Origin of the sequence: Mesorhizobium sp. Root695, from assembly GCF_001428185.1 — a bacterium.
In the GTDB taxonomy this organism is placed as follows: Bacteria; Pseudomonadota; Alphaproteobacteria; order Rhizobiales; family Rhizobiaceae; genus Mesorhizobium.
In genome coordinates this window covers 115,343-226,165 of sequence record NZ_LMHO01000034.1, presented here as the reverse complement: position 1 = coordinate 226,165, position 110,823 = coordinate 115,343, and the positions used below count along the sequence as shown (strand labels likewise).

Here is a 110,823-nt window from a genome sequence, read left to right as displayed (position 1 = left end):
CCAGATGGCCGTGATCGGCGCCGCCCATGGCATCAAGGGCGAATTGCGGGTGAAGACCTTCACCGGTGAGCCGCTGGCGCTGGCCGATTACGGCCCGCTCTACGCCAGGGACGGCCGCGCCTTCCAGATCATCGACATCAGGCCGGCCAACACCGTCGTCGTGGTCCGCTTCAAGGGCGTTGCCGACCGCAACGCCGCCGAGGCGCTGGCCGGCACGGAGCTGTTCGTCGACCGTTCGATGCTGCCGGACGACGGCGAGGAGGATGAATTCTATCATGCCGACCTCGTCGGTCTCGAAGTCCGGGACGACACGGGTGCTGCGCTCGGCAAGGTCGTCGCGGTGCACAATTTCGGCGGCGGCGACATTCTCGACGTGACATTGGGTGGGCGCAAGGGCGTGCTGATCCCGTTCACACAGGCCGCGGTGCCACAAGTGTCGATCGCCGAAGGCTTCGTACGTGTCGACCCGGCGGCGGCCGGGCTGGTCGAGGACGAGGACGGCGATGGCCCGCGCGAGGAAGACTTCGACCCGAAGGGCAGGCCGCGCGGACCGAGCGATGCCGGGGGCAACCGGTGACGTTCAAGGCCTCGGTGCTGACGCTTTACCCGGAAATGTTTCCCGGCGCGCTCGGCCTGTCGTTGGCCGGGCGGGCGCTCGAGGCCGGCACGTGGTCGCTGGAGGCGATCCAGATCCGTGACTTCGCCACTGACCGCCATCGCACCGTCGACGACACGCCGGCCGGCGGCGGCGCCGGTATGGTGATGCGCGCCGATGTTCTGGCGAAAGCCATAGACCATGCTTCGCCGGAGGGCGATGTGAGGCCTCGGCTGCTGATGAGCCCGCGCGGCAAACCGCTGACCCAGGCGCGTGTGCGGGAACTGGCCGCCGGGCCGGGCGCCGTCATCCTGTGCGGCCGCTTCGAAGGCGTCGACCAGCGGGTGATCGAGGCGCGGGGATTGGAGGAAGTCTCCATCGGCGATTTCGTCCTCTCAGGTGGTGAGCCGGCGGCGCTTGTGCTGCTCGACGCGGTGGTGCGGCTGTTGCCCGGCGTGATGGGCAACGCGGTGTCGGGCGAGGAAGAGAGTTTCGAAAACGGCCTGCTCGAACATCCGCACTATACGCGGCCGCAGGAATTCGAGGGGCGCGAGATTCCCGAGGTGCTGATTTCCGGCAATCACAAGAAGATCGCTGCATGGCGGCGGGCGGAGTCAGAAAGACTGACAGCCGAGAGGCGTCCGGACCTGCTAGCCGCTGCTCAGCCCTTGGCAAAATAGTAGAAGGCGAGGAACAGGCCGACGGCAACGACAAAGCCGCGCACCGCGTTTTGCGGCACGCGCTTGGCGATCCAGACGCCGGCATAGCCGCCCAGCGCGCCGCCCGGGATCATGATGATCGCCTGTGGCCAGGCGACGACGCCACCCGAGACGAAGACGACGATCGCGACAGCGGCGATGACCATGGCCAGCATGTTCTTCAAAGCGTTCAGCCGGTGGTAGTCGCCGGCTTGCGTGAGGCCGAGCGTCGCCAGCATCATCACCCCCATGCCGGCACCGAAGAAGCCGCCATAGATGGCGGTGACGAACTGCGCGAGCGAACCGGCGAGTGAGCCGACGGAAGCTTCGTGTCCCGGTTTTGGCGCCGGCTTCAGCCAGGGGCCGGCGGCAAACAGCGCTGTCGCGGCCAGCAACAGCCACGGCACCAGGGCGCGAAACGACGGATTGTCGAGCGCCAGCAGGATCAGCGCACCGGCCAGCGCGCCTGCCGCCGAGATCAGGCACAGCAGCAGCGCGCCGCGCCAGAAATGCCTGATGTCGGCCGAGTAGGCGAGCGTCGAGGTTATGTAGCCTGGAAATTGCGTCACCGAGGAGGTGGCGTTGGCGACGATCGGCGGCAGGCCGACCAGCGTCATGGCGCCGAAGGTGATGAAGGTACCGCCACCGGCGACCGCATTGGCGGCGCCTGACAGAAAGCCCGCCAGAAACAGCAGGATGGCATCGAAGACAGACATGGGATGTGGCCGCTCAAAACTGTGTTATATAAGGCTTAGGAAGCCTGCAGGACCGACGCAACCCGGCACGGCAGGATTACGATGGTGCCATGCAAGCAGAAAATGCGCGGCCAAGGCGTGACAAAGCGGCGAAATAGCTGTATGTGCCCGCCCGTACCGGCCAGAAAGAATCTGCCGGACCCGTCAACAATGACGGTGTAGTCGCCCCTGCCCGATGTTTCAAAGACAAATGTCTCAGAGACAAAGGGCATAGTCGAGCGGTCATTGGAACTGCAAGGCGAGTGTCGGACGCTCTGACTGTCGGAAGAACAAGAAGTGGATTTTTGAGATGGATATCCTCCGTCAGCTCGAGGCCGAACAGGCCGCCAAGATCGAAGCCAAGCGCAAGCTTCCTGAATTCCAGCCCGGCGACACCGTGCGCGTCATGGTCCGCGTGACCGAAGGCACCCGCACCCGCGTCCAGGCTTATGAGGGCGTCGTCATCGCCCGCGCCGGCGCCGGCTTCCAGGAGAACTTCACCGTTCGCAAGATTTCCTACGGCGAAGGCGTCGAGCGCGTGTTCCCGGTCTATTCGCCGATGGTCGAAGGCGTCGAGATCGTTCGCCGCGGCAAGGTGCGCCGCGCCAAGCTCTACTATCTGCGCGATCGTCGCGGCAAGTCGGCCCGTATTTCGGAAAACACCGGCGTGCGCGCCCGCAAGCTGAACGACGAGGAGCGCGATGCGCTGAACGCCGAGAAGGCCCGCATCGAGGCCGAGAAGGTGGCAGCCGCCGAGGCTCTGGCCGCCGAGAAGGCCGCCCAGGACGCCGCCGAGAAGAAGGCCGCCGCCGAGGCAGCCGAAGCCGCCAAGGCAGCGGAAGCAGCCACCGCCGAATAAGGTTTTCGACCAGCATGTTCAAAAAGGCGGCTTCGGCCGCCTTTTTTCGTTTCCGGAAAAGGCTTGGGAAGGAAATCTGAATTGACTCGATTTGCATCGTGTACTAAAAAATCGTGAACGATTTAAATGGAGAAGCGAGATGCCTGCATTGTATTCCACCCAAGCCCGCGCCGTCGGCGGCCGCGCCGGCCATGTCCAGAGTGATGATGGCCTGCTCAGCCTCGACCTTGCCATGCCGAAGGAACTGGGCGGCAAGGGTGGCGCCACCAATCCCGAGCAGCTGTTCGCCGCCGGTTATGCCGCCTGTTTCGAAAGCGCCATGCGTTTCATCGCCGGCAAGCAGAAACTGCCGCTGCAGGATGCTTCGGTGACGGCCAATGTCAGCCTGCACAGCATTGCGCAGGGCGGATTTGTGCTTGGCGTTTCCCTGGCGGCAGAAACGAAAGGTCTTGATCAGGCGGCGACGGAAGCGCTTTTATCGGCGGCGCACCAGATTTGCCCCTATTCCAACGCCATCAAGGGCAACATCGAAGTGACGCTATCGGCCAGGGCACTTCCGGCAAAGGCAGCATGACCACGAAGCAGACAAGCGATGTCATCGACGTCCCGGCGGGTTTCGCCGGGATACCGAAGCTCGACCAGCATCTGTGCTTCGCGCTCTATTCGGCAAGCGGGCTGATGACACGGCTCTATCGACCGCTGCTCGAGCCGCTCGGCCTGACCTATCCGCAATATCTGACCATGCTGGCGCTGTGGGAGCATGCGCCGCGCACCGTCGGCGAACTCGGCGATGCGCTGGGGCTCGATTCGGCAACGCTGACGCCATTGCTGAAGCGCCTGGAAGGCAATGGCCTGGTGACGCGCCGGCGTGACGCCGCCGACGAACGCCGGGTGCTGGTCGAACCGACACAGCAGGGCCGGGCGCTACGCGAGGGCGCCAAGGCGGTGTCGGCCGCGATGCGCTGCCACTCGTCGCTCGATGGCGACGAGTTGAAATCCCTGCATCACACCTTGACCCGACTGATCGATGGCTTGCGTGAAGCCAGCGCCGCGGCGCCGGACCGAGATTGACGGCGGATCGCAAGGATCGTCCTGGAATCCCGGAATTGGCGGCACAGGAATCCGTTTTCGCATGCGCTGACGCAGCGGACCGTCTTGCATGACGCTTGCGGAAAGCTAAAGTCGGCGCCGGATTTTCCTGCAAGCCCGGCCATGCCCGGGTCCTTCAATCTTCCGGGGAGTGTGTCATGACCAAATCGAAACTGCTTCTGGCAGGCCTGCTTGCCCTCGTCTTGGCACCCGTTGCCGCCTTCGCGCAGGCTTTGCCCGACCTCGGCGGCAAGAAGGTGGTGGTGGTGACCGAAAACGCCTATCCGCCGCTGCAGTTCATCGACGCCAAGACCGGCAAGCAGATCGGCTGGGAATATGATGCGATGAATGAGATCGCCAAGCGGCTGAATTTCACCGTCGAGTACCAGAACACCTCCTGGGACGCGATGATCCAGGCGGTTTCTGACAACCAGTACAACATCGGCATGACCGGCATCACCATCAAGGACGACCGCAAGGAGAAGGTCGATTTCTCCGACCCCTATATGCGCTCGGAACAGTTCATGCTGGTGCGTGGCGATGAAAGCCGCTTCACCGATGCCAAGACCTTCGGCGCCTTCAAGGACGGACTGATCGGCGCGCAGGCCGGCACCACGCCATTCTATACCGCCGTCTACAGCGTGCTCGACGGCAATGAGCAGAACCCGCGCATCAAACTCTTCGAGACCTTCGGCGCGACGGTGCAGGCGCTGAAATCCGGCGACGTCGATGTCGTGCTGACCGACGGCACCGCCGGCAAGGGCTATGTCGACGCCTCCGAGGGCAAGCTGAAGCTGATCGGCGGACCGCTCGGCACAGAGGATTTTGGCTTCATCTTCCCGAAGGGTTCGGACCTGGTGAAGCCGGTCAACGCGGCGGTCGCCGCGCTCAAGGCGGATGGAACGCTCGATGCGCTCAACAAGAAGTGGTTTCTTGACTACAAGATGGGGCAGTAGTTCGTCTTGTCGCGAGGGTTGCGTGACGGACAGGAATTTGCGCTGACCCTGCGCTCGCACACCCCCCTCTGTCCCGCCGCCTTGGAACGCTCCGACATCTGCTTGGCCGGCCTCGCCTGATGGCAACGCCTGCCTCTTCCTCCAAGGCCGACTTCCCCTGGTGGCTTGTCGTTGCCGTAACCATCGCGATTGCGGTGGCCGTCTTCGTGGCCACCAGCAACCTCTATGCCCAGGTGTTCGCCACCGTCGCCAAGGGCATCGGTATCACCATCTTCGTCACCGTGATCGCCTTTGTGCTGGCGTCGGCCATCGGGCTCGGCATCGCGCTGATGGGAATGTCCGGTTCGCGCTTCATGCGCCAGATCGCGCGCTTCTATGTCGAGATCATCCGCGGCGTGCCGATCCTTGTGCTGCTGTTCTGGATCGCCTTTGCCGGGGCACCGGCCTTCGTCGCGGCCTGGAACGCGCTGACCGCGCCGCTGCAAAGCGCCGGCCTGTTCGGCGAGCTGCTGGTGCGCGACGTGTCGCTGTTGTGGCGCGCCATCATGGCGCTGACCATCGGCTATTCAGCCTTCATTTCGGAGGTGTTTCGAGCCGGCATCCAGGCGGTGGAGAAAGGCCAGATCGAAGCGGCGAAGGCGCTCGGGCTCAGCCGAGCACAGCGCTTCCGGCTGATCGTGTTCCCGCAAGCGATCCGTACCATCCTGCCGCCGCTCGGCAACGATTTCGTCGCTTTGGTCAAGGATTCCTCGCTGGTCTCGGTGCTCGGCGTCGCCGACATCACCCAGATGGGCAAGGTCTATGCCGCCGGCTCGTTCCGCTTCTTCGAGACCTATTCGATCGTCGCCTATGTCTATCTGATCCTGACGGTAGGCCTGTCCCTGGCCTTGCGGGCGCTGGAACGGCGGCTGCGCCGTCAGCACGAGGAATAGTTTTTCGGCGAAGACAGCGCTACGATCCTCGGTATTCTCGTGAAGGAGGTCCCATGATCGTCGACAAAGCCAATGCAGCGCTGGATTCCGTCTATACGGCCGACACGCCGGAAGCGCTTGAAGAGGCCTATGCGGCATGGGCCGCGACCTACGACAGCGAGACCGCCTCGCTCGGTTATCTCCTGCCGTTCCTGATCACCGCCTGGGTAGCGCGCCATGTGCCGGCGGGCGATGGCCCCTTGCTCGATGCCGGCTGCGGCACCGGCCTGTCGGGTCCGTCGCTGAAGGCGCTCGGTTACCGCGACATTGCCGGGCTCGATCTCTCGGACGACATGCTGAAGATCGCCGGCAGCCGCAATGCCTATAGCGAGTTGAAACAGGCGATGCTCGGCAGGAATCTGCCATGGTCGGATGGTCATTTCCGCGCTTTCTTCTCGACCGGCGTGTTCACCATCAGCCATGCGCCGGCCTCCGGCCTGCACGAACTGGTGCGCATAACCCGCAAGGGCGGCCATGCCATCTTTACCGTGCGGGACCAGGTGTTCGAAAGCGGCGGCTTTCAGGCCGTGTTCGACGATCTGGCGCAAGCGGAGAGATGGCGACCGGTCGAGGAGAGTCCCTGGTTCCGCTGCTATGCGATCGCGGAGCCAGATGCGCTGGTGAAGACGTTTGTGTTTGAAGTGATCTGAGTAGAGAGGCTTGGATTCTGCTAAGACACGCCGCAATTGCCGGCAAGCCAAAACATTGGTATGAGCCACGCCATGGAAGAGCTTTTTGGCGATCCGGCCTACAAGGGGTTCGTGCTGCAGGACAGGAAACGCCTGCCGTCGCGCTTCTCCGCGCGCGTGTCCGGCGCGTTGACCAGCCGACTATCCTAGGCCGACCTGTCCAGGTCGTTTCGCCGGGCCGAAAGTCAGGCGTCTGCTCTTTCCCATTCTCATATCGACGGATTTACGCACATGAGCGCACCGCGCACCCTCTACGACAAGATTTTCGACGACCATGTCGTCGACCGCCAGGACGACGGCACCTGCCTGCTCTACATCGACCGTCACCTCGTCCATGAAGTGACCAGCCCGCAGGCCTTCGAAGGCCTGCGCATGACCGGCCGCAAGGTCCGGCATCCGGAAAAGACGCTGGCCGTGGTCGATCACAATGTTTCGACCTCGCCCGAGCGCAAGTTCGGCATCAAGAACGAGGAAAGCCGCATCCAGGTCGAGGCGTTGGCCAAGAACGCCAAGGATTTCGGCGTCGAATATTATTCCGAGAACGATATCCGCCAGGGCATCGTTCATATCATCGGTCCGGAGCAGGGCTTTACCCTGCCCGGCATGACCATCGTCTGCGGCGACAGCCACACCTCGACCCATGGCGCTTTCGGCGCACTGGCGCATGGCATCGGCACGTCCGAGGTCGAGCATGTGCTGGCGACGCAGACGCTGATCCAGCGCAAGGCCAAGAACATGCTGGTGCGTGTCGACGGCCAGTTGCCGGAAGGCGTTACCGCCAAGGACATCATCCTGGCCATCATCGGCGAGATCGGCACCGCCGGCGGTACCGGCTATGTCATCGAATATGCCGGCGAGGCGATCCGTGCGCTGTCGATGGAAGGCCGCATGACGATCTGCAACATGTCGATCGAGGGCGGCGCGCGTGCCGGGCTGATCGCCGCGGACGAGACGACATTCGCCTATGTCAAGGACAAGCCGCGCGCCCCGAAGGGTGCGGCCTGGGATGCGGCACTCGAATACTGGAAGACGCTGCAGTCCGACGAGGGCGCGCATTTCGACAAGGTGATCGTGCTCGATGCGGCCAAGCTGCCGCCGATCGTCTCCTGGGGTTCCTCGCCCGAGGACGTCGTGTCGGTGCAAGGCATCGTGCCGAACCCGGAAGACATCACTGACGAAAACAAGCGTACCTCCAAGCAGCGCGCGCTCGACTATATGGGGCTGACGCCAGGCACCAAGATCACCGACATCACGCTCGACCGCGTCTTCATCGGTTCCTGCACCAATGGCCGTATCGAGGATCTGCGCGCCGTCGCCAAGGTGGTCGAAGGCAAGACGGTCAGCCCGCATGTCGATGCGATGATCGTGCCGGGCTCCGGCCTGGTCAAGGAACAGGCCGAAGCCGAAGGCCTCGACAAGATCTTTGTCGCCGCCGGCTTCGACTGGCGCGAGCCGGGCTGTTCGATGTGCCTGGCCATGAACGATGACCGGCTGAAGCCACATGAGCGCTGCGCCTCGACCTCGAACCGCAATTTCGAGGGACGCCAAGGTTTCAAGGGCCGCACCCATCTGGTGTCGCCAGCGATGGCGGCGGCCGCGGCGATCGCCGGGCACTTCGTCGACATCCGCGAGTGGAAGTAACTCTGGAGCGCCGAGCTTCGAACACATGCCAGGCCCCGGACCGCTTTGCGGCTCCGGGGCCTTTTTCATCCGGTTCGTCGACATATTCGCTTTCGCTTAACCGCTTGTTTGCGCTTGCGCTCTAGGGTCTTCCCCGACGTAAGCGGGGAAATTACAGTCGTTTGGATACGGGTCTGCTCATAGCGCTGCTCAACCCGACGATCGCGTTGGCGCTCGGCGCCGCGTTCCTCGTGCTATGGTCCTATCAACGCCACCGCCCCTATCTGGCCGTGCTGGCGATCAGCTACAGTCTCTCGGCAATCGGCTTCCTGCTGCAGTATTTCACCTTGCCGATCGGCATGCAGCTGACCAAGCTGGCGTCGAACATCTGCTTCACCATCGCCGGCTGCTGCCTGTCCAGCGCCATCGTCCATCGTTATGGCCGCAAGGTACCCTATGTGGGGATCGGCGTACTGGCTGGCGGCGGTCTGGCGTCGCTGTGCTGGTTCCTGTTCGTCGCGCCGGATCTCACCTGGCGCATCCTGGCGATGAATTTCGCTTTCGGAGGCATCAGCGTTCTGGTCGCCGCCGAATTGCGCCCGGTGCGCAACAACGGTCCGACCGAGAAAATCCTGTTCGTGCTGTCGCTGCTGTCGGGCTTGAATTTCTTCGTACGCACCTTGGTCGTCGTCATCGCGCACGGGCCCTTCACCAGCTATGACGGCTTCTATGGCTCGTCCTACTGGACGACGGCGCTTCTCTCGCAGGCATTGCTGTCGCTGCTCATCGCGCTGTGCCTGTTCTCCGCCGCGGCACTCGACGTGATGAAAGCGCTGAAGACCGAGACCTATACCGACCCGCTATCGGGCCTGCTCAACCGGCGTGGCTTCGAGGAGCGCGGCATGCTGCTGCTGCGGCACTGCGCCTCGGCCCGGTTCCCGGTCGCGCTGGTGCTGGCGGACCTCGATCATTTCAAGGCGCTCAACGATGTGCACGGGCATGCGGCGGGCGATCGCGTGATCGCCGACTTCGCCGCCAAGCTTCGGTCGGCGGCCGGCGCGCGCGGTGTTGCCGGGCGCATCGGCGGCGAGGAGTTCGCCGTGCTGCTGCCGCTCAGCGATCTCGCCGCCGCGCGGCTGTTTGCCGAGGCGGTGCGCACGCTCTATTCGGCCGGCCATGTCGACGGGCTTCCCGCCGGGACGAAGGTGACAGCCAGCTTCGGCGTGGCGGCTCGCAGCGGCGACGAGGCCCTGGAGCCGCTGATGCGCCGTGCCGACGACGCGCTCTACAAAGCCAAGAAGAACGGCCGCGACAGCGTGCGCCTGTCCTATGAGCGGCCGGAAACGGCGTTCGTGCCGGAGCCGCTCAAGACCGGCTGATCCGATCGGGTCGAGACGGCGTTAACGTCTTCTTCGCCCGTCGATGCTTAGCTGTCAGCGTGGGTGCGGGAAGAATATGAGCGGTGCCAACTTCATCCTGTTGATCAATTTGTCGGTCGCCGGCCTGCTGGCGGCATCCTTCATGGCGGTCGCTTTCCACGAAGTCGGCCGCGCGCCGGCGCGCTGGCTGGGATTTGGCTATCTGCTGGGCATGGCCTATTCGGCCATCGAATTCAGCATTCCCGCTTTCACCGACGCGCGGCTCCCGGTCGTTGCCGCCTTCGCGGTCTTCCTTGGCGCCACCATTGCATTCAATGGCGGGCTTGCCCGTAAATACGGCGTGGCACCGCCCTGGAAGCCGATGCTGTTGTTCCTGGTCGTCGCCACTGTCGCTGTGTATTTCGTGCAGGATCTGCCGCGCCAGTCGCTGGTCCGCATGATGGCCTACCAGCTTCCCTATGCCGTCATGCAGTTCGTCGGGCTGGCCATCGTCTGGTCATCTAGGCAAAGGCTCGCCCGTCTTGACCGCATCCTGATGGCAGTGCTGGCGGCCAGCGGCCTGCAGTTTGCCTCCAAGCCGTTCATCGCGCATGCGCTTGGCGGCTGGGGCGCCAATCCGCAGGCCTATCTGCAAAGCAACTACGCGCTGGTGTCGCAGTCGCTCGGCACTGTCTTTGCGCTGGCGCTGGCGCTGCTGATGCTGGCCATCCTGGTTCGCGACGTGCTCGCCGAAGTAACGTCGAAATCGGAGATGGACACGCTTTCGCGCCTGCTCAACCGCGGCGGCTTCACCCGCCATGCCGAGCTGGCGGTGCTTGGCGCGATGCGGCAAGGCGTGCCAGTCGCGCTGGTCATCGCTGACCTCGATCATTTCAAGAGCGTCAACGACAGTTTTGGCCATGCGTCCGGCGACCGGGTGATCGAAACTTTTGCAGGCTTCCTGCGCGAAGCCGCCACCGGGCATCATGTCGCCGGCCGCATCGGCGGCGAGGAGTTCGCCATCATCCTGCCGGGAACCAACCTTGCCGCCGCGCGGCTGTTCGCGGAGGGCACGCGTAGCGCTTTCGGCGCGCTGCCAATCGACGGATTGCCGGCGGGCAACCGCTGCACCGCGAGCTTCGGCGTCGCCGAACTTCATCCGAGCGAAGACTTTGCCGATCTGATGCGGCGCGCCGACCAGGCGCTCTATCAGGCCAAGAATGCCGGGCGCGATTGCGTGCGCGTCTCCGCCGGGCCGGCCGGCAACTGGTCGTCAGCCGGAATGGAAGCTAGCGGCAGGGGCTGAGTTCGGGCATCTCGCCGTCGGAGAGACCGTACATATAGGAGCGGCCCTTCACCAGCACGGGCGGCCGGTAGCAATCGCCGTATCCCGATATCTCGTCGGCCTCGTTCTCGTAGATCACCTTGGGCTGGCCGGCGCTGGTGTAGTCGGACAGTTGCTTGGCCAGCCTGCCTTCGCCGACGAGGATGCGCTTGTAGCCGGCGGCGCTGTCGATGACGAGATTGCCAAAGGAATCGGCGTAGACGCGATCCTGATGCCGCGCGCCGGCGACCGCTGGCGCTGCCAGGCCAACGACCGAAGCCGCCACTATGAGCGCCGCAAGGCGCGATCTGCCCGAATTCGAACGCATGGCGTCCTCCGTGTCTTGAGGAAAGCCTCCTCGAATCGGAAATTAACGTTTTCTTAATCTTTGTTAAGAGGCTGACGTGCTTCGCGGCGATGTCTCGGTAAACATGGTTAATATCCATTAATATCCGACTGGATGGAAAACCCGGTGGCCATCATTCGGCCATGCTTGACCGCACCATCGCGCCGTATCCGTCTCGACGTCGGGATGACCTTGATCTTGGCAAAGCATCGCGGCTGACTTGCCGCGCGGGAGGACAGCATATGGCGCTACGCCGGCCGATTTGGGTGTCCGTTTTCCCGTTGCTCGTTATCGTTGCTGCCTGTGTGCCACAGGGCAGCGCGCCGGAGGCGGCCAATACCGTCGTCTCGCCTGCGCCGGCTCGGCGGTCCATCACAGCCGCGGCGGCGCCGGCAGATGCAACCAAGATCATCACCGACCTTACTGCGCCGCGATTGGGCATAGGCACGGCCACCTACAGATGCGGCAATAACGGTATGATTACCATCCAAAATCTCGGCAGGTCGTTGCGTGTGGTCGGGTCCGACGGCGCGACCGAGGAGTTTGCGGCGTCGCCGGCCAACCAGAGCAGCCGCTACCAGGCGGTCACGCATGACGCAATCGTGATCGACGGACGCGAGGCGCTGGTGATGAAGAAGGGGTCGACGCCGCAGACCTGCAAACGCTAACGCCAATCTCAATACGGCTAAACATGCTGCACTGCAGCGACATCGAGCCGGCTTCGGGCCATGAGTCCCTAATCGATTGAAGCCCGAGCCCGCCTTTTAGTCAGACTAAATTACGTTTTCAAAACGGTTTTCTGGCTTTGACGCGGTGCAAAAAGAGCATTAGAAACCGGCTGTCCGAAGTCGCAACCGGAAGCGGCAATGCCGCATTTCCACCTGAGGCTCCAGAGACGCCGAACTGGGGGAGCCATGAGCAAATCACCAGCCACCCGCGAATTTGCCAGACGTGAACGGCCGCTTTCGCCGCATCTGAGCGTGTACCGGCCGCCGATCACGATGACGATGTCGATCATCCATCGCATCACAGGCGGCGCGCTGTATTTCGGCACGCTGCTGGTCGCTCTGTGGCTGATGGCGGCGGCAAGCTCACAGGCGACCTTCGACTGGGTCAACTGGGCCTTCGGCACCTGGCTCGGCCGGTTGATCCTGTTCGGCTACACCTGGGCGCTGATGCATCACATGCTGGGTGGCGTGCGCCATCTGGTCTGGGATACCGGCGCCGGCCTCGAGAAGCACACGGCCTCGAAGATCGCCTGGGCGACGCTGGTTGGCTCGATCCTGCTCACATTGCTGATCTGGATCGCCGGCTATATGGCGCGGGGGGCCTGATCATGAGCGGCAACAACTCCGACATGCGCACGCCGCTGGCGAAGGTTCGCGGCCTGGGTTCGGCCCGCGAGGGCACCGGACATTTCTGGCGCCAGCGCCTGACCGCGATCGCCAACATCCCGCTGACGCTGTTCTTCGTCGGTTTCCTGATCGCGCTCAACGGCGCCGGTTATGAGCATGTGCGGGCAGCCCTTGCCAATCCGTTCGTTGCGCTGGTGATGGCCCTGGTGCTCGTCTCCGGGCTCACCCATATGCGGCTCGGCATGCAGGTGATCATCGAGGATTACGTGCATGGCGAGGGCATGAAGCTGGCGCTGATAGCGCTCAACACATTTTTCACCATAGCGGTCGGCGTCGCCTCGATCTTCGCCCTGCTCAAGCTGACATTCGGAGGCTGAGTTGGCCAAGGACGCAAAACAAGCCAACACGGCGGGCTATACCTTTGTCGACCACAAGTTCGACGTCGTGGTCGTCGGCGCCGGCGGCGCCGGCCTGCGCGCCACGCTCGGCATGGCCGAACAGGGCCTGCGCACCGCCTGCATCACCAAGGTGTTCCCGACCCGCTCGCACACCGTGGCGGCGCAAGGTGGCATTGCCGCTTCGCTTGCCAATATGGGTCCCGACAATTGGCAATGGCATCTCTTCGATACAGTCAAGGGTTCGGACTGGCTGGGCGACATCGACGCGCAGGAATACATGGTCCAGCAGGCACCCGCCGCGGTTTATGAACTCGAACATTACGGCGTGCCGTTCTCGCGCACCGAAGAGGGCAAGATCTATCAACGGCCGTTCGGCGGCATGATGATGAATTTCGGTGAAGGCCCGCCCGTGCAGCGCACATGCGCCGCCGCCGACCGCACCGGCCATGCCATGCTGCACACGCTCTACGGCCAGTCGCTGAAGCACAATGCGCAGTTCTTCATCGAGTATTTCGCGCTTGACCTGATCATGGAGCCGGACGGCACTTGCACCGGCGTCGTCGCCTGGAATCTCGACGACGGCACCATCCACCGCTTCTCGGCCAAGATGGTGGTGCTGGCGACGGGCGGCTATGGCCGGACCTATTTCTCGGCCACTTCGGCGCATACCTGCACCGGCGACGGCGGCGGCATGGCCGCGCGGGCGGGGTTCCCCCTTCAGGACATGGAGTTCGTGCAGTTCCACCCGACCGGCATCTATGGCGCCGGCTGCCTGATCACCGAGGGCGCGCGCGGCGAGGGCGGCTATCTCGTCAATTCGGAGGGTGAGCGCTTCATGGAGCGCTACGCGCCGTCGGCCAAGGACCTTGCCTCGCGCGACGTCGTTTCGCGTTGCATGACGCTGGAAATCCGCGAGGGCCGCGGCGTCGGCCCGAAGAAGGACCACATCTTCCTGCATCTCGACCACCTCGATCCGGCCGTCCTGCATGAGCGGCTGCCGGGCATTTCGGAATCGGCCAAGATCTTTGCCGGCGTCGACCTGACCAAGGAGCCGATCCCGGTGCTGCCGACGGTGCACTACAATATGGGCGGCGTGCCGACCAATTACTGGGGCGAGGTGCTCAACCCGACGGCGCGAAGCCCGGACAGGGTATCGCCCGGACTGATGGCGGTCGGCGAAGCCGGCTGCGCCTCCGTGCACGGCGCCAACCGGCTCGGCTCGAATTCGCTGATCGATCTGGTGGTGTTCGGCCGCGCGGCGGCGATCCGGGCCGGCCAGGTGATCGACCGCAGTTCGGCGATCCCTTCGCCCAACGAGGCCTCGGTCGAAAAGATCATGGACCGCTTCGACCGGCTGCGCCACGCCAACGGCTCGACGCCGACGGCGGTGCTGCGTGAGAAGATGCAGAAGGCTATGCAGGAAGATGCGGCGGTGTTCCGTACGCAGGAATCGCTGGACAGTGGCTGCAAGCGCATTTCGCAGATCTGGGGCGAGCTCAAGGACATAAAAGTGTTCGACCGCTCGATGATCTGGAACTCCGACCTGGTCGAGACGCTGGAGTTGGAAAACCTGATGGCCAACGCCATCACCACGGTCTATGGCGCGGCGGCGCGCAAGGAGAGCCGTGGCGCGCACGCGCGGGAAGATTTTTCCGCCCGCGACGACGCCAACTGGCGCAAGCACACGCTGGCGCGGCTCAGCGAAGACGGCAAGGTGACGCTCTCCTATCGGCCGGTGCACACCGAGCCGCAGCTGGCGGAAAAGGACGGCGGCATCAGCCTCGCCAAGATCGCGCCGAAGGCCAGGGTGTATTGAGGATCAAACATGGTTGAACTCACGCTCCCCAAGAACTCGCAGATCAAGGCCGGAAAGACCTGGCCAAAGCCGGAAGGCGCCACCAATCTGCGCGAGTATCGCATCTACCGCTGGTCGCCGGACGACGACGAGAACCCGCGCATCGACACCTATTTCGTCGACATGGACGATTGCGGGCCGATGGTGCTCGACGCGCTGCTTTGGATCAAGAACAAGATCGACCCGACGCTGACCTTGCGGCGCTCCTGCCGCGAAGGCATTTGCGGCTCCTGCGCCATGAACATCGACGGTTCCAACACCCTCGCCTGCACCAAGGGCTGCGACGACATTTCCGGCGCCGTCAAGGTCTACCCGCTGCCGCATATGCAGGTGGTCAAGGACCTGGTGCCCGACCTCACCAATTTCTACGCCCAGCATGCCTCGATCCAGCCATGGCTGAAGACGGTGTCGCCGGAGCCGGCCAAGGAATGGCTGCAAAGCCATGAGGACCGCGAGAAGCTCGACGGGCTCTACGAATGCATATTATGCGCCTGCTGCTCGACCTCGTGCCCAAGCTACTGGTGGAACGGCGACCGCTATCTCGGCCCTGCAACGCTGCTGCAGGCCTATCGCTGGCTGATCGATAGCCGCGATGAGGCCAAGGGCGAGCGGCTCGACAATCTCGAAGACCCGTTCCGGCTCTATCGCTGCCACACCATCATGAACTGCACGCAGACCTGCCCCAAGGGCCTCAACCCGGCCAAGGCGATCGCCGAGATCAAGAAGATGATGGTGGAGCGGCGCGTCTGACGGCACTCGTTTTTTCTTTTGCGCCTTCGACGACACGGCTGCCGACATGAAGAAGATGATGGCCCAGCGGCACGTCTAAGTTCGCTGCTTTTGCGCGCTTCAGAACGGGGCTGGCATATCGGCAAGCGCGGATAGTCCAACCTCTGGCGATGTTCCGCCGTAAGCCCGCTACCGAGCCCCTTGCATTTGGCTACCGCGACATACAATATCCATACATCTGGATAGCGGGGGGGGGCGAAGACGATGGACGACAATCAGGCTTCATGGACGCCGGTCATCCGCAAAAGCGACGGACCGGTCTATCTCGCCATTGCCGACGCCCTGTCGGCCGACATCGTCTCGGGCCGGCTGGCCGGAGGGTTCAGGCTGCCGCCGCAGCGCACGCTCGCGGATGCGCTCGGCATCGATTTCACAACGGTCAGCCGCGCCTATGCCGAGGCGCGCAAGCGCGGGCTGATCGATGGACGGGTCGGGCAGGGCACCTATGTCCGAGCACGACGACCGGCCGAAGGACGAAATGTTCCGACCGGCCTTGTCGACATGAGCATGAACCTGCCGCCCCGCTTCGAGGATGCCGTGCTGGTCGCACGGATGTGGGACGGAATTGCCGATCTGCGGGCGGATGACGGGCTGGACCTGCTCCTGCGCTACCAGGAGGCCGGTGGAACCGGGCGCGACCGGGCCGCCGGCGCGCGCTGGCTTTCGCCGAGGCTTGGGGTCATTCCGGCGGAGCGGCTTCTGGTCTGCCCCGGAGCGCAGGGAGCGCTGCTGGCGCTCGCCGGCGTGCTGGCCGGGCCCGGGGAGACGATCTGCACCGAAGCCCTGACCTACCCCGGTTTCCGGTCGCTAGCCGCGCATCTCAGGATCAATCTCGTCGGGGTTCCAATCGACGAGCATGGACTTGTTCCCGAGGGATTCGAATCCGCCTGCAGGGAATACAAGCCAAAAGCGCTCTATTGCACGCCGACCCTGCACAATCCGACGACTGCGACCTTGCCCCTCGACCGTCGCGAGGCCTTGATCGGGATTGCCCGCCGCCATCAGGTGCCGATCATCGAGGACGATGCCTATGGAGCCTTGCCGACCGCCCCGGTGCCGCCGCTGGCCGCCCTCGCGCCGGACCTCGTCTACCATGTCGCGGGGCTGGCGAAATGCCTGTCCCCTGCGTTGCGGATCGCCTATCTCGTGCTTCCGGACGGCCGCTCGGCCGCCAGGGTGGCGGGCGCCATAAGGGCGACCGCTTCCATGGCCTCGCCGCTGACGGCCGCCATCGCGACCCGCTGGATCGAGGACGGAACCGCCGATGCGGTTCTTGCCGCGATCCGCGAGGAGTCGCGCCGCCGGCAGGCCATCGCCACGGCCATCTTGCCACCCGGCTCCTGCCAAGCCGATCCGCAGGGTTTCCATGCCTGGCTGCGGCTGGCCGGACCCTGGACGCGAGGCGAATTCACCGCTCGGCTGCGCTCGGCCGGCATCGGCGCGGTGGCAAGCGATGCCTTCGCCTTCACGTCGCCTCCCGAGGCCGTCCGCCTGGGTCTCGGCGCGGCCGCGAACCGCGACGATCTGCGCGACAGCCTGTGCATCGTCGCGGATCTCCTGTCGCAGTCGCCTTCCGTATCGTCGATGGTGGTTTGATCTTGTAGGGATTGCTCTTGACAATGTATGTATTCATGCCGCATACATTGTGCAATCAATGACGCGCGTGGAGATGAGCAGACTGCGCCATCACACGCAGACAGCCGGGCGCGACCCACGTAGCGTTCCCTGGGCGTCACAGACAAGGACTGGTCAAGATGACTCCGGATCGTGAATGGGCTCCCCTCTCGCCGATTGAAACGGGCATAAGGGGGCGTTGTCCGCGCTGTGGCGAAGGACATCTGTTCGAAGGCTTCCTGAAGCTGCGCAAGGGCTGCGAAGTCTGCGGCCTCGATTATTCCTTCGCCGATCCGGCCGACGGTCCGGCTTTCTTCGTGATCTGCTTTGCATGCGTGCCGAGCGTGGTGCTGGCACTCTGGATCGAGGTGCGCTTCGAAGCGCCCTACTGGATGCATCTCGTCACGACCTTGCCGTTCATGCTGCTGACGTGCATCCCGCCATTGCGGCCGCTGAAGGGATGGCTGGTGGCCAGCCAGTATTTCTACAAGGCGGAGGAAGGCCGGATGGTGACGCCTCTGATCCCGTCGGCATCCGCCGTGACAGCCGGTTTGCCAAGCGACGACAGGCAGTGACGAATGTCGCCGCGGCCGCCAAGATGAGGGTTGAACGGCTGGTCCAGCCACGGCTATAGGCACTGGATGGAATGGCCCCTGCCTGCTGATTTTTCGCCTGAGGCCGTCGCGGCAATCCGGACGCGACTCGATCTGGCGCGGACCCACGGGGTGACGATCCTGTTCGCCATCGAAAGCGGCAGCCGCGCCTGGGGTTTCCCGTCCCCCGACAGCGACTACGACTGCCGCTTTGTCTATGTCAGGCCTGTTGCGGACCATCTCGTGCTGGAGCAGGCGCGCGACGTAATCGAGTTTCCGATCGAAGGCGAGATCGACGCTGGCGGTTGGGATCTACGCAAAGCCCTGCGCCTGGCGCTCGGCGGCAATGCCGTCATCGTGGAATGGGCAAAGTCACCAATCGTCTATGAGGAAGTCGCCGGGTTTCGCGGGCGCCTTCTCGACGTTCTGGCTCAAATCGTCGATCCGGCAAAGGTGACGCATCACTATCTTGGGCTCGCGCGCTCGCATGTCGCCAAGATCGGCAGTTTCTCCGGCGAGGTGAAGCTGAAGAAGCTGTTCTACCTGATCCGCCCGCTGGTGGCACTCGACTGGATGGAGCAGCGCGAGTTCACCGGCCTGCCGCCGATGAACCTTGGCGAATGTCTCGATCAGACCGAGATTCCCGCGCCGGCAAGCACGGAAATCCGTCACCTGATCGAGCAGAAAAGCCGGACGCGGGAGATGGGGTCCGGTCTCATCCCGACCGCAATCGCGCACTATCTCGAGGCGCGCTATGGCCATCACCAGATGAACCTTGCCGGCGTTGTGCGCGATAAGGTTCGCCAGGCGCGCGCCAATGCGCTCGCAACGGAGTTCTACCGCCAGGAGGCTGAGCGTCAATGAGCGATGACCTTCCCATCCTTTCTCCCGTCGAAGCCCGTGTGCTCGGCTGCCTGATCGAGAAGAAGGAGCTGACGCCGGATGTCTATCCGCTGACGCTCAATGCAGCACTGGCCGCCGCCAACCAGAAGACGGCGCGCGAGCCGGTGATGGCGCTGGAACAGGTCGAGGTGCACCGGGGGCTGAAGCTGCTCGAACAAAAGGGGTTGGTGCGGCAGATGTTCGGTTCGCGTGTCGAGCGCTACGAGCACCAGATGGCGCAGCGTTTCTCGCTGACCACGCCGCAGACCGCCTTGCTCGGTCTGCTCCTGTTGCGCGGGCCGCAGACGGCGCATGAGCTTCTGGCACGGGCCGAGCGCATGGCGCGGTTTTCGTCGATCGAAGACCTGCGCGCCGAACTCGATATGCTCATCGGCCGCCGACCACCGCTGATCCAGGAAATTTCGCGCGGCCCGGGCCAGCGCGAGGACCGCTACGTGCACCTCCTCGCCGGAGCGGTCGACGTCGCGGCGCTGTCGGCGCAACGCAGTGCTCCAGCCATGCCTCAATCCGATCTCGAAGCGAGATTGGAGGCGCTGGAGCACGAAGTCGCTGCGCTCCGCGCCCGCCTCGATGCGCTGGGCGCCTGACGCCGCCAGCGATCGTTCGACGCTTTATCGCCCAAGGGTCCCTACAATCGGCAACGAAAACGCCGGCGTTCGGGCCGGCGTTCTTCTCTTTGCTTACCCGTTCAGTTCAGCCAAGCTTGGCGTCGAGCGAAACCTTGATCGCGCCGAGCGCCTTCGAGACCGGGCATTCGGCCTTGGCTTTTTCGGCCAGTTCCTTGAACTTTGCCTCATCGATACCAGGCACCTTGCCAACCAGCGTGATGGCGCTGCCGGTGATGCCGGTGCCGGGAACCAGCGTCACCACCGCCTTGGCGTCGAGCTCGGTTGCGGGCGTGCCGTTTTCGGCCAGGAAATGCGACAGCTGCATGGCATAGCAGCCGGCATGCGCGGCAGCGATCAGTTCTTCGGGATTGGTGCCGGATTTGCCGCTCTCATCCTCGAAGCGCGCCTTGAATGAATAGGGCGTGGCCTTCAAGGTCCCGCTCTGGGTGTCGAGCGTGCCCTTGCCCTCTTTCAGATTGCCTTTCCAGACGGCGTTTGCGGTGCGGTCCATGAATTTCTCCTTGGTTGTCGTGGCTGGGGTTGTGGTGACTTGTTGTCGGGCTGAGCCTGGCTTCCGGTCAACTATAGCGCGCGCGGGCGCGAAGGCCACTGCGCACTTTGAACGGTGTCGGCGATGGGGTTCAAATTTTTTCTGAAAAAATGCCGATGCAAAAATGTCGACTTTAGTTCCCCTCGCCCGTCCTGCGGGCGGCCACGGGTTTGTGGCCGAATGGAGCTTCACATGGACAATCTGTTTTTCGCACTGTGGAAAGGCGCAGGCTGCAAGGCCGGGCGGCGAGAAGACTTCTGGCTGCATCCGCCGGCGTCCGGCTTTGGGCGGCTGCTGGCGGCGGTTGCCATTATCGGCATCGCGACATGCCTTCTCGACCATGCAGCCGCGGTAAAGGACAACGCTGACACCCTCGTCACCGCATCGTATGGGTCGTCGCAGCAAGGGAGCCGGAAATGAAATATGTCTGTCTGGTCTATGGCGAGGAAAAGGATCTTCACGCGCTGACCCCGGCGGGGGCGGCCAAGCTCGACGCCGATTCGCTGGCCTACGACCGATCGCTGGAGGAGAGGGGCCTGCTGATCGTCGCGCAGGCGCTGCAATCGGTGAAGACGGCCAAGACCGTGCGGCGGCGCAAGGGCAAGCGGCTGGTCATCGACGGCCCCTTCGCCGAAACAAAGGAGCAACTGCTTGGATTCGTTATGATCGAGGCAAAGAATCTCGAAGAGGCGCTGGATATTGCCGCCGATATTCCGCTAGCCGAACTCGGCACGATCGAGGTCCGGGCCATCTACGACATACCGGGGTCATAGAGCCTGCCACGCGTTGCGGCCGCTTCGAACCAGGGCGTCTGGCTGAGCCGACGTTCTGGGTTCGGTTTCGTGCGCAACTTTTGCGTGTTGAAGCCTGCCAAGAGTTCTCCTATCGTCGCCGGGATTTTGGGGGATGTCGGCATGCCATTCTTGATTGCTATCCTTGGCGTGTTGGGCGCGGCGGCGTTCTGGTGGTACCGGATGAAGGCGATGAACGACGCGGCTCGCGAGGTTGCGGACGTCGTCGGGCGCGTGCAAGGCAACATCCGCCGCAAGAAGCTGCGCAATCAGGCGGCCCTGTCGCCGCTGACGGCGATCGATGATCCGGTCGTAGCGGCGGCAACGCTGATCACCGCCATCGTCTCCGAGAATGGGCCCATCCTGCCGCAGCGCGAGGCTGTCATTCGCGCTGTGATTTCCGAGATTGCCGACAAGAAGAAAACGGACGAAGCGGTGGTCTATGCCAAATGGGCGGCGTCACAGATCGACGACACCACTGTTGTCATCGACAAGCTGGCGCCGTTCCTGCGCGAACGTCTCGATGTCACCGAGCGAAACGATCTGCTGCAGATGGTCGACCGCGCCGCCCAAGGCGGCGAGAAACGCCTGCAGATATCCGACCAAAGGATATTGCGGCTGCGGCAGAAGCTCGGTTTTGAGGTGAACTGAGCGACAGCGCTCAGATCGCCTCGCCTTTCAGCAGCCTTGGCGTTCCTGCGGACAATCCTGACGCCTGGCGGATAAAAAACTCCTTCAGGCGCGGCATGCGTTCGACCAGCCCGAGGCCGATGTCGCGGACGGTACGCAGCGGGCCGATGTCGTTGGAAAACAGCCGGTTCAGCACATCTGTCGTGACGCCCATCTGCACCGTGTCGAAACGCCGCCACTGCTGGTAGCGTTCGAGCACGTCGAGCGCACCGATGTCCTGGCCGAGCCGGTCGGCCTCGACGATCACCTCGGCAAGGGCCGCAACATCCTTGAAGCCGAGATTGAGGCCCTGGCCGGCGATCGGGTGGATACCGTGGGCGGCATCGCCGGCGAGCGCGATGCGCGGCGCGACGAAGGCACGCGCAATGGTCAGGCCGAGCGGCCAGGCGCGCGGCTTGTCAGCGACGCGGAGCTCGCCAAGCTTCAGGCCAAAGCGCTGTTCGAGTTCGTGTTCGAAGACGAGATCGTCACCGGCCACCAGCTTGTCGGCATCCTGCGTGCGTTCGACCCAAACGATCGACGAGCGATTGGTGCCGTCCTCGCCGGGTTTGAGCGGCAGTGTGGCGAAGGGCCCCGCCGGCAGGAAATGCTCCTCGGCGCGGCCATGGTGCGGGCGTTCATGCGCCACGGTGCAGACGATGCCGGACTGGCCATATTCCCACTTCACCGTCTTGATGCCGGCCATGTCGCGCAGCTTGGAGTTGACGCCGTCGGCGGCGACCAGCAGCCGCGCCTTCAGCGTCGCACCGTCGGCGAGATGCACGGTGATGCCACTGCCGTTGGTCTCGAAGCCCTGCACGGCGACGCCTTCGATGATGTCGATGCCGAGCTTTTCCGCATTGGCCCGCAAGGCGCCGTTCAGCACCCTGTTGGCGACCATATGCGCAAAGGGCTCGCCCGGCGCCACTTCGCCGTCGAAGGTCAAGAACACCGGACGCACCGGATCGGAGGTGCGCGAATCGGTGATGATCATCTCGGTGATCGCCTGCGCCTGCGGTGCGATCTCGCCCCACACGCCGAGCTGGTCGAGCATGCGGCAGGCGGCGGCGGCAATGGCCGACGCGCGGCCATCCCTTTGCCAGACGCCAGCGGGCGCGGCATCAACGAGCGCGATGGCGAGGCCCGGGCGCGCCTGCTTCAGGGACACGGCGGCGGCCAAGCCGACATAGCCGGCGCCGGCAACCAGAACATCGAGCCCAGACCTGGTTTTCGCGCTTGGCCTGGTTTTCGCGTCCGCCTTGCGTTCCATCATCTTCGCTCCTTGCGCGCCGGCCGGGTCTTGCGCCCTTGACTGCCTGTCCGTCCTGTCGGAAACCGCCATACCACTTCTGCGGCGAGGGCGCGAAATATGACGGCAGCCATGGACGAGCTTCTCGGCATTCTCGACCTCGAGAAGCTGGAACACAATCTGTATCGTGGTCGCAGCCCCCAGCTCGACTGGCAGCGCGTCTTCGGCGGCCAGACCATTGCCCAGGCGCTGGTGGCGGCGCAGCGAACCGTCGATCCCGATCGCCGTGTGCATTCGCTGCACGGCTATTTCATGCGGCCCGGTGACACCAAGGTGCCGATCGTCTACGAGGTCGACCGCATCCGCGATGGCGGCTCCTTCACAACGCGACGCGTGGTGGCGATCCAGCACGGCCAAGCGATTTTTTCGCTGGAAGCCTCGTTCCAGCAGGACGAGGTCGGCCTCGAGCACCAGGTGCCGATGCCGCAGGACGTTCCGGGGCCGGACACGTTGCTGTCGCAGCGCGAATTGCTGGGCAAGTTCGGCGAGGCGGTGCCCGAAGGCATCAAACGCTACTGGGTGCGCGACCGGCCGATCGAGATGAAGCCAGTGATGCTGAAGCATTACACGAGCCGCGAGAAGCTGGAGCCGAAACAGAACATCTGGATCCGCACCACCGGTCCGGTGCCGGCGGATCGCGCCATCCAGGCAGCGGTGCTTGCCTATCTTTCCGACATGACACTGCTCGACACATCGACTTTCGCGCATGGCCGCGCCATTTTTGACCGCGATATCCAGGCGGCGAGCCTCGACCACGCCATGTGGTTCCATCGCAGCCATGCGCTCGACGACTGGATGCTCTACACGCAGGACAGCCCGTCGACGCAGGGGTCGCGCGGCTTTACGCGCGGGTCACTGTTTGCCCGCGACGGCAGGCTGATCGCCTCGGTTGCGCAGGAAGGGCTGATCCGGCTCAAGCGATCGCCTCCAGAGTAGGCATTTTCGGAAAATTGCCTAATTTTTAAGCATATGGATCGCCGCAGCTGTGAGCAGGTTGCGTCGGAACGCTCCTCAATCTCTTTGTTTACAACGAGTTAACACCCAGCTTCGGCACTTGGCACGGAGCTTGAATCCTCGTGGGCACTCTCCGGCTCTTTGGGATCGGTGAAGGTGTGCAAACGCGGGGGACCGCAACAGCAAAGGGTGAAACCTTATGAAAATCGTGATGGCAATCATCAAGCCGTTCAAGCTCGACGAGGTACGCGAAGCGCTTACCGCCGTCGGCATCCAGGGCCTGACCGTCACCGAAGTCAAAGGCTACGGGCGTCAGAAAGGGCATACGGAAATCTATCGCGGGGCGGAATACGCGGTCAGCTTCCTGCCGAAGATCAAGATCGAAGTCGCGGTCAGTACCGACATGGTCGACAAGGCCGTCGAAGCCATCACCGCCGCCGCCAAGACAGGCCAGATCGGCGACGGCAAGATCTTCGTTTTCGGCATCGATCAGGCGGTGCGCATCCGCACCGGCGAAACAGACACCGACGCGCTCTGAGCGGCGATCACGTATTCCAATGGAGAGTTCAATGAATATTCCTTCCACCTTGAAGACGACGGGACGGGCCGCCTTTTTGGGTTCGCTCGTTCTCGCAGCATTGGGCACGGTCGCCGCCTTCGCGCAGGAAGCGGCTCCTGCCGCAGCCGCGGCCGCGCCGGCTGCTGCCCCGATCCCGGTGCTCGACACCGGCAACACCGCCTGGATGCTGACCTCGACGGCGCTCGTGCTGATGATGACCATTCCGGGCCTTGCGCTGTTCTACGGCGGCATGGTGCGCAAGAAGAACGTGCTCGCCACCATCATGCAGAGCTTTGCCATCACCTGCCTGGTGACGGTGCTGTGGTTCATGTTCGGCTATTCGCTGGCCTTCTCGGACGGCGGCGGCGTGAACAGCTATATCGGCGGCACCTCGAAATTCTTCCATCACGGCATCACCACTGCCTCGCTGTGGCTGCCGGGCGTCGCGAATATTCCTGAATTCGTCTTCTCGATGTTCCAGATGACCTTCGCCATCATCACCCCGGCACTGATTGCCGGTGCCTTCGCCGAGCGCATGAAGTTCTCGGCGCTGCTGATCTTCATGGCGGTGTGGCTGCTGGTCGTCTACGTGCCGATCGCGCATTGGGTCTGGGGCGGCGGCTTCCTCGGCACGGCTGGCGTGCTCGACTTTGCCGGCGGCACGGTCGTCCACATCAACGCCGGTGTCGCCGGTCTCGTCTGCGCACTGGTTCTCGGCAAGCGCGAAGGCTACGGCACCACCAACATGGCGCCGCACAACCTGGTCTATTCGGTGATCGGCGCTTCGCTGCTGTGGGTCGGCTGGTTCGGCTTCAATGCCGGCTCGGAACTGGCTGCCGACGGCCTTGCCGGCGCTGCCATGCTCAACACCCAGGTTGCCACCGCCGCGGCGGCTCTGGCCTGGATGTTCGCCGAATGGATTGTCGCCAAGAAGCCTTCCGTGCTCGGCATCATCTCGGGCGCCGTCGCCGGCTTGGTCGCGGTGACGCCGGCTTCCGGCTTCGTCAACCCGACCGGCGCCTTCATCGTCGGCATCGTTGCCGGCGTCGTCTGCTACCTCTCGGCGGTCAAGGTCAAGCACATGTTCGGCTATGACGACTCGCTCGATGCCTTCGGCGTGCATGGCGTCGGCGGTATCATCGGCGCCCTGCTCACCGGCGTGCTCGCCGACCCGGCGATCAACAGCCTCGGTGCAGGCGCTTCGCTCGGCAAGCAGATCTACGGCGTTGCCGTCACCATCGTGTGGACGGGCATTGCCACCTTCGTGATCCTCTACATCGTCAAGGCGCTGGTCGGTCTGCGTCCGACGACACAGGAAGAGGTCGAAGGCCTCGACATCTCCCAGCATGGCGAAGTGGTGCCGTAAGGCCAGCTTGGCCACGGGGCCGGCGGAACCCTCCTCCCGCCGGCCCCAAGAATCCCGTCGTGACACTCCCGAAAGGAGTTCACGCATTGAGGCCCGGATCACGTCCGGGCTTCTTTTTTTGGTACAATCACCCTGCCAATGCCGGGATACGGACAATCACGTTCGTGTGATCAAGATTTTTGAGGAAACATCGACCGCTCTGGTTCCGAACTGTGGGGACGATCGTCGTTTTGATGCTCGTGCCAAACAACAGGGAAGGAAACCATCTCATGAACCTCAAGACCATCTGCCTCGGAGCGCTCGCTCTTGCCATGGTCAGCGGCACGGCATTTGCCGGTGCTCTCGATGAGCCCGACAACATGGCGCCGTTCTTCACGGATTCCAGCATGAAAACCATGAAGCCGATGGCGGACTTCAAGACAGCCTTCATGGCCATGCCGATGGAAAAGCAGGAAGCGATGAAGAAGGAATGCAACGACGCGGCGATGAGCAAGCCGCACGCCGAATTCTGCGCGAATGTCCAGGCGCTCGGCGGCGCCAACTGATCTTGCCGTGATCGGGCCGAGGCCCGATCTTTGTTGCCAAACGACCAATGGCGGGCTCGCAGGCTCGCCATTGTTTGGTTCAGCGGCAGCTCTATCCGCCGGCACCGTCGTCCATCATGGTGCCTGTCAGCGCCTCATAGGCACTGCTGCACGTCCGGGACTGGGGGCAATTCCTGACAATCAGCACGGGCGCCACCGTCAGGACTGCGGCGATCAGAATCTGCAGGCCGAGGCCCGGCACTCCAAATCCCTTGCCGAAAAGACCTTTGCACAGAAAATACAGGCCTTGTGCCAGGCAGGCTGTGGCGAGGATGTGCAGGAGCGGGCCGGTCGCTCTGGCAAAGGGCGTCACGTAGCCATCCGGGAAGCCCACCATGCCCAGTTCGACAAACCAGTGCAGGGCGAGCAGGAGACTGAGCACCGCCCAGGCCAGAGCCGCCACGCGAAGGAAGACGGATTGCATGCCTCTCCCCAAATTGGTGACCCCTGCGGCCCGCTCTCGGCTATTCCTCGGGCAGCAAGCGGCTCAACCGGCGGTAACGAGGTTTGATCATCTCAACCTCTTATAGTTAATGCGCCCTTAACCTTCCCGCCGATAGTCTGACACCCGAATCTGCCGAAGTGCGCCACGCACCCGGCGAGTCCATGACAGACGGGGAAGAGCATGCGTTCAGGGGCTTCAGCACCGCTTGCGCTGGCCGATACGGGGCACGGCATCCAGGCGTTTGCGCGGCGTCAGGTCGGGCGGCTGGTCGGCGCCGGCCTGTTTGTGCTGGCCGCCTTTGGCGTGGCCAGCCTTGCCACCTGGAACGTCGCCGATCCGAGCTTCTCGCACGCGACGAACAACACCGTCACCAACGCCATGGGCTATGCGGGTGCTGTGTTCTCCGACCTGGCCATGCAGTTCTTCGGCCTCGCCGCTGTCGCGGCCCTGGTTCCGGCCGTCATCTGGGGCTTCCTGCTGTTTTCCGCGCGCGGCGTCGACAGGCTGCCCAAACGCGGGCTGTCCTGGTTCGGCTTCGCGCTGCTGGCGGCTGCAATGGCCGGCTGCGTTGTGCCGCCCAAGACCTGGCCGTTGCCCACCGGCCTCGGCGGCGTGTTCGGCGACATGGTGCTGAAGATCCCCAGCGTCATCATCGGCGGCTATCCAACCGGGCTGATCGCCAGCATCATCGCTGTTCTGCTGGCCGCACCCGCGCTGTGGCTCTTTGCCCTTGGCTCGGCGCTGATCGGACGCAAGAACGGCTTCGCCGTCATGGAGGACGAGCCTGCCGCCGATCCGCGCGAGGACGACCTTTTGTTCGACAATGACGAGGATGAAGGCGACGAGGGCATCCTGGCGCTCGGGGCAATTACTCATTGGTGGCTCTCGTTCCGCGCGTGGATGCACCGCCGCGCCGTGCGCCGCAGGCAGGAGCGGGACGAGTACGAACCGGAGATGGAGCAGCGCTCCACTGCCTGGCGGCGCGCCGCCGAACGGGTCGAATCGGCCGAGTTCGCCGAGCAGCGGATGAGCCAGGATGGCCGCGCCCGCGTCGAGCCCGAATTCTTCGCCGCCATGGTCAATGACCGCAGCGCTTCGCTCGACCCCGACGATGCCGATATCTTCGACGTCGACGACGACATGGATTTCGAGCAGGAGGAGCCCGCCATCCAGCGACGCGCGGCGCCGACCGCCAAGGTCCAGCCGTTCCGCTCCGATGCCGCCACCCGTGTCGAGGCGCCGGCGGCGCGCCCCGTGCCGGGCGCCCGCGTGCAGCGCGAGGCGCAGACATCGCTGATCGGCTCGGAAAAGTTCGAAATGCCGTCGCTGCATTTCCTGTCGGAACCGAAGAACGTGGTGCGCGACGCCAGCCTGTCCAAGGATGCGCTGGAGCAGAATGCCCGCCTGCTCGAAGGCGTTTTGGAGGATTTCGGCGTCAAGGGCGAGATCATCGCCGTCCGTCCGGGTCCGGTGGTCACCCTCTATGAGCTCGAACCGGCGCCTGGTATCAAGTCGTCGCGGGTCATCGGCCTGTCCGACGACATCGCCCGCTCAATGAGCGCCATCGCCTGCCGCGTCGCCGTGGTGCCGGGCCGCAACGCCATCGGCATCGAACTGCCGAACGCCAAGCGCGAAACCGTATATCTGCGCGAGATCCTGGCCAGCCGCGACTTCGAGACGACGAAGGCCAAGCTGGCGCTGGCGCTGGGCAAGACCATCAATGGCGAGGCGGTCATCGTCGACATCGCCAAGATGCCGCACGTGCTGGTCGCCGGCACCACCGGCTCGGGCAAGTCGGTCGCCATCAACACCATGATCCTGTCACTGCTCTACCGGCTGACGCCGCAGGATTGCCGGCTGATCATGATCGATCCGAAGATGCTGGAACTCTCGGTCTATGACGGCATCCCGCATCTGCTCACGCCTGTCGTCACCGATCCGAAGAAGGCGGTGGTGGCGCTGAAATGGACCGTGCGCGAGATGGAGGATCGCTACCGCAAGATGTCCAAGGTCGGCGTGCGCAACATCGACGGTTTCAATGCCCGTGTCACCCAGGCTGACAAGAAGGGCGAAAAGATATCGCGCACCGTGCAGACCGGCTTCGACCGCCAGACCGGCGAGGCGATCTACGAGACCGAGAACCTCGATCTCGAGCCGATGCCCTATATTGTCGTCATCATTGACGAGATGGCCGACCTGATGATGGTCGCCGGCAAGGACATCGAGGGTGCCGTGCAGCGCCTGGCGCAGATGGCGCGCGCCGCCGGCATCCATGTCATCATGGCCACGCAGCGCCCGTCGGTCGACGTCATCACCGGTACCATCAAGGCCAATTTCCCGACCCGCATCTCCTTCCAGGTGACGTCGAAGATCGACAGCCGCACCATTTTGGGCGAGCAGGGCGCCGAGCAGCTGCTCGGCATGGGCGACATGCTCTACATGGCCGGCGGCGGCCGTATCCAGCGCGTGCACGGCCCGTTCGTCGCCGACGAAGAAGTCGAGAAGATCGTCGCGCATCTGAAGCTGCAGGGCGTGCCCGAATATCTCGATGCCATCACCGAGGATGACGGCGAGGACGACGACGAACCGTCAGGCAAGGGTGGAGCCAGTGGCGGTGGCGGCAACAGCAATTTCGAGGATTCCGACGATCCTTACGATCAGGCGGTTTCCGTGGTGCTGCGCGACGGCAAGGCCTCGACCAGCTATATCCAGCGCCGGCTGGGCATCGGCTACAACCGCGCCGCCTCGATCATCGAGAAGATGGAGAAGGAAGGTATCGTCGGCCCGGCCAACCATGCCGGCAAGCGCGAGATCCTGGTGCCGACCGAAGAGGACAAGTTCTGACCAGAAGGCCTGACACTTGTGACATCCCGGTCTGGCAACCTTGAACCTTTCAAGACGTTGAAGCGACTGAGGAACGCCTGACCCGCCAAACTTCAGCCTAACTGGGGGTCCAAGCACAGAACAACTCAGGAATCAGATGAGAGTGACCGACATGAAAAATGATCCTTCAGCGCTCAGCAAATTTGCTCCCTCCCGGCGTCAGTTGCTGGGCCTCGGCCTGGCGCTTGCAGGGGCGGCAGCCTTCAACGCGGTGCCCGGCTTCCAGGTGCTGGCTTCGGCGCAGGCGGCCGTGCCGGCCGCGGCACAGAAGATCGCCGACCATTTTTCCTCGGTGAAATCGATGAGCGGCGAATTCGTGCAGTTCGGCCCCAAGGGCGAGCAGACCGGCGGTAAGTTCTTCCTCGAACGGCCGGGCAAGATCCGCTTCAACTATGACGGCTCTTCGAACTTCCGGGTGATTTCAGACGGCGAGTCGGTCGTCATCCTGAACAAGAAGCTCAACACGTCCGATCTCTATCCGCTGTCGAAGACGCCTCTGAAGCTGCTGCTCGACACCAGGATCGACCTCTCTGGCGACCGCGTCAAAAGCGTCAAGCAGGAGGATGACCTCACCACCATCCAACTCGCCGACAAATCGGTGTTCGGCAATTCGAAGATCACGATGATGTTCGACCCTAAAACCTTTGATTTGCGACAGTGGACGATCACCGACGCGCAGGGCAAGGACACAACGGTGATGATCTTCAACACCAAGGAAGGCGTCAGCTTCGCCCCCGATACTTTCGCCATCGACTACACCGCGAATCGCGAGCTCAACACCAACAAGTCGCGCTAACCCTGCCGTTATAGCTGTGGAAAGCACCGGGCCGCGCCTCGTCGGGCGTTGGCCGGCTTGTCTTTGCGGCTTGCGGCTGGCAGTTTCCCGGACTGACTCCGTCAAAAGGCGTCTTCCCCGTCAGGGCCCATCGGTTCTGGCCGGCCGCACGCTGTCCTGGATTGCCAATGCCCTTCTCCATCGCCACCTGGAACATCAACTCCGTTCGGCTGCGCATGCCGATCGTCGAGCGCCTGCTTGTCGAGCATGCGCCTGACGTGCTCTGCCTGCAGGAAACCAAGGTTCCCGACGAACTGTTTCCCGAAAAGGCCTTCCGCAAACTCGGCTACGAGCACATCGCCTTCCATGGTCAGAAGGGCTACCACGGCGTCGCGACGGTGGCGCGGCGGCCGATCGCGGTGGTTGAGAAGCGGCGTTTCTGCGAGATCGAGGACAGCCGGCACCTCTCGGTGAACGTGCGGGCCGGCGGCAAGGCGATCCTGCTGCACAATTTCTACGTTCCGGCGGGCGGCGACGAACCGGATCCCGTCATCAACAGGAAGTTCAAGCACAAGCTCGATTTCGTCGCCGAGATGAATGCCATCCGGGCGGAGCATGACGATGTGTCCGGCTCGGTGCTGGTCGGCGACCTCAACATTGCCCCACTCGAACACGACGTCTGGTCGCACAAGCAATTGCTCAACGTGGTCAGCCATACGCCGGTCGAGACGGAAAATTTCGAGGCGATGCGCCTCGCCGGCAACTGGGTCGACCTGATGCGGCTCAATGTGCCGCATGAGCAGAAGCTCTACACTTGGTGGAGTTACCGCGCGCAGGATTGGCAAGCTTCGGACCGCGGCCGGCGGCTCGACCATGTCTGGTCGTCGCCGAATCTGGTTCCCGATTTTGCCGGCTACGAGATTCTGCGCCTGGCGCGCGGCTGGGAGCGCCCGTCGGACCATGTGCCTGTTATCGCGCGGTTCGATCTGGATTAGGTCTGTCGATATTCAGGTGAGGCCGGCCTGCAAATGACGGCCTCCTGCGCTTCCTCGTTCTACCGCGTCGCGGTAGAACTGTGCTCACATACCCAAAAGTACGCTCCGCTCCGGTTCTCTGTATCAGCCATTTTCGGCTCGGCCTGACCTGAATCTCAACACACCTTAAGCTGCGCTGGGTCCAAAGGGGTTCAAACGACGCGCTTCAAGTCTTTGTGCAGGTCGTTGTCCCAAGACGGCTGCGCGGACAGGGGGCCTGTCTTGTTCGCGTGATCCAGCAGATGGGGGTGGTCGCGGTGGCGCGTCGCCAACATCCGTTGCGCCGCTTCGATGATTTTGGGCGCCGGGACATTTGCGACCAGGCCGGTTGGACTTGCATGGCGGGATTCGACTACGTCCACGCAGTTCGAAAGCGGCCGCCAGCGCGCCATGCTGGCACCGCCACTGACGATTATCATCGGTGTCATCACCGTAGCCATCAGATGCGCCGTACCGCCTTCGGCGCCAATGTAGAGATCGGCAAACTCTCCGAGCGCAAGTAGAACGTCGCTGACATTGACGCCCTCGACCGTAGTAAAATCGACAAGCCGCAACTTCGGCACGCGTTGGGCCAGTTCAGCCATATCGGGGCCATCACCAGGTGTTTTCACATAGATGAGGTTTGCCCCGTCGGCGATCATGCTGGCGGATACCGCGACAACCTGATCCGCGGTCAATCGCTTGCCGCCATCGCCATGCGCCGCGATGACGATCAATGGAGCATGCTTGCCGCCCGCCAGGGTCCTGGCCGCCGCCCGCGCGGCCGGGATGGGTTCCAGCCGATGGTCGAAAGGCAACCGTCTGCCGGCAAGACGCTCAATGAGGCGGTGGTAGCGCCATGCATTGCGCTCGGGCCGTGCTTCGGGTTTCTGACCGGGGCGCCAGGAAAGAGCGAAGCCCGGGAAGTTCGCTTCATAGGCGATGCCGCGGCCGAGCAGCGAGGCCCAGGTCTGGATCAGCCAGCGCCCCGAGATGCGGAAATCGACGACGGCCAACCGCTCCTTGCCCTTACGGTGGCTGGCCACCAATTGCATCAGAGGCGTCCGAACATTGATCGCATCGACCAGGTGGTGGACATGGCGATTGAGCACATGCTCAAGGGTTGATGACCCGGTGGTTCCGTAGACGATAAAACTGTCGGGGAAAGCCGTTCTGGCGGCGCGCAAAGCCGGAATCCGGACCAGTCCGTCGCCGAACGCGTCGTTGCGGGAATACAAGATAATCGTCTCGTACCGAGCTGACAGCATGCCTCGCTCCCCCCAGGAGCTTGGTGGTGGCGGTGCCTGCTAGGCCGCCCGCCTTCGAGGTTCTGTAGGATTTCACCTCTAGCCTGTCAACGGAACCTCGCCGCTCAGGTCCGGGCAGTGGGATGACCAACCCGTCGGCGGTCCTCCCACTCCGGCCGCAGTTGCGCCATGACCAACTCGTCGCGGTGCACGCCTTTGAAAAAGACGCTGCCGCGCGAAATGCCCTCAGCCGTGAAGCCGACAGCTTCGTAGGCGCGCCGGGCGCGATGATTGTCCGGGAAAAGGCCAATGCAGAGCCGATAGGCGTCGGTCTCGACGAAAACCCGATCAACCGTCGCCGCCAGCAGCATTCTGCGGTGGCCTTGTCCTGGTGCAGCGACGGCGATGCGCTTGACCAGCGTCACGCGCTCGGCAGAGGCCCATTGGCGAAGGATGACGAAGCCGATCGGCGCTGAACCGTCGACGCCGACAAAATAGGCATGACTGTCGTCGAAAAGGGCCTCGCGATGACGCGTTTCGTCCCAGCGCCCGACAAGGGCGTCGTAGCCCTCGCGCCGTTCGGTCGCCATGACGAAGGGCAGGTCATTTTCGGTAGCGCGTACAAGCTGAAAGTCTATGTGCGCCTTAGCCGGAGAAGCGTGGCGCCAGTTCCTCGATGCGGCGGATCATCGCCTGAAATTCCTCGGAGATGCGCTGGTGGAGCTTGACCGCGACCTCGGGGTATTCCTCCAGGATGCGGCGGAACATCTTGCGGCTGAGCCGGATCACTTCCGAATCGATCTCGGCCGACGCGCTGGTCAGCCGGTTGGTATCGGCGATCAATGCCAGCTCGCTCAGGATCGTGCCGGGGCCGGCCGTGCCTATCGGGATGCGTTCGCCATCGTGCTCCCGGTAGAGCACGATGCGTCCGCTGACGACGATATAGGCCGAATCGGCCTCGTCGTCCTCGCGGTATAGCTTGTGGTTGGCGCTCAGCCTGGTGTTCTCGGCGCCGAAGGCGAGCAGGCGCAACTGTTCCTGCGTGAAGCCCTCGAAGAGCCTCACGGCGGACAGGATGCGGATGTCGTCATCCAACGCCATCTAGCTGTGTCCCCGAACGGTCAGTCCAATCCCTCCTCTGCGGGTCGATCCAAACCCCCCTCCAACTGGATCGTACCCGAAAGCGGCCCCGCCCCGGCCGCTCATTGGATAATGAAATGTTTAAGGAACCAGCTTGTAGCCACCGCTTTCTGTCACAAGAATTTCAGCATTGGAAGGATCGCGCTCAATCTTCTGACGCAGCCGATAGACATGGGTTTCCAGCGTGTGCGTGGTGACGCCGGAATTGTAGCCCCACACTTCCTCGAGCAGCACATCGCGCGTCACCACTTTCTGGTCGGCGCGATAAAGATATTTGATGATCGAGGCCTCCTTCTCTGTCAGCCGCACCTTGCCTCCGCGCGGGTCGAGCAACAGTTTCTGGCTGGGCTTGAAGGTGTAGGGCCCGACCGAGAAGGTGGCGTCCTCGCTCTGCTCATGCTGGCGCAATTGCGCCCGAATGCGCGCAAGCAGCACGGCGAAGCGGAACGGCTTCGTCACATAGTCGTTGGCGCCGGCCTCGAGACCGAGGATCGTATCCGAATCGGTGTCGTGGCCGGTCAGCATGATGATGGGCGCCTTGTAGCCGCCCTTGCGCAGGATCTTCACCGCTTCGCGGCCGTCCATGTCAGGCAGCCCGACATCCATGATGAGCAGATCGATGAGGCCGCCGCGCGCCGCGGCGACACCTTTTGCCGCGGTCGATTCCTGCAGCACATCGAATTCCTCATAAAGGGATAATTGCTCGACCAGCGTGCCGCGCAGGTCGTCATCGTCGTCGACGATCAGAATGGTGCGTGAAGTCATGGATCAATCCGTTGTTTTGAAAAGAAAATTCAGTTGACCGCTGCCTGTTTATGCGGAAGCTGACCGGCACAACAGCCGATCACAGTGATTTGTTCCGTGGCACGATCATACAAGAAAAAACACGATCGCAATGCAGCCGGCGCAATTTTGCGAAAAGGGCTGCGCGTGCTGACCGTGCGGGCCCGGCCCGGCCATCCAAGCCAAGGTCTGCTGCAGGCCGGCAAAACGGTGTTTGCGTGTGCGCTGGGGCGGGGCGGCATCTCGGCGGACAAGCGCGAAGGCGACGGCGCCACGCCGCTGGCCTCGATGCGGATACTGTCAGGATATTTCCGGGGAGACCAGTTCTCCAGCGGCCGCAAGACCCGATTGGCGATGACGCCGATCGGACCCGACCTGGGCTGGTGCGAAGTGCCCGACGATCGCAATTACAACAGGCCGGTCAAGATTCCCTATGGCGCCAGCCACGAACGCATGCGGCGCGACGACCGGCTCTACGACGCCTGCCTAGTGCTCGACTGGAACCTGTCGCCACGCCGGCGCGGGCGCGGCAGCGCCATCTTTTTCCATCTGGCGCGCCCCGGCTTCACGCCGACGCAAGGCTGTGTGGCCGTCACGGCGCAAACAATGGCGCGGCTGCTGCCGCTGCTGTCGGATCGGACTGTGGTGAGGGTGGTGAGGTAGGCAGTAGGCAGTAGGGGCGCTGACTTAATTTTCCCTACTGCCTATTTCCTTCTGCCTATTCCCTGACCTTCGCGGCTGCTGCCAGCCGATGTCGAGAAGGCCGAGGCGGCCCATCTCACGGTCCATGGCGCGTGCGATGTCCTTGCGCCTGGCGCCGACGTCGCGCAGTTGCCGGTCCGAAAGGTCTTCGACATTCTGGTGCGGGAGATTGATCGCGACCCGGGCGTGACGCAGCCAGTCGAGGCTCTCGGCCAGCCAGTTCGGACGGGGTTTCGACGAATTCAAAGCGATGATGGACATGGTGTGATCCGCGCTCTCCGGATATCAAATCCGGCTTGTTGATGTATCGATGACTGGATCATGCCAGATTGAAATCCCTGCGAGAAACGAGTAGTTTTCTCTGGATCATCAAGTTTTATTTGAGGATAGCGTGGCCCGCCTTCTGCCAGGAACTCGCGCCTTGAGGACGCTGGAAGCAGCGGCCCGGCACCTCAATTTCACCCGTGCCGCCGACGAGCTGGGCTTGACGCCAGCCGCCGTCAGCCACCAGATCAAGGAAATCGAGGATCAGCTCGGACTGGTGCTGTTTACGCGCACCAGCCGCACCATCCGGCTGACCGAGGCTGGCACGGTGCTGTTCGAGGCCTCGATCGACGCGCTCGACCTGCTTGGCCGGGCCGTTTCGCGGGCGCAAAAGCTGACGCGCGGCACCGCGCTGCTGAAAGTGACGCTGGATGCACAGTTCGCGTCAAAATGGCTGATGCGGCGCGTCGACGATTTTCGCAAGCATCACCCCGCTATCAAGTTGCGATTCGACATCGCCTATGAAGTGCGGGATTTCGAACTCGATGACGTCGATGTCGGCATCCGTTTCGGCGCCGGTAAATATCCGGGCCTGCGCGCCCACCGGCTGTTCGACAACATCCTCATTCCGGTGTGCAGCCCGAGCCTCTTGACCTCCGGTCCGCCGCTGCGCGAGCCGCGCGATCTTTTCAATCACACGCTTGCCCATATCGAATGGTCGCGACAAGGCGTGACATGGCCGAACTGGCGGATGTGGATGGCGGCGGTCGGCGTCAACGATTTCGACGACAGCCGGACCATCGTGTTCGGAAACTCCACGGACGCCGTCCAGGCAGCGCTCGACGGCAATGCCGTCGCGCTCGCCGATTTCGCCATGGTGGCGAACGACCTTTCCCAAGGAAGGCTGGTGCAGCCTTTTGAACTCGGCCTGCGGATAGCTCCCGAGTTCGCCTATTTCCTGGTCTATCCAGAGAGTGCGGCCGACGATCCGCGTATCGTCGCCTTTCGCGAATGGATTCTCGAGGAAGTCGCCAAGACGCGGACCTGACGATCGCGGGAAGCGGTCAGCTTGCCGCGGCGCCGAACCAGCCGATCACGGCGCCGATGATCAGCAGTACGCCAAGCCAGTGGCCGCTGTCGATGAGGGTCAGGTCCCAGCCGAAATTCTCGTAGCGATGGTTGACCGAGAGCGTCGTGGCGACGAAGCCCAGCCAAAGCACGAAACCGATGACCAGGTCGGCAAGCAGTGTCGGCTCGCCACCCGTCATCGCGCCGACAACCAGGGCCATGATGTAGGCCATGACCAGTTCGGCGACGAAGCTGATGACGAAGGCCAGCGGCGATTTCTTCATCGTGGCCGGGTCAAGCTTTGCGGCCTTCAGCCAGGGCTCACGGCCAGCCAGTTTACTGCCGAAAATCCATCAGCTTCCCCCTCCGATGCGGCTGTGATGGAACGCCTGTTCGGCGTTGGCGTCAAGCAAACCGCCAGACAGTCGTGCGCTTGACCAGGGAATCCTCCAGTGCCCGCGTGACTGCCACTTCATAGACCGCAAGCGGCTCCAGCCCCGCCTTCGGCATATATGACCGGCCGGGATCGCCGACGAGGATTTCGGCGCCACGCGCCTTCAGGGTTGCGAACCACGGCATCAGCCGGTCGGCGAAGGATTTGTCATAGAAAACGTCGCCGGCCAGAATCACGTCCCAACCCCCATCGGTGCCGATACAATCCGTGCCGAGAAATTCGATCGCGACATCGTTGGCCTCGCTGTTGAGGCGGATCGCGGTCGCGCAGAACGGGTCGATGTCGGTGGCTATCGCCCTGGCAGCACCTGCCTTGGCGGCGGCGATGGCGACGAGGCCTGAGCCGGAGGCGAAGTCGAGCACGCGCTTGCCCCGCACCGTGCCGGGATTGTCCAGGACATAGCGGGCAAGGCCCTGGCCGCCGGCCCAGGCAAAGGCCCAGAAGGGCGGCGGCAGGCCGATCTCGACCAGCTCGTCCTCGGTCCGCTGCCACAGATCATGCGCCTCGTCGGCAAGATGAAGCAGGATTTCCGGCACGTGCGGCGACGTCATCAGCGCCGTGTTGTCGAGAATGAACTGCTTCGCGCTGTTGGGCGTCAGCGCCGTCACGGAGCCGGCGTCAAGCCGCCCATGCGGCAGACTTCCTTCCATTCGGCCGGCGTCACCGGCTGCACGGAAAGCCGCCCGAGCCGCACCAGCGCCATGTCGGCAAGCTTTGGATTGGCCTTGACCTCTTCCAGCGTCGGCGGGTTGGGCACATCCTGGACCGCGCGGATGTCGACGCACTCCCAGCGCGGGTCATCCGACGTGGTGTCGGGATGGGCCAGCGCGCAGACTTCGGCGATGCCGACCACGTTCAGTCCCTCGTTGGAATGATAGAAGAAGCCGAGATCGCCGACCTGCATCGCCTTCATGTTGTTGCGTGCGGCGTAGTTGCGCACGCCGTCCCATTGCGTGCCGGCCTTGCCCTTGGCCTTCAGCATCTCGAAGGAGAACTTGAATGGCTCCGATTTGAACAGCCAGTAGTTCATGTCCTTGCTCCTCCTAGGCTCTTTGTTTAACGCAATTCCGGACGGAAAACCGTTTCACACTTTTCCTGGAATTGCTCTAGCGTTCGCGCGCCAACGACCGGGATTAACTAGCCGCCGGCTTGTTGAACGTCCAGTTCCACGGGCGGATTTCGACACTTTCGAACAGCTCGGCCTTGGCGTAGGGGTCGGCAGCCGCCAGGGCCCGAGCCGCAGCCATATCCGGAGCCTCGATGACGGCGAGAGTGCCGTTCGGCTTGCCGTCGGCGTCGAGGAAAGGACCGGCGAAGGCCAGCTTCCCTTCGCTGTTCAGGCCTTCGATGAAGACGACATGGGCGGGCCGGGTGTCGAGGCGTACCTGCAGGTTTCCTGGCTTGTCCTTGCAGATCAAAGCAAACAACATGATCGTTCTCCTGGTCGTTGAATCAAGTCGTGGGGATCAATCGTTGGTTTCGGTCTTCAGCGGCCGGGTCATCAGAGCCGTCACTGCCTGCCGGATGGTGATGGTGCCGTCCAGTATCGCGGCGACGGCGGCAATGATCGGCGCGTCGATGTGGCGCTCGGTGGCGATGCGGGCAGCAATCGCCGCCGTCGGCACGCCCTCGGCCAGCGGCAATCCGGCCAGCGGCTTGCCTTGCCCGAGCGCCAGCCCGTAGGCGAAATTGCGCGACTGGGCCGACGAGCAGGTCAGCAACAGGTCGCCAAGGCCGGAAAGCCCCATCAAGGTCTCCGGCCTGGCGCCGAAGGCGGCGCCGATGCGGCGCAGTTCGACAAAGCCGCGCGTCACCATGGCGGCCTGGGCGCTGGCGCCGAGACCGGCGCCGGTGACAGCACCTGCGGCGATGGCGAAGACGTTCTTCAAGGCGCCGCCGATTTCGACGCCGATCAGGTCGTCGCTCGAATAGCAGCGCAGGTTCTCGGCGGAAAAGCGGGCAGCGAGATCGGCAGCCAATGCCTCGTCGCGGGCGGCGACCACAACGGCCGTCGGCAGGCCGCGGGCGACATCGGTGGCGAAGCTCGGGCCGGACAAAGCGGCGACCGGATTTTGCGGCAGGATCTCTTCGACGATTGCCGACAACAAGGCGCCCGTGTCGCGCTCGATGCCCTTGGCGCAGAGAACCAGCGGGATACCGGTCGGCATATGGGCTTTGGCGACCGCCAGCGTTGCCCGAAGCGCTTGCGCCGGCGTCACCGCCAGCACGCAATCGGCGCCGGCAAGTGCCACCTTGATGTCGCTCGTCGCCTCGATGCCGGGCGCAATAGTGATGCCGGGCAGATAGCGAGGGTTCTCGCCACGCCCGATCGAAGCGACGGTTTCCGGGTCGCGCGCGAACAACCGGACCGAATGACCGGCGCGCAGCATCGCCAGCGCCAGCGCGGTGCCCCAGGCGCCGCCGCCGAGCACGCTGACACACCAGCCGCTCTTGTCTGGACTGTTCATATCCTGGTCAGTCATGCCTTGGCCCCGCGCCGGCCGGAACCGACCATCGGTGTCGAGATGCTGTCCAGCGGCCAGCGCGAGCGCGGCACGAAATCGAAGCCGTTCTCCTGCGTCATGCCGGCGCGTAGCCGCTCGACGCCCGCCCAGGCGATCATCGCTGCATTGTCGGTGCAAAGTTTCAGCGGCGGCGCAATAAAGGTGAAGCCGGTCTCGCCGCAGAGTCGCTCCAGCATCGCCTTGATCGTGCGGTTGGCGGCGACACCGCCGGCAACGACCAGCGCCGGGTTCCTGGTGCCGGGAAATGTCTCGCGAAAGCGCGTCAGCGCGCGAGAAACGCGGTCGGCCAGCGCATCGGCGACCGCCGCCTGGAACGAGGCGCAGATGTCGGCGACATCCTGGTCGCTCAAGGGCTCAATGGCAGTCGCTGCCTGGCGCACGGCGGTCTTGAGGCCGGAGAAGGAGAAGTCGGGCTGCGCCGAGCCCTTCATCGGACGCGGAAAGGCAAAGCGTGAGGCATTGCCGGCCCGTGCCGCCTTCTCGACATTCGGTCCGCCAGGATAGGGCAGGCCGAGCATCTTGGCCGTCTTGTCGAAGGCTTCGCCGAGCGCATCGTCAATGGTCGTTGCCCAGCGCTGATAGTCGCCGACGCCACGCACGGCGAGGATCTGCGTGTGACCGCCCGAGACCAGCAGCAGCAGATAGGGAAAGTCGAGGCCGTCGGTCAGCCGTGCGGTCAAGGCATGGCCTTCGAGGTGGTTGATGGCGATCAGCGGCTTGTTTGCCGCCGCGGCGATCGCCTTGGCCGTCATCAGCCCGACGATCAGCCCGCCGACCAGGCCGGGACCGGCGGTGGCGGCAATCGCGTCGATGTCGGCGAGCGACACGCCCGAATCGGCAAGGGCCGCCTCGATGATGCCGTCCAGCGCCTCGACATGGGCGCGCGCCGCGATCTCCGGCACGACACCACCGAATGCGGCATGTTCCTCGATCTGGCTGAGCACGATGTTGGAGAGGATTTTTGGCGCGGCGTCGCCGTCCAGCGCCACGACACTTGCGGCGGTCTCGTCACAACTCGTCTCTATGCCCAGCACGCGGATCAATTCGTCGCTATCCCAAGAGATTGTCTGTCGGGCCTTTCCCCGTTAGGAGAAAGGCCGGAAAGGCCTCGGTTATTTTAGCCGCATTCCTGCGACGCCAAGTGGTTCCACTTGGCTGCAAAATGCTCAGGCCGGGGGTTATCACGGACCGCGCGCCATGCAAACAATCTTGAGAATTGGAACACGCGGCAGCCCGCTGGCGTTGGCACAGGCGCAGGAGACGCAGGCGCGGCTGATGGCCGCGCATGGCATGCCGGCGGAGGCCTTTGAGATCGTCGTCATCTCGACCAGCGGCGACCGCATCCAGGACCGGCCGCTGTCGGAAGCCGGCGGCAAGGGCCTGTTCACCAAGGAGATCGAGGAGGCGCTGCTGGCGGGCCGGATCGATATCGCCGTGCATTCGTCGAAGGACATGCCGACGCAACTGCCCGACGGTCTCGAACTCTCGGCCTTCCTGCCGCGCGAGGACGCGCGCGACGCTTTTGTCGGCAGGGCGGCGAAGACGATTGCCGACTTGCCGCAGGGAGCGAAAGTCGGCTCGTCGTCGCTGCGGCGGCAGGCGCTGATCCGTCGCATGCGGCCGGATCTCGACGTGGTGATGTTCCGCGGCAATGTGCAGACACGACTGCGCAAGCTCGACGAAGGTGTCGCCGCCGGCACGATCCTCGCCTATGCCGGGCTGAAGCGGCTCGGGCTCGAACATGTCCTCACCGACCTGATACCGCTCGACATCTTTCCGCCGGCGCCGGGGCAAGGCGCGATCGGCATCGAGACCCGCATCGGCGACAGCGATGTCGAAAAGATGCTGGTGGCAATCCATGATGTTCCGACCGGTCAGGCGCTGGCCTGCGAGCGCGCCTTCCTCGCAGCGCTGGATGGTTCCTGCCGCACCCCGATCGCCGGCTATGCGGCGATCGTGGCCGGGATGCTTTCTTTTGCCGGGCTGATCATCTCGCCCGACGGCACGCAGTCGCATGCGGTCGAGCTGCAGGGACCGGCGCAGGACGCCGCCCGTATCGGCGCCGAATCAGCCAGGACGGTGCGAGCCAGGGCCGGCGAAAAGTTCTTCGACGGCTGGCTCTGAAAATGCTTCGCGTTCTGGTGACGAGACCGGAACCGGGCGCCGCGCGCACAGCGCGGCAGCTTCGGGAGACAGGGTTTCAGCCGATCCTTCTGCCTCTGACCGAAACGGTGGCGTTGCCGGTCGATGCCGGACTGGTTCCAGACGAAGCCATCGCCGTTGCCGTCACCAGCGCCAATGCCGTGCGCCATGCGCCGGAAGCAATTATAGCGGCGCTCGCCGCCTTGCCCTGCCATGCCGTCGGCAAAAGGACGGCGGAGGCCGCACGCAAAGCGGGATTCTTGTCGGTCAGCGAAGGCCCAGGCAATGCCGAAGGTCTCGCCGACAGACTTGCTGGCGGCCTCTCGGGCAAGACCATTGTCTATCTCTGTGGGCGCGTGCGCTTTCCGGCCTTCGAACAGGAGCTCAAGACGGCAAGCGTTCAGGTCCACGCCGTCGAGACATATGACACGCTTGCGGTGCGCCATTCGGACAAGGCCATTGTTGCGCTGTTGTCGGGCCAACCTGTCGACGCGGTGCTGCTTTATTCAACCAAGGCGGCTGGCGCGATGCAGGTCTTGGCCAGACGGCCCGCTCTGCAAGGCCTGTTTGAAAGAACACGGTTTTTCGCTCTTTCCGCCCGCATCGCGGCAGCCCTCGACGATACCGCCAACGAAAGAATCCGCATTGCCGCACAGCCCGACGAGAAAGCGCTGCTGGCGCTTTTGCGAGACGTGAGCTGAGCCGCGTCATCACACCGCCCCTTTTCACCGCTTGGTGATGTGCTAGACCCTTTCTGAACCATCACGCGCCGCAAGGCGTTGAGACGAAGCGAATTGTGCGGAGCCCAGGCATGGTCAAGACGCCGAAGATGCGACACTCGAAAAGCCGCCGCGAGCCGGTGACCATCGATCTGGAGCCGGGCGCCGTCTCACGTATCGCCGACGAGGACGCCGCCAAGACGCAAGCCAGCGCCGATGAAGCTCCCGTGGAGGCCACGGAAACCTCTCAATCCGAAGTTCCCGACGAGCCGGTTCATGCCGACCAGACCGATCTCGAGCCCTGGGAGCATGCCGATGCCGCCGCAGGGGCAGCGGAGGCGCAAGCGCCGGCGGGTGCCGGAGCCAAAGCCGCCGAACCAGAGCTCCCTTATCCCGGTTCGGATGCTCCGCCCAACCGCGCCAAAGCCTTCGACTACAGTTTCGAGGATGCGTCGGCAAAGCGCACACAGACCGACAGCAGCAAGGCCAAGACCGAGACACGGGATGACAGAATGGCGCCGACCCCTCCCCTTGAAAAGCGCGGCGGCATCAACGGCATTGCTGCCGGCATCATCGGCGGTGTCATCGCGCTGGTCGGCGCCGGCGGGCTGCAATTTGCCGGCCTGCTCGGTGCGCCGGGCTCCGGCGCCAGTGTCTCGCTCGATGGCATCAACGGCGACATCGCCTCGCTGAAGACCGAAATCGCCGGCTTGAAGGACTCTGGCGGCAACAGCGATGCAGCGGCCAAGGTGGTCGGGCTGTCCTCGGGCCTGGAGCAGGTCAAGGCCGATGTCGCGTCGCTGAAATCGGCGATCGAGAAAGGTGGAGCAGGCGACACGGCTGGGCTCGCCGCACTGGTCGACAAGGTCGCGCAGATCGAAACGGCGGTCGCCGCGCTCGGCAAGGCCGGCAGCACGGCCCCGGTCGATCTCGGCCCGCTCAACGAAAAACTGGCTGGTCTCGACGCGCAGGTCAAGTCGGTCGGCGAGGCGACGACGGCGCAGGATGGCCGGCTCACCGCGCTGGAGCAGTCGGTGTCGCAGCTTTCCGGCAAGGTCGAGGCCGCGGCAGGACAACCGAAGATCGCGCTCGCCATTGCGGCCTCTGCGCTCAAGGCGGCGCTTGAGCGTGGCGCGCCGTTCTCGGCCGAACTCGAAACCTTTGCCGCGATTTCGCCGGACGCGCCGCAGCTTGCGACCTTGCGCACCTATGCCGAAAAGGGCGTGCCCACCCGCGCCGAGATCGCAGCGCAAGCGGATGCCGCCGCCAGCGCCATGGTGACTGCGGCGACGCCTGTCGATGAGAATGCCGGCTTCCTGCAGAACCTTTTGTCGAGTGCCGAATCGCTGGTCAAGGTCAGGCCGATTGGCGCCGTCGAGGGCGCCGGTGCGCCGGAAACCGTCGCGCGCATGGAGGCGGCGGTCAACCAGGGCGACTACGCCAAGGCGCTCAGTGAATACGACACGCTTCCCGAAGCCGCCAAGGCTGCCGGCGCCGACTTTGCCGGCAAACTGAAGGCACGCATCGAGGTCGAAACCCAGGTCGACGCGCTGATCTCCAGCGCGATGAAGGCATGAGGGCAACACAATGATCCGGCTGCTCGCCTTCCTCATCGTCGTTTTCGCGCTCGGGCTGGGCTTTGCCTGGCTGGCCGACCGGCCGGGCGACATGGTCGTCACCTTCAACGGTTATCAGTACCAGGTCAGCCTGATGGTGGCTGCTGTGGCTGTCGTTGCCGTGGTCGCCGCGTTGATGATCCTGTGGTGGCTGCTTAAGTCGCTGTGGAACAGCCCCTACACCATCTCGCGCTATTTCCGTGTCCGTCGCCGCGACCGCGGCTATCAGGCGCTGTCGGCCGGCATGATCGCTGCCGGCGCCGGCGACGGCGCGCTGGCCCGCAAGAAGACCAAGGAAGCCACCAAGCTGATCCGCTCCGACCAGGAACCGCTGATCCATCTGCTCGAGGCGCAGGCGTCGCTGCTCGAAGGCGATCATGAAGGGGCGCGGCAGAAATTCGAGAGCATGCTGGACGATCCCGAAATGCGGTTGCTTGGCCTGCGCGGGCTCTATCTCGAAGCCGAACGGCTCGGCGACCGCAATGCCGCCAGGCACTATGCCGGCCGTGCTGCCGCTGTGGCGCCGCAGCTGGCCTGGGCGGCCGAATCGACGCTGGAAGAGCTGACCGCTCGCGGCGACTGGGACGGCGCCTTGAAACTGGTCGACGCGCAGAAGTCGACACGGCAGATCGAACGCGATGCCGCCACCCGCCGCCGCTCCGTGCTGCTGACCGCCAAGGCGCAGGCGCTTGCCGACAGCGATCCCGCTGCCGCCAGAACCGCGGCGATCGAGGCCAACCGGCTGCGGCCGGACTTTGCGCCCGCTGCCGTTGCCGCCGCCGCGGCGCTGTTCAAGCAGAACGATGTGCGCAAGGGCTCAAAGATCCTCGAGGCGGCGTGGAAGGCCGAGCCGCATCCAGAGATCGCCGAACTCTATACCCATGCCAGACCGGGCGACGCCGTGCTCGACCGCCTCAACCGGGCGAAGAAGCTGCAGGAGATGAAGAAGAACCACGCCGAGTCGTCGATGACGGTGGCGCGCGCCGCGCTCGACGCGCACGATTTCGCGACCGCTCGCCGCGAGGCCGAGGCCGCGATCCGGATGGATCGCCGCGAGGGCGCCTATCTGCTGCTCGCCGATATCGAGGAGGCCGAGACCGGCGACCAGGGCAAGGTGCGGCAGCTTTTGTCGAGGGCGGTGCGGGCGCCGCGCGATCCGGCCTGGGTCGCCGACGGCGTGGTGTCCGAACGTTGGGCGCCGGTGTCACCGATTACCGGCCGGCTCGACGCCTTCGAATGGCGCGCGCCGATGGAGCGTCTCGGCCAGTTGATCGACAGCCACGACGATGCACCAGCCAGCGCGGCGCCGGTCATTGAAGCACTGGCAAAGCCGACGAGCGAGAAAAAGCCGGCCGAGGTGATCGATGACGCCGGTCAGGGCGAGGCGGCGGGCAAGGACGCCGAGAGCCATGAGAATCATGTCAGGCCGATCACAGCGGCGACCTTCGCCGCGGTGCCGACCGATGCCGAGGCCGTCGAGCCGGCCGAGGAGCTCGCGCGGCTGCCGGACGATCCCGGCGTCGATCCGGACGAGGAAGCGGAAAAATCGCCGCGCCGGTTCCGGCTGTTTTGAACCATGCCGGCCGTCAGGCCCCCTCTGACTCAAGGAAATAGAGCATGATGTCGTCCGAAAACCGCTTCACACTTTTCGCCATCATGCTCTGAGGTATGGACTTATGTTTGAACGCGTTCTGTCGTTTCTCAGGGATTTGCCGGCCGCCGCCGGCACGCATGCCAGCACGGACGATCCGCGCATCGCGGCCTCGGCGCTTCTCTACCATGTGATGAATGCCGATGGCGTCCGCCAGGATGTCGAGTGGGAGCGGTTCAAGGCGGTGCTGGGGGAGAGCTACTCGATCAGCGGCGCCGAACTCGAAGCGCTCGCCGCCGCAGGCGAGCGGGCCGACAATGAGGCGATCGATCTCTATGCCTTCACCAGTGTCTTGAAGCGCCATCTCGATGCCGATGCGCGCAAGGCCTTCATCGGCCTGATGTGGGAGATCGTCTATGCCGATGGCGAACTGCACGAGCTGGAGGACAACACCGTCTGGCGCGTCGCCGAACTGATCGGCGTCGAACGCCGCGACCGCGTCGAGGCGCGCCGCAAGGCGGCGGCGCGCGCGCCCGGCGCCACCGGAATATCGAGCGACGAATAGGATTTTCGCCTGCCCATGCCGCGCCAAACGAGTTCGAAGCCAAAAATCCTGATCGTGCTGCATCAGGAGAATTCGAGCCCCGGACGCGTCGGCCACATGCTGCTGGAAGAAGGTTTCGATCTCGACATCCGCCGGCCGCCGCTGGGCGACACCTTGCCGGAGACACTGGACGGCCACGCCGGCACGGTGGTGTTCGGCGGGCCGATGAGCGCCAATGACGAGGACGAGTTCGTCCGCCGCGAGACCAGCTGGCTGGAGATCCCGCTCAAGGAGAACCGGCCGTTACTCGGCATCTGCCTTGGCGCGCAGATGCTGGTCAACCATCTCGGCGGCAAGGTCGAGGGTCATGGCGAAGGGCTGGTCGAGATCGGCTGGTACAAGCTGAAGCCGACCGAAGCCGGCAGGCAACTGATGCACTGGCCTGAGATGGTCTATCAGTTCCACCGCGAGGGTTTTTCGCTGCCCAGGGACGCAACGCTGCTGGCGACGGCCGAGACCTATCCCAACCAGGCCTTCCGCTATGGCGACAATGCCTGGGGCATCCAGTTCCATGGCGAGCTGACCAGGGCGATGATGCAGCGCTGGGTGGTGCGCGGCGCGCATCGTTTCGAGTTGCCGGGCGCGCAACCCGGCCGCGATCATCTCGGCGGCCGGCTGATCTGGGACATGCATCTCAAGCGCTGGCTGGACGAGTTCCTGCGGATGATTTTCGGCAAGCCGGCGGCGCGATAACTCTATCTCTTTGTTTTTTCAGAATTCCGGACGGAAACGTTTCGCACTTAGGTTTCGAGCACCGGCCGCAGGAAGCTGCGCTCATAGCTGAGAATGCTCCGATTGCGCTTTTCCATTTCAAACACATCTTGGCATTCCGGGTCGGCAGCCATGCGCTTGCGATAGTCGTCGTAGTCGGCGAGGCTCGGGAAGCTGAACATGGCATAAGCGATATTGTTCGCTCCTTCACTCGGAAGGAAATAGCCATGATGGTTTCCGCCGAGGCGATTGACCAGACCGATCCAGCGACGGCCATATTCTTCGAACTAGGCAAGCTTGTACGGGTCAATGACATATTTCAGGTAACAAGTGATCATGGGAATTCCTGTGATAGGGGTGATGTAGCTTGCTGACCGCAGCGAAAAAACGTCAGTTTCGCCCGTTGAGATGCCGCACCCTGCGCAACTGCGGAAACAGGTAGGCCCATAGCCCAGCGACCGCGATGGCGCCAACGCCGCCAATCACCACCGCCGGCACGGTGCCGATCAGCGCCGCCATGGTGCCGGCGCGGAATTCGCCGACTTCATTGGAGGCGCCGACGAAAACCTGGTTGACGGCGTTGACACGGCCACGCACCTCGTCCGGCGTCCACAACTGGATCAGGGTCTCCCTGATGTAAACACTGAACATGTCGGTGGCGCCGAGGAGCGCCAATGCCACGATCGACAGCCAGGTGACGGTAGACAGGCCAAACAATACGGTGCAGGCGCCGAATGCCGCGACGAAGCCGAGCATAATCTTGCCGGCATTGTCGCGAAGCGGGTGCCCGGCCAGCCATACCGCAACGCAGATGGCGCCGATGCCGGGCGCCGAGCGCAGCAGGCCGAGGCCCCAGGGGCCGAGTTCCAGAATATCGCGCGCATAGACTGGCAGCAGCGCCGAGGCGCCGGACAGGAGCACGGCGAAGAGGTCGAGCGAGATGGCGCCCAGTACGATCTTCTCGCTCCAGATGTAGCGGAAGCCGGCAAACAGCGTTTCCATCGTCGGCTTGTCGGTTGCGTTCTGCTGGGCAGGCTTTGGAATGGTGAAGATCAGCAGGCCAGCCACCAGCATCAGCACAGAGGCGACGGCGTATGCAGCCTCCGGTGAAACGCCGTAGAGCAGGCCGCCGGCGACCGGGCCAACGATGGTCGCCGTCTGCCAGGCGGACGAGTTCCAGGCAATCGCATTGCCGAAATCCTCTGGCGGTACCAGATTGGCGAACAGCGATGACGAGGCCGGTCCGTAAAAGGCGCGCGCCATGCCGAACAGCGCCAGAACGACGAAGATCGGCAGCGGACTGACCAGGCCGCGCAGCGTGAAGTAGAGCAGAACGAGCGTGCAGCCTGCCTCGACCACCGTTGCCAGTGCCATGATCAGGCGGCGGCCGAATCGGTCGGCGACGACGCCGGTGACCAGGACCAAGAGCAGCGACGGCAGGAACTGGACGATACCGACAATGCCGAGATCGAAGGGATCGCGCGTCAGATCATAGATCTGCCAGCCGACGGCGACGGACACGATCATGGTGGCGAAGGTGGTGAGGAAACGCGCCGACCAGTAACTGAGGAAGGCTTTGTGCCGGAAGGCGGCGTAACGCTGCTCCGGCGAAGTTTGTACTGATGTCATGGAGAGAGGCCCCGTTGCGATGGCATTGGTCGGCGGGGCACTTCCCGGATGGGCGCTGGTCCGACCAATGGAACGTCTAACAAAGTTCGCGGCGGGATGTGCGTTAAAATCAGTGCTGGATCAAGGAATTTTCGGCCTGCTCCATCGACCGTACGGGGAAGTTACTGCCGCAGCGCGGCGGAGATAGCGTCGAGGCCGCCGCTCAACTCGGCTTCGGTCGGCCAGCCAAAGCCGACGCGGAAGAAGCGCTTTTCCATTTCGAACCAGTGGCCGGGCCCCACATAGGTGCCGTGGTTTTCCAGCAGGTTCACATAGAACCGGTTGAGGTCGAAGCCGGGATCGACGTTCAGGCGGGGGAAGCCGACGACGCCCCCTTCGGGCCGAACCCAGTCGACCAGTGGCTCGCGATCGATCCAGGACTGGACGATGTCGCGACGCCTCGCCATTTCGGGCAGCAACGTCGTCAGGAAGGCGTCCCGGCGCTCAAGCATGCCGCGCGCGATGCCTTCGTCGATGACGCTGCCGCAAATGCCGATCTGCTCCTTGGCGGCGAGGAATGTCTCCTGAAGCGCGGTATCCCTGGTGATTAGCCAGCCGATGCGGATGCCGGGAATGCCGAAGGCTTTCGATAGCGACGAGACACTGATGGCCTTCCTGCTCAGCGAGGCCGCCGACGGCAGCCGCCTGCCATAGGAAAGATCACGATAGGTCTCGTCGACCAGCAGATGGCAGTTCCTGCTTTCCGCGAGCGCCACCAGCGCATCGAGTTCGGCCCGGCTCATCATCGTGCCGGTCGGGTTGTGCGGGCAGGTGACGCTGATCAGCTTCGTGTTCGGCTGTATCGCCGCCTTGACGCGTTCGACATCGATGGCGAAGCCATCCTCGAAGGCTAGGTCGACGAAGCTGATGGCGCAGCCGATCGCCCTTGGGGTTTCGATGTTGGTGGCGTAGTTGGGCCTGATGACGACGAGATGGTCGTTCGCCGACAAGAGCGAGGTCGAGATGATGAACAGCGCGCCGGCGGCACCGGCCGTGACCAGGACATCTTCTGATGAAACGCCGGAGTCCTGCGCGGATATCAGCGCGCGCAAATCCTTGTCGCCGCGATGCTCGCCATAGAAAAGCGTGAGATCAGGCAGTGACAGGCCGATGTCGGAGAGCTTCTGGTCGGCGATCGAACTTTCGGAAAGATTGTAGCGGATACGGTCGTAGCCGTACTCTTCCGGCGCCTCTTTCTCGATCACCATCCTGGTGTAGTTCATGGCTTCCCCCCAAAGACCTTGTCCGACCCATCCAAGCCATAAAAACATGAAGCCTGCCAAGGCGGATTCGCCGGCAGGCTTCAATCAATCTATTGGCTCAAGGCCGAATTGGGTCTTCGCTTCAGGCAGGTCGTTGTCCCAAAACCGCTGCGCACCCTTGGGTCAAGCCCGAGGGCATGCTTTTGGGCGACATGCCTCAGGCTGAAACCTTGGCCTTCCTGCCCTTGACAGGTGCCTTCACGGGGGCGGCCTTGCGGCCGAGACCGATCGACTTCGCCAGCAGCGAGCGCGAGGCCGCGTAGTTGGGGGCGACCATCGGATAGTCCGACGGCAAGCCCCACTTGGCGCGATAGGCGTCCGGCGTCAGGCCGAAATGCACGCCGAGGTGACGCTTCAGCGATTTGAACTTCTTGCCGTCCTCGAGGCAGATGATGAAATCGGGCGTCACCGACTTCTTGGGATTGACCGCGGGGACCAGGGGGGCAGCTACCGGGACCACCGGCTTGCCGAGCCCGCTTATCGAGGTGCTGACGCTGGCGATGAGGTCGGCCAGGCCGGAGGCGGGCAAGCGGTTCTTTTCGACATAAGCGGACACGATGTGAGCGGTCAGCTCGAGCAGGTCGATGTCTTTACGGGCGCTGTTGCTATCGTCGGTCACTCTATTTCTCCGTCTAAAGCGAATGACCTGAAAATCGGATTCGATTCCCGGAAAGGATCATGCGCGAAATCAAAATGCTACGGCACCCTTTGTGCATCCAAGGGACGAGCGGCGTTGTTGTGGCGCGGAATTCCTAGTCGGCAAATCTGCGTAATGCAATGACTTGATGTCACTTCACACGTTATTTTGACCAACTATATTAAACAATAACAATATCAGACTATCAGCGCCTTGTCGCGCCACAAACGAAATCCGCCTTCGAAGGCGCGCGTGTTGTCGCCGCGCCTGGAGTCGGCGGGCAATTCATCGAGCTTGTCGACATTGCCGCCGCCAATGACGACATAGTCAGGCTGCAGTGCGGCGCGAAGCCGGTCGACGACGTCGAAGACATGTTTGCGCCATTTCTTCTTGCCGCGTTTTTCGAGGCCGCGCTCGCCGACATAGTCCTCGAAGCTCTTGCCCTTCTTGTAGGGCAGGTGCGCAAGTTCCATCGGCTGGGCGATGTTGTCGGCAATCATCGCCGCACCGAGACCGGTGCCGAGCCCTAGGAACAGCATGCGCCCGCCCTCATAGCTGCCGATGGCCTGCATCAGTGCATCGTTGACCACCTTTACCGGTTTGCCGAACGCACCAGCGAAATCAAATCCAGCCCAGCCCTTGCCGAGATTGGCGGGATCGGTCAGCGGCCTGTTGTGATTGACCGGGCCGGGGTAGCCCATCGAGACGACATCGTAGGACAGGCCCTCGGCGAGCTCCTTCACCGCATTGATCATCTGCTGCGGCGTCAGGCGAGGTCCGGAGTCGGCCCGGCGCTCCTCGCCGCCAGCGCTGTTGAGGATCTTGACGTGCGTGCCGCCGATGTCGATCGCCAGCACGATCTTCTCAGGTCCCGATGCGGGTTGTTTCACCGTGTCACCCTCTCATTTCACCGGATCAATCCAGCCGTTGGGCGGCCCGAACCCGGCCATGACGTCCGCCGGTCCCCATGTTCCCGGCTCGTAGAGGTGCGGCGGCGTGGTGTCGCCGAGTACCGGGCCGACGATGCGCCAGGCCAGTTCGCTGGCGTCCTGGCGGGTGAACAGCTGACCGTTACCGTTCATGGCATCACCGATCAGCCGCTCATAGGGCGGCATGTCGCCCTTGCTGTTGTCGAGCGCCGTCAGTTCAACCTGCTCGCCGATCATGTCATCGCCCGGCGCCTTGCGCTGGGCGCCGATGGCGATCACCACCTGTGGGTCGATACGGAAGCGGACGTAGTTCTGGTCGGCGGGCTTGATCGGGTCGAAAACGTCGAGCGGCGGCCGCTTCAGCCGCACCACCACCTCGGTGACATGCACCGGCATGTTCTTGCCGGCGCGAATGAAGAACGGCACGTCCTGCCAGCGCCAGGTGTCGACGAAGAAACGCACCGCCGCGAAGGTCTCGACCGGCGAGTTGGGCGCCACGCCCGGCTCGGCGAGATAGCCGGTGAACTGGCCGCGCACGACATCGTCCTTTGTCAGCGTCCTGATCGCGCGCAGCACCTGCACCTTCTCATCGATCAGATCGTCGGCGGAACGGCCGATAGGCGGCTCCATGGCAAGAAGCAACAGGATATTGAGCAGATGGTTCTCGATGACGTCCCTGATGCAGCCGACATCGTCATAGAAGCGGCCACGTCCCTCGACGCCGAAATCCTCGGCCATGGTGATCTGCACGCTCTCGACGAAGTTGCGGTTCCAGATCGGCTCGAGGAAGGAATTGGCGAAGCGGAAATAGAGCAGGTTCTGGATCGCTTCCTTGCCGAGATAGTGGTCGATGCGGAAGATCGACTGTTCGTCGAACACCAGGTGCAGAACCCGATTCAGCCAGCGCGCCGATTGCAGATCGTGACCGAAGGGCTTTTCCACCATCAATCGCGCGCCATGCGCCGTGCCCGATTGCTCCAGGCCCTGGACGACGGTCTCGAACATGGTCGGCGGCACCGCCATGTAGTGCAGCGGCCGCTGCGCCGTGCCGAGCGCGCTTTTCAGTTTCTCGAATGTCGCTCCATCGCGGTAGTCGCCGCTGACATAGCGCAGCAGCGATGCGAACTTGGCGAACACCTTTTCGTCGATCTTGCCGAGCGCATTGACGATGCCATCGTGTGCGCGCGCCTGCAATTGCTTGAGGTCCCAGGCGTCGAAAGCGACGCCGATCACCGGTTCGGTGAGCGTGCCCTTGGCGACCATCTGGTAAAGCGCTGGAAATATCTTCTTGTGGGCGAGGTCGCCGGTCGCTCCGAAGAGCACCAGCGTGTCGGACCGTTCCGGGCTCATCAGCGTGTTTCCCCTATCGCCGTCACTTGCTTGCCTTCGGCTTCTCGACATGGCCGCCGAAGGCATAGCGCATGGCGGACAACAGCTTGTCGGCGAATTCGGATTCGCCTTGCGAGGAGAAGCGGTCGAACAGCGCCGAGGACAAAACCGGTGCCGGCACGCCAGTGTCGATCGCCGCCTTCAGCGTCCAGCGGCCCTCGCCGGAATCCGAGACGCGGCCACCGAAATTCGCCAGGCCCGGGTCGCCTTTCAATGCGCCGGCCGTCAGGTCGAGCAGCCAGGAGCCGATGACGCTGCCATGCCGCCAGACCTCGGCCACCTGGGGAAGGTCGATATCGAACTGGTAGTATTGCGGGTTTTCCAGCGGGCTGGTCTCGGCGTCCGCCGTCCGTTGCCGCTTGCCGGCGTTGGCCGATTTCAGGATGTTCATGCCTTCGGCATAGGCGGCCATGACGCCATATTCGATGCCGTTGTGCACCATCTTGACGAAGTGGCCGGCGCCGCTCGGTCCGCAATGCAGATAGCCAAAGGGCGCGGTCCCGGCATCCTTGGACGGATTGGAGCCGGCGTCGGCGCCCGGCGCAAGCGTGGCGAAGACCGAATCGAGGTGTTGCACCGCCACATCGGGACCGCCGATCATCAGGCAGTAACCACGCTCGAGGCCCCAGACACCGCCGCTGGTGCCGACATCGACAAGATGGATACCCTTACCAGCCAGTTTCGCGGCCTGGTCGACGGCGTCGTGATAGTAGGAATTGCCTCCGTCGATGACGATGTCGCCGGGCTCCATCAGGGCCGCCACCTGATCGATGATCTTGCCGGTGATGGCCGCCGGCAGCATCAGCCACACACAACGTGGCTTGGCGAGCTTGCCGACGAATTCTTCCATTGAAGTCGCCCCTAGCGCGCCGTCAGTCACCAGAGCCGCGACACTGGCGGGATTGATGTCGTAGACAACGCATTCGTGGCCGTCGCGCATCAGGCGCCGGACCATGTTGGCGCCCATCCGGCCCAGTCCCATCATTCCGATCTGCATGGTTTCGTCCCTGTTTCCTGAAAGATTTACGGGGTTTGTCGAGAAAGGATGTGCTGGCTATCCTTGGTCGCCTGACATGACGGAGAAGTCGACATTCTCCCAATCGCCGGTTGCGGGCCAGAAAAAAGTGAATCTCAGCGTGCTTCCCCTGGGCAGGCCAGCGACGGGCAGGTCGGCAAGATGGATGCCGAAAGCGTTCTCTGCCGTCTCGCTGTCATGGGCGGTCGTCCAGTTGTCGGTGCTCCAATGGACTGTAGCCCGGTCCAACAATTCGATACGCAGCATCTTGCCCGCCAGCATCGTGCGGATCTTGTTGTTGAACCGCCATGTCCTGAACGGCGATACGGTCTTGTCCTCGATATAGCGCTTGACGCCCTGAGGCGGCATGTCGAAGACCGCGCCGTCGCGCAGCGAGCGCAACAGCTTGATATGCTCCGAATGCGCCCAGACCAGCGGCATGGCGCTGCCCGAGGGTCTGCCATGCAGCAATTCGCGCTCCGGCATATCAGCGCCGTCCCAGACTTGCTCCGGCAACAGGCCGCCTGGCCCAGCGGACCTTTCAAGCGTCGCCAGCAGGCTGGTCGCCTCGTCCTTGCGCCCTGCCGCCAGCTCATAATGGGCGCGTTCGCCGGCCAGCAATGGCCACGGACGGCCCTGGCCGGTTCCGTCGAAGGGAGCGCCGTCTTCGTGCTCGCCATAGCCGTCGCCATTGTAGCGATACCAGAGCGGCCCTTGCGGCAGCTCGCAACGCAATTGCGCGTCGATGATCTTGACCGTGTCGACGATGCGCGGATCATCGGCCGCCCGCAGGCCGAAGCGCACCAGCGCCAGCGCATCCGGGCTGACGATTGCCTCGGCGGGCCGGTCGCTATCGCCGGGCGGCCGGTTCTTGATCGGAACATAGCCGTCCTTCGGCGAACCCGCCTCGGCGCTGTCGGGGGGCGCGATGCGCACGTAGTAGCCTTCAACGCCTACCTGTCTGCAGATCGCCGTGCCGGTGACGTAGGTCCAGCGCTCGGCCTGGTCGTTCCAGCCATCGGCGGTCTCGCGCAGATAGGTCGCAGCGTCTTGCCTGCCACAGGCGTCGAGCAGATCGGCCGCGGCAAGCAGTGCGGCGATCTCGACGGCGAGCGTGAACGGGCTGTAGCCGGCATCCTCTTCCCAGCGGTCTTCGCCGGTGACCGGGCCCTTGCGCACGACATAGCCGGCGGCGCGCTCGATCATCTGCAGGAAGGCCGCGAGTCTGGCGCGCGGCAAATGGCCGGCACGGTGCAAAGCATCGGCCAGCAGCAGCGGGAAGGCGCATTCATCCATCTGGATGCCAGGCCAATAGGCCGATCCGTCGAGCCAGGCGTTTTGCGGCCAATGGCCATCCGGCTGCTGGATGGAGCCGAGATAGTCGAGGATTTGCAGCGCCGAGGCGGCATCGCCGGCAGCGAGAAAGCCGCCAGCCGTTTCGACCAGATCGCGCGGCCAAACCAGATGGTAGCCGCCGAGGTCGTTGTCACCCTTGTCGAAGCCCCATGGGATGGACAGGCTGGCGACCGCCGCGCCCGGTATGGTGATCGACCGGTGCGTCGCCAGAACCGCGGTCGAGACACGATAGAAGTTGATCCCGGATACGCCATCCCGGTCCAGCGGCAGCAGGCCCTTTTGCCATCTGCGCCAGTTCTGGAGGTAGGATTTCGCGGCGGGTTCAAAACCTCGTTTCAGGCTGGCGAAGGCATTTTCAGCCGCCTCGTCGGGCGTTGCGCCAAACCCCAGCGCGAGCAAGGCCTTGGTCTTTGCGGCGGAAAGACCGATCTCGCCGGTCAGCGCGACATTGCCGTCCTCGGCCCGCTGGCAAGCGGGATCGAGCTGGCCGGTGTTGTGCAGTTGCTGCCAGCCGTCGGAGACGCCGACATAGCCGGCCGAGCCGCTCCGCCAGGGCAGCGACGAGGCCAGCGCCAGGCAGGTGCCGCGCCCCGAGGCAAACAGCACGGGCTTTCCCCTGTGGTCGCCGACCCAGGCGGTGTTGCCCATGCCGGCATTGACCAGATGCGGCGCCAGAAGCGCATGGACGCGGTAGTCGCCGGGCGCACCCTTGAGCGGCGTGAAGGTGATTTCCTGCAGCAGTGTGGGGCGGGCCGGGTCGGCAAGGATGCGCTTTTCGATCCGCCAGGCGCCGTCGGCGGCGGTGTTGACCAGCCTGTAGGCGGGTACGCCGTCCTCGAATGGTTCGATGATGTGCGCGGCATCGCGCTTCTCTTCCGAGAAATAACCGCCGGGGCCGGTGACGATCAGGCCGAGGTCGCGCGTGCAGGCGCTGTCGACGCGCGGGTAGTAGATTTCGTTGAGGATGCCGTGGCTGATCGTGAACCAGATCTGGCCGGCCGGCGAAAGCGACGTTCCGACGCCGCTCTTGGCGCTTGACGTCCAGCGCGCCGGAATTCCCGGGGCGCCCGGAGCAACGGTTGGCGTCACTGGCATTCTTTTTCGATCTCCTGGCCCCCTCCCTAGACCAGGACGCGAACCCTTTACAATCATTGCACCGCAAGTTGATCGGCCACGCCAATAGCGCTGTCGTTGACAGCGGCGCCGGCATGCGTCCACTATTTCCAGGCACGGGAGGATCGTGAAAGCCAATGCCGGAAGTGTCCCTGGTCCTGATCGACCGGCTGCTTGCGATCTCGCGGGCGCTTGCCGGCCATATCGATCCCGGCACGGCGTTCCGCGCGACAGCCATCGAGATCGGCTCGCTCATTCCGCACGACCACATGGATCTGGCGGTGCTGTCGCATGATGGGCGCCGGCACGCCTGTTATGAAGCCGGCTTCCACACCAGCTGGAGCGAGCTTGCCCAGCATCCGCTGCCAACCGAAGTCAGCCCGATCCGCTCGGTGCTGTGGGGCGAAGTGCCCTATCTGCTCGCCGACGACGCGTTGAGCGACGAGCGCTTCCATTTCGCCACCGCCATCGATGGGCCGATCTTCGCCGCCCGACTGCGCAGCCGCATCGTCGTGCCGCTCAGGGCGCGCGGCGGCATCATCGGCGCGCTTAATATCAGCCGACACGAGGTTGACTGCTACACGCTTGCCGATGTCGCGGTCGCCCAGCAATGCGCCGATCTGATCGCGCCCTACATCTTCGCGCTGATCCAGACCGAGGAGGCACGGCGCGCCATGCTGGCCGAGAGCGAGGCGCGCAACCGCGTCGAACTGCTGCGGGTTGGCGCCTCGCAATTGACCGAAGGCATGGAGCGCGAACGCCGGCGCATGGCCATGGACCTGCACGACCAGACGCTTGCCGACCTCGCCCGCATCGCGCGCCAGCTTTCGGCCTTGCGCGGCCAGGGCGTGGCGCGGGCGGCGCAGCTTGCCGATCTCGAGCAGGAGGTCGCCGGCTGTCTCACGGAACTGCGCCACATCGTCGACGATATGCGGCCGAGCGTGCTCGAACTGTTCGGCCTGCGCGATGCGGTCGAGGCGCATCTCAACCGCAGCGTCGCCAGAGCCAAGCCGCCGATCGCCGTGCGCATCGCCGACACCAGCGACGGCGGCGCCGACAGCTTGGCCGAGCCCGTGCGCACCGCGCTCTATAGGATCGTGCAGGAGGCGATCAACAATGCCGTTCGCCACGCCACGCCGCGCCGCATCGACGTGCTGCTGGCGTCGACCGCGAGCGTGCTGCGGGTGGTCGTCACCGATGACGGCCAGGGCTGCGGCGCTGTCGATCCGGCCGCCCATGGCGGCATTGGCCATATGCACACGCGGGCCGCCCTCATCGGGGCGCGGCTGCGCATCGGGCAGGTCGGCCGCAAGAGCGGCGGCACCCGTGTCGTCGTCGAGATCGACCGCCAATCGTCGCCGGAACCGCCGGCTGCGGCGGCTGCAACAATGCCCGGCGAGCTCGCCGTGTCGGAGGCCATGTGATGCTAGTGATGATCGCCGAGAATGACGGACTGCACCGCACCTTCGCACGGCGGACGGTGGAGCAATTGTGGCCCGGCGACGTCGAGGTGATCGAAGCGAGTGACGGCGAGGACGCCATCAACCTGGCGGCCGAACGCGAGCCGCCGCATGTCGTGCTCGACCTGCAGATGCCGAAGGCGACCGGGATCGAGGTCGCCAGGGCAATCTGGAACCGCCGTGCCGGCACGCACATCCTGTTCTGGTCGAATTTCGCCGATGAGGCCTATGTGCGCGGCGTGGCGCGCATCGTGCCGCCCGGCTCGGTCTACGGCTATGTGCTCAAATCGGCGACAGAGGAAGGCATGCGGTCCGCCTTGCGCGGCGTTTTCCGCGAAGGCCATTGCATTATCGACCGCGAGATACGCGGCATCCAGCACCGCGTGCAGGACAAGTTCGAGGGCATCACCGACGGCGAGTATGAAAGCCTGATCGACATCGCGCTCGGCCTGACCGACCGGGCGATAGCGGCACGCCGCGGCCTGTCGATCCGGGGCGCGCAGAGCCGCATCAAGCATGTCTATGACAAGCTCGGCATCGTTCCGGCGGAGGAAGGTGCCGGCGATGCTTCGGTGTTCAACTCGCGGACGCGGGCGATCTATCTCGCCATGGCGCGCGGCCTGATCAACATCGACGCGCTGCGCCGAGAGCAGGACCGGCTCGATGCCTGGCTGGCCCAGGTGCCGCCGGGCCACTGATTGCAGCCGTTTGCGACTGTGCAAACGCACAGTCGGCCTTGCGCTTTGACCCGTATCGCCACGCCGGCGCCGCAACTACGCTCTACCCCAACAACAAGATCTATACCGGGGAAGCGTTCATGCCATTCGTCACCATGCGGATTCGCGCCGCCGGGAGCCTGTGATGTCGGTGCCGGCGCGCGCCCGCCATTCCGGCCTGGACGACGTCGTCGGCGATGCGACGATCGAAAGGCTGGCGAGCGGCTTCGGCTTCCTCGAAGGGCCGGTCTGGCACCCCTACGAGAAATGGCTGGTCTTCTCCGACATTCCGGAAAGCCGCATGTATCGCCGCAGTGCCGAGGGCGAGATCGAGCTGTTCCGCGAGCCGAGCCATAAGGCCAATGGCAACACACTGGACCGCCACGGGCGGCTGGTCACCTGCGAGCACGCGACGAGCCGGGTGACCCGCGCCGAGCCCAATGGCAGCGTGACGGTGCTTGCCACGCATCATCAGGGCAAGCAGCTCAACAGCCCGAACGATATCGTCGTTGCCACCGGCGGATCGATCTACTTCAGCGATCCCGGCTATGGCCGGGTGGAATTCTATGGCGTGCCACGCCCTCAGGAACTGCCGTTCCAGGGCGTCTACCGCATCGATGGCGACGGCACCCGGCTGACATTGCTGGCCGACGATTTCGTGCAGCCGAACGGACTCTGCTTTTCGCTGGACGAATCGCGGCTGTTCGTCAATGACACCGAACGCGGACACATCAGGGTGTTCGGCGTCGAAGCGAATGGCGACCTCAACGGTGGGGCGGTGTGGGCCGTGACCGAGGGCGATGGGCCGGGCGCACCCGACGGCATGAAGATCGACAGCCGCGGCAATGTCTATTGTACCGGCCCGGGCGGCATACACGTCTTCGACGCCTCGGGCGCCATTCTCGGCGTCATCCGGACGCCCGAAGATTGCGCGAATTTCACCTTCGGCGACGACGACCTGCAGAGCCTCTACATCACGGCGTCGACGTCATTGTACCGGCTCCGGGTGCGCGTGCCGGGATTGAGACTGTTTTGAGCCCACGACGATCCGTGCTCAAATCAGATTGGGAGTGAGGCCGGGGTCAAAGCCGGCGGGAAATGCAGCAGTCAACATCTGGGAGGATTACGACATGAAGAAACTGTTCGTCTTGGGCGCCCTGGCGGCGATGCTCGCCTCTGGCACGGCACTCGCCGACACCAGTGGCAAGAAGATAGCCTTCTCCAACAACTATGCCGGCAATTCCTGGCGGCAGGCGATGCTCGACAGCTATGGCGCCGTCACCAAGAAGGCAGTCGCCGACAAGGTGGTCGGCGCGGCCGATATCTTCACCACCGCCGACAAGGAAGTGCCGACGCAGGCAGCGCAGGTGCAGAACCTGATTCTGCAGGGTTATGACGCCATCGTCATCAACGCTGCCTCGCCCGATGCGCTCAACGGCGCCATCAAGCAGGCTTGCGATGCCGGCATCGTCGTCGTCTCTTTCGATGGCGTCGTCACCGAACCTTGCGCCTACCGCGTCGTGGTCGACTACAAGGACATGGGCAAGCAGGAAGTGGAACAGATGGCCAAGTTCCAGCCCAAGGGCGGCAATCTACTGGAAATCCGTGGCCTTGCCGGCACGTCGATCGACGATGCCATCCATGCCGGCATCCTCGAGGGCGTGGCCGCCCATCCCGAGTTCAAGATCGTCGGTTCGGTGACCGGCGACTGGGACCAGACGACGGCACAGAAGGCAGTGGCGACCATTCTGCCGTCGCTGCCGGATGTCGTCGGCATCGTCGACCAGGGCGGTGACGGCTATGGCGCCGCACAGGCTTTCGCCGCTGCCGGCAAGCCGCGCCCGACCATCATCATGGGCAACCGCCAGGACGAGTTGCAGTGGTGGAAGGAACAGAAGGAAAAGGACGGCTACCAGACATGGTCGGCCTCGATCGCGCCCGGCGTGTCGTCGCTCGCTTTCTGGGTGGCGCAGCAGGTGCTCGACGGCCGCACCGACATTCCGCACGACCTGCTGGTGCCGTATCTGGCCTTCACCCAGGACAATTTCGAGGCCGAGCTGCCGAAGATCGTCAAGGGCGGTGTCGCCAGCCACGAATACACGCAGGCAGATGCCATCGCGGCCATCAAAGCCAACATCAAGTGAGTATCGCGACAGCGTTGCCATCCGTATCGCCGAGCGGATATCGTTGAGCATGCCTGAAGGGAACGCTGACATCATCAGACTGAACGGCGCCGAAAAGCATTTCGGCGCCGTTCGCGCACTGGGCGGCGTCGATTTTCACGTCGGGCCCGGCGAGTGCGTCGGCCTCGTCGGCCACAATGGCGCCGGCAAGTCGACGCTCATGCACATGGTGGCGGGCACCTCGACGCCCGACAGCGGGCAGATCGGTGTGCATGGCAAAGTCGAGGACAAGTACTCGGTGTCGCGGGCGCAGCAGCTCGGCATACGCTGCGTGTTCCAGGAACTGTCGCTGTGTCCCAATCTCAGTGTTGCCGAGAACACACGCATCAACCATGCTTCGCTGCGTGGGCTCGGCTGGCGGCGCAAGGCGGCCGAGCTGATCGCCGCCAAGCTCGACGAGATCTTTCCAGGCCACAGCATTTCGGCGTCCGACATTGTCGGTGACCTGTCCATCGGTCGGCGCCAGATGGTGGAAGTGGCGCGCGCCTTCACCGTCACCCAGGATCGGCTCGACCTCGTCATCCTCGACGAGCCGACATCGTCGCTCGACGCGCACACAGCCGGCCAGCTGCTGGCCTTCGTGCGCCGCTTCGTTGCCGGCGGCAAAAGCTGCATCCTGATCTCGCATGTGCTGGGCGAGGTGCTGCGGAACGCTGACCGCATCGTGGTGATGCGCGACGGCAAGGTGGTTGTCACCGACGCGGCTGATGCTTTCGATCGCGACCGGCTGGTGACGGCGATGGGAGGAGCGGAAGCGCGCCAGAAGATCGCCGCTGAAGTCGCTGCCGCCAAGCCCGACGCCAGTCCGCTGCGGGTCCGGGCGCGGCCCACAGCGCAAAAGGACGGCACCGACCTCGTCGCCTGCGCCGGCGAGATCATCGGCCTTGCCGGGCTGGCGGGACATGGCCAGACTGATCTGCTGCTGGCGATCTTCGCTGCGGCGTCGCGCGCCCGGACCGGCATCGAGGTGACGGCACCGGTGGCGCTGGTGGCGGGCGACCGCCAGTCGGACGGCATCTTCCCGCAATGGTCGATCGCGCAGAATATCGGCATCCGCTCGCTGGCCCGCTTGCGCAACGGGCTGTTGATCTCGCCGCAGCGCGAGGCCGAGCTTGCCCAGTTCTGGCAAAAGAAGATCGGCATCCGCACGCCGGACATGAACAACAACATCTTTTCGCTATCGGGGGGCAACCAGCAGAAGGCACTGTTTGCCCGCGCACTCGGCTCGGACGCGCAGATCGTGCTGATGGACGACCCGATGCGCGGCGTCGATATCGGCACCAAGCTGGAGGTCTACGACCTCGTGCGCGAGGAGGCCGGCCGCGGCCGCACCTTCCTCTGGTACACCACGGAAACCGAAGAGCTCGACAATTGCGACCACATCTATGTTTTCAAGAACGGCCGCATCGTCGCCAATCTGCGCCGCGACGAGTTGACCGAAGAGAAGATCATCCAGTCCTCCTTCGGCGATGCGGCCTGAGATGACGGCCGCCAGCCTCGACACCGCTGCCAGGACTTCCGCTGAGCGTGGCGCGCTGGCCCGTGCCCGTCTGTTGCGCGGGCTGCTGCCGGCGCTGTCGCTGGCGCTGGTGCTGCTCGCCATCGCTTGGCTCAACCCGCGCGCCATCAGCTATTTCGGCTTCAGCCTGATGCTCAACCTGGCGATCCCGATCGCACTGGCGACGATCGCGCAGATGTTTGTTATTGCCGGTAATGAGCTCGACCTCTCTATCGGCACTTTCGTCGGCTTCGTCGGCTGCGTCACCGCGACCTGGCTGAAGGATGCGCCGCTCATCGGTGTCGTCATCCTGCTCGGGTCGATCGGTGTCTATGCGCTGCTCGGGGCGCTGATCCATCTGCGCAACCTGCCTTCCATCGTGGTGACGCTGGGCATGAGCTTCGTCTGGCAGGGGCTGGCCATTCTCGTCCTGCCCAAACCCGGCGGCAAAGCGCCGGACTGGCTGCTTGGGCTGATGGCGTTCAAGCCGCCCTTCATTCCGTTCCCGATCATCGCGGCGCTGCTGATCGGCCTCATCGTTCATTTCGGGCTGATGCGCACCTCCTACGGCGTGATCCTGCGCGGCTCGGGCGGCAATCCGGCGGCACTCGGCCGCGCCGGCTGGTCGCTGCTCAAGACCAAGATCGTGCTGTTCGCGCTCGCCGGCCTGTTCGGCGTGCTGTCCGGCATGGCGCTGATCGGCATCACCACTTCGGCCGATGCCAATATCGGCAATGGCTACACGCTGCTGGCGATCGCCGGCGTCATCCTCGGCGGCGGTGAGTTCGTCGGTGGGCGGGTGTCGCCGATCGGGGCGGTGATCGGCGCCCTGACATTGGCGCTGGCCGCCTCGCCGCTGCTCACCTTCATGCACATCCCGCCCGACTGGCAGGTGGCCGCCAACGGAGCCATCCTCATCATCGTGCTGGCGGCGCGGGTGCTGATCAGCCGCAAGGAGAGGTGAGCGATGACATCGGTGAAGTCGCTGCTGGCCAAACCCTGGATCTGGTCGTTCCTCGGCGCGCTGCTGGTGTGGTTGGCGACGATCGCCTTCACCGGCGGTTATGGCGCCGGCGGCATGGTGACCGCCGCGCTGTCGCTGGCGGTGTTCACGGTCATCGTCGGTGTCGGCCAGATGTTCGTCATTACGCTCGGCCCGGGCAATGTCGATCTGTCGCTGCCGGCCAATATCGGCCTTGCCAGCGCCGTCGCCATGAAGGTGATGGACGGCAACGATTCCATGATCGTGGTCGGGCTGCTGGCTGCGCTCGCCTGTGGCGCGGCGGTCGGCGCCGCCAACTACCTGCTGATCTGGGCGCTGCGCATTCCGCCGATCATCGCCACTTTGTCGGCCAGCTTCATCATCCAGTCGATCGACATCAGCTACGGCCGCGGGCTGCAGATCAAGCCGCCGCCCGGCTTCGCCGATTTCGCCAACTGGCAGATCCTGGGCATTCCGGTGCTGGCGATCCTCACGGTGCTGTTCACCATCGGAGCGGCCATCGCGCTGCAGCGCATGATCTATGGCCGCTCGGTGCTGGCGATCGGCCAGAACATTCGCGCGGCGTGGCTTGCCGGTGTCAATGTCGGCCGCATCCGCTTCCTCACCTATACGCTGTCCGGCGCGCTCGGCGGCATCGACGGCGCGCTGCTCGCCGGCTATTTCCGCGGCGCCAATGTCGATATCGGCAATGAATATCTGCTCGCCTCGATCGCCGTCGTCGTCATCGGCGGCACCTCTGTGGCCGGCGGCAAGGCCAACGTGCCCGGCGTCTGGGGCGCGGCGCTGTTCCTGGTGCTGCTTTTGACCATGCTCAACACATTCGGCGTCAGCGCCGGCGTGCGATTGCTGCTCACGGGGTTGATCATTGTCGGGGTGATCACGGCGGCGGGCGGACAGAAGGCGCTGCGCTAGCCTCCACCTTCGTTATACCGGCCAGCGCCAGGCACTTTTAGGGCCTGTAATCGTTGTGCCAGGCCGGCATCCGGTTCCCATCCGCGTCATGGCGCTGTAAATCCGGTTCCCGCGGCCACGGCCGTGCACCATCGCTGGGAGGTTTTGCGTGTCCGATTTTGTGAAGATCAGCCGCGACGGCGACGTCGCCATCGTCACCATCGACAATCCGCCGGTCAACGCGCTGAGCTTCCAAGTTCGCGAACCGCTGATGCAGGCGCTCACCTCCATGCGCGACGAACCATCGGTCGCGGCCATCGTCATTGCTTGCGCCGGCCGGACCTTTGTTGCCGGGGCCGACATCACCGAGTTCGGCAAGCCGATGCAGCAGCCGGAGCTGCGCGCCATCGTGGCGACGCTGGAAACCATCGCCAAGCCAACGGTGGCCGCCATCCACGGCACCGCGCTCGGTGGCGGCCTGGAATTGGCGCTCGGTTGCCATTTCCGCGTCGCCGACGCCGGCGCCAAGCTCGGCCTGCCTGAAGTGAAGCTGGGCCTGCTGCCGGGCGGCGGTGGCACGGTGCGGCTGCCGCGCCTGGTCGGCGCGCTGAAGGCCTTGAAGATGATCGTCTCCGGTACGCCGATCGGTGCGGTTGAGGCGCATGAAGCGGGCCTCGTCGACGCTGTCTTCGAAGGCGATCTGACCACTCATGCGGTGAACTTTGCCAGGGAAATAGCCCGCAAGGGTGGGCCGTTCACGCCGGTGCGCGACCGCGACGACCGGCTTGGGGAAACCGACCTCGCGGCTTTAGACGCCGAGGCAGCGGACCTCGCCAGGAAAGCGCGCGGCCTCGAAGCGCCGATCGCTTGTGCGCAATCGGTGCGCAATGCCATCACGCTGCCCTTCGATGAGGCGCTGGCGGCGGAACGCGCGCTGTTCGTGAAGCTCGTTTCCAGCGACCAGTCGCGGGCGCAGCGGCATTTGTTCTTCGCCGAACGTGAGGCGGCAAAGATTCCCGGAAAAGACATCGTCAAGCGCAGGATCGCGCGTGTCGGCGTCATCGGCGCCGGCACGATGGGCGGCGGCATCGCCATGGCTTTCGCCAATGGCGGCTATCCCGTGACCTTGCTGGAAACCAGCCATGAGGCATTGCAGCGCGGGCTGGCGACCATCGACAAGAACTATGCCGTTTCCGTCGCACGCGGCTCCTTGACCGAAGACGCAAGGCGGCAGCGCTTCGCACAATTCAAGGGCTCCACCGACTATGCCGATCTCACCGATTGCGACCTGATCGTCGAGGCGGTGTTCGAGGATATGGCGGTCAAGAAGGAGGTTTTTGGCAAGCTCGGAGCGGTGGCCAAGCCGGGTGCGATCCTGGCCACCAACACCTCCTATCTCGACATCAACGAAATCGCCGCCTCGACCTCGCGGCCGCAGGATGTGCTCGGCCTGCATTTCTTCTCGCCGGCCAATGTCATGAAGCTGCTGGAGATCGTGCGGGCCGACAAGACTGCGCCCGATGCGCTGGCGACTGTCGTCGATATGGCGCGACGGATCGGCAAGGTGGCCGTCGTCGTCGGCGTGTGCCATGGCTTCGTAGGCAACCGCATGCTGGCGGCGCGTGGCTCGGAATCCGAAGCGCTGTTGCTGGAGGGTGCGACACCCAGCCAGATCGACAAGGCATTCACTGATTTCGGCTGGCCGATGGGGCCGTTCCAGATGGGCGATCTCGCCGGCCTCGACATTGGCTGGCGCAACCGCAAGGCACGCGGCCTCACGGCCGTGATCGCCGACACGCTGTGCGAACAAGGACGTTTCGGTCAGAAGACCGGCAGAGGTTTCTATCTCTACGAGGCTGGCGCGCGCACACCAGTGCCAGATCCCGAGGTTGAAGTGCTGATCCGCGACAAGGCTGCCGAGAAGGGAATCGCGCCGCGCGCGATCAGTGCGGAAGAAATCATAGAGCGCACGCTCTATCCCCTGATCAACGAGGGCGCCAAGATTCTGGAGGAAGGGATCGCCGCCCGTGCCTCGGACATCGATGTCGTCTGGGTCAACGGCTACGGCTTTCCCATCGGCAAGGGCGGGCCGATGTTCTGGGCTGGCCTCGAAGGTGCGGCCAGGATCATCGAGCGGCTCGACCACTGGCATCAGCGGACGGGCAAGGATGTGTTCGAGCCGGCACCGTTGCTGAAGCGGATGGCAGAGACCGGGTCGTGGGGGGCCGGCGGTTAGGAGACTTACCGGATCCGCGCATCGATGATCTCGACGAAGCGCGCGAACAGACCGGCCTGCGACTTGATCTTGAGCTTGCGGTAGATGTTGCGGCGATGAACCTTCACGGTGCCCGGCACGATGCGCATGGCCCTGGCGATCGATTCGGTGGAGTGTCCCTGCAGCACCAGGTCGACGACATGCTTTTCGCGCGGCGTCAGCGACAGGCTCTGCCAGATATGGGCACGGTCGAATTCGTTGACCGGCGCTATCGTCTCGTCCTGCTTCAATTCTGCTGGTTCGTCGGCCGGAAGGGCAGGCCAACGCAATCTGGCGAAGTTGATCACCGTCGGAGCCATATCGCGCAGCAGCCTGGCATCGGCGGTGCCGAACGGGCCGGAAGCGCGCAGCCGCATCAGCGACAGCACCAGCGCATCCTTGCCCGGCAGCGGCACGAAGAAGCCAACCTCCTCGGCCAGTCTTGTCTGGCTGTAGTAGGAACGAAAATACTCGCTGGCGTAGAAGCGGTCCGGCGCCAGTTCGCGCATGCGCCAGAACCCTTCCTTGCGCTCGACCGCCGCGTGGTGAAACGGGTCGAGCAGATACGGGCCCTCCTGGTAGAGCGCAACGAAGACGTGGCTTTCGGCCGGCGAGAAGGTCTCGAACAGCAACGGTGGGCGCGAGGCGCCGCGATAGCCGAAGACCACGCAGTGATCGAAACTGACATGGAGCCGCAGCCAATCGACCAGCGCCTTGCCGAAGAGGTCGCCGCTCGTCTCCCGCGTCGCCGCGACGAGCGTGGCGAGCTGGCTGTATTCGTCGCTGCGGGACAATCCATACCCCCTTAAATGAGAAAATAGGTCAGATATACCACCTGCGAGGTATATACCAGCCGGCATTGGCTCTGGTAGCATCCCGGAATTGCCTTGTTGCTGGAGCCCGCAGCCTTTGACCGCAGTGCCCGACATCGAGTTTCGCGGCGTCACCAAGCGCTATGGCAGCGTGACGGCTGTGAGCGGCATCGATCTTGCTGTCCCACCATCCGCCTTTGTTGCCCTGCTTGGACCATCCGGCTGCGGCAAGACGACCTGCCTGCGCATGATCGGTGGCTTCGAACAGCCGAGCGAAGGCCACGTGTTCATTCGCGGCCAGGACATGGCCGGCACGCCGCCCTACCGGCGGCCGGTCAACATGGTGTTCCAGCAATATGCGCTGTTCCCGCATCTCGATGTCGAGGACAACGTCGCCTACGGGCTGCGCCAGGCGCGGCCAAGGCTGTCGTCGCGCGAGATCGCCTCAAGGGCGGGCGAGGCGCTCGAAATGGTGCGGCTCGCCGGCTATGGCCGCCGCAAAATCCACGAACTGTCGGGCGGCCAGCAGCAGCGTGTCGCGCTCGCCCGCGCCCTGGTCAACAAGCCGGCGGTGCTGTTGCTCGACGAACCGCTGGCGGCGCTCGACAAGAAGCTGCGCACCGACATGCAGATCGAGCTGCAGAACCTGCAGCGCGAGATCGGCATCACTTTCGTGCTGGTCACCCACGACCAGGAGGAAGCGCTGTCGATGAGCGATTTCGTCTGCGTCATGAATGGCGGCCGTATCGTCCAGCTTGGACAGCCGAGCGAGATCTATGACGAGCCGGCCGACCTGTTTGTCGCCGATTTCGTCGGCAAGACCAATCTCTTGAGCGGCACCGTCGCCGGGCATTCGGGCGATCTGGTGGAGATAGCTCTAGCGGACGGCACCGTGATTGCGGCGCGCAAGCGGACCGCCTTGCAGCAAGGCGAGACCGTTTCGGTCAGCCTTCGCCCCGAATCGCTCAGTCTCGGCGCGCCGACGAGCGGTCCCTTCAAGGGCATCGTTCGCAACCGGATTTTCCTGGGCTCGACGGCGGAATATGCGATCGAGGTCCAGGGCATCGGAACATTGCTGGCCAAGGCCGATCATCTGATCGGCCAAGGCAATCTCTTCAAGCCGGGTGAACCCGTCGCCATCGGCTTCGCCACTGGGACGCCGCTGGCGTTTCCGGAAACCAAGAACAACGGGACCAACCAGAGGGTAGATAAACATGTCGAAATCATATCGTGACGGACTGCCGATAAGCCCCGAGAGTTTTGTCGACCAGCTGATGCGCCTCAAGCGCGGCTCGATCGGCCGCCGCGATTTCCTTGGCCTCACCGGCCTTGGCATTGCCACGGCGGTGATGGCGCGCGAGATCGGCATCATGCCGACGCCGGCCTTTGCCGCGGAAAGCCTTGGCGATCGGATGTCGATCGCCACCTGGCCGAACTATCATGATCCCCAGACCTTCGAGAACTTCAAGAAGGACACGGGCGTTGCCGTCGAGGTCAATGTGTTCGGCTCGAACGAGGAGATGCTGGCCAAGCTGCAGGCCGGTGCCTCGGGCTGGAGCCTTTTCGTCCCGACCAACTATACGATCTCGACCTACAAGAAGCTCGGCATCATCGAGCCGCTGGAGATGGCGAAGCTGCCGAACTTCGACGGCTCGCAGGAGGATCCACGCTTCACTGGGGAAGGCACGATCGACGGCACAATCTATGCCGTGCCGAAGAACTGGGGCACCACCGGCTTTGCCGTCAACACCAAGAAGCTGACCAAGCCGATGACCAGCTGGAAGGAGTTCTGGGACACCGCCATGGCGGAAGGCGACAGCCGCACCATGGTGCACGACTACCAGCTGACCACGATCGGCAATGCGCTGAAATATTTCGGCTACTCGTTCAACTCGCTCAAGTCGGACGAACTCGCCAAGGCGGAGGAACTACTGTTGAAGGTCAAGCCGCATCTGTTCGCGGTCTCATCCGACTATCAGCCGGGAATGCGCGCCGGCGACGCCTGGATGACCATGTGTTGGACAAACGATGGTGCGCAGCTGCATCGCGACATTCCCGAGATCGCCTATGTGCTGGGCAAGGAAGGCGGCGAGATCTGGACCGACTTCTACGCCATCCCGAAGGACGCGCCGAACAAGCCGGCCGGCTACGCCCTGCTCAACTATTTGATGAATCCGCAGGTCGCGGTGAAGGAGCATTTGGCCAATGGTGCGCCCTCGACCGACGCGCGGGTCAACAAGCTGCTGCCGAAGGAGGTGCTCGACAATCCGATCCTCTATCCGGCGGCCGACCTGTTGACGCCGCTGGAATTCGGCGCGGCGGCGACGCTGACCGACCCCGGCCGTGCCGAGTTGATGGCGCGCTTCAAGTCGGCCTGAGCCGCGCGGCCTCAAATTCGACGCAGACAACTTGACCGGCGGGTTCATATCCGCCGGCACCGGGGCTCTCCATGCACGGCAGCCGTCTTCGCAAGACTCTTCTGACCGCCATGCTGCTCGGTCCGGCGACCGCGTGGCTGGTGGTGTTTCTGGTGCTGCCATTCATAGCCATCGCCGTGTTCAGCGTCGGCGAACGGGCGCCGGAAGGCGGCTATCAGGCCGCTTTCACGTTCGCGCAGTACGCTAACCTTCCGGCGCGGGCGACCGCCTTCTGGAACACGATGGTGCTGGCGCCGGTGGGAGCGCTTGCCTGTCTGCTCGTCGCTTATCCGGTCGCCTACTACCTTGCCTTGCGCGCGCCGCAGCGCTGGCGGCTGATCCTGCTTGCGCTGGTCGTCATCCCGTTCTGGACCAGCCTTCTGATGCGGACCTATGCCTGGATGTATGTGCTGGGCGGGCGCGGCATCCCGGCCCTGCTGGCCTATATCGGCTTCGAGGATGTCAGGCTGATCAACACGCCGGGCGCCGTCCTGCTCGGCATCGTCTACGGCTATCTGCCGCTGATGATCCTACCGATCTATGTCAGCCTCGAGCGGCTCGACCGCCGGCTGCTGGAGGCCTCGGCCGATCTCGGCGCGACGCCGATTTCGACTTTCCTCGGCGTGACCTTGAAACTGTCGCTGCCGGGCGTGATGACCGGCTTCTCGCTGGTGATGATCCTCCTGCTTGGCGAATATCTGATCCCGACGCTGCTCGGCGGCGGCAAGGTGTTCTTCATCGGCAACGCGCTGGTCGACCTGTTCCTGCAGTCGCGCAACTGGCCATTCGGATCGGCCATCGCGATCACGTTGGTGCTGGTCTCGGTGGTGGTGCTGATTGCCGCCAACCGCATCTCGACCCGGGTTTCGGGTGCGCGCCGGGTGGACCTGATCTGATGCGCGCCTTCGTCATTGCGGTATTCGCGTTCCTCTATCTGCCGATCGCGCTGGTGGTGCTGTTCTCCTTCAACGCCGGCCACCATGCGAGCGAGTTCACCGGCTTTTCGGTGCAATGGTACGGCAAGGCGCTGGCGAACCCATTCCTGGTCGAAGCGCTGAAGAACAGCCTGTTCATCGCCACCACCAGCGCTCTGCTGGCGGCACTGTGCGGCACGGCAGCCGCACTCGGCCTGGCGCGCGTCAGCGTCAGAACCCGCGCGGTTTTCGATGCCCTTCTGGGAGCTGCGATCGTCGTTCCGGGTGTCGTCATCGGCATTTCGACGCTGGTCGCGCTCGTCCAGCTCTTTGGCGTCGTCAATCCGTTTCTCGCCTCGATCTGGCCTGACGACCAGCCGCCGCGCCTTGCGCTCGGCTATGGTTCGATCATCGCGGCGCACGGGCTGTTTTCGATGGCGCTAGTGACGATGATCGTCGGGACGCGGCTCGGCAGTCTCGACCGCAATCTGGTCGAGGCGTCGAGCGATCTCTACGCCACGCCGCTGACGACGTTCCGCAGCATCGTCCTGCCGCAAATCCTGCCGGCGGTCGTTGCCGGCTTCCTGCTCGCCTTCACCTTCTCCTTCGACGATTTCATCATCGCCTTCTTCGTCGCCGGTGCGCAGACGACGCTGCCGATTTATGTCTTTGCGTCGATCCGGCGTGGTGTGACGCCGGAAATCAACGCCATCGCGACGATCGTCCTCGTCGCCTCCGTGCTGCTTGTGGTGCTCGCCCAATGGCAATTGCGCCAACGCAAACCGTCAAACTGAAAGTCGCATCATGATCCTCAAAGACCGCATCGCCGTGGTGACAGGCGCCGGCTCCGGCATCGGCCGCGCCGGCGCCATGATCATGGCCAGGGAAGGCGCGGTGGTCGTCATCGCCGACAGGGATCAGGCCACTGGCGAAGCAACGGCTTCGGACATCCGGGCAGTGGGTGGGCAGGCCGAGGCGATCGCCACCGATGTCGCTGATGACGCGGCCGTCGAGCAACTCATTGCCGGCACGCTCGACAGGCATGGGCGCATCGACATCCTGCACAATCACGCCGGTATCCAGGTCGGCGGCACGCTGACCGAAGTGGGGGTCGACGGCATGGATGCCTCGTGGCGGGTCAATGTGCGGGCGCAGTTCCTGGCGGCCAGGATAGTCATGCCATCGATGGTCGCACAAGGCGGCGGCGTCATCCTCAACACCGCCTCCAATTCGGGCGTGTTCTACGACCGCGAGATGATCGCCTACGCAACCTCCAAACATGCGGTGGTGGCGATGACGCGGCAGATGTCGCTCGACTATGCCGGGCACAATGTCCGCGTCAACGCACTCTGCCCAGGCTGGGTCGACACGCCGTTCAACGAACCGTTCATCGCCCAGATGGGTGGACGCGAGGCGATCGAAAACTATGTCCGCACCAAAATCCCGATGGGGCGCTGGGCCAGTGCCGAAGAGATCGCCGAAGCAATACTGTTCCTCGTCTCCGACCGCTCATCCTTCATGACCGGCCAGGCGCTGGTGATCGATGGGGGCGAAAGCATCGGCTGAGGCAGCGCCGGCCTTCGAGGCCTTTCCGATACACGGCCGTCAACATGCCGCCGGTCTGCAGGTAGGACCATGGTCTGGCCGGCATGGGACTTCAGTGCCATGGCCGTCCAAGGGCGTTGATTTGTATTTGATATCAGATGGTTATGGCCCTGCTGGTTGCCAGCTCGCGTATTGAGACGGCATTTGTCTAAAGTTTACTCTGTACAATTAGCGATTTCTCATACGACGGTCGCCTAGCGGTCGGGCGAGGGTGGCTGTTCACCGAGGAGGTTACCATGACGAACCGAAAAACTCTGTTCGCGGCGCTTGCCGCATTGGCGCTTCTGGCGTCTCCGGCGCTCGCCGGAGCCGGCGGCAACGGGCACGGCGGTGGCAACGGGCACGGCAACGGCGGTGGCAACGGGCACGGCAACGGCGGTGACAATGCTGGCGGCAATGGCCATGGCGGCAATGGCAATGGCAAGAGCGGCGCTTCGCACGGCAAGTCGTCGTCGGCTCGGGGGCAGGTGGCAAAGGCCAAAGCGGACGACACCACGGTCGACACGACCACAAAGGTCTCGGCCGTGCCCAAGGAGAAGAACATCCACGCCAAGCTCGGCCGGCTGAACTCGCTGCAGCGCAACATCAACGCCTACATGAACTCGAAGAGCAAGAAGTTCGCTGCCATACAGGCATTCGTGACGCAGTCCGCCAAAGCCAAGGTCGCCCAGGCCGCCGCTGAGGCAGCCGCGGATAAGCTGGATGCGCTGAATTCTCAGTTGACCGCGCTGACGTCGCTGACGCCCGATCAGATTGCGGCCATGACGCCCGAAGATCAGGCGGCCTTGCCTGGGAAGATAACGGATCTGCAGGCCGAAATCACTGCCCAGGAGGCAGAGGTCGCCGCCGCCAACGAGGCGGCTGCCGCGGCAGCGGAGGGCACCGATGACGCATCGCTCGACGCGGCGCTGACGGACATGGCCAACAAGCCCGTCGACGCCGAGGTCACGGCCTGGGCCCAGGGCGTCCTTGCCGGCAAGATCGACCAGACGGCGGCCGCGATGGAAGCAGAAACGACGCCGTAGCGAATCGCTGTCGAAACGGCAGTAGCTAATCAAAGAAAGATGCCGCCGGGTCTTGCCCGGCGGCATTGCTTTTACCAGCCGTGGTCAGGCTGGCTTCGTAGGAGCGGCCGTCTCAGCCTTCAGCCAATCGGCAAAGATCGTCATCGCGTGCGAGTTCTGCCGCCGGCGCCGCGCTGAGAGCCAGTACTTGCCGACATCGGCCGTGCAGCCGAAAGGCTGGACCAATTCAGCGGAGCGGAGCTCGCGGCTGAACATCGAAACCGGCAGCAGCGCCACGCCGGCACCCTGGACCGCGGCGTTGGCCATGGTGACGGACGAGTCGAAGACGATGCCCTTGATGGGTGGGCAATGGCGTCCCGCCGCCTCGAACCAGCGCAACCATTCGTCTTCCCGGTAAGAGCATAGCAGCGTTTCACGCGCGAGATCCGAGGGATCGCGCAGACGCGCCGCGATGTCGGCGGCGCAGGCCGGCGAGAAGGAGCCAGGCATCAGCGGCGTGTTGTCGGTTCCCTGCCAGGAACCGTCGCCGAAGCGGATGGCAAAGTCGAGGCCGTCGGCGGCGAGATTGACCCGGTTGTTGTTGGTCGAGATGCGCAGTTCGATATCCGGATAGGCCTGGTGGAACAGCCGCAATCTGGGGATCAGCCACCCCGAGGCGAAGGTGCCGACGACACCGACGGTGACGATGTCGTGGAAGCGGCCGCCCTCGAAGCGGTCGAGCGTGACGCCGATCCTGTTGAAGGCGTCGCTCAGCACCGGCAGCAAGGCCTCGCCTTCCTCGCTCAAGGCGAGCCCGTGCGGCAGCCGGCGAAAGAGCCGGACGCCAAGCAGCTCTTCAAGGCCCTTGACCTGATGGCTGACGGCCGCCTGGGTGACGCGCAGTTCGAGCCCGGCGCCGGTGAAGCTGAGGTGCCGCGCGGCGGCCTCGAAGGCGCGCAAGCCGTTCAGCGGGAGGTGCGATCGCTTCATTGGTCGAGCCCTAGTTTTTCTCGTGGCGGGGGCGATGTTTACTCGTTTGCGGCGGCGTCGGATCCGGTCCAGTTCTGCGGCGCGGGGCAACAGAGAGTGTGGACATGACAAGCAGACGCAGTTTCATCAGTGGTCTCGCGGTGGTTCTGACGGCCCCCGTCACCCTTGGCGCGATCGCGAAGGCGGCAACGAGCCCGACAAAATTTGATGGGGTCTTGCCGAAAATAAGGCGGATCGAGGCGAAAAGCGGCGGCCGGCTTGGCGTGGCCTGCCAGATCGCCGGAACGAGCGCGCAATTCGGCTATCGCGAAAACGAGCTGTTTCCAATGTGCAGCACCTTCAAGACGCTGGCGGCGGCGCTCATCCTGCATCGCGTCGACGGCGGCATCGAGCAGCTCGAGCGCAGCATCAAGATCCCGCACAACGCCGTCATCGCCAACTCGCCGACGACCAGGAAGTTTGCCGGCGGCGAGATGACGGTGGCGCAGCTTTGCGAGGCAGCCGTTACGGTCAGCGACAATGGCGCGGCCAATCTGCTGCTGGAGTCCTTTGGCGGACCGCCGCAGCTGACGGCCTATCTGCGTTCGATCGGCGACAGTGTGAGCAGGCTGGACAGGATCGAGCCGGAGCTGAACGAGTCTTTGCCGGGCGACGAGCGCGACACGACCTCGCCGCTGGCCATGGTTGAGGACTACGGGCGTCTCGCTCTAGGCAACAGCCTGTCGGACAAGAGCCGGGCGCAGCTCGTCGATTGGCTGGTGGCCAACAAGACCGGCGATGAGCGCATCCGGGCTGGACTGCCGAAGGGCTGGAGGTGCGGCGACAAGACTGGCACCGGTGACCGTGGCAGCACCAATGACGCGGCGGTCATCTGGCCGGCTTCCGGCAATCCGATCTTGATGTCGGTCTACCTGACCGGCACGAAACAGGGTCTGGCCAAACGCAACGCGGTGATTGCCTCCGTCTCGCGCGTTCTGGTCGAAGCGATCGAAGCGTAAGTTCATATCAAGCGGCGCGGCTCGCCGCGCTGCTTCTCATACGTGCTTGCGGCCGCCGGTCTCGCGGAACCAGCTGTCGGGGTAGGGGTACCACCATTCCTGGATCGCTGGTTTGTGGTCGATGATCACCATCTTCGAGCGGCGGAAGGCATCGAGTCCCTGGCGGCCAAGTTCGCGGCCGAGGCCTGATGCCTTCCAGCCGCCGAAGGGCAGCGCGTCATTGTCGATCAGCGGGTTGTTGACCCAGACCATGCCGGCCTCCAGCCGTTCCGCTGCCTCGTGCGCCTCGGCCAGATCGGTGGTGAAGACGGAGGCGCCGAGCCCGAACGGGCTGTCATTGGCAAGCCGGATCGCCTCGTCGAAATCCTTGACCCGGCCGATGGCGGCGACCGGTCCAAAGCATTCTTCGCGTACGATCGCCATGTCTGATGTGACGCCGGTCAGGATGGTCGGCTCGTAGAACCAGCCGGTGTTGTGTGCCGGCGGGATGCGGCCGCCGGTGACCGCCTTGGCGCCATGCGCAATGGCATCATCGACCAGCCGCATGACCTTGGCCCGTGCCGCCTCGCTGACCAGCGGCCCGATCTCGGTCTTGTCCATGCCGTTGCCGATGCGCAGCGCCCGCGTCCTTTCGGCGAACAGCTCGACGAAGCGGTCGTGCACGGCATCGACCACGAAGAAGCGCTCGGCCGAGGTGCAGACCTGGCCGGTAAGGTGGAAGGCGGCGGTGACGCTACCGGCCGCCGCGATCTCCAGCGGGGCGTGTTCGCTGATGATCAGCGGGTCGCTGCCGCCGGCCTCGATGACGCACGGTTTCATGCGTTCGGCGCAGGCCACGGCAACCGCCTTGCCGGCGGCGACCGAGCCGGTGAAGGCAACCGCGTGAGTGCGGTCGGACGCGATCAGCGCCTGCGCTGTCGCCGCGCCGCCGGGCAGGCAGGAAACCAGGCCCTCCGGCAGCGAGCGGAACACGGTCATGTAGTCCAGCGTCGACAGCGTCGTCGCCTCGGCCGGCTTGATGATGCAGGCATTGCCGGCGGCGAGCGAGGCGGCAACCGTCCAGCACATCAGCAGGATCGGGAAGTTGTAGGGCATGATGTGGACAGAGACGCCGTAGGGTTCGTAACGGGCGTACTGGAACGAACCGGCCTGCGTCGTGCCGGCGATCTTGCCGGCATCGTCGCGCGCCATCTCGGCATAGTAGCGGAAAATGGGCGCGCAATTGGCGATCTCGCCGATCGCTTCGGGATAGGGCTTGCCCATCTCGCGCACCATCAGCTCGGCGCAGCGGGTGAAGTCGGCCGCCTCGATGGCGTTGGCGACGGCATGCAGGTGTTTTGCCCGGCTCTTGGCGTCGAGTTTTTTCCAGGCGGCCTGCGCCTTGGTCGCGGCGGTGAGCACGGCGTCGATCTCGCCGTCGCTGGCTGCGGCGATGGCGCCGACCGTTTCCAGAGTCGCGGGATCGATCACCGGTTTGTTCGCGCCAGTCATCGGCCGGTAATCCGGGTTGACGAAGAAAGCCGGCCGGTCGGGGGAGAAATCCATGGGCATCCTCTCGGATCCGCTCAGCGGATCATGTAGACCTTCTTGATGGTCTCATGGACGGTGCAGACACCCTTCCAGTCCTGCGGAAAGAAGGCTGCCGTGTCCGGCTCGATCTCGATGACCTCGCCGGATTCATGCACATAGGTGCAGCGCCCTTCGAGGAAGTGGCAGAACTCGTCGCGGGTGACATGGCAGTGCCATTTGCCGGGTGTGCACACCCACAGGCCACATTCGGAACGGCCCTCCGGCCCCTTGTGCAGCAGCTTCCCCGAGGTGTGGGATTCGCCCTCGATCATCGTCGGGATGACGCCCCAGTCGACGAGGTCGGTAATAGTGGGCGGAGATTGCATGATGGGTGTGGTCATATCGATTTCCTTGAAATGGGGCTCACCGGCGCATGAAGGCCTTGGTCAGCGTTTGCGTGATGATGGAGATGCCGGTCCAGCCGGCGGGGAAGAACACCAGCGTGCCGGCCTCGACCGGAATCTGCTCGCCGTCGTCATGGATATAGCTGCCGCGTCCCGACAGGAAGTGGCAGAACTCGTCGGCGGCGAAGGTGACCTTGCGCGTGCCCGGCGTGCACGACCACAGGCCGCATTCACCCGATCCGTCCGGATTTTGCGATAGGACCTTGCCCGAGGCGCGCGGCGAACCGGCGAGCGTGTTGGTGCCCGCGCCCCAATCCTCCAGTTCCACGCTCGAGGCCTTCGGCCAGTGCGGTGTCGGCATGTCGTCAAGCTCCATACCTTGCTTGAGCATGATCTCTGGACAAACGGAAACCGTTTGTCCGAGAAAACCGGTTCCCACTTTTCGGGATCATGCTTTCAGGCCAGCATGTAGACGTTGCGCATGGTCTCATGCACCGTGCATTCGCCCGTCCAGCCGGCGGGGAACATGACTACCGTCCCAGCGGAGACTTCTATCACTTCGCCGACATCCGACCGGTAGGTCGCGCGGCCGGTGACGAAATGGCACAATTCATCGCGCGGGATGCTCAGGCGCCAGCGGCCTGGCGTGCAGACCCAGATGCCGGATTCCGCCTGGTTGTTCGGACCCTTATGCACGAGTTTGCCGGTGGAGTGCGAAGCACCCTCCAGCGCATCCGGCTGGGCACCCCAGTCGACGAGATCGGTGCGAGTGGTGGCCTGGTGGAGATGAGGTGCGGAGGAGGTCACAGCAGCGCCTCCAGCAACCCGGCCGCCTTCTCAGGCCCATTCTGCGCGTGCATCTGCGCCGATGTCTTCGCCAGCTTGGCCTTCATCTTCGGGTCGTTCAGGCAGGCTTCGATCTTTGCGATCAGCTCGGCATCGGTCCAGTCGTAGCGCGGCATGCCGAAGCCGTGGCCGGTTTCCTCGACGCGGGTGGCGTTGTCGTGGCCGTCCCAGACATAGGGCATGATGATCGCCGGCTTGCCGAAATAGAGGCACTCGGTGAACGAGTTGTTGCCGCCATGGTGGATCACCGCGTCGGCCTGCGGGATGACCGAGGGCTGCGGGAACCAGCCATCGACGATCACGTTGCCGGGCACGTCCGTATACTGGTCCTTGTAGCCGCCGACATTGACCAGCGCCCGGTAGCGCGTCTTGCCGAGCGTCGCGATGATGCGCTTCAGCAGTTCGACATCGCCGGCGCCGAGGCTGCCGAAGGAGACATAGAGCAGCGGCCCGTCATTATTCCTGGCGAAGGTCGGCACCGTGTAGGGCCTTTCCTGCCGCACGCAGCCTTCAAGATACTGGAATTTCGCCGGATCGAGCGGATGGCGGCGCTTGAACTTTGCCGCTTCGGGGTAGAGCAGCAGGTTCAAATAGGGCGAGGCCTCGAAGAACTGACCGATCGGATAAGACGCCTCGTCGTTGGCGGTCAGGAAGGCGTTGAAGTCGTCATGGATCGGCTTGATGACGGCGTTGAAGTGGTCGCGGTAGCGCTGGTGTCCGGCATGATCGTTCTCGCCGCAGCCCGACAGATGCGGCGGGATGTCCTCATCCTCGATCTCGTTTTCCGAGCAGGAAATGACGCGCACCCATGGCTTGCCGAACTGCTTGATGGCGGGGAACAGGATGACGTTGTCGACGCAGATGACATCCGGCTTGATGGCTGAGAGAACGCGCGGCAGGTCCTTCTGCGCCCACTTTGCGCTATCGACGATCGCCGTCCAGCAATCCTTCACGTAATTGTCGACTTGATCGTAGGGCGATTTGCGGAAGTTCGGGATGTGGCCGTTGATGAAATCTTCCCAGAACTTAGCCATCTGCTCGGGTGGCATCGGCTCGGACAGGTTTACCGGATGAGCCTCGAAGCCGTAGCCCTTGTAGACATCGACGAAGCCTGGATCGGACAGGAAAACGGCCTTGTGGCCACGCGCCTCGACCGCCTGGGCGATGCCGACGGAATTGAGCGCCGGCCCGTAGGCCGCTTCGGGAAAAAACGCGATCGTCTTCTGCGCCATCAAGCTTCTCCTGTCATTCTGCGAAAATTCTGACATCGGCGGCATCCCAGCCGAGTTCGACCTGGTCGCCCGACGAAACCGGCCGGCGGTCGGCGGCGTCGGCGGTGACACGCACAAGGAACGGTTTTGGCGACAGGGGCGTGCGGACATGCAGTTGCAGATCGAGCCCGTGATAGGCCAGCGCTTCGACTGTGCCGGTGGTGCGGTTCGTGGTTTCCACTGACGGAAACAGCCGGATGCGCTCAGGCCGCACCGAGGCGACAGCGGACGCACCGGTCGTGAGTGTGGCGGGGGTCTTGCCCGATATCCGAGCGCCATTGGCGGCCACCAAACCGTCAATGGCGGCTCTACCGGGCACAAAATTCATCACGCCGATGAAGTCGGCAACGAATCGGTCGGCGGGGTGCTCGTAAATCGCGTGCGGCGTGTCGCATTGCAGCAGCTTTCCATCCCTGAGCACCGCCATGCGGTCGGCCATGACGAGCGATTCCTCCTGGTCATGGGTGACGATGACGAAGGTGATGCCGACCTCGTGCTGCAGGCGCTTCAGCTCCAGCTGCATGGCGCCGCGCAATTTCTTGTCGAGCGCCCCGAGCGGCTCGTCGAGCAGCAGCAGCCGGGGCCGCTTGACCAGCGCCCGGGCGAGCGCGACGCGCTGCTTCTGGCCGCCCGACAGTTGCTCCGGCTTGCGGTCGGCGAAGGCGACGAGTTCGGTGGTTGCCAGGATGGCGTCGACGCGGGAGCGGATTTCTGACGCCGGCAAACGTTCCATCTCAAGGCCGTAGGACACATTGGCCCTGACGCTCATATGCGGAAACAGCGCGTAGGACTGGAACATCAGGTTCACCGGCCGCTTGTTGGGCGGGATCCTGGCGATGTCGCGCCCGTCGAGCAGGATGCGCCCCTCATTTGGTGTCTCGAAGCCGGCCAGCATGCGCAGCAGCGTGGTCTTGCCGCAGCCCGATGGGCCGAGCAGCGCGAAGAACTCGTTTTCCCGGATGTCGAGCGAGACGCCGTCGACAGCCGTCACCCGGCCGAATGTCTTCGATACATGATCGATGGCCAGCAGCGTGCGCGGTTCGCTCATTGGCCGATGATTCCCCTGTTAAGCCGCTGCGACAGGGTCAGCGCGGTGATCGAGACCGCCATGACGATGGTCGCCAGCGCATTGATCTCCGGCGTGATGCCGAAGCGGATCATGGCGTAGATCTGCATCGGCAGCGTCGTCGAGGCGCGCCCGGCGCCGGCGGTGAAGAAAGCGATGATGAATTCGTCGACCGAGAGCGTGAAGGCAAGCAGTGCGCCGGCGATCACCGCAGGCGCGATGACCGGCAATGTCACCCGCCTGAAGGTGGTGATGGCCGACGCGCCGAGATCGGCCGATGCCTCGACGATCGACCAGTCGAAACTCTTCAACCGCGCGCGCACCACCGAGCAGACGAAGGCGAGGTTGAAGACGACATGGGCGAGGATGATGGTGTGCAGCCCCATGGTCAGGTTGAGCATGGAGAAGAAACTCAGCAGCGCGATGGCCAACACGATGTCGGGGATGATCATCGGCGCGAAGATCAGCGCTTCGAGGCCCTTGCCATATTGCCGGCGCATCTCGACGCCGATCGCCAGCAGCGTGCCGAGCAGCGTGGCGATTGCGGTCGAGACCAGCGCCACGATCAGCGTGTTGAGCGCGGCGGAGAGGATGGCGCTGTTCGAGGCCAGCGAGGCATACCATTTCAGCGAGAAGCCCGACCACGCCGTCGGCAGCCCGCCTTCGTTGAAGGAGAGCGCCACCAGAACGGCGATCGGGATGTAGAGGAAAGCGAAGACCAGGCTGAGCACGACCCAGAGCGTGTGGCGCGTCGCGGGGGAGCGCTCAGCCATCGGTGTCTCCGCCGGATTGCACGGTGTGGCCCGAGGCGCGATTGGCGGCCAGCGCCTGTGCCATCAGCACAAGAAGCATGATGGCGATCAGCGCCATGGCGAGTGCCGCCCCGAAAGGCCAGTCATTGGCGGTCAGGAACTGGTCGTAGACGAGGTTGCCGATCATCTGGAAGCGGCCGCCGCCAAGCAGCGCCGGCGTGACGAAATTGCCGATCGACAGCACGAAGACAAACACCGCGCCGGCGGCAATGCCCGGCACGGTCAGCGGCAGGATGACACGGCGGAATGTGGTGGTGGCCGAGGCGCCGAGGTCACGCGAGGCCTCGGCCAGTTCCGGGTTGAGGCGCGACAGTGGCGCGTAGCAGGCGAGGATGACGAAGGGCAGATAGTTGTAGACGAGGCCGGCGATGACGGCGCCTTCCGTGTAGAGCATCGATGGCGGTTCGCCGGTATAGCCGAACCAGCGCAAGAGCTGCGTGATCAGGCCCTCACGGTTGAGCAGCACGATCCAGGCATAGGTGCGGATCAGATAGTTGGACCAGAACGGCAGCACCGCGAAGAACAGGAACACCGGCTGCCACCGACGCGGTGCGGCCGCAATCGCATAGGCGGCGGCATAGCCGATCACCACGGCGATCAAGGTCGCGATGCCGGCAATGCGCGCCGAGTTGAGGAAGATGCCGGCATAGAGCGGGTCTAAGACCAGCCCGAAATTCTCCAGCGTGAAGGTGTATTCGATGCCGCCATAGATGCCGCGCCGGAAGAAGGCGAGCGCCAGCACCAGTGCGCACGGCACCACCATCAGCGCAGTCAGCCAGACCAGCGCCGGGGCCATCAGCAAGAGGGAACGAAGTCGAGTCTGGGACAATTTTCGGGTACCGCTCAAGGCCGGCGGCAGAAGCGCCGCCGGCCGTGATCTCAGGTTGACGCCGCCTACTGCGCGGCCTTGATCTCGCTGACGATCTTCGAATAGTCGCGCTGGGCATCACCGACGTCGCGCAGCTGTTCGAATTTGACGAGATCGGCCACCGGCATCGCCATGTTGGGGAATTTTGCCAGGAAGTCGGCCGGCAGGCTTTCCATGGCCGGCTTGTTCGGCACCTTGTAGTCGATGTTCTGCGCTGCCCAGGCGTGGTTCTTGGCGTCGAGCATGAAGTTGATGAACTGGAAGGCGGCGTCCTTGTTGGCGGAGGCCTTCATCACGACCATCGTGTCGACCCACAGGTCGGAGCCTTCCTTGGGAATGACGTACTTGATCTCGGGCTTTTCGGCGATGCCGTAATTGCACCAGCCGTCCCATGCCTGCACCATCAGCGCCTCACCGGACACCAGCTTGGAATAGAAGGTGGTGTCGTCATAGGCGAGCAGGGTTTTCTTGGCCGAGATCAGCAGGTCCTTGACCTCGGCCATCTTGGCTGGGTCGGTTTCGTTGACCGAATAGCCCTTGTCGAGCTGGCCGGCGGCCAGCAGCCAGCGGTCGGTCGCCAGCATGGTGGTCTTGCCCTTCAATTCGTCGGAAGGAGCAAGCAGGTCGCTCCAGCTGGTCGGTGCCACCTTGACCAGGTCCGAGCGGTAGCAAAGACCTGTCGTGCCCCAGGTGTAGGGCACGGAGAAGGCATTGCCGACATCGTGCGGCAGCTTGGTCGCCTCGGGATAGAGATTGGCGAGGTTCGGGATCGTGGCGTGGTCGATCGGCTCGGTCAGGCCGAGCTTGTTCAGCACCTCGGCGAAGGGCGAGGAAACAAAGACCACGTCATAGCCCTTGCCGCCGGCGGCGATCAGCTTGCCCATGATCTCTTCATTGGTGGCGTGCACCACCACTTCGCCCGAAACGCCGGTCGCGGTCTTGAAGGCGGCCATGGCGTCTGATGCCATGTAGCCGTCCCAGTTGGAAATGACGAGATCGGCAGCCAGCGCCGGCGCGGACAGTGCCAAGGCCAGGCCAAGTGCGATCGAAGATGTTTTCAGCGCACGGCGCCGCAGGCTGGTAGCGGTCATGACAGACTCCCATTCCGGTTGATCGTCGAATTTCATTCGCCGGACCAACGCTTGCGACCCGTGTCGCTGCCTCGATCCTGTTCCCTCGGTCTTTTTGTCGCCGATTGTCCTGACAGTACTATTGCAGAAAAAAGTACGTCAATCCATAATTTGTCAAGCGACCGTGGAATCTGGCCGATTGCGTCCGTGCTGGCGATCGGTCAAATCAATGCGGTCATGTCGTTTTCCACGAGACCAGTCATGCAAGCCGCACCCCGACGACCCCGCACCAACCATCTCGATCTGGCGCAGCGCATCCTGGACGTGGCGCGGCAGCGCGGTTTTGAGCCCGGTGCACGCTTGCCTGAGCAGCAGATCGCCTCGCTGTGCAATGTTTCTCGCACGCCGGTACGGGCGGCACTCGGCCTGCTCGCGGAGCGGGGCGTCGTACGCTGGGAGGCGGATTCCGGGTATCACCTGGCGATCGACCTCACGGCGCAGGCTTCGATCGCCACTGAATTGCCCGCTACCGAGGAGGACGAGCTGGCCGAGGCGATCCTGCGTGATCGATCTGCCCGGCGGCTGGACCAGACGGTGACCGTCGCGGGGCTGATGCGGCGCTACAGTGCTGAGCGCAAGACGGTACTAAAAGCGCTCAATAAACTGACCGAGGAGAATCTGCTGGACCGTGCGCCTGGCCAGTCCTGGTTGTTTCGGCGCACGCCCGACGATCCGGAGGCGCAAGGCGACAGCTATGAGTTCCGCTTGCTGCTGGAGCCCGCGGCCATCCTGACGCCGGGCTTCCGGCTGGGCGGCGCACGGGCGGCGACGTTGCGCCAGGGTATGGAAGCGCTGGTGGCGCTGCCTGACGCCGCATTCGACACCCGCGAGTTCCAAAGGCTGGACATTGATTTTCACGGCATGCTCGCCGAGGGCTGCGCCAACCGCTTCGTAGCCGACGCGCTGGCCGATCACCTCAGGCTACGCCGATTGCCCGGCATCTATGCCGGCGTCAACGTCTTCCGGCTGCGGCAATCGCTGCGCGAACACTTGAATATACTCGACCATCTCGAAAGCCGGCAGTATGAGGTGGCTGCCGATCTGCTGCGCATCCACCTGCGGCTCTCCCGCAACCAGCGACCGCAAGCGGCCAGTCGCGGGGCGCCCGCCCTGTTCGGCATGATCAGCCGGCCGGATTGACGAGGATTAATTGACGCGCAAAGCCAGCCCGACCATCGCGCTGTTCCCCGAAGCCAGTTTCGGCGCGGCGTTGAATTGCGTCGGCATCGCGCAGGCATTGCGTGCCAAGGGAGCTCGGCCCGTCTTCATCTGCCATGCCGGCTTCTCCGGCGTCTTTGCCGACTATGGTTTCCAGGAATACCAGCTGCCGACCGACGAGCCACTGAGCGACAGCGAACGCCAGAGCTACTGGCAAGCTTTCGTGCGCCGCCACCTGCCGCATTTCAGGCTGAGCCCGATCGACCAGCTGGAGACCTATGTCGCGCCGACCTGGCAAGCGATCGTCGACACAGCCGTCAACGCCGAGGCGCCGCTGCGCCAATTGCTGGCTCGGCTGAAGCCGGACGCGGTGGTGCTCGACAATGTCATCATGTTCCCGGCGATCGCCGCCGCCGGCTGCCCTTGGGTGCGCGTCGTCTCCTGCGCCGAGACCGAGCTGCCGGACGCGCAGGTGCCGCCCTATCTGTCGGGCCTTGGCGTGGATGACCCGCAACGCGCCGCGTTCGAGGCCCGCTATCTCACGGCCTCGGCACCGGCGCATGACCGCTTCAACCGCTTTCGGATGGATGCCGGCCTGGCGCCGCTGCTGAAGGGCCTGTTCCTGGAGACGTCACCCGACCTTAATCTGCTGCTGACGCCTTCGATCGTGCGCCGCAAGCGCGCCGAACCGCTCGACCCGGACCGCTTCGTCTATCTCGAAGGCTGCGTGCGTTCGGAAGGGCCGTTCGAGGTGCCTGTTTTTCCGCGCAATGGCGGGCCGCTGGTCTATGTCAGCTTCGGCAGCCTGGGCGCCATGGATGTCGGCCTGATCGAGCGGATGCTGGCGGTGTTCGACAGGCTTCCGGCGCGGTTCATCGTCAACGCCGGCGGCCTGCGCGACGCCTACCGCGCGGTGCCCGACAACGTCTACCTCGACGCATGGTTTCCGCAGCCTTCGGTGGTGGCGAAATCCGACCTGTTCATCCATCACGGCGGCAACAACAGCTTTTGTGAAGCGCTGCGCTTCGGCGTGCCGTCGCTGATCATGCCGTATTGCTGGGATGGACACGACAATGCGCGCCGCGCCGTGGAGACCGGCGTCGGTGACCATATCGGCCGTGACGCCTGGACCGAAGGAGTATTGGAGAAAGCCATTCTCGGCCTGCTGGCCGACGAAGCCATGCGCGCCCGCCTCAGGGACAATGCAATCCAAATGGCGCTGAAACCCGGAACGGATGTGGCCGCGCAAGCCATACTCTCTCTGATACGGACATGAACGAAATGCCTGACAAAATCACGACGAACACCTCGCTCTCCGACGATCCCAAAGCCTGGTTGGCCCAGCACGGCATCAACGAGGTCGAGTGCCTGGTGCCCGACATGAACGGCGTGCTGCGCGGCAAGGCCTTGCCGACGGCCAAGTTCATCAAGGCGCTGGAAGACCGCGCGCTCTATCTGCCGAGCAGCGCTTTCCTGGTCAGTATCGACGGCCGTTATTCCGGCTCGGTCGACGAGGGTTTTGCCTATTCGGACCCGGACATGCGCATGGTGCCCGACGTTTCGGCGCTCTGCCTGGCGCCTGGCGCTGCTGCTGACAAGGCCTATGTCTTTGCCGATGCCTTCCATATGGACGACCGGCCATGGATGGCCTCGCCGCGCCATGTCCTGCGCGCCGTGCTCGATCTCTACGCCAAGCGCGGCTGGCGAGCGGTGGTGGCGCCCGAGGTGGAGTTCTATCTGACCGCGCCCAATCCCGATCCGGACCAGCCGCTGAGCGCGCCGGTCGGCGCCAATGGCCGAGCCGAGACCGTGCAGCATCCCTATGACATGGCCGCGCTCGAGGAATTCGAGCCGGTGATCCGCCGCATCTATGACTACGCGGCGGCGGCCGGATTGCCGCTCGACACGCTGATCCACGAATCGGGCACGGCGCAGCTGGAGATCAATTTCCTGCATGGCGACGCGCTGCCGCTGGCCGACAAGGTGCTGCTGTTCAAGCGGCTGACGCGCCAGGCCGCGCAGCAAAGCGGCATGCATGCCACCTTCATGGCCAAACCGATCGCCGCCCAGGCGGGAAGCTCGATGCATCTGCACATGTCGGTCATCGACGAGGCGGGCAAGACGTTGTTTGCCGGCAGCGACGATGCCGACACCGAGATGTTTGGCCATTTCATCGGCGGCCTGCAAAAGTATGTCCCCGAAATAATGCCGCTGTTTGCGCCGAACGTGAACTCGTTCCGCCGCATAAGGCCGAACCACAGTGCGCCGGCCAACATCGAGTGGTCGCACGACAACCGTTCCTGCGGCCTGCGCGTGCCGGCCGGTGGCCGCGCCGCTCGGCGGGTGGAGAACCGGCTTCCGGGTGCTGATTCCAATCCCTACCTGGCGATCGCCGGCTCGCTTCTCGCCGGCTATCTCGGCGTCGAACAGAGGCTGGCTCGGTCGCCGGAAGCCTCGGGCAACGCCTACAAGATCAAGAGCACGCTGCCGAAAACCATGGAGGAGGCGCTCGATCGCTTCGAGGCTTGCGACCCGGTGCGGGAACTGCTCGGCGAGGATTTCTTCCAGACCTATCTGCGCGTCAAGAGCGTCGAACTCGACCTGTTCCAGGGTGTGGTGACGAGCTGGGAACGCGACCACCTGCTGCTGAAGGTGTGATCATGGCTTCCAGTTCTACGGGTTTCAATTCGGGCCTCGACATCGGCAAATCCTATTATGTCGCCACCGCCAATCCGGCGCCGGACCATCCGTCGCTCGTCGGCGATGTCGAAGCCGATCTGGTGGTGGTCGGAGGCGGCTGCACGGGGTTGTCCGCCGCCCTTCACGCTGCAGAGCGTGGGTTGAAGGTGGTGCTGCTCGAAGGTGGCAAGATCGGCTGGGGTGCTTCGGGCCGCAATGGCGGCCAGATGATTCCCGGCCTGCGCAAGGGCGCCAAGGGACTGGTCAAGCTCTATGGACCCGAGCGGGCAAAGGCGCTGTTCGACCTCGCCTTCGAGGCACGCGGGCTGGTGCTCGACATCATCGAGCGCCACGCCATCGATTGCGATCTCAGGCTGACCGGCCATCTGGTCGGCGCGGTCAACGGCTCCGACCTCAGAGACCTCGAGGAAGAGGCCGAGTGCCTGGCCGCGGTGATGAAGTTCCCGCATGCCGAAATCCTGTCGGCAGCGGAAGCCCGCGGCAAGGTCGACACGCCCTATCATGGGGCGATGTATGAGCCGCTCGGCGGCCACATGCACCCGCTCAACTACACGCTCGGCCTCGCCGGCGCCGCGGCTGCTGCCGGCGTCACTATCCATGAGAATTCGGTCGCCGTGCGGCTGGAGCGCGAGCCTTCGATCCGGGTCTCGACGGCCAAAGGTTCGGTCCGGGCCAAGCATGTCGTGCTGGCGGGCGATGCGTTGCTCAACGGGCTGGAACCGCGCGTCAACAGCCGCATCATGCCGGTCGGCAACTACATCGTCGCCACCGAGCCGCTCGAGGGCAAACGCAACGTCATTCCGGCCAATGTCGCGGTGTCCGACACCCGCTTCGTCGTCAACTATTACCGCATGTCGGCGGATGGGCGGCTGCTGTTCGGCGGCGGCGAGCGCTACACGCCGTCACCGCCGGCCGACATTGCCGGCTTCGTGCGGCCGCACATGGAAGCCACCTTTCCGCAGCTGCAGGGCTGCCGTATCGATCATGTCTGGGGCGGGCTGGTGTCGGTGACGACGTCGCGGCTGCCGCATGTCGGGCACTATGGCGAGGTCTATTTCGCGCATGGCTATTCCGGCAAGGGCGTCATCCTGTCGACGCTGTCTGGCAAGCTCCTGGCCGAAGCGATCACGGGTGACGCCACGCGGCTCGACCTGTTCTCGACGCTGACTCCGATGCCGTTCCCGGGCGGCACGGCGCTGCGCGGCCCGCTCTATGTGCTCGGCATGCTTTGGTACGCGATGCGCGACCGCATCAAGCATTGATGACGAAGGGTGGTTAGACGACGAAGAAATCCTCGATGCGCTGCCTGGCGCCAAGCAGCGCGGGCAGGATTTCCCGCTCCATCTCCGCGACGGAGAAGCGGGCGGACTGGGTCGAGACGTTGATCGCCGCGACCGTGCGTTCTGCCCGGTCGCGGATCGGCACGGCGATCGAGCGCAGGCCGAGTTCCAGTTCCTCGTCGACGATGGCAAAGCCGTCGGCCTTCGCCTTGCCGATGGCACCGGCCAGCAGTCTGATGTCGGTGATCGTCTTCGGCGTCCGCCTCTCGAAGGTCGCCTGGCCGAGGAATGCGTCCAATTCCTGAGGCGCCAGGCCGGCAAGCAGGATACGCCCCATCGAGGTGCAATAGGCCGGCAGCCTGGTGCCGACATCGAGCGACACGCTGAGGATGCGGCGGCCGGGAATACGGGCGACATAGACGACATCCTCGCCAGACAGGATCGCTGCCGAGCAGGCCTCGTTCAGTTGCGTTGCCACCGCGCGCATGATGGGGGCGGCGAAGGTCCATAGCGAGGCGCCACCGAGCCAGGTGCGGGCGACCGTCAGCAGGCGTGGCGACAGCGAAAACACGCGACCAGCCTGTGTCGCATAGCCGGTGGCGACAAGCGTCAGCAGAAAACGGCGGGCGCCGGCGCGGGTCAGGCCCGCCGCCTCGGCCATTTCGGTCAGCGTCATCCCCGAGGGGTGCCGGGCCAGGATCTCCATGACGGCAAGGCCGCGCTCCAGCGAGCCGACGTGATCACGAGAGGGGGCCTCTTCGTCCATCTTGTCTCCACGGAACGGCATCGGCGTCAGGATTGACTGCACGCTCTCGCTCAGCGTAGAAAGTATCGCATGCGAAACACATGTTCGCAATACGAACTTTATCGAATCCGGAGCCGATGCGATGGTCAAGTTCCTGCCGCTCAAACAGGCCGTTGCGGAGAACCTGAACAATGGCGACAGCGTTGCCTTCGAGGGCTTTACCCATCTCATCCCGACGGCGGCGGCGCATGAGGCGATCCGCCAGGGGTTTCGCGACCTGACATTGATCCGCATGACTCCGGACCTGATCTACGACCAGATGATCGGCATGGGCATGGCGAAGAAGATCGTCTTCTCCTATGTCGGCAATCCCGGCGTCGGCCTGCTGCGGCGCGCCCGTGATGCCATCGAGAACGGCTTTCCCCGGTCGATCGAGATCGAGGAGCACAGCCATGCCGGCATGGCCAACGCCTATGAGGCAGGCGCGGCCGGTCTGCCCTGCGCGGTGTTTCGCGGCTATCGTGGCGCTGGGCTTGCGGTGGTCAATCCGAACATCAAGTCTGTCATCTGTCCGTTCACCGGCGAGGTGCTGGCGGCTGTTCCTTCGATCAGGCCTGATGTCACCTTCATCCATGCGCAGAAGGCCGACAGAAAAGGCAATGTGCTGGTCGAAGGCATCATCGGCATCCAGAAGGAAGCCGTGCTGGCGGCCAAACGCGCGGTGGTGACGATCGAGGAAGTGGTCGACAATTTCGACGATCTGCACCCCAATTTGACCGTGCTGCCGCGCTGGACGATCGCGGCGATATCCGTCGTGCCCGGCGGTTCGCATCCGTCCTATGCGCATGGCTACTACGCGCGTGACAATGCCGCCTATCTGGAATGGGACGACATCGCCGCCGACCGCGAGAAATTCCAGGCCTGGATGCAGGCCAACGTCATCGAGAAGAGCGCCGACGATTTCGAGGCCCGTGTAGAGCATCTGAGGAAAGCGGCATGAGCGACAATCAGGACTTTACTCCCAACGAGATGATGACCATCGCCGCCAGCCGCGCGCTGCGGAATGACGATGTCTGCTTTGTCGGCATCGGCGCGCCATCCGCGGCCTGCAATGTGGCGCGGCTGACGCATGCGCCTGACATCACCTTGATCTACGAGAGCGGCACGATCGGCACCGCGCCCGACGTGCTGCCGCTGTCGATCGGCGATGGCGAATTGTGCGAGACCGCTATCACCACCGTCGCGGTGCCGGAGATGTTCCGCTACTGGCTGCAGGGCGGTCGCATCTCGATCGGCTTCCTTGGTGCGGCGCAGCTCGACAAGTTCGGCAACATCAACACCACCGTCATTGGCGACTATTTCCATCCCAAGACCAGACTGCCTGGCGGCGGCGGCGCGCCGGAGATCGCGACTTCGTCGAAGGAGATCTACATCACCATGGCGCAGACCAAACGCGGCATGGTCGAAAAGATCGACTTCTTCACCTCCTTCGGCCATGGCGAGGGGGGCGACCATCGCAAGCGCCTTGGCATCGACACGGCAGGCCCGACGCTGCTGATCACCGACCTTGCCATCTGGAAGCCGGATCCGGTGAGCAAGGAATTCACCGTCGTGTCGCTGCATCCTGGCGTCACCCGCCAGCAGGTACAGGAGAGCTGTGGCTGGATCGTTAAGTTCGCCGAGGCGCTTGACGAAACGCCGGCGCCAAGCGAACTCGAACTCAAGACATTGCGCGACCTGCAGGCCCGCACCAAGGCGGCGCATGAGGGAACCGGAAAAGCAAAGGCTGCATGACATGGCCGAGGCCTTTATCTGCGATTACATCCGCACGCCGATCGGCCGCTTCGGCGGTTCGCTCTCTTCCGTGCGCGCCGACGATCTCGGCGCGATACCCCTAAGGGCATTGGTCGAACGCAATCCCGGCATCGACTGGCAGGCTGTCGACGATGTCGTCTATGGCTGCGCCAACCAGGCTGGCGAGGACAACCGCAACGTGGCACGCATGGCGCTGCTGCTGGCAGGGCTGCCCAAGGAGATCCCGGGCTCGACCGTCAATCGCCTGTGCGGTTCCGGCATGGACGCGCTGACCATCGCAGCTAGGGCCATCAAGGCCGGCGAAGCGGAGCTGTTGATCGTGGGCGGTGTGGAATCGATGAGCCGGGCGCCCTTCGTCATGCCCAAGGCCGACACGGCGTTCTCGCGCAATGCCGAGATTTACGACACCACCATCGGCTGGCGTTTCGTCAACCCGCTGATGAAGAAGCAGTATGGCGTCGATTCGATGCCGGAGACCGGCGAGAACGTGGCGGAAGAGTTCGCCATCTCCCGCGCGGACCAGGACGCCTTTGCCGTGCGCAGCCAGGACAAGGCTGTCGCGGCACAGGCCAATGGAAGGCTAGCGAAGGAAATCACAGAGGTGACCATCCCGCAGCGCAAGGGCGATGCGGTTGTCGTCTCCAAGGACGAGCATCCGCGCGCTGGCACAACAGTCGAGGCGTTGGCCAAGCTGCCAACGCCGTTCCGGCAAGGCGGCACGGTGACGGCCGGCAATGCGTCCGGCGTCAATGATGGGGCGGCGGCGTTGATCGTTGCTTCCGAGGCGGCGGTCAAGAAATACGGTCTGACGCCGATCGCCCGCATCCTCGGCGGTGCCGCCGCCGGTGTCGCGCCGCGCATCATGGGCATCGGCCCGGCGCCAGCGACGCAAAAACTGTGCGCGCGGCTCGGCCTGACGCCAAAACAGTTCGATGTCATCGAGCTCAACGAAGCCTTTGCCTCGCAAGGCATCGCCGTGCTGCGCCAGCTCGGCATTGCCGAGGACGCGGAACACGTCAACCCGAATGGCGGCGCCATTGCACTCGGCCATCCGTTGGGCATGTCGGGCGCCCGCATATCCGGCACCGCGGCGTTGGAGCTGCGTGAACGCGGCGGCCGCTACGGCCTGGCAACCATGTGCATCGGCGTCGGCCAGGGCATCGCGCTCGCGCTCGAACGGGTATGATCGGCGGCCCTCGCCTGACCGGCTAAGATCAAGAATCCGGTGCGCGGTTAAATTTGACCATGTGGACAAAAGTCTATCGTCGTTCCATAGTTCCCCGTCTGAAATTTTCACGAACAGCCGGCTCGACACGGCTGTCGAACAGAGGGGAATGCAATGGAAAATCGCAAGAACGGATTCCAGATAAAGCGCGAAGGCCTTTCGCGACGCAATGTGCTGGAGCTGGGCGCACTTGGCCTTGCCGCAGCCATGCTGCCGGGCGCCGCCTTCGGCAAGGACAAGAAGCTGAAGGTGGCGGCGATCTTCGCCACGCCGATCGAGGAGCCGTGGGACAACCAGATCCACGTCGCCTTGCAAAAGGCCGAGAAGGAACTCGGCATCGAATACAAATGGTCCGAGAAGGTGCAGACGGCCGATTTCAGCCGCGTCATGCGCGAATATGCGCAAGGCGGCTACCAGCTGGTGTTGGGCGATGCCTTCGCCGCCGAACGTGAATCGCGCCGCACCGCCAAGCAATTCCCGAAGACCGCCTTCCTGTTCGGCTCCGGCGCCGGCCCGGCGGAACCGAATTTCGGCGTCTTCGACAACTGGATCCACGAGCCGGCCTATCTCTCGGGCATGATCGCCGGCAAGATGTCGAAGTCGGGCACGATTGGTGCCGTCGCGGCGATGGGCATCCCGGAGGTCAACCGGCTGGTCAACGCCTTCTTCGCCGGCGCCAAGGAGGTCAACCCCAACATCAAGAAGAAGGTCGCCTTCATCGGTTCCTTCTTCGATCCGCCAAAGGCCAAGGAAGCGGCGGTCGCGCAGATCGACGCCGGTGTCGACGTCATCTACGCCGAGCGCTTCGGCGTCATCGAAGCGGCGGTGGACAAGAAGATCCTCGCCATCTCCAACATGTCCGACCAGTCGAGCCTCGGCCCCGACACGGTGATCACCGGGCCGGTCTGGGATATGTATCCGACGGTCGAGCAGGCGATCAAGCTGGTCAAGGCCGGCGTCTTCACCGCGCAGGATTATGGCGACTTCTCGCGCATGGCCAAGGGCGGCTCGCATCTGGCGCCCTACCACAAGTTCGACAAGACGCTGCCCGCGGACGTCAAGGAGCTGGTCGAAAAGAAGAAGGCCGAGATTCTGGAAGGCAATTTCCGCGTCGACGTGGACGAGAACACGCCGGTTTCGGATTGAGTTCTTCACCCTCCCTCGTGTGGGGGTGAGCAGCCGGTTCGCGAAGCCTTTCATCGTGCTAGTGGCACGATGAAAGGCCGGTGAACGCTGGGACGTTGCGCGGCAGCGGGAGCCCGGCCATTTGCCGCCCAACCCTTCGCAGGCTCAGGGCGTTCGAAACTCGAAAAGCCAAGCAATTGGCTTTTTGTCCGCTGCGCGGACCGCTTCTCACCCCCACAAGGGGGAGTGTGAAGAGCCGCGCCAACGCCATCAGGATACCGCCTTGTCCTTGCCCGCCCCACTCATCGAAATGCGCGGCATCACCAAACACTTCGGCGCTGTCAAGGCGAACGAGGCCGTCGATCTCAGTGTTGCGCCCGGTGAGATCCTCGGGCTGCTGGGCGAGAACGGCGCCGGTAAGACGACGCTGATGAACGTGCTGTTCGGCGCCTATGCGCCCGACGCCGGCGAGATCCTCATCCAGGGTCAGAAGGTGCGGATCACCAGTTCGGCGGATGCGCTTGCCGCCGGGATCGGCATGGTGCACCAGCATTTTCACCTCGCGCCGCGGCTGACTGTGCTGGAAAACCTTTTGATAGGCATTCCCGGCAAGACGGGCCGGATCGACCGCGCCGGCGGGCTGGCGCGGCTCGCCGAGATCGGCCGCCAGCATGGGCTCACACTTGATCCCGATCTTCCGGTCTCGGCACTGTCGGTCGGCGAGCAGCAGCGGCTGGAGATCGTCAAGGCGCTGTTTCGCGGCGCCAGGCTGCTCATCCTCGACGAGCCGACGGCGGTGCTGGCGCCAAGCGAGGTCGATGGGCTGTTTTCGGCTTTGCGATCGATGGCCGCGCAGGGTCTCGGCATCATCTTCATCTCGCACAAGCTCAACGAGGTGCGAGCCCTGACGCATCGCTGCACGGTGCTGCGGCATGGCCGCGTTGCCGGCCGCGTCGATGACCCGGCCAACACGACATCCTCGGAGATGGCAACACTGATGTGCGGCCATGAGATCGTGCCGCCGGCGCGGGGTCCATCGACACCTGGTGCTGATGTGCTCACCCTAGACGGCATTTCCACGTCGAAGCATTCGGGCACGCCGCTGCGTGATGTATCGCTTGCCGTGCGCACCGGCGAGATCCTAGGCATTGCCGGAGTGTCGGGCAATGGCCAGCGGGCGCTGGCCGAGGTGATCTCCGGGACACGCGTGCCCGATGCCGGCCAGATGACGATTGCCGGCCAGAAAGTGTCGCGGTTTTCGCCGCGCGAAGTGCAGGCGCTCGGTCTTGGCCGCATCCCGGAAGACCGCATGACGACGGGGCTGGTGACCAACCTGCCGCTCGCCGATTCGATGGTGCTGCCGCGCATCGGTACCACCGCGTTCAGCAGCAAGGGCCTGCTCAAGCCGGATGCGATCCGCGCCTTTGCCGAAGCGCAGATCAAGGCCTATGATATCAGGTGCCCCGGGCCGATGACCCGCGCCGGCGCGCTGTCCGGCGGCAATCTGCAGAAGGCACTTCTGGCGCGCGAACTCGCCTTCGATCCGAAGGTGCTGATCGTGTCTCAGCCGACGCGCGGCCTCGACATCGGCGCCGCCCGTTTCATCCATGAAAAGTTCCTCGCCATGCGGGCCAAGGGTTGCGGCATCGTCGTCATTGGCGAAGATCTCGAAGAACTGCTGGTGCTCTGCGACCGCATCGCGGTGATGTATGAGGGCCGCATCGTCGGCACGCTCGACAGCGCCGATGCGACGATCGCGCGGCTTGGGCTGATGATGACCGGGGCGGAGGGGCACAGCTGATGTTTCGCCTGGAAGTCCGCACGTCGACGCCCGCCTGGTTCAATCTGGCTTTGCCGCTGCTGGCAATCGGCGCCACGCTCGTCCTGTGCAGCGGCCTCATCGCGCTGGCCGGCGCCGGCGTGCTCGAGGCCTATGGCGTGATGTTCACCGCCTCGCTCGGCGACAGCTATGCGATCACCGAAACCATGGTGCGCGCCGCACCGATGATTTTTACCGGACTGGCGGTCGCGGTCGCCTTCCGGGCGAAATTCTGGAACATCGGCGCGGAGGGGCAATTGCTGGCCGGCGCGGTGGCCAGCTGCTTTGTCGGCGCCATTCCGATGCCGGGGTCGCTCGCCATGGTGTTGATGGCGATGGCCGGAGCTGCGGCCGGAGCCGCGGTCGCGCTGGTGCCGGCCACGCTCAGAGTAAAATTCAAGGTCGACGATGTCGTCAGTTCGCTGCTGCTCAACTCGGTCATCTACTACGCGCTGATGGCGCTGATCGAAGGACCGTGGAAGGACAGTTTCAGCGGTTACCCGATCTCGCCGCCGATCGAGGATTCGGCCAATTTCCCGGTGCTGCTCGAAGGCACAAGGCTGCATCTCGGCGTCGTCGTGGCGCTGCTGGCGGCACCGCTGATCTGGTTCCTGATCGTGCGCACGACGCTGGGCTTCCGAATCAGGGTCACCGGCGAAAACCCGGAAGCGGCGCGCTATGGCGGCATCAACGTCGAACGGGTGCTGATCTCGACGGCGCTGCTGTCCGGTGCGCTGGCCGGGCTGGCCGGCGTCGGCGAGGTCGGCGGCGTGCATTTTCAGGTGATGAGCGACATCTCGCCGGGCTACGGCTATTCCGGCATCGTCGTTGCCATGCTGGCGCGGCTCAACCCGCTTGGCGTCGTGCCGGCAGCGATCTTCCTGGCCGCCGTGATGACCGGCGCCGAGGCTATGTCGCGGGCGACCGGCGTGCCGGCCTTCCTCAGCGATGTGATCCAGGGCACCGCATTGCTTGCCATGCTGGTGGCGCTGCTGTTCACCGCCTATCGCATCCGTCGCGTCGGAGCCGCCCGATGAGCGCGGTGTTCGAACAGATCTTTCAGGTCGGCTTCCTAGCCGCGATCATCCGGATCGCGACACCGCTGGCTTTCGCGACGCTCGGCGAAATGTTCTCCGAGCGCGCAGGCGTGCTCAATCTTGGCATCGAAGGCACCATGCTTTTGTCGGCGATGACCGGCTTCACCGCCGCCAGCCTCAGCGGCAGCCTGTGGATCGGCGTGCTGGCGGCTGTGCTGACCGGCATGCTGATGGGCGCGCTGCATGCGCTGTTCACGGTGGTGCTCGGCCTCAGCCAGCATGTCTGCGGCATCGGCGTGACGCTGTTCTCGTCGGGCCTCGCCTATTTCCTCTACCGGCTGATCTTCGGCCAGCAGTCGGTGCCGCCCAACATCAAGGGTTTTCAGACACTGCCGATCCCGGTCCTCTCCGACATTCCGGTGCTCGGGCCGGCGGTGTTCAACCAGTTTGCGCTGGTCTACATGGCGATTCTCGCCATTCCGCTGGCCGCGTTCGTGCTCTACCGCACGCCATGGGGCCTGTCGGTGCGCATGGTCGGCGAAAACCCGCGCGCCGCCGATTCGGCCGGCGTCAGCGTCATCGCCACGCGCTTCCAGGCGGTTGTCCTCGGCGGCGCGCTGATGGGGTTGGCCGGCGCCTTCCTGTCGATGGCGCAGTTCAACGCCTTCACCTTCGGCGTCGTCTCCGGGCGCGGCTGGGTGGCGATCGCGCTGGTCGTGTTCGGCCGCTGGGATCCATGGCGCTCGGCGGGGGCAGCGCTGCTGTTCGCCTTCGTCGATGCCTTGCAGCTGCGCATGCAGGCCAGCGGGCTCGGACATATCCCCTATGAGGCGTTCCTGATGCTGCCGTTCATCTTCACCATCGTCGCCATGGCGGTGATGTCGCGCAACGCGGTGGCGCCCTCGGCGCTGCTGAAGCCGTTCAGGCGCGAGGAGCGGTAGGCGAGTAGGACTTGGTGTCCTTTCCTCTCCCCCGATCGACGGGTAGAGGAAGGGCGCCAAGCTGTCCCTGGGACTAAACACCTAGATCCTGGAAAGCATCACATCGCGGTAAAACCGTTGTCGACGAACAGATGCGTGCCGTTGACGAAGCTCGACTCGTCGCTGGCGAGGTAGAGCGCTGCCCTCGCCACCTCTTCCGGCTCGCCGATGCGGCCCTGCTGCGCGGCCAGCGCCGCGTCCGAGACATCGACGCCGAGCCTGCCGAGGTCGGCGACCTCGCGCAGGCCATGCGGCGTGCGGATGAAGCCTGGGCAGACCGCGTTGCAGCGAATGTTGCGATCGCGAAACTCGACGGCGATGGCGCGCGCGAACATGTGGCAGGCGCCCTTGGTGGTGTCGTAGAGCACCTCCATCGGCGTCGCTGCCACCGCCGAGATAGACGAGGTACAGACGATCGAGCCGCCGCCCGCCGCAATCATGCCGGGCAGCACGGCGCGCGTCATCAGGAACATCGAGCGCACATTGACGGCATGCAGCCAGTCCCATTCCTGGACCGTCGTCTCCAGGAAAGGTTTGATCACGATGGTGCCGGCGTGGTTGAACAGCACGGTGACCGGGCCGAGCTTTTCCGTCGCCCCTTTCACCGCCGCTTCGACCTGGGCTTCGTCGGAGACGTCGGCGACGAAATGCTCGGCGACATGGCCGCGTGCCCTGATTGTCGCTGCGGTTGCGGCGGCCGCCTCGCCGTTGCGGTCGATGATCGCCACCTTGGCGCCTTCAGCGGCGAACAGCTCCGAGGCCGCCCCACCCATTCCCGTCGCGCCGCCCGAAATGATGGCGACCTTGCCGGCCAGTCTCGTGCCCATTTTTCTGCTCCCCAGTTAGACTATTTCGTGTTTGCTGATTGGGCGATGCTATCTCGCGCGCTCCGGGCGGCCAATCCATGAATTGGGTGCAGCGGGGACAGGACCATAGGTCCATTCAGACGCAGAGGCGAAACGGGCGTGTCATGCGATCGATCGCGCGGACGGGCTCCCTCAGCAAGCAGCTACCAATTTGTAGCTATCCAGGAGAAAATTATTCTGCCCAAGGCCAGAAAATAGCAATCGACAAAGTCTACAAGTTTTATAGATTAAAAGGCGAGACGGAGGCCGATATGTCCTATATTCAGAACGCCCAGACGGATCGCGACGGCCAGAAGCTGGCAAATGCCCAGGCCTTTCGCCCGGCCTATGCCGGTGCCTTCGCATATCTCGTCTTTTCCCTTGCGTTTGTGTTCACCGGGGCAGTCGTTCTGGGCCTTATTCCCTGAGTCGTCAGATCGACCGGGGTTAGCTGCCCCACCGTTTCCAGGCAATCGGAGTTGAATGAACCGAATCCTCGGTGCGCTTTCGCGCGCCCGACACAACGGAGGAGATGGCAATGCCGATCGAGTTCACGCATATTCCCGGCAAGACCGCCGACGCCGCAGTTCCCTTTTTCTACGACTTTGCCGAGACCGCGACCAAGCTCGGGCTGATCGAGGATGGCGGCTTCCGCAAGATCGTCGTCGACGATTCGGCCGGACTGCTGACCAACATGGATCTTGCCACCCAAGTGCTGGATCGCACCTCGTCGCTGGGAGTCGTCCTCACCCACTGGGCAGGCGTGGTCGAACCGACCGTGGCGGCCCGCCAGCTGGCGTCGATCGACAGGAAAAGCGGCGGGCGTCTGGCGTTGAGGATGATCGGCGAGCCGCTGCGCGACGCCGATGCCGAAACGCGCCCGGTCGGGCATACCGTCATCTGGCAGCGCATCGATGAATATCTGGTGCTGCTCAAGCGACTGTGGTCGAACGACCGGCCCTTCGACCATGAGGGCGCATTCTACAGCATCAAAGGCGGCTACGTGCCGCGCAAGGGTCCGCACGGCGCCGACCTGATCATCCGTATGGGCGGGCAATCCGGAACGGCGCTCAAGGTGGCCGGCCGGCATGCCGATGTCTTCGAACTGGCGCCGGGCTCGATCGACGAGGTTCGGCGGCTGATGGAGCGTGTGCGCGGTGCCGCCGCCGAGCACGGCCGCGCCGGCAAGCTGCGCTTTGCGCTTCCGGTCAGGATTCACCAGGGTGCTTCCGCCTCCGGCCCCAAGGCGGTCGACGTTGCCGGGCCGCCGGCCCAGGCCGTCCTGTCGTTGCTTGCCTATGCGGCTCTCGGGATCGATGAATTCATGATTGTCGGCGTCGACACGCCGCGCGAGATCGCGACGACCGGCCGGGAAACGATCGCGCTGTTGCGCAATTCGCTGGCACGCCGCGAAAGCGATGCATTCCAGCCCGGGGCGTATGCGCCTCGCGCGGGACTGGAGACGCGTGCAGCAGGCTGAGGTCCTTCAGCCTTTTGTTGCTTCAGGCCTGTTGCCAAGCCGTGACAGGCCTTCGATGACGGCTGCTGAATCCGTCAGCGCGCCGAAGACGCCGTCTTCGACCGTCACCATGTGAAGCGCGGCTTCGTGGGCTTGTCTGTCACCGCTGGCACAGGCATCGGAAATCGTCAGGCATTGAAAGTTGCGGTCGCAGGCTTCCCGCAGCGTGGTGTGGACGCAGACATCCGTCGTGCATCCGGAAAACATGAGATGGGCGATGCCTTGCGCACGCAGGACGAGCTCGAAGTCCGTATAGGTGAAGGCGCTGTTGCAGGTTTTATCGACGATGATGTCGTGCTGCGCGACGTCGATTTCCGGAACGATCTGGAACCCCGGACCCGAGCGTAGCAGGATTTCGGTGCCGTCGAGCCCGGCGCGCTTGCGGCGCCATTTTTCGTAGGGCGTCATGTCGGCCATGTCGGCCCGATATCCCTGCCTTGTGTGGATGATCCTGACGCCAGCCTTGCGGGCGGCTGATATTAGCTGGCTCACGGTCGGCAGGATCGCCCTGAGCGGCGAAGGGTCATATCCCTGCCTAGCGAAGTAGCCCGTCGTCGACAGGAAATCCTGCTGCAGGTCGATGACGATCAGCGCGGTGGTTTCGGCCACCAGCCTGCCGTCATAGGGGAAGTCGAATGGTGTTGCCTTGATCATCCGCGGTTCTCTCCTCGCCGATTGTGAGGTCCATCCTGACCGGCGAAGTTGCAGCCGTCCACCCGGGTAGCAGCCCGCCGGCGACGACAGTTCTCCGTGCAAACCCTATTCGACGACGTTTGCCCTCCGACACGACGACGATGAGGTCGCCACCGTTGTCCGACCTGTCACGGTTACGTCCGACGATTTGTTGAGTGTTGCAGTCATCTTCAATGTTGACTAATAAGGTCATGTTTCATAGTCAACCGGGCATCGCCTGCCGAAAGCCGGAATCTCGAAATGCGGGCGGCGGCCGCACTGGAGAAAAGCCATGACCATGTCTGGAATTGATGCCCAGACTGCCTTCCATATCGACGCGGCGCACTTCGCCGTCGGCGAGCGGACGCTGCTCGGTGCGGTTTCGCTCGAACTGCAGCGCTCGCGCGTCTACGGGCTGATCGGCCACAATGGTTCGGGCAAGTCGACGCTGATCAAGCTGATGGCGGGCCAGCAGCCGGCAAGCTCAGGCGCCATCACCTTCGCCAGGCGCCAGCTGCCGCAGTGGGGTGCCCGCGAACTTGCCCGCGCGCTTGCCTATCTGCCGCAGACGACGCCGGCGGCGACCGGTCTCACCGTGCGCGAACTGGCGACGCTTGGGTCCTATCCCTGGCATGGCGCGCTTGGCCGCTTTCGCGCCGAGGACAGGCAGCATGTCGACGAGGCGCTGGCCCTGACCGACATGGACGGTTTTGCGGATCGGCTGGTGGACGAATTGTCCGGCGGTGAACGCCAGCGCGCCTGGCTGGCCATGCCGGTGGCGCAGAACGCCGGCGTCATGTTGCTCGATGAGCCGATCTCGGCGCTCGACATCGCCCATCGGGTCGAGGTGCTCGGGCTGGTCAGGGACCTCAGCCGCAAGCGCGATCTCTGCGTCGTCGTCGTGCTGCACGATCCCAATATGGCGGCGCGCTACTGCGATGAGCTGATCGCACTCAAGGATGGCAAGCTGCTGACGCGCGGCACGCCCGGCGAAATCATGCGCGGCGATGTGCTGAAGGGCATTTTCGGCGTGGAGATGGGCGTGTTCGCGCACCCCGTCACCGGCCAGCCTGTTGGCTATGTGCAGTGACGAGATTTGATGCGGCGGTGGAAAATAGAAAGCGGCCGACCGCTCTGAGAACAAGGAAGAAGCTGTTGTCGAGAAGTGGTTTGTTGGCGGCGTTGGTCGCATCAGTCATCCTGTCGGTAGGTAGCGCGACCGCCCAGGAGCAACCGGCTGGTGCCGCCCCCGCGATCGAGGCGCCCGCGGCACCGGGAGTCGTCCCCCCGGCCACGATGGCGCCTGCCCAGCCGGCCAGCCAGCCGAGAGCATCAGCCGAGGCGGGGACTTCGACGGCGATGGAGCTGACCTTGCCGCATGATCTGTCGCCATGGGGCATGTTCATGGCGGCCGATATCATCGTCAAGGCGGTGATGATCGGGCTGGCCTTTGCCTCCCTCGTCACCTGGACGATATGGCTAGCCAAATCGCTGGAGATTTTTGGTGGCAAGCTGCGCATCCGTCGCGCCGTGCGGGCGATTGGCGATGCCGCCACGCTGAAGCAGGCCAGCCGTGCCCTCGACCGTAGCGGCGGCCCCGGCGCGCTGCTGGTGCGGGCGGCCGAGGAGGAGACCGCGCTTTCGGCCGGCGCGCTCGATCATGTCTCCGGCGACGGCCTCAAAGAACGGGTCACGTCGCGCCTGTCACGCATCGAGGCGGCGGCGTCGCGGCGCATGTCGCGCGGCACCGGCGTGCTGGCCACGATCGGCTCGACCGCGCCCTTTGTCGGCCTGTTCGGCACCGTCTGGGGCATCATGAACGCCTTCATCGGCATCTCGCAGGCGCAGACCACCAATCTCGCCGTGGTCGCGCCGGGCATCGCCGAAGCGCTGCTGGCCACGGCGATGGGCCTTGTCGCGGCGATACCGGCTGTCGTCATCTACAACGTCTTTGCCCGCTCGATAGCCGGCTACCGGCAGATCCTCGCCGATGCCTCGGCGGGCGTCGAACGGCTGGTCAGCCGCGACCTCGATTTCCGCACCGTCGCGCCGGCAACGGCGCTCGCGGCGGAGTAGTGCCATGGCAAGCAGAATCCGGCAGACCATGGATGGCGATCTCGAGGAAAGCCACGAGATCAACGTCACCCCCTTCATCGATGTCATCCTGGTGCTGCTGATCATCTTCATGGTCGCGGCGCCGCTGGCGACGGTGGATGTCAATGTCGACCTGCCGGGCTCGACCGCAACGCCCGCGCCACGGCCCGAAACACCGCTGTTCCTGACGCTGAAGGACGATCTGACGCTGGCGATCGGCAACGATAGCGTGCCGCGCCCGGCTTTCGCCGCGACGCTGGACAGCAGGACAAAAAGCGACAAGCAGACGCGCATCTTCCTGCGCGCCGACAAGGCGGTCGCCTATGGCGACCTGATGGAGGCGATGAACCTGCTGCGCGGCGCTGGCTATCTGAAGATCGCGCTGGTCGGCCTGGAGACGGCGCCGGCCGCCACTGGCGCAGCGGCGCCATGATGCAAGCGGCCGCCTTGCCCTCGGTCCAGTTGTCGCGCTTCGGCTGGCGCGACCTTGGCTTGTGGGCCGGTGCGGCCGCGCTGGTCCTCGGCGCCCATGTCGCGGTCGCCTATGCCGTGCGGAACTTCACGACGGTCACCGAAGCAGATGGCGGTCCGCCACCGGCCCAGGTGATCGAGATGGCGCCGATGGTGGTGATGCCGGCGGTGGAGGAGCAAATTGCCGCGCTGGACGCGGTTATGCCGGATCAGAGCGAGCCGACGCCGACGACCGAGCCAACGCCCGAAGAACCGGTCGAGAAGGCGGAGCCGGTTGCCGGAGGGCCGGAAGCCGATCCCCCTGACGAGGCCGAACCCACCCGGACCGAAGTGGCTGAACCGGTCGACCAGCCGCCGCCGGATGAGGTCGTCCCGGATGTTGTCGAGGCGGTCGCACCCGAGGTCGTCATTCCCTTGCCGCAGCCGAAACCGGTCGAGGTGGTCAAGGACAAGAAACCGGTGGAGGCCAAGGCGAAAAAGCCTGTCGATAAGCCCAAGCCGCGGCCGAAGAAGGAGAGGGCGGCGCCGCCGAAGACGGTAGCCGCCACCAGCGCCGATGCGAGACCAGCGGCCAGGACAGCCGCGCCGAAGTCGGCACGATCGGCGTCGCGATCCGGCGACTCCAGCAAATGGGACTCCCGTTTGGGCGCCTGGATCAAGCGGCACACGCGCTATCCCAGTTCGGCCAAGGCCCGAGGCGCGGAAGGCAGGCCGTATGTCGTCTTCACGGTCGACTCGTACGGCCGGGTCCTGTCCGCCAGGCTCTCTCGTTCCTCCGGAGATGCGGATTTGGACCGTGCGGCGCTCGCCGTGCTGAAAGGTGCCACTGTGCCGGCACCGCCGTCGGAGCTCGGCCCGCACCCGAGCCGAACAGCACCGTTCGTATTCAGCCTTCGCAATTAGAATAGGTCTCGATCCGATTGAACGGATGCTATCGTTTGCGCGAACTGCAGTCGATCAATAGCCCAGCGACAGGCACAGGGCCTCGATCTCTTCGAGATAGAAGCGGCATTTCGTGCGCAGGATCTTGAGGCCTGGGTCATCGGCGCCGTTGATCTCGATGGTCTGCATCATGAAGTCGAAATGGGCGTGGAAGGCGTCCACCGCGCCCCAGAGACTGTCAGCCTGGCAGCCATCGACAATTGCCATCGAGACGAGTTGGCGGGCCTCGACCCGAGCGGCGTCGGTTGATGATGGTCGCCTGGCGATCAAGGCGTCAAGCCGGCTGAAAATGCTTTCCCTGGCGTCGACGCTTCTGATGTTGGCAATCATGTTCATGTGCAGGTCCCCCTTCGCAATTCCAGGCGCGCAAAGGCTTCCCGCCTGGAATGGCTTGAAAACAAATGGTTAGAGCAGGTTCAGTTGATGCCGAACCACTCTAGGCTTGAGCGACCGGGTGCCGGTTCTGCGGGCAGGATGCGATCAAGGCCGGGATTGCGGCCGCATCGGAGGGGTGGCCCCTGATGATGTTGGCGACCTCGGCATCGGCCTGTTCGAACCAGTAGACCATGTTGGCACGGTTCAGATCCGTGGCGGTCTTTTTCAGCAGCGGCAGTAGGTTTTGCAACGCGCATAGCGTCTCCCAGCGGTTTGGCCGGGAGGTCGAGCCTGTCAGCGCGCATGCGGCTGACAATTGCATGTCGCTACGCTCTCCGAGGCTGGGCAGCACGATTGTCTTTTCCCTGCGCCTTGGGGTGCAGCGGATTGCCGCTGAGCTGCGCGTGCCTCGTCGGCCGTGCGCCGCGAAGCACGTCGAAGGCTTCCGCATAGGCCATGCCCAGCAGATAGGAGATCATGGGAAAACGGCTTGCTTCGGCCATTTGCACGAGCTCATTGGTCATCGACGAAATATATTGGAGACTATCGATTTCCGACTGGCGTAAAGATTGGTTTGGCACGTGCTGCTCCTGTCTCTGGTGAACCTAGGGAACGCGTTACGAATATACTGAGCCGACTAATTTATGAATTGGCCCACCGAAGACGGGCACGGTTCCGGGGCCGAGAGAGTCAAAGCATAGATGGGCGCGTCGGTGAGGCGATCGAGGCCGAGCAGACGCTTGATCGCCAAATGACTGAGCGCCGCCGTCGGGCAGGCCGACAGGCCATGATTGGTCGCCGCCAGCATGATGTTCTGGCCGATGTGGCCAGCCTCGATCAGCACGACACGATAGGCGTTGGCGTCCTCGTATTTCCACATCGTGCGATCGAGCTTCGCGCAAAGCAGGACAATGCACGGCATGGCGTCCGCCCACTCCTGCCCGCCGACCAGTTCGGAGATCTTGGGCATATGGTTCGCGGAAATCCTGCCAAGGTCGTGATCGGCGGCGCAATAGTGGTAGACGCCGGGCTCGAGGCCGTCGACGCCGAGCGCGACCACATAGGCTTCATAGGGATTTCTCGCGCCGCCGGAAGGGGTCATGCCAAGCGGCAGGGCGCCAACGCAGTTGGCGGTCTCGCCGGTGATGCCGAGCCCTGCGAACAGGCAATCGGAAAGTTGTTTGGCCGTGATGGTGGGCCGAGCCGTGCGGTTGGTGCGGCGCCGTGCCATCAGGGCGAGAAGTTCATTGTCTTCCAGTGCGTTTGGCAGCTTAATGGCGCCGGCAGAATTTTTCAGCACCAGGTCCGGCTGCGGCGTGTGGCCGGCGCGTTCGATCTGCCGTTCTTCCGCTTGCTCGATGGTCATGTATGCACTGTCCTGGACGCAGAAATGCATCAGCGCGGTCGGAAGGCCCCAGCTCCATTGTCCGGAAAACTGCTCCTCCTGCTCGGCGAGCGGCGATCCGGCGGTCACCAGGGCGGAAAAATCGAGCAACTGGGGAACGACAGCCTTCAGCTCGGACTTCGACCACCCATGGGCACGGGCGATATCGGCCGTCGACGCCCATTTGTCCCACGATGCAAGAAGACCGACCATCTCCGGGCTGCATTCAAACACGCTTCTGGTCAGGAAGTTGCAGGCCGTGACCTTGTTTGGTCCGGGGTAGAAAACAAGCGTTTTTGAAGAGCGCATTTTCATGATGCTGAATGCCATGTGCGGAGCCGGAGCGCCGACAAGCGAACCGCTCGCCGGCGCAGAACGGCTTCAGCGCTTGTTGTAGTGCATGCCCTGCGAAAAGAAGACGGTCTGCGTGCCGGCGGCAATCGTCAGCTTCGGAGCGGTGGTTACTTTCTTGGCCATTTTCATCCCTTTCCTGACCCCATTGGGATCCGTTGAAAGACCCCCCAAAACGGGAGCCACGGCAAGAAAGGTAAGGTCGAAAGAGTTAATGGTATGTTAAAATTGCAGTAAATCCGCGCGCCAAAGACAGCCGGATGAATTATCTTCCCCGGTACCAAAGTGTAAAATATCGATTTTATTCAGATACAGAGTAGACAATCGTTAGCATACGCTTTTTCGGTGTATGCTTATTCTTATTTAGCGTAGGCCACGGTGATCGAAGGGATTAGCCCAGCCCGTCCCGGGTGAGGCTGACCACCAGTTGGTCGATGCTCGGATCGTCGAGCGTGATGACATGCGCCATGCTGATGGCATCTCTTGGGTGGATGTTGGCAATGTCGCGCCGCATGATGACGGACACGAATGCTGGCCCGGCCTCCGTCAGAAGCATGGCCTTGCCCATCAGCACCGGTTCAGAGATGGGCGCCCATTGCACGGAGATCAGCGACGGCTCACCGGTCTGGCGGCGATTGATGCCGCTGAAATAGATCCAGTTCAGGCGCGAGATCGCCACCCCATAGTGGTTGCCGCGCGCCCGCGCCCATGTCGATCCCCGGCGTTCCGACCATCCGGTGACCCTTCTGAAGGTGACCAGCTCGGCTTCGCGCCGCACGAAGGTCACCGTTCGCATCAAAAGGTCGGGCCGGGCCGGAATCGAAAAATAGGTGAAATAGATGCCTCCCGCGATCGATGGGCTGGGCGGGCGGATCATCTGATTGAACAGGCTCTCGGAAATCGGCGGCAGTCCGCCGACCCTGGGTTCGGGGACACCGGGATCCCGGTACAGTTCAGCTTCGTCGATCCGGAAGTAGTCGCATATCAGTTTGGCGGTGGCCTTGTTCGGAACCGTCTGTCCTTGCAGGTAGCGTTCGAACTGCGTGCGGTTGATCCCGAGTTCGCGGCATACCGCGCTTACGGAGGCATGGTCCTTGCAGAGTCGTCTGAGGTTTGCAGCGAGATTCTCGCGAATTGACACGTCTTTGCTTCCGCAGGCGGATTTTTCATTTCGGCTCAAAAGCCATATAACGTCTTCGGTCGCCCCCCGCCGAAACGCCCTTGTCACAACGCACAGAAAAAACTGATTTGGTAGCGCCAATCTAATAGCGGCTTTCAAAAGAACGCAAACAATCCGTGAGCGGCTTCCGCCATAAGTCCAATTGATAACAGTTTCGTCAGATATCGCGAGACGGAGGCGCAGTATTGCGCGCGGCCTTCGATGGCGCCTTGGCACAACAAATATCGCCCGCAGACATGCCAGGACGAGGGTCGTGCTTTTCTCTTGTCATGGAGAGCAGGAGATCGATTATTCCGCTGGTGGAGCTGAGGAGGATCGAACTCCTGACCTCGTCATTGCGAACGACGCGCTCTCCCAGCTGAGCTACAGCCCCGTCCAGCGGATGGCGCATTTATCGGGCGCCGCGGTTTCCTGTCAAGGCGGCGTTTTGCCGAAATCCCCTGCCGCTGCGTGTCAGACCAGCGTGGAAGGAAGGCGGCCCTTGCCGGTTTCGCGCGCAATGGCTACATGTCGGCAACAATTGGAGACCGGCATGCTCGCCCTCATTCAAACAATCGTCATGGCGCTTGACCTCTACTGGTGGATCATCGTCGCGTCGGCGATCTTTTCCTGGCTCTACGCCTTCAATGTCGTCAACTCCCGCAATCAGTTCGTCGGCAGCATCGGCAACATGCTCTACCGGCTGACCGAGCCGGCGTTGCGGCCGATCCGCCGCTTTATGCCGGACCTTGGCGGCATCGACATCTCGCCCATCATCCTGCTTCTGATTTTGTTCTTCCTGCGGCAGTTCCTGCTCACCACGGTGGCGCCTCTGGTCCTGTGAGCCCGACGCCTGCATGAGCGCGCCGTTCCGCATGCGCGATGGTGGCGTCGACCTGTTTGTCCGGCTGACGCCGAAGGCCGCGCTGGACAGACTCGAAGGCGTTGAGACGACAGCGGACGGGCGAAGCCACCTCAAGGCGCGCGTCCGCGCCGTGCCGGAAAACGGCGCCGCCAATCATGCGCTTGAAAAGCTGATCGCCAAGTCGCTGGGCGTGCCGGGGTCCGCCGTCTGGGTTGTCGCCGGCGGTACCGCCCGGCTGAAGACCGTGCGCATTTTAGGCGACCCGGCGATGTTGACGAAGAGCATCGAGGGGCTCGGCCGCCAGTCCTGACGCCGTTCGGTGTGACGTTCAATCTCCCAGCGGCAGACGGGGATCGTCGACTTTCAACGTGTTCACGCTCTGCTTGATGCGGCGCAGATTTTCGAGAACCCGCGGTCCGCGCGTCTCGGCGACCGAGGTGACGATCATGTCGACGATCGACAGCAGCGCGTAGCGCGACGGTGTCGGCTTGTAGATGTTGCCGTCTTCCAGAGACTGGAAATGGAGGACCGTGTCGGCGGCCTTGGCGAGTGCCGAATCCGGCGGGGTGATGGCGATTGTGGTGGCGCCATATTGCTGGGCGACCTGCACCGCATCGATGACCGATCGCGCGTAGCCGGAGACTGAGAAGGCGATCAGCGTGGTGTCGGGCGTGGCGACGGCGGCGTACATGCGCTGCAGCTGTCCGTCGATCTGCGCCAGCACCGACACGCCCAGCCTGAACAGCCGGTTCTGCATCTCGGTCGCCATCATCGACGAAATACCGCCGGAACCGATGCACAGCACATTGCCCGAGACGGCGATGCGCGCGGCGACGGCGACCAGCGTCGTCATGTCGAGGTTTTCGCTGGCGCGCTGGATGGCCGATATCGCCGCTTCGGTGATGGCGGAAGCGATGCGCTGTTCGCGGGCATCGCGGCTCAACGGCTCCGGCGACAGATACTGGCCGCCAATGGCGATGGCCTGCGCGAGATAGAATTTGAAATCGCGCAGGCCCTCGCAACCGAGGTTGCGGCAGAACCGTGTCACCGTCGGTTCGCTGACGCCAACGCGCGCGGCAATTTCCGAAATAGCCGCCTTGGAGACGAAGTCGAGGTCGGCCAGGACGAAGCCGGCCAGCTTGCGATCCGACTTCGTTCCGTCCTGCAAGATCAGTTGCAGGCGCGTGATGATGTCGGCCGGCGTCTTCATGCTGATATTTTCATAGAGGCAGGCCCGTCGCCTTGTCGAACAGATGGATGTTGCCGGGATCGACGCTCACCGGCAGCAGGTCGCCCGGCCTGACCGGCACCCTGTCGCGGAACACGGCGCGCACCGTGTCAGTGCCGATGGCGCCATAGACATGGGTCTCGGAGCCGGTCGGCTCGACGACATCCACTTTGATCGCCATCGCGTCGACAGCCTCGCCGATGACAAAGTGCTCGGGCCGGATGCCGGCCTCCACCGCGCTGCCCGCCGGCACCTGTTTGCCGGCAAGTGCAAGCCGCCCGCCACCGCCCGACTCGAACCAGGTCTTCTCAGCTGTCGTCTTGAGTGAGCCCGACACAAAGCTCATCGACGGCGAGCCGAGGAAGCTGGCGACGAACTTGTTGGCCGGCCTGTCATAGAGTTCCAGCGGCGCCCCGACCTGCTGGATCCTGCCGCGGTCCATCACCACGATGCGGTCGGCCATGGTCATGGCTTCGATCTGGTCGTGGGTGACATAGACGATCGTCGATTTCAGCCGCTGATGCAGCGCCTTGATCTCGACGCGCATCTGCACGCGCAATTGCGCGTCGAGGTTGGACAGGGGCTCGTCGAACAGGAACACTGACGGCTCGCGCACGATGGCGCGGCCCATGGCGACGCGCTGGCGCTGGCCGCCGGACAATTGGCGGGGGTAGCGGTCGAGATAGGAGAAGAGATTGAGGACGCCGGACGCCTTCTTGACCTTCGTGTCGACCGCCTCGCGCGCCTCGCCGCGTATCCTCGGGCCAAAGCCGATATTTTCGGCTGCCTTCAGATGCGGAAACAGCGCATAGGACTGGAACACCATGGCAATGTTGCGCTGCTGCGGCGGCAGCGTGTTGGCGCGCACACCGCCGATCAAGAGGTCGCCGGAGGTGATCGTCTCCAGCCCGGCCAGCATCCGCAGCAAGGTCGACTTGCCGCAGCCGGAGGGGCCGACCAGCACGACGAACTCGCCGCTCTTGATATCGAGGCTGATGTTCTCGAGGATCTTGTGCTGCCCGAAGGATTTCGACAGGTCGCGAAACTCGACGTCGGTCATGCTCACGCCCCCAAAATGTCGTCGATGAAGGGCAGGCAACCGGCGGTCAGCCCCGCGTCAACGGGCAACACCACGCCTGTTATTCCAGATGCGCGATCGGACGCAAGGAAGGCGACGGCTTCCGCCACTTCCGAAGCGTTGACGATGCGGCCAAGCGGATAGAGCCGCTGCAGCTTGCCGAGGATTTCCGGATCCTTGGCAAGGCGGTGGTCCCAGGCGGCGGTGCGGATCGATCCGGGGCAGACGACATTGGCGCGCAGGCCGCTGCGGCCGAGCTCGACGGCGACCGCCTTGGCATAGGCGTTGATGCCGGCCTTGGCCGCGGCATAGGCGGGATTGCCGAAATGCGCGATGGCGTTGACCGACGAGATGAAGACGACGCTGCCGGAGCCTCGGCCGGCCATCGCCTTGACCAGCGGATCGGCGAAGTTCATCACGCCGGTCAGGTTGAGGTCGAGTTCCTGCTCTATTGTGTCGGGATTGAGCCCCGAAATCGTCTCGGCTCGCGTCCAGCCGGCATTGTTGACGAGAATGTCGGGCACGCCATCCCGGTCGAGGATCGCGGCGATCGCCGCCGCTAACGACGCCTTGTCGAGAAGATCGAAGACGTGACGGGAGGCAAGGTGCGGGCTCTTCAGCGCCTCGCTGGACTGGTCGCAGCCGATGACCCTGGCACCCCTTTGCGCCAGCAGCGCGACGATGGCCGTGCCGAGGCCGCCGCCAGCACCTGTCACCACGACAGTCTTGCCATCGAACTCGGCCCTGCCTTCGAACTCGACTTGCGAAACCACCGTGCGTCATCCTCCGGGAGTCCTGACAGATCATGCAAGGCCTAAGCTTATAAATGTAATTAAGCAACAGAATAATCTGCTTGCAAGCCTTCAAATCATGGATAATGTAGGAAAGTCACATAAATCTTCTGCTCCGGCAACGAAGAGGCGCGCAGGCGCAAAATCAAAATGGGAGAGATCAAATGAGCCTTGCAAAATGGACTGTCGGCCTGACGGCCGGAATGAGCATGCTGGCAATCGCGGCGCAGGCGGATGCGGGCGAGGTGCGCGTCACCGTCGCCGAGTACAGCGCCAAGACTGCTCCCTATTTCGCCGACGTCAAGAAGGAATTCGAGGCGGCGAACC

At 63.9% G+C, this 110,823-nt stretch carries 118 protein-coding genes, 1 tRNA gene and 1 pseudogene (2 of these 120 only partly in view); 73 read left to right on the top strand and 47 right to left on the bottom strand.

Translation table 11 applies throughout. The features are described from left to right. A protein-coding gene (gene rimM / locus ASD99_RS24585) for a ribosome maturation factor RimM (protein ID WP_056585762.1) crosses the window boundary here: on the top strand, positions 1–577 show its 3' portion. The gene continues 23 nt to the left of window position 1, outside the view; the window shows 577 of its 600 coding nt (coding positions 24–600); its start codon lies off the left edge, out of view; the stop codon is at positions 575–577. Beyond that, positions 574–1,275, top strand: a complete 702-nt coding sequence (trmD, locus tag ASD99_RS24580; RefSeq protein ID WP_056585764.1) for a tRNA (guanosine(37)-N1)-methyltransferase TrmD — start codon at positions 574–576, stop codon at positions 1,273–1,275. The genes rimM and trmD overlap by 4 nt, the downstream gene beginning before the upstream one ends. On the opposite strand, the gene ASD99_RS24575 is transcribed toward trmD, so the two are convergent. After that, positions 1,257–2,009: a sulfite exporter TauE/SafE family protein gene (locus ASD99_RS24575; protein ID WP_056585766.1), complete on the bottom strand. Its 753-nt coding sequence runs from the start codon at positions 2,007–2,009 to the stop codon at positions 1,257–1,259. The genes trmD and ASD99_RS24575 overlap by 19 nt on opposite strands. A gap of 328 nt (positions 2,010–2,337) precedes the next feature. Here ASD99_RS24575 and rplS point away from each other — a divergent pair, with 328 nt between their 5' ends. The 9 genes from rplS to ASD99_RS24525 all read left to right on the top strand — a co-directional run bounded on the left by rplS (position 2,338) and on the right by ASD99_RS24525 (position 10,875). Beyond that, positions 2,338–2,886, top strand: coding sequence for a 50S ribosomal protein L19 (gene rplS / locus ASD99_RS24565; protein ID WP_056585769.1), 549 nt, complete (start codon positions 2,338–2,340; stop codon positions 2,884–2,886). Between the two features lie 139 nt (positions 2,887–3,025). Next, positions 3,026–3,460, top strand: coding sequence for an organic hydroperoxide resistance protein (locus ASD99_RS24560; protein ID WP_056585771.1), 435 nt, complete (start codon positions 3,026–3,028; stop codon positions 3,458–3,460). After that, positions 3,457–3,957 carry a MarR family winged helix-turn-helix transcriptional regulator gene (locus ASD99_RS24555; protein ID WP_057145187.1) on the top strand — a complete coding sequence of 167 codons (501 nt, stop codon included), beginning with the start codon at positions 3,457–3,459 and terminating at the stop codon, positions 3,955–3,957. Before ASD99_RS24560 ends, ASD99_RS24555 begins: the two co-directional genes overlap by 4 nt. A 176-nt stretch (positions 3,958–4,133) precedes the next feature. After that, positions 4,134–4,931, top strand: coding sequence for a transporter substrate-binding domain-containing protein (locus ASD99_RS24550; RefSeq protein ID WP_057145186.1), 798 nt, complete (start codon positions 4,134–4,136; stop codon positions 4,929–4,931). A 119-nt stretch (positions 4,932–5,050) separates the two neighbouring features. Further along, positions 5,051–5,863: an amino acid ABC transporter permease gene (locus ASD99_RS24545; protein ID WP_056585776.1), complete on the top strand. Its 813-nt coding sequence runs from the start codon at positions 5,051–5,053 to the stop codon at positions 5,861–5,863. A 53-nt stretch (positions 5,864–5,916) separates the two neighbouring features. After that, complete coding sequence (locus ASD99_RS24540) at positions 5,917–6,552, top strand: class I SAM-dependent DNA methyltransferase (RefSeq protein ID WP_056585778.1); 636 nt, start codon at positions 5,917–5,919, stop codon at positions 6,550–6,552. Between the two features lie 270 nt (positions 6,553–6,822). Further along, positions 6,823–8,232 (top strand): 3-isopropylmalate dehydratase large subunit, encoded by a 1,410-nt coding sequence (leuC, locus tag ASD99_RS24535; RefSeq protein ID WP_056585783.1) that lies wholly within the window; start codon positions 6,823–6,825, stop codon positions 8,230–8,232. A 161-nt stretch (positions 8,233–8,393) separates the two neighbouring features. Further along, the gene (locus tag ASD99_RS24530) at positions 8,394–9,590 is read left to right on the top strand and encodes a sensor domain-containing diguanylate cyclase (RefSeq protein WP_057145185.1); all 1,197 of its coding nucleotides are present in this window, start codon (positions 8,394–8,396) and stop codon (positions 9,588–9,590) included. A 76-nt stretch (positions 9,591–9,666) separates the two neighbouring features. Then, a complete protein-coding gene (locus ASD99_RS24525; protein ID WP_057145184.1) occupies positions 9,667–10,875 on the top strand; it encodes a sensor domain-containing diguanylate cyclase in 1,209 nt (402 codons plus the stop codon). Here ASD99_RS24525 and ASD99_RS24520 read toward each other — a convergent pair. Beyond that, complete coding sequence (locus ASD99_RS24520) at positions 10,859–11,221, bottom strand: hypothetical protein (protein ID WP_056585788.1); 363 nt, start codon at positions 11,219–11,221, stop codon at positions 10,859–10,861. The two genes, ASD99_RS24525 and ASD99_RS24520, sit on opposite strands and share 17 nt — an antisense overlap. 260 nt (positions 11,222–11,481) lie before the next feature. Here ASD99_RS24520 and ASD99_RS24515 point away from each other — a divergent pair, with 260 nt between their 5' ends. The 9 genes from ASD99_RS24515 to ASD99_RS24475 all read left to right on the top strand — a co-directional run bounded on the left by ASD99_RS24515 (position 11,482) and on the right by ASD99_RS24475 (position 19,333). Continuing rightward, positions 11,482–11,907, top strand: coding sequence for a hypothetical protein (locus ASD99_RS24515; protein ID WP_056585790.1), 426 nt, complete (start codon positions 11,482–11,484; stop codon positions 11,905–11,907). 246 nt (positions 11,908–12,153) lie between these two features. Then, a complete protein-coding gene (gene sdhC, locus ASD99_RS24510; RefSeq protein ID WP_056585792.1) occupies positions 12,154–12,573 on the top strand; it encodes a succinate dehydrogenase, cytochrome b556 subunit in 420 nt (139 codons plus the stop codon). Between the two features lie 2 nt (positions 12,574–12,575). After that, on the top strand, positions 12,576–12,971 hold the full coding sequence (gene sdhD, locus ASD99_RS24505) for a succinate dehydrogenase, hydrophobic membrane anchor protein (protein WP_056585795.1): 396 nt from the start codon (positions 12,576–12,578) through the stop codon (positions 12,969–12,971). A 1-nt stretch (position 12,972) separates the two neighbouring features. Further along, positions 12,973–14,808: a succinate dehydrogenase flavoprotein subunit gene (gene sdhA, locus ASD99_RS24500; RefSeq protein ID WP_056585797.1), complete on the top strand. Its 1,836-nt coding sequence runs from the start codon at positions 12,973–12,975 to the stop codon at positions 14,806–14,808. A 9-nt stretch (positions 14,809–14,817) separates the two neighbouring features. Beyond that, on the top strand, positions 14,818–15,597 hold the full coding sequence (locus ASD99_RS24495) for a succinate dehydrogenase iron-sulfur subunit (RefSeq protein WP_056585799.1): 780 nt from the start codon (positions 14,818–14,820) through the stop codon (positions 15,595–15,597). A gap of 243 nt (positions 15,598–15,840) precedes the next feature. After that, positions 15,841–17,232: a PLP-dependent aminotransferase family protein gene (locus ASD99_RS24490; RefSeq protein ID WP_057145183.1), complete on the top strand. Its 1,392-nt coding sequence runs from the start codon at positions 15,841–15,843 to the stop codon at positions 17,230–17,232. Positions 17,233–17,390: 158 nt separating this feature from the next. Then, a complete protein-coding gene (locus ASD99_RS24485) occupies positions 17,391–17,825 on the top strand; it encodes a DUF983 domain-containing protein (protein ID WP_056585803.1) in 435 nt (144 codons plus the stop codon). A gap of 66 nt (positions 17,826–17,891) precedes the next feature. After that, positions 17,892–18,707, top strand: a complete 816-nt coding sequence (locus ASD99_RS24480) for a DNA polymerase beta superfamily protein (protein WP_057145182.1) — start codon at positions 17,892–17,894, stop codon at positions 18,705–18,707. Then, positions 18,704–19,333, top strand: coding sequence for a YceH family protein (locus ASD99_RS24475; protein WP_057145181.1), 630 nt, complete (start codon positions 18,704–18,706; stop codon positions 19,331–19,333). Before ASD99_RS24480 ends, ASD99_RS24475 begins: the two co-directional genes overlap by 4 nt. Positions 19,334–19,439: 106 nt before the next feature. On the opposite strand, the gene ASD99_RS24470 is transcribed toward ASD99_RS24475, so the two are convergent. Then, the gene (locus ASD99_RS24470) at positions 19,440–19,865 is read right to left on the bottom strand and encodes an OsmC family protein (RefSeq protein ID WP_057145180.1); all 426 of its coding nucleotides are present in this window, start codon (positions 19,863–19,865) and stop codon (positions 19,440–19,442) included. Between the two features lie 231 nt (positions 19,866–20,096). Here ASD99_RS24470 and ASD99_RS24465 point away from each other — a divergent pair, with 231 nt between their 5' ends. The 3 genes from ASD99_RS24465 to ASD99_RS24455 all read left to right on the top strand — a co-directional run bounded on the left by ASD99_RS24465 (position 20,097) and on the right by ASD99_RS24455 (position 21,346). Beyond that, positions 20,097–20,324: a hypothetical protein gene (locus tag ASD99_RS24465; RefSeq protein WP_057145179.1), complete on the top strand. Its 228-nt coding sequence runs from the start codon at positions 20,097–20,099 to the stop codon at positions 20,322–20,324. Further along, complete coding sequence (locus ASD99_RS24460) at positions 20,321–20,677, top strand: YciI family protein (RefSeq protein WP_057145178.1); 357 nt, start codon at positions 20,321–20,323, stop codon at positions 20,675–20,677. Before ASD99_RS24465 ends, ASD99_RS24460 begins: the two co-directional genes overlap by 4 nt. A 141-nt stretch (positions 20,678–20,818) precedes the next feature. Further along, positions 20,819–21,346 (top strand): hypothetical protein, encoded by a 528-nt coding sequence (locus ASD99_RS24455; protein ID WP_057145177.1) that lies wholly within the window; start codon positions 20,819–20,821, stop codon positions 21,344–21,346. A 10-nt stretch (positions 21,347–21,356) separates the two neighbouring features. On the opposite strand, the gene ASD99_RS24450 is transcribed toward ASD99_RS24455, so the two are convergent. Then, the gene (locus ASD99_RS24450) at positions 21,357–22,634 is read right to left on the bottom strand and encodes a ubiquinone biosynthesis hydroxylase (protein WP_056586800.1); all 1,278 of its coding nucleotides are present in this window, start codon (positions 22,632–22,634) and stop codon (positions 21,357–21,359) included. 99 nt (positions 22,635–22,733) lie between these two features. Between ASD99_RS24450 and tesB the strand changes: the two genes are divergently transcribed. The 4 genes from tesB to ASD99_RS24430 all read left to right on the top strand — a co-directional run bounded on the left by tesB (position 22,734) and on the right by ASD99_RS24430 (position 26,097). After that, a complete protein-coding gene (gene tesB / locus ASD99_RS24445) occupies positions 22,734–23,609 on the top strand; it encodes an acyl-CoA thioesterase II (RefSeq protein ID WP_057145176.1) in 876 nt (291 codons plus the stop codon). A 217-nt stretch (positions 23,610–23,826) separates the two neighbouring features. Further along, positions 23,827–24,165, top strand: coding sequence for a P-II family nitrogen regulator (locus tag ASD99_RS24440; protein WP_056585818.1), 339 nt, complete (start codon positions 23,827–23,829; stop codon positions 24,163–24,165). A gap of 31 nt (positions 24,166–24,196) precedes the next feature. Continuing rightward, on the top strand, positions 24,197–25,552 hold the full coding sequence (locus tag ASD99_RS24435) for an ammonium transporter (RefSeq protein WP_056585819.1): 1,356 nt from the start codon (positions 24,197–24,199) through the stop codon (positions 25,550–25,552). A gap of 269 nt (positions 25,553–25,821) precedes the next feature. Continuing rightward, on the top strand, positions 25,822–26,097 hold the full coding sequence (locus tag ASD99_RS24430) for a hypothetical protein (protein ID WP_056585821.1): 276 nt from the start codon (positions 25,822–25,824) through the stop codon (positions 26,095–26,097). A gap of 91 nt (positions 26,098–26,188) precedes the next feature. Here ASD99_RS24430 and ASD99_RS24425 read toward each other — a convergent pair whose 3' ends face one another. Further along, positions 26,189–26,560, bottom strand: a complete 372-nt coding sequence (locus tag ASD99_RS24425) for a hypothetical protein (protein WP_057145175.1) — start codon at positions 26,558–26,560, stop codon at positions 26,189–26,191. Between the two features lie 201 nt (positions 26,561–26,761). Between ASD99_RS24425 and ASD99_RS24420 the strand changes: the two genes are divergently transcribed. The 3 genes from ASD99_RS24420 to ASD99_RS24410 all read left to right on the top strand — a co-directional run bounded on the left by ASD99_RS24420 (position 26,762) and on the right by ASD99_RS24410 (position 31,234). After that, positions 26,762–29,425, top strand: a complete 2,664-nt coding sequence (locus ASD99_RS24420; RefSeq protein ID WP_057145174.1) for a DNA translocase FtsK — start codon at positions 26,762–26,764, stop codon at positions 29,423–29,425. Between the two features lie 151 nt (positions 29,426–29,576). Next, positions 29,577–30,260, top strand: coding sequence for an outer-membrane lipoprotein carrier protein LolA (locus ASD99_RS24415; protein WP_057145173.1), 684 nt, complete (start codon positions 29,577–29,579; stop codon positions 30,258–30,260). Between the two features lie 167 nt (positions 30,261–30,427). Beyond that, on the top strand, positions 30,428–31,234 hold the full coding sequence (locus ASD99_RS24410; RefSeq protein ID WP_056585827.1) for an exodeoxyribonuclease III: 807 nt from the start codon (positions 30,428–30,430) through the stop codon (positions 31,232–31,234). Between the two features lie 191 nt (positions 31,235–31,425). Here ASD99_RS24410 and ASD99_RS24405 read toward each other — a convergent pair whose 3' ends face one another. From ASD99_RS24405 to ASD99_RS24390, 4 genes are all read right to left on the bottom strand, one after another. Then, positions 31,426–32,520: a glycosyltransferase family 9 protein gene (locus ASD99_RS24405; protein WP_082583411.1), complete on the bottom strand. Its 1,095-nt coding sequence runs from the start codon at positions 32,518–32,520 to the stop codon at positions 31,426–31,428. Positions 32,521–32,624: 104 nt separating this feature from the next. Then, positions 32,625–33,089 (bottom strand): GNAT family N-acetyltransferase, encoded by a 465-nt coding sequence (locus ASD99_RS24400; RefSeq protein ID WP_244497883.1) that lies wholly within the window; start codon positions 33,087–33,089, stop codon positions 32,625–32,627. Positions 33,090–33,144: 55 nt separating this feature from the next. Next, complete coding sequence (locus tag ASD99_RS24395) at positions 33,145–33,600, bottom strand: Crp/Fnr family transcriptional regulator (RefSeq protein ID WP_056585833.1); 456 nt, start codon at positions 33,598–33,600, stop codon at positions 33,145–33,147. A gap of 120 nt (positions 33,601–33,720) precedes the next feature. Then, on the bottom strand, positions 33,721–34,404 hold the full coding sequence (locus tag ASD99_RS24390) for a response regulator transcription factor (RefSeq protein ID WP_013528898.1): 684 nt from the start codon (positions 34,402–34,404) through the stop codon (positions 33,721–33,723). A 165-nt stretch (positions 34,405–34,569) separates the two neighbouring features. Here ASD99_RS24390 and ASD99_RS24385 point away from each other — a divergent pair, with 165 nt between their 5' ends. Further along, positions 34,570–35,085 (top strand): L,D-transpeptidase family protein, encoded by a 516-nt coding sequence (locus tag ASD99_RS24385; RefSeq protein WP_056585836.1) that lies wholly within the window; start codon positions 34,570–34,572, stop codon positions 35,083–35,085. Positions 35,086–35,109: 24 nt separating this feature from the next. Here ASD99_RS24385 and ASD99_RS24380 read toward each other — a convergent pair whose 3' ends face one another. After that, the gene (locus tag ASD99_RS24380; protein ID WP_057145170.1) at positions 35,110–35,385 is read right to left on the bottom strand and encodes a hypothetical protein; all 276 of its coding nucleotides are present in this window, start codon (positions 35,383–35,385) and stop codon (positions 35,110–35,112) included. Between the two features lie 130 nt (positions 35,386–35,515). Here ASD99_RS24380 and gcvA point away from each other — a divergent pair, with 130 nt between their 5' ends. After that, positions 35,516–36,436 carry a transcriptional regulator GcvA gene (gcvA, locus tag ASD99_RS24375; RefSeq protein ID WP_057145169.1) on the top strand — a complete coding sequence of 307 codons (921 nt, stop codon included), beginning with the start codon at positions 35,516–35,518 and terminating at the stop codon, positions 36,434–36,436. 16 nt (positions 36,437–36,452) lie between these two features. On the opposite strand, the gene ASD99_RS24370 is transcribed toward gcvA, so the two are convergent. The 6 genes from ASD99_RS24370 to tsaD all read right to left on the bottom strand — a co-directional run bounded on the left by ASD99_RS24370 (position 36,453) and on the right by tsaD (position 40,475). Beyond that, complete coding sequence (locus ASD99_RS24370; protein ID WP_057145168.1) at positions 36,453–36,806, bottom strand: DUF1761 domain-containing protein; 354 nt, start codon at positions 36,804–36,806, stop codon at positions 36,453–36,455. 55 nt (positions 36,807–36,861) lie between these two features. After that, a complete protein-coding gene (locus ASD99_RS24365) occupies positions 36,862–37,560 on the bottom strand; it encodes a class I SAM-dependent methyltransferase (protein ID WP_200951040.1) in 699 nt (232 codons plus the stop codon). Beyond that, positions 37,515–37,940 (bottom strand): EVE domain-containing protein, encoded by a 426-nt coding sequence (locus tag ASD99_RS24360; RefSeq protein WP_056585846.1) that lies wholly within the window; start codon positions 37,938–37,940, stop codon positions 37,515–37,517. The genes ASD99_RS24365 and ASD99_RS24360 overlap by 46 nt, the downstream gene beginning before the upstream one ends. A 103-nt stretch (positions 37,941–38,043) precedes the next feature. Further along, positions 38,044–38,340: a YciI-like protein gene (locus ASD99_RS24355; RefSeq protein WP_057145167.1), complete on the bottom strand. Its 297-nt coding sequence runs from the start codon at positions 38,338–38,340 to the stop codon at positions 38,044–38,046. A gap of 36 nt (positions 38,341–38,376) precedes the next feature. Next, positions 38,377–39,393 (bottom strand): NAD(P)H-dependent glycerol-3-phosphate dehydrogenase, encoded by a 1,017-nt coding sequence (locus tag ASD99_RS24350; protein WP_057145166.1) that lies wholly within the window; start codon positions 39,391–39,393, stop codon positions 38,377–38,379. Continuing rightward, positions 39,390–40,475 carry a tRNA (adenosine(37)-N6)-threonylcarbamoyltransferase complex transferase subunit TsaD gene (gene tsaD / locus ASD99_RS24345; RefSeq protein WP_200951041.1) on the bottom strand — a complete coding sequence of 362 codons (1,086 nt, stop codon included), beginning with the start codon at positions 40,473–40,475 and terminating at the stop codon, positions 39,390–39,392. Before tsaD ends, ASD99_RS24350 begins: the two co-directional genes overlap by 4 nt. Before the next feature lie 157 nt (positions 40,476–40,632). Between tsaD and hemC the strand changes: the two genes are divergently transcribed. The 6 genes from hemC to ASD99_RS24315 all read left to right on the top strand — a co-directional run bounded on the left by hemC (position 40,633) and on the right by ASD99_RS24315 (position 46,800). Beyond that, a complete protein-coding gene (gene hemC, locus ASD99_RS24340; RefSeq protein WP_056585857.1) occupies positions 40,633–41,559 on the top strand; it encodes a hydroxymethylbilane synthase in 927 nt (308 codons plus the stop codon). A 2-nt stretch (positions 41,560–41,561) separates the two neighbouring features. Next, complete coding sequence (locus ASD99_RS24335; RefSeq protein ID WP_057145165.1) at positions 41,562–42,278, top strand: uroporphyrinogen-III synthase; 717 nt, start codon at positions 41,562–41,564, stop codon at positions 42,276–42,278. 110 nt (positions 42,279–42,388) lie between these two features. Further along, entirely contained in the window at positions 42,389–43,873 is a 1,485-nt protein-coding gene (locus ASD99_RS24330) for a COG4223 family protein (RefSeq protein ID WP_056585861.1), read from the top strand. A 10-nt stretch (positions 43,874–43,883) separates the two neighbouring features. Further along, entirely contained in the window at positions 43,884–45,485 is a 1,602-nt protein-coding gene (locus tag ASD99_RS24325; RefSeq protein ID WP_057145164.1) for a heme biosynthesis protein HemY, read from the top strand. Positions 45,486–45,588: 103 nt separating this feature from the next. Further along, positions 45,589–46,068 carry a TerB family tellurite resistance protein gene (locus tag ASD99_RS24320; protein ID WP_056585869.1) on the top strand — a complete coding sequence of 160 codons (480 nt, stop codon included), beginning with the start codon at positions 45,589–45,591 and terminating at the stop codon, positions 46,066–46,068. A gap of 15 nt (positions 46,069–46,083) precedes the next feature. Continuing rightward, the gene (locus ASD99_RS24315) at positions 46,084–46,800 is read left to right on the top strand and encodes a glutamine amidotransferase (protein WP_056585870.1); all 717 of its coding nucleotides are present in this window, start codon (positions 46,084–46,086) and stop codon (positions 46,798–46,800) included. 47 nt (positions 46,801–46,847) lie between these two features. Here ASD99_RS24315 and ASD99_RS24310 read toward each other — a convergent pair. The 8 genes and pseudogenes from ASD99_RS24310 to ASD99_RS24275 form a co-directional block, all read right to left on the bottom strand. Next, positions 46,848–47,156, bottom strand: a pseudogene (locus tag ASD99_RS24310) (NIPSNAP family protein). A 52-nt stretch (positions 47,157–47,208) separates the two neighbouring features. Beyond that, complete coding sequence (locus ASD99_RS24305) at positions 47,209–48,447, bottom strand: MFS transporter (RefSeq protein WP_057145163.1); 1,239 nt, start codon at positions 48,445–48,447, stop codon at positions 47,209–47,211. A gap of 161 nt (positions 48,448–48,608) precedes the next feature. Continuing rightward, positions 48,609–49,709, bottom strand: a complete 1,101-nt coding sequence (locus tag ASD99_RS24300) for an aminotransferase class I/II-fold pyridoxal phosphate-dependent enzyme (RefSeq protein ID WP_056585879.1) — start codon at positions 49,707–49,709, stop codon at positions 48,609–48,611. Between the two features lie 196 nt (positions 49,710–49,905). Then, positions 49,906–50,367, bottom strand: a complete 462-nt coding sequence (locus ASD99_RS24295; protein ID WP_056585880.1) for a MucR family transcriptional regulator — start codon at positions 50,365–50,367, stop codon at positions 49,906–49,908. Positions 50,368–50,582: 215 nt separating this feature from the next. Next, entirely contained in the window at positions 50,583–51,275 is a 693-nt protein-coding gene (locus tag ASD99_RS24290; protein ID WP_057145162.1) for an ROK family protein, read from the bottom strand. Positions 51,276–51,287: 12 nt separating this feature from the next. Continuing rightward, positions 51,288–52,664, bottom strand: coding sequence for a glucose-6-phosphate dehydrogenase (gene zwf, locus ASD99_RS24285; protein ID WP_056585882.1), 1,377 nt, complete (start codon positions 52,662–52,664; stop codon positions 51,288–51,290). Between the two features lie 22 nt (positions 52,665–52,686). Next, a complete protein-coding gene (gene gnd, locus ASD99_RS24280) occupies positions 52,687–53,700 on the bottom strand; it encodes a phosphogluconate dehydrogenase (NAD(+)-dependent, decarboxylating) (protein ID WP_057145161.1) in 1,014 nt (337 codons plus the stop codon). A gap of 57 nt (positions 53,701–53,757) precedes the next feature. Continuing rightward, entirely contained in the window at positions 53,758–56,169 is a 2,412-nt protein-coding gene (locus ASD99_RS24275) for a glucan 1,4-alpha-glucosidase (RefSeq protein WP_057145160.1), read from the bottom strand. A 155-nt stretch (positions 56,170–56,324) separates the two neighbouring features. Between ASD99_RS24275 and ASD99_RS24270 the strand changes: the two genes are divergently transcribed. The 8 genes from ASD99_RS24270 (at position 56,325) to ASD99_RS24235 (ending at position 66,174) form a co-directional block, all read left to right on the top strand. Further along, positions 56,325–57,611, top strand: coding sequence for a sensor histidine kinase (locus ASD99_RS24270; protein ID WP_057145159.1), 1,287 nt, complete (start codon positions 56,325–56,327; stop codon positions 57,609–57,611). Next, positions 57,611–58,345: a response regulator transcription factor gene (locus ASD99_RS24265; RefSeq protein ID WP_056585891.1), complete on the top strand. Its 735-nt coding sequence runs from the start codon at positions 57,611–57,613 to the stop codon at positions 58,343–58,345. The genes ASD99_RS24270 and ASD99_RS24265 overlap by 1 nt, the downstream gene beginning before the upstream one ends. Positions 58,346–58,508: 163 nt before the next feature. Beyond that, positions 58,509–59,399: an SMP-30/gluconolactonase/LRE family protein gene (locus ASD99_RS24260; RefSeq protein ID WP_056585892.1), complete on the top strand. Its 891-nt coding sequence runs from the start codon at positions 58,509–58,511 to the stop codon at positions 59,397–59,399. A 94-nt stretch (positions 59,400–59,493) separates the two neighbouring features. After that, on the top strand, positions 59,494–60,507 hold the full coding sequence (locus ASD99_RS24255; protein ID WP_056585894.1) for a substrate-binding domain-containing protein: 1,014 nt from the start codon (positions 59,494–59,496) through the stop codon (positions 60,505–60,507). 49 nt (positions 60,508–60,556) lie between these two features. Continuing rightward, positions 60,557–62,026 carry a sugar ABC transporter ATP-binding protein gene (locus ASD99_RS24250; protein ID WP_057145158.1) on the top strand — a complete coding sequence of 490 codons (1,470 nt, stop codon included), beginning with the start codon at positions 60,557–60,559 and terminating at the stop codon, positions 62,024–62,026. A gap of 1 nt (position 62,027) precedes the next feature. Continuing rightward, complete coding sequence (locus tag ASD99_RS24245) at positions 62,028–63,008, top strand: ABC transporter permease (RefSeq protein WP_057145157.1); 981 nt, start codon at positions 62,028–62,030, stop codon at positions 63,006–63,008. A 3-nt stretch (positions 63,009–63,011) separates the two neighbouring features. Then, positions 63,012–63,959, top strand: a complete 948-nt coding sequence (locus tag ASD99_RS24240; protein ID WP_057145156.1) for an ABC transporter permease — start codon at positions 63,012–63,014, stop codon at positions 63,957–63,959. Between the two features lie 148 nt (positions 63,960–64,107). Then, complete coding sequence (locus ASD99_RS24235) at positions 64,108–66,174, top strand: 3-hydroxyacyl-CoA dehydrogenase NAD-binding domain-containing protein (RefSeq protein ID WP_057145155.1); 2,067 nt, start codon at positions 64,108–64,110, stop codon at positions 66,172–66,174. Between the two features lie 5 nt (positions 66,175–66,179). On the opposite strand, the gene ASD99_RS24230 is transcribed toward ASD99_RS24235, so the two are convergent. Beyond that, entirely contained in the window at positions 66,180–66,986 is an 807-nt protein-coding gene (locus ASD99_RS24230) for a helix-turn-helix transcriptional regulator (RefSeq protein ID WP_056585904.1), read from the bottom strand. A 115-nt stretch (positions 66,987–67,101) separates the two neighbouring features. Here ASD99_RS24230 and ASD99_RS24225 point away from each other — a divergent pair, with 115 nt between their 5' ends. The 6 genes from ASD99_RS24225 (at position 67,102) to ASD99_RS24200 (ending at position 72,965) form a co-directional block, all read left to right on the top strand. Continuing rightward, positions 67,102–68,238 carry an ABC transporter ATP-binding protein gene (locus ASD99_RS24225; protein ID WP_056585905.1) on the top strand — a complete coding sequence of 379 codons (1,137 nt, stop codon included), beginning with the start codon at positions 67,102–67,104 and terminating at the stop codon, positions 68,236–68,238. Then, positions 68,219–69,382: an ABC transporter substrate-binding protein gene (locus tag ASD99_RS24220; protein WP_057145154.1), complete on the top strand. Its 1,164-nt coding sequence runs from the start codon at positions 68,219–68,221 to the stop codon at positions 69,380–69,382. The genes ASD99_RS24225 and ASD99_RS24220 overlap by 20 nt, the downstream gene beginning before the upstream one ends. Before the next feature lie 71 nt (positions 69,383–69,453). Beyond that, positions 69,454–70,317 (top strand): ABC transporter permease, encoded by an 864-nt coding sequence (locus ASD99_RS24215; protein ID WP_057145153.1) that lies wholly within the window; start codon positions 69,454–69,456, stop codon positions 70,315–70,317. Beyond that, positions 70,317–71,129, top strand: coding sequence for an ABC transporter permease (locus ASD99_RS24210; RefSeq protein ID WP_057145152.1), 813 nt, complete (start codon positions 70,317–70,319; stop codon positions 71,127–71,129). The genes ASD99_RS24215 and ASD99_RS24210 overlap by 1 nt, the downstream gene beginning before the upstream one ends. A gap of 10 nt (positions 71,130–71,139) precedes the next feature. Next, entirely contained in the window at positions 71,140–71,901 is a 762-nt protein-coding gene (locus ASD99_RS24205; protein WP_057145151.1) for an SDR family NAD(P)-dependent oxidoreductase, read from the top strand. A 275-nt stretch (positions 71,902–72,176) separates the two neighbouring features. After that, positions 72,177–72,965, top strand: coding sequence for a hypothetical protein (locus ASD99_RS24200; protein ID WP_057145150.1), 789 nt, complete (start codon positions 72,177–72,179; stop codon positions 72,963–72,965). Positions 72,966–73,049: 84 nt separating this feature from the next. On the opposite strand, the gene ASD99_RS24195 is transcribed toward ASD99_RS24200, so the two are convergent. Further along, positions 73,050–73,934 carry a LysR family transcriptional regulator gene (locus tag ASD99_RS24195; protein ID WP_056585916.1) on the bottom strand — a complete coding sequence of 295 codons (885 nt, stop codon included), beginning with the start codon at positions 73,932–73,934 and terminating at the stop codon, positions 73,050–73,052. 104 nt (positions 73,935–74,038) lie between these two features. Between ASD99_RS24195 and bla the strand changes: the two genes are divergently transcribed. Further along, complete coding sequence (gene bla, locus ASD99_RS24190; RefSeq protein WP_056585918.1) at positions 74,039–74,932, top strand: class A beta-lactamase; 894 nt, start codon at positions 74,039–74,041, stop codon at positions 74,930–74,932. A 36-nt stretch (positions 74,933–74,968) separates the two neighbouring features. Here the strand turns inward: bla and ASD99_RS24185 are convergent, their stop codons facing one another. The 9 genes from ASD99_RS24185 to ASD99_RS24145 all read right to left on the bottom strand — a co-directional run bounded on the left by ASD99_RS24185 (position 74,969) and on the right by ASD99_RS24145 (position 82,799). Further along, entirely contained in the window at positions 74,969–76,477 is a 1,509-nt protein-coding gene (locus tag ASD99_RS24185) for an aldehyde dehydrogenase family protein (RefSeq protein WP_057145149.1), read from the bottom strand. A 20-nt stretch (positions 76,478–76,497) separates the two neighbouring features. Next, complete coding sequence (locus tag ASD99_RS24180; RefSeq protein WP_057145148.1) at positions 76,498–76,842, bottom strand: cupin domain-containing protein; 345 nt, start codon at positions 76,840–76,842, stop codon at positions 76,498–76,500. A gap of 22 nt (positions 76,843–76,864) precedes the next feature. After that, positions 76,865–77,236: a cupin domain-containing protein gene (locus tag ASD99_RS24175; RefSeq protein ID WP_244497881.1), complete on the bottom strand. Its 372-nt coding sequence runs from the start codon at positions 77,234–77,236 to the stop codon at positions 76,865–76,867. A 65-nt stretch (positions 77,237–77,301) separates the two neighbouring features. Next, positions 77,302–77,652 (bottom strand): cupin domain-containing protein, encoded by a 351-nt coding sequence (locus ASD99_RS24170; protein ID WP_057145147.1) that lies wholly within the window; start codon positions 77,650–77,652, stop codon positions 77,302–77,304. Beyond that, complete coding sequence (locus ASD99_RS24165; RefSeq protein WP_057145146.1) at positions 77,649–78,923, bottom strand: glycosyltransferase; 1,275 nt, start codon at positions 78,921–78,923, stop codon at positions 77,649–77,651. Before ASD99_RS24165 ends, ASD99_RS24170 begins: the two co-directional genes overlap by 4 nt. 13 nt (positions 78,924–78,936) lie before the next feature. Beyond that, positions 78,937–80,010 carry an ABC transporter ATP-binding protein gene (locus ASD99_RS24160; RefSeq protein ID WP_057145145.1) on the bottom strand — a complete coding sequence of 358 codons (1,074 nt, stop codon included), beginning with the start codon at positions 80,008–80,010 and terminating at the stop codon, positions 78,937–78,939. Beyond that, positions 80,007–80,801, bottom strand: coding sequence for an ABC transporter permease (locus tag ASD99_RS24155; protein WP_056585932.1), 795 nt, complete (start codon positions 80,799–80,801; stop codon positions 80,007–80,009). The genes ASD99_RS24160 and ASD99_RS24155 overlap by 4 nt, the downstream gene beginning before the upstream one ends. Continuing rightward, positions 80,794–81,636 carry an ABC transporter permease gene (locus ASD99_RS24150; protein ID WP_057145144.1) on the bottom strand — a complete coding sequence of 281 codons (843 nt, stop codon included), beginning with the start codon at positions 81,634–81,636 and terminating at the stop codon, positions 80,794–80,796. The genes ASD99_RS24155 and ASD99_RS24150 overlap by 8 nt, the downstream gene beginning before the upstream one ends. Before the next feature lie 98 nt (positions 81,637–81,734). Next, positions 81,735–82,799 (bottom strand): spermidine/putrescine ABC transporter substrate-binding protein, encoded by a 1,065-nt coding sequence (locus ASD99_RS24145; protein WP_057145246.1) that lies wholly within the window; start codon positions 82,797–82,799, stop codon positions 81,735–81,737. A gap of 240 nt (positions 82,800–83,039) precedes the next feature. Between ASD99_RS24145 and ASD99_RS24140 the strand changes: the two genes are divergently transcribed. From ASD99_RS24140 to ASD99_RS24125, 4 genes are read left to right on the top strand one after another with little or no spacing between them, the layout of a single operon-like run. Next, on the top strand, positions 83,040–83,978 hold the full coding sequence (locus tag ASD99_RS24140) for a GntR family transcriptional regulator (RefSeq protein ID WP_056586809.1): 939 nt from the start codon (positions 83,040–83,042) through the stop codon (positions 83,976–83,978). Between the two features lie 10 nt (positions 83,979–83,988). Beyond that, positions 83,989–85,272 carry a nucleotide disphospho-sugar-binding domain-containing protein gene (locus ASD99_RS24135; RefSeq protein ID WP_057145143.1) on the top strand — a complete coding sequence of 428 codons (1,284 nt, stop codon included), beginning with the start codon at positions 83,989–83,991 and terminating at the stop codon, positions 85,270–85,272. Positions 85,273–85,277: 5 nt separating this feature from the next. Beyond that, positions 85,278–86,654, top strand: coding sequence for a glutamine synthetase family protein (locus tag ASD99_RS24130; RefSeq protein WP_057145245.1), 1,377 nt, complete (start codon positions 85,278–85,280; stop codon positions 86,652–86,654). Between the two features lie 2 nt (positions 86,655–86,656). After that, a complete protein-coding gene (locus tag ASD99_RS24125) occupies positions 86,657–87,958 on the top strand; it encodes an NAD(P)/FAD-dependent oxidoreductase (RefSeq protein ID WP_057145142.1) in 1,302 nt (433 codons plus the stop codon). 13 nt (positions 87,959–87,971) lie between these two features. Here ASD99_RS24125 and ASD99_RS24120 read toward each other — a convergent pair whose 3' ends face one another. Beyond that, entirely contained in the window at positions 87,972–88,742 is a 771-nt protein-coding gene (locus ASD99_RS24120) for an IclR family transcriptional regulator C-terminal domain-containing protein (RefSeq protein WP_057145244.1), read from the bottom strand. 121 nt (positions 88,743–88,863) lie between these two features. Between ASD99_RS24120 and ASD99_RS24115 the strand changes: the two genes are divergently transcribed. From ASD99_RS24115 to ASD99_RS24085, 7 genes are all read left to right on the top strand, one after another. After that, positions 88,864–89,721 carry a CoA transferase subunit A gene (locus ASD99_RS24115; RefSeq protein WP_057145141.1) on the top strand — a complete coding sequence of 286 codons (858 nt, stop codon included), beginning with the start codon at positions 88,864–88,866 and terminating at the stop codon, positions 89,719–89,721. Further along, positions 89,718–90,515 (top strand): CoA-transferase subunit beta, encoded by a 798-nt coding sequence (locus ASD99_RS24110; protein ID WP_056585962.1) that lies wholly within the window; start codon positions 89,718–89,720, stop codon positions 90,513–90,515. The genes ASD99_RS24115 and ASD99_RS24110 overlap by 4 nt, the downstream gene beginning before the upstream one ends. 1 nt (position 90,516) lies before the next feature. Next, positions 90,517–91,722 (top strand): 3-oxoadipyl-CoA thiolase, encoded by a 1,206-nt coding sequence (gene pcaF / locus ASD99_RS24105; protein WP_057145243.1) that lies wholly within the window; start codon positions 90,517–90,519, stop codon positions 91,720–91,722. Between the two features lie 153 nt (positions 91,723–91,875). Next, positions 91,876–92,907: a BMP family protein gene (locus ASD99_RS24100; RefSeq protein WP_056585968.1), complete on the top strand. Its 1,032-nt coding sequence runs from the start codon at positions 91,876–91,878 to the stop codon at positions 92,905–92,907. A gap of 268 nt (positions 92,908–93,175) precedes the next feature. Next, positions 93,176–94,687: an ABC transporter ATP-binding protein gene (locus ASD99_RS24095; RefSeq protein ID WP_056586813.1), complete on the top strand. Its 1,512-nt coding sequence runs from the start codon at positions 93,176–93,178 to the stop codon at positions 94,685–94,687. Continuing rightward, entirely contained in the window at positions 94,687–95,742 is a 1,056-nt protein-coding gene (locus tag ASD99_RS24090; protein WP_057145140.1) for an ABC transporter permease, read from the top strand. The genes ASD99_RS24095 and ASD99_RS24090 overlap by 1 nt, the downstream gene beginning before the upstream one ends. After that, positions 95,739–96,683: an ABC transporter permease gene (locus ASD99_RS24085; protein ID WP_057145139.1), complete on the top strand. Its 945-nt coding sequence runs from the start codon at positions 95,739–95,741 to the stop codon at positions 96,681–96,683. Before ASD99_RS24090 ends, ASD99_RS24085 begins: the two co-directional genes overlap by 4 nt. Before the next feature lie 98 nt (positions 96,684–96,781). Here the strand turns inward: ASD99_RS24085 and ASD99_RS24080 are convergent, their stop codons facing one another. Further along, on the bottom strand, positions 96,782–97,549 hold the full coding sequence (locus tag ASD99_RS24080; RefSeq protein WP_056585975.1) for an SDR family NAD(P)-dependent oxidoreductase: 768 nt from the start codon (positions 97,547–97,549) through the stop codon (positions 96,782–96,784). Between the two features lie 143 nt (positions 97,550–97,692). Here ASD99_RS24080 and ASD99_RS33975 point away from each other — a divergent pair, with 143 nt between their 5' ends. Both ASD99_RS33975 and ASD99_RS24070 read left to right on the top strand, forming a co-directional pair. Further along, positions 97,693–97,995, top strand: coding sequence for a hypothetical protein (locus ASD99_RS33975; RefSeq protein ID WP_162252244.1), 303 nt, complete (start codon positions 97,693–97,695; stop codon positions 97,993–97,995). A 110-nt stretch (positions 97,996–98,105) separates the two neighbouring features. Then, on the top strand, positions 98,106–99,047 hold the full coding sequence (locus ASD99_RS24070) for an LLM class flavin-dependent oxidoreductase (protein WP_057145242.1): 942 nt from the start codon (positions 98,106–98,108) through the stop codon (positions 99,045–99,047). Positions 99,048–99,053: 6 nt separating this feature from the next. Here the strand turns inward: ASD99_RS24070 and ASD99_RS24065 are convergent, their stop codons facing one another. Further along, complete coding sequence (locus ASD99_RS24065; protein ID WP_056585981.1) at positions 99,054–99,740, bottom strand: cysteine hydrolase family protein; 687 nt, start codon at positions 99,738–99,740, stop codon at positions 99,054–99,056. Between the two features lie 316 nt (positions 99,741–100,056). Here ASD99_RS24065 and ASD99_RS24060 point away from each other — a divergent pair, with 316 nt between their 5' ends. The 4 genes from ASD99_RS24060 (at position 100,057) to ASD99_RS24045 (ending at position 103,226) form a co-directional block, all read left to right on the top strand. Then, entirely contained in the window at positions 100,057–100,848 is a 792-nt protein-coding gene (locus ASD99_RS24060) for an ATP-binding cassette domain-containing protein (protein ID WP_056586816.1), read from the top strand. A 65-nt stretch (positions 100,849–100,913) separates the two neighbouring features. After that, positions 100,914–101,834, top strand: a complete 921-nt coding sequence (exbB, locus tag ASD99_RS24055; protein WP_057145241.1) for a tonB-system energizer ExbB — start codon at positions 100,914–100,916, stop codon at positions 101,832–101,834. A gap of 4 nt (positions 101,835–101,838) precedes the next feature. Beyond that, entirely contained in the window at positions 101,839–102,285 is a 447-nt protein-coding gene (gene exbD, locus ASD99_RS24050) for a TonB system transport protein ExbD (protein ID WP_057145137.1), read from the top strand. Next, a complete protein-coding gene (locus ASD99_RS24045; RefSeq protein ID WP_057145136.1) occupies positions 102,282–103,226 on the top strand; it encodes a TonB family protein in 945 nt (314 codons plus the stop codon). The genes exbD and ASD99_RS24045 overlap by 4 nt, the downstream gene beginning before the upstream one ends. 54 nt (positions 103,227–103,280) lie before the next feature. Here ASD99_RS24045 and ASD99_RS24040 read toward each other — a convergent pair whose 3' ends face one another. The 6 genes from ASD99_RS24040 to ASD99_RS24015 all read right to left on the bottom strand — a co-directional run bounded on the left by ASD99_RS24040 (position 103,281) and on the right by ASD99_RS24015 (position 106,928). After that, positions 103,281–103,601 (bottom strand): hypothetical protein, encoded by a 321-nt coding sequence (locus tag ASD99_RS24040; RefSeq protein ID WP_057145135.1) that lies wholly within the window; start codon positions 103,599–103,601, stop codon positions 103,281–103,283. 100 nt (positions 103,602–103,701) lie between these two features. After that, complete coding sequence (locus ASD99_RS24035; protein WP_162256725.1) at positions 103,702–103,992, bottom strand: hypothetical protein; 291 nt, start codon at positions 103,990–103,992, stop codon at positions 103,702–103,704. Further along, a complete protein-coding gene (locus tag ASD99_RS24030; RefSeq protein WP_056586003.1) occupies positions 103,967–104,221 on the bottom strand; it encodes a hypothetical protein in 255 nt (84 codons plus the stop codon). The genes ASD99_RS24035 and ASD99_RS24030 overlap by 26 nt, the downstream gene beginning before the upstream one ends. A 56-nt stretch (positions 104,222–104,277) precedes the next feature. Then, positions 104,278–105,237, bottom strand: a complete 960-nt coding sequence (locus ASD99_RS24025; protein WP_244482831.1) for a SagB/ThcOx family dehydrogenase — start codon at positions 105,235–105,237, stop codon at positions 104,278–104,280. A gap of 529 nt (positions 105,238–105,766) precedes the next feature. Next, entirely contained in the window at positions 105,767–106,516 is a 750-nt protein-coding gene (locus ASD99_RS24020) for a helix-turn-helix domain-containing protein (RefSeq protein WP_056586006.1), read from the bottom strand. 336 nt (positions 106,517–106,852) lie between these two features. Continuing rightward, positions 106,853–106,928, bottom strand: a tRNA-Ala gene (locus ASD99_RS24015). A gap of 159 nt (positions 106,929–107,087) precedes the next feature. Here ASD99_RS24015 and ASD99_RS24010 point away from each other — a divergent pair. Continuing rightward, positions 107,088–107,378, top strand: coding sequence for a YggT family protein (locus tag ASD99_RS24010; RefSeq protein ID WP_056586009.1), 291 nt, complete (start codon positions 107,088–107,090; stop codon positions 107,376–107,378). Between the two features lie 13 nt (positions 107,379–107,391). Continuing rightward, positions 107,392–107,709 (top strand): DUF167 family protein, encoded by a 318-nt coding sequence (locus ASD99_RS24005; protein ID WP_056586012.1) that lies wholly within the window; start codon positions 107,392–107,394, stop codon positions 107,707–107,709. A gap of 18 nt (positions 107,710–107,727) precedes the next feature. Here ASD99_RS24005 and ASD99_RS24000 read toward each other — a convergent pair whose 3' ends face one another. The 3 genes from ASD99_RS24000 to ASD99_RS23990 are packed head-to-tail and all read right to left on the bottom strand — an operon-like array spanning position 107,728 to position 110,478. Then, the gene (locus tag ASD99_RS24000; RefSeq protein WP_057145133.1) at positions 107,728–108,609 is read right to left on the bottom strand and encodes a MurR/RpiR family transcriptional regulator; all 882 of its coding nucleotides are present in this window, start codon (positions 108,607–108,609) and stop codon (positions 107,728–107,730) included. Positions 108,610–108,619: 10 nt separating this feature from the next. Beyond that, the gene (locus ASD99_RS23995) at positions 108,620–109,687 is read right to left on the bottom strand and encodes an ABC transporter ATP-binding protein (RefSeq protein ID WP_057145132.1); all 1,068 of its coding nucleotides are present in this window, start codon (positions 109,685–109,687) and stop codon (positions 108,620–108,622) included. A gap of 2 nt (positions 109,688–109,689) precedes the next feature. Next, entirely contained in the window at positions 109,690–110,478 is a 789-nt protein-coding gene (locus ASD99_RS23990; RefSeq protein ID WP_056586019.1) for an SDR family oxidoreductase, read from the bottom strand. A gap of 182 nt (positions 110,479–110,660) precedes the next feature. On the opposite strand from ASD99_RS23990, the gene ASD99_RS23985 reads away from it, so the two are divergent. Further along, positions 110,661–110,823, top strand: partial view of an ABC transporter substrate-binding protein gene (locus ASD99_RS23985; protein WP_057145131.1) — the start only. Its footprint extends 1,070 nt past the window's final position; the window shows 163 of its 1,233 coding nt (coding positions 1–163); it begins with the start codon at positions 110,661–110,663; its stop codon lies off the right edge, out of view.

Bases quoted from the DNA above. Each gene is read 5' to 3' on its own strand.
- ASD99_RS24575 (WP_056585766.1), bottom strand. From the start codon at position 2,009: ATGTCTGTCTTCGATGCCATCCTGCTGTTTCTGGCGGGCTTTCTGTCA.
- rplS (WP_056585769.1), top strand. From the start codon at position 2,338: ATGGATATCCTCCGTCAGCTCGAGGCCGAACAGGCCGCCAAGATCGAA.
- ASD99_RS24560 (WP_056585771.1), top strand. From the start codon at position 3,026: ATGCCTGCATTGTATTCCACCCAAGCCCGCGCCGTCGGCGGCCGCGCC.
- ASD99_RS24555 (WP_057145187.1), top strand. From the start codon at position 3,457: ATGACCACGAAGCAGACAAGCGATGTCATCGACGTCCCGGCGGGTTTC.
- ASD99_RS24550 (WP_057145186.1), top strand. From the start codon at position 4,134: ATGACCAAATCGAAACTGCTTCTGGCAGGCCTGCTTGCCCTCGTCTTG.
- ASD99_RS24545 (WP_056585776.1), top strand. From the start codon at position 5,051: ATGGCAACGCCTGCCTCTTCCTCCAAGGCCGACTTCCCCTGGTGGCTT.
- ASD99_RS24540 (WP_056585778.1), top strand. From the start codon at position 5,917: ATGATCGTCGACAAAGCCAATGCAGCGCTGGATTCCGTCTATACGGCC.
- leuC (WP_056585783.1), top strand. From the start codon at position 6,823: ATGAGCGCACCGCGCACCCTCTACGACAAGATTTTCGACGACCATGTC.
- ASD99_RS24525 (WP_057145184.1), top strand. From the start codon at position 9,667: ATGAGCGGTGCCAACTTCATCCTGTTGATCAATTTGTCGGTCGCCGGC.
- ASD99_RS24520 (WP_056585788.1), bottom strand. From the start codon at position 11,221: ATGCGTTCGAATTCGGGCAGATCGCGCCTTGCGGCGCTCATAGTGGCG.
- ASD99_RS24515 (WP_056585790.1), top strand. From the start codon at position 11,482: ATGGCGCTACGCCGGCCGATTTGGGTGTCCGTTTTCCCGTTGCTCGTT.
- sdhC (WP_056585792.1), top strand. From the start codon at position 12,154: ATGAGCAAATCACCAGCCACCCGCGAATTTGCCAGACGTGAACGGCCG.
- sdhD (WP_056585795.1), top strand. From the start codon at position 12,576: ATGAGCGGCAACAACTCCGACATGCGCACGCCGCTGGCGAAGGTTCGC.
- ASD99_RS24495 (WP_056585799.1), top strand. From the start codon at position 14,818: ATGGTTGAACTCACGCTCCCCAAGAACTCGCAGATCAAGGCCGGAAAG.
- ASD99_RS24490 (WP_057145183.1), top strand. From the start codon at position 15,841: ATGGACGACAATCAGGCTTCATGGACGCCGGTCATCCGCAAAAGCGAC.
- ASD99_RS24485 (WP_056585803.1), top strand. From the start codon at position 17,391: ATGACTCCGGATCGTGAATGGGCTCCCCTCTCGCCGATTGAAACGGGC.
- ASD99_RS24480 (WP_057145182.1), top strand. From the start codon at position 17,892: ATGGAATGGCCCCTGCCTGCTGATTTTTCGCCTGAGGCCGTCGCGGCA.
- ASD99_RS24475 (WP_057145181.1), top strand. From the start codon at position 18,704: ATGAGCGATGACCTTCCCATCCTTTCTCCCGTCGAAGCCCGTGTGCTC.
- ASD99_RS24470 (WP_057145180.1), bottom strand. From the start codon at position 19,865: ATGGACCGCACCGCAAACGCCGTCTGGAAAGGCAATCTGAAAGAGGGC.
- ASD99_RS24465 (WP_057145179.1), top strand. From the start codon at position 20,097: ATGGACAATCTGTTTTTCGCACTGTGGAAAGGCGCAGGCTGCAAGGCC.
- ASD99_RS24460 (WP_057145178.1), top strand. From the start codon at position 20,321: ATGAAATATGTCTGTCTGGTCTATGGCGAGGAAAAGGATCTTCACGCG.
- ASD99_RS24455 (WP_057145177.1), top strand. From the start codon at position 20,819: ATGCCATTCTTGATTGCTATCCTTGGCGTGTTGGGCGCGGCGGCGTTC.
- ASD99_RS24450 (WP_056586800.1), bottom strand. From the start codon at position 22,634: ATGGAACGCAAGGCGGACGCGAAAACCAGGCCAAGCGCGAAAACCAGG.
- tesB (WP_057145176.1), top strand. From the start codon at position 22,734: ATGACGGCAGCCATGGACGAGCTTCTCGGCATTCTCGACCTCGAGAAG.
- ASD99_RS24440 (WP_056585818.1), top strand. From the start codon at position 23,827: ATGAAAATCGTGATGGCAATCATCAAGCCGTTCAAGCTCGACGAGGTA.
- ASD99_RS24435 (WP_056585819.1), top strand. From the start codon at position 24,197: ATGAATATTCCTTCCACCTTGAAGACGACGGGACGGGCCGCCTTTTTG.
- ASD99_RS24430 (WP_056585821.1), top strand. From the start codon at position 25,822: ATGAACCTCAAGACCATCTGCCTCGGAGCGCTCGCTCTTGCCATGGTC.
- ASD99_RS24425 (WP_057145175.1), bottom strand. From the start codon at position 26,560: ATGCAATCCGTCTTCCTTCGCGTGGCGGCTCTGGCCTGGGCGGTGCTC.
- ASD99_RS24420 (WP_057145174.1), top strand. From the start codon at position 26,762: ATGCGTTCAGGGGCTTCAGCACCGCTTGCGCTGGCCGATACGGGGCAC.
- ASD99_RS24415 (WP_057145173.1), top strand. From the start codon at position 29,577: ATGAAAAATGATCCTTCAGCGCTCAGCAAATTTGCTCCCTCCCGGCGT.
- ASD99_RS24410 (WP_056585827.1), top strand. From the start codon at position 30,428: ATGCCCTTCTCCATCGCCACCTGGAACATCAACTCCGTTCGGCTGCGC.
- ASD99_RS24405 (WP_082583411.1), bottom strand. From the start codon at position 32,520: ATGCTGTCAGCTCGGTACGAGACGATTATCTTGTATTCCCGCAACGAC.
- ASD99_RS24400 (WP_244497883.1), bottom strand. From the start codon at position 33,089: ATGGCGACCGAACGGCGCGAGGGCTACGACGCCCTTGTCGGGCGCTGG.
- ASD99_RS24395 (WP_056585833.1), bottom strand. From the start codon at position 33,600: ATGGCGTTGGATGACGACATCCGCATCCTGTCCGCCGTGAGGCTCTTC.
- ASD99_RS24390 (WP_013528898.1), bottom strand. From the start codon at position 34,404: ATGACTTCACGCACCATTCTGATCGTCGACGACGATGACGACCTGCGC.
- ASD99_RS24380 (WP_057145170.1), bottom strand. From the start codon at position 35,385: ATGTCCATCATCGCTTTGAATTCGTCGAAACCCCGTCCGAACTGGCTG.
- ASD99_RS24365 (WP_200951040.1), bottom strand. From the start codon at position 37,560: ATGGAAGGAAGTCTGCCGCATGGGCGGCTTGACGCCGGCTCCGTGACG.
- ASD99_RS24360 (WP_056585846.1), bottom strand. From the start codon at position 37,940: ATGAACTACTGGCTGTTCAAATCGGAGCCATTCAAGTTCTCCTTCGAG.
- ASD99_RS24355 (WP_057145167.1), bottom strand. From the start codon at position 38,340: ATGTTGTTTGCTTTGATCTGCAAGGACAAGCCAGGAAACCTGCAGGTA.
- ASD99_RS24350 (WP_057145166.1), bottom strand. From the start codon at position 39,393: ATGACTGACCAGGATATGAACAGTCCAGACAAGAGCGGCTGGTGTGTC.
- hemC (WP_056585857.1), top strand. From the start codon at position 40,633: ATGCAAACAATCTTGAGAATTGGAACACGCGGCAGCCCGCTGGCGTTG.
- ASD99_RS24335 (WP_057145165.1), top strand. From the start codon at position 41,562: ATGCTTCGCGTTCTGGTGACGAGACCGGAACCGGGCGCCGCGCGCACA.
- ASD99_RS24330 (WP_056585861.1), top strand. From the start codon at position 42,389: ATGGTCAAGACGCCGAAGATGCGACACTCGAAAAGCCGCCGCGAGCCG.
- ASD99_RS24325 (WP_057145164.1), top strand. From the start codon at position 43,884: ATGATCCGGCTGCTCGCCTTCCTCATCGTCGTTTTCGCGCTCGGGCTG.
- ASD99_RS24320 (WP_056585869.1), top strand. From the start codon at position 45,589: ATGTTTGAACGCGTTCTGTCGTTTCTCAGGGATTTGCCGGCCGCCGCC.
- ASD99_RS24315 (WP_056585870.1), top strand. From the start codon at position 46,084: ATGCCGCGCCAAACGAGTTCGAAGCCAAAAATCCTGATCGTGCTGCAT.
- ASD99_RS24305 (WP_057145163.1), bottom strand. From the start codon at position 48,447: ATGACATCAGTACAAACTTCGCCGGAGCAGCGTTACGCCGCCTTCCGG.
- ASD99_RS24300 (WP_056585879.1), bottom strand. From the start codon at position 49,709: ATGAACTACACCAGGATGGTGATCGAGAAAGAGGCGCCGGAAGAGTAC.
- zwf (WP_056585882.1), bottom strand. From the start codon at position 52,664: ATGAGCCCGGAACGGTCCGACACGCTGGTGCTCTTCGGAGCGACCGGC.
- gnd (WP_057145161.1), bottom strand. From the start codon at position 53,700: ATGCAGATCGGAATGATGGGACTGGGCCGGATGGGCGCCAACATGGTC.
- ASD99_RS24275 (WP_057145160.1), bottom strand. From the start codon at position 56,169: ATGCCAGTGACGCCAACCGTTGCTCCGGGCGCCCCGGGAATTCCGGCG.
- ASD99_RS24270 (WP_057145159.1), top strand. From the start codon at position 56,325: ATGCCGGAAGTGTCCCTGGTCCTGATCGACCGGCTGCTTGCGATCTCG.
- ASD99_RS24265 (WP_056585891.1), top strand. From the start codon at position 57,611: ATGCTAGTGATGATCGCCGAGAATGACGGACTGCACCGCACCTTCGCA.
- ASD99_RS24260 (WP_056585892.1), top strand. From the start codon at position 58,509: ATGTCGGTGCCGGCGCGCGCCCGCCATTCCGGCCTGGACGACGTCGTC.
- ASD99_RS24255 (WP_056585894.1), top strand. From the start codon at position 59,494: ATGAAGAAACTGTTCGTCTTGGGCGCCCTGGCGGCGATGCTCGCCTCT.
- ASD99_RS24250 (WP_057145158.1), top strand. From the start codon at position 60,557: ATGCCTGAAGGGAACGCTGACATCATCAGACTGAACGGCGCCGAAAAG.
- ASD99_RS24245 (WP_057145157.1), top strand. From the start codon at position 62,028: ATGACGGCCGCCAGCCTCGACACCGCTGCCAGGACTTCCGCTGAGCGT.
- ASD99_RS24240 (WP_057145156.1), top strand. From the start codon at position 63,012: ATGACATCGGTGAAGTCGCTGCTGGCCAAACCCTGGATCTGGTCGTTC.
- ASD99_RS24220 (WP_057145154.1), top strand. From the start codon at position 68,219: ATGTCGAAATCATATCGTGACGGACTGCCGATAAGCCCCGAGAGTTTT.
- ASD99_RS24215 (WP_057145153.1), top strand. From the start codon at position 69,454: ATGCACGGCAGCCGTCTTCGCAAGACTCTTCTGACCGCCATGCTGCTC.
- ASD99_RS24210 (WP_057145152.1), top strand. From the start codon at position 70,317: ATGCGCGCCTTCGTCATTGCGGTATTCGCGTTCCTCTATCTGCCGATC.
- ASD99_RS24205 (WP_057145151.1), top strand. From the start codon at position 71,140: ATGATCCTCAAAGACCGCATCGCCGTGGTGACAGGCGCCGGCTCCGGC.
- ASD99_RS24200 (WP_057145150.1), top strand. From the start codon at position 72,177: ATGACGAACCGAAAAACTCTGTTCGCGGCGCTTGCCGCATTGGCGCTT.
- ASD99_RS24195 (WP_056585916.1), bottom strand. From the start codon at position 73,934: ATGAAGCGATCGCACCTCCCGCTGAACGGCTTGCGCGCCTTCGAGGCC.
- bla (WP_056585918.1), top strand. From the start codon at position 74,039: ATGACAAGCAGACGCAGTTTCATCAGTGGTCTCGCGGTGGTTCTGACG.
- ASD99_RS24185 (WP_057145149.1), bottom strand. From the start codon at position 76,477: ATGGATTTCTCCCCCGACCGGCCGGCTTTCTTCGTCAACCCGGATTAC.
- ASD99_RS24180 (WP_057145148.1), bottom strand. From the start codon at position 76,842: ATGACCACACCCATCATGCAATCTCCGCCCACTATTACCGACCTCGTC.
- ASD99_RS24175 (WP_244497881.1), bottom strand. From the start codon at position 77,236: ATGCTCAAGCAAGGTATGGAGCTTGACGACATGCCGACACCGCACTGG.
- ASD99_RS24165 (WP_057145146.1), bottom strand. From the start codon at position 78,923: ATGGCGCAGAAGACGATCGCGTTTTTTCCCGAAGCGGCCTACGGGCCG.
- ASD99_RS24160 (WP_057145145.1), bottom strand. From the start codon at position 80,010: ATGAGCGAACCGCGCACGCTGCTGGCCATCGATCATGTATCGAAGACA.
- ASD99_RS24155 (WP_056585932.1), bottom strand. From the start codon at position 80,801: ATGGCTGAGCGCTCCCCCGCGACGCGCCACACGCTCTGGGTCGTGCTC.
- ASD99_RS24150 (WP_057145144.1), bottom strand. From the start codon at position 81,636: ATGGCCCCGGCGCTGGTCTGGCTGACTGCGCTGATGGTGGTGCCGTGC.
- ASD99_RS24145 (WP_057145246.1), bottom strand. From the start codon at position 82,799: ATGACCGCTACCAGCCTGCGGCGCCGTGCGCTGAAAACATCTTCGATC.
- ASD99_RS24140 (WP_056586809.1), top strand. From the start codon at position 83,040: ATGCAAGCCGCACCCCGACGACCCCGCACCAACCATCTCGATCTGGCG.
- ASD99_RS24130 (WP_057145245.1), top strand. From the start codon at position 85,278: ATGCCTGACAAAATCACGACGAACACCTCGCTCTCCGACGATCCCAAA.
- ASD99_RS24125 (WP_057145142.1), top strand. From the start codon at position 86,657: ATGGCTTCCAGTTCTACGGGTTTCAATTCGGGCCTCGACATCGGCAAA.
- ASD99_RS24120 (WP_057145244.1), bottom strand. From the start codon at position 88,742: ATGGACGAAGAGGCCCCCTCTCGTGATCACGTCGGCTCGCTGGAGCGC.
- ASD99_RS24115 (WP_057145141.1), top strand. From the start codon at position 88,864: ATGGTCAAGTTCCTGCCGCTCAAACAGGCCGTTGCGGAGAACCTGAAC.
- ASD99_RS24110 (WP_056585962.1), top strand. From the start codon at position 89,718: ATGAGCGACAATCAGGACTTTACTCCCAACGAGATGATGACCATCGCC.
- pcaF (WP_057145243.1), top strand. From the start codon at position 90,517: ATGGCCGAGGCCTTTATCTGCGATTACATCCGCACGCCGATCGGCCGC.
- ASD99_RS24100 (WP_056585968.1), top strand. From the start codon at position 91,876: ATGGAAAATCGCAAGAACGGATTCCAGATAAAGCGCGAAGGCCTTTCG.
- ASD99_RS24090 (WP_057145140.1), top strand. From the start codon at position 94,687: ATGTTTCGCCTGGAAGTCCGCACGTCGACGCCCGCCTGGTTCAATCTG.
- ASD99_RS24085 (WP_057145139.1), top strand. From the start codon at position 95,739: ATGAGCGCGGTGTTCGAACAGATCTTTCAGGTCGGCTTCCTAGCCGCG.
- ASD99_RS24080 (WP_056585975.1), bottom strand. From the start codon at position 97,549: ATGGGCACGAGACTGGCCGGCAAGGTCGCCATCATTTCGGGCGGCGCG.
- ASD99_RS33975 (WP_162252244.1), top strand. From the start codon at position 97,693: ATGCGATCGATCGCGCGGACGGGCTCCCTCAGCAAGCAGCTACCAATT.
- ASD99_RS24070 (WP_057145242.1), top strand. From the start codon at position 98,106: ATGCCGATCGAGTTCACGCATATTCCCGGCAAGACCGCCGACGCCGCA.
- ASD99_RS24065 (WP_056585981.1), bottom strand. From the start codon at position 99,740: ATGATCAAGGCAACACCATTCGACTTCCCCTATGACGGCAGGCTGGTG.
- ASD99_RS24060 (WP_056586816.1), top strand. From the start codon at position 100,057: ATGTCTGGAATTGATGCCCAGACTGCCTTCCATATCGACGCGGCGCAC.
- exbD (WP_057145137.1), top strand. From the start codon at position 101,839: ATGGCAAGCAGAATCCGGCAGACCATGGATGGCGATCTCGAGGAAAGC.
- ASD99_RS24045 (WP_057145136.1), top strand. From the start codon at position 102,282: ATGATGCAAGCGGCCGCCTTGCCCTCGGTCCAGTTGTCGCGCTTCGGC.
- ASD99_RS24040 (WP_057145135.1), bottom strand. From the start codon at position 103,601: ATGAACATGATTGCCAACATCAGAAGCGTCGACGCCAGGGAAAGCATT.
- ASD99_RS24025 (WP_244482831.1), bottom strand. From the start codon at position 105,237: ATGGTCGGTCTTCTTGCATCGTGGGACAAATGGGCGTCGACGGCCGAT.
- ASD99_RS24010 (WP_056586009.1), top strand. From the start codon at position 107,088: ATGCTCGCCCTCATTCAAACAATCGTCATGGCGCTTGACCTCTACTGG.
- ASD99_RS24005 (WP_056586012.1), top strand. From the start codon at position 107,392: ATGAGCGCGCCGTTCCGCATGCGCGATGGTGGCGTCGACCTGTTTGTC.
- ASD99_RS24000 (WP_057145133.1), bottom strand. From the start codon at position 108,609: ATGAAGACGCCGGCCGACATCATCACGCGCCTGCAACTGATCTTGCAG.
- ASD99_RS23995 (WP_057145132.1), bottom strand. From the start codon at position 109,687: ATGACCGACGTCGAGTTTCGCGACCTGTCGAAATCCTTCGGGCAGCAC.